We start from the raw sequence: 113388 nt of genomic DNA, 5'->3' as shown, positions 1-113388 counted from the left end.
GAGAAGAACGGCCTCACGTCGATCGGTGACCTCTCCAAGATCGAGCCGTTCTCGCTCGGTGCCAACCCGCAGTTCGGCACCCTTCCGTACGGCATCCCCGGGCTCAAGTCCACGTACGGCGTGGACAAGGTCACGTTCAAGTCGATCGAGGACTACGGCGGGCCCGACACGGTCAAGGCACTCGTCGACGACACCGTGCAGGTGGCCGACATCTACACGACGTCACCCGACCTCGTGACGAAGAAGCTGCTCGTGCTGAAGGACCCCGAGAACCTGATCGCTTCGCAGAACATCCTGCCGTTCCTGATTAAGGACATCTACAGCGCGAAGCTCGCGTCGACGTTGAACAAGCTGTCCGAGAAGCTGACGACCGATGACCTCATCGAGCTGCGCAACCGTGTCGAGGGCAGCGAGAAGGCGCAGGCCGCGACCGCCGCGAAGGACTGGCTGACCAAGGAGGGGCTGCTCAAGTAGCTCGGGGACCGGCAGGGCCGTCGTCACGCCTCGTCCCGCAACCGACGGACGAGCTGGTCCAGCCGTGCCCGCAGCCGCTCCGGCACGCGGTCTCCGAAGCGGTCGAAGTGTGCCCGCAGCTGCTCGGCCTCGGCTGACCAGGCCGTCGGGTCGACGGCGAACAGTTCGTCGATGGCGAAGCCGTCGAGGTCGAGCCCGGCCAGGTCGAGTTCCCCCACCGCGGGCAGCCCACCGACGGGGCTCCAGTCCACGTCCGCCGAGCCGTCGAGCCGTCCGGCGATCCACTCGAGCACCCGGACGTTCTCGCCGAACCCTGGCCAGAGGTAGCCGCCGTCCGAGGACTTGCGGAACCAGTTCACGCGGAAGACGCGCGGCGCCTTCGAGCCGAGCCGGTCACCGATCTCGAGCCAGTGTGCCCAGTGGTCCGCCATGTTGTAGCCGCAGAAGGGCTGCATCGCGAAGGGGTCGAGGCGGAGTTCGCCGACGGGTCCCTCCGCCGCCGCGGTCTGCTCGCTGGAGATCGTGGAACCGAAGAACACGCCGTGTTCCCAGTCCTCGGCCTCGGCGACGAGCGGGACGTTGGTGGCGCGGCGACCGCCGAAGACGATGGCGTCGATCGGCACACCGTCGGGGCTGTCCCAGTCGTACGAGATCGTCGGGCACTGGTCGGCGGCGACCGTGAAGCGCGCGTTGGGGTGCGCCGCCGGCGTCGCACTGCCCGGCTCCCACGGCTGTCCGCGCCAGTCGATGAGGTGCCGCGGCGGCTCCTCCGAGGCGCCCTCCCACCAGACGTCGCCGTCGTGCGTCATCGCGACGTTCGTGAAGATCGTGTTCGAGCGGACGGTGGTCATCGCCGCCGGGTTCGTGTCCGGGCCGGTCCCGGGCGCGACGCCGAAGAACCCGGCTTCGGGGTTGATCGCCCACAGACGGCCGTCGGCACCGGGGCGGAGCCACGCGATGTCGTCACCGATGGTCTCGACCTTCCAACCGGGCAGCGTCGGCGTCATCATCGCGAAGTTCGTCTTGCCGCAGGCCGACGGGAACGCGGCCGCGACGTGCAGGACCTTCCCCGCGGGCGTGGTGACGCGGATGAGCAGCATGTGCTCGGCGAGCCAGCCGTCCGCGCGGGCCATCGACGACGCGATCCGGAGGGCGAAGCACTTCTTCGCGAGCAGCGCGTTGCCGCCGTACCCCGAGCCGTACGACCAGATCTCGCGGGTCTCCGGGAAGTGCGCGATCGTCTTGGTCGAGTTCGACGGCCACGGCACGTCCGGGATCCTGGTTCCGTCGTCGTCCACGAGCGGCATGCCCACGGTGTGCAGGGCCGGGACCCAGACCGTGTCCGGCGCGATCTGCGCCAGGGCTTCAGCGCCCATCCGGGTCATGATCCTGGTGGACACCACGACGTAGGGCGAGTCCGTGATCTGGACGCCGACCTGCGAGATCGCCCCGCCGACCGGCCCCATCGAGAACGGTACGACGTAGAGCGTCCGCCCGCGCATCGCGCCCCGGAAGCGCGCCGTGAGCTCGGTGCGCATGACGTCGGGTGCCCGCCAGTTGTTGGTCGGGCCAGCGTCGGCCTCGGTGGCGGAGCAGATGAAGGTGCGGTCCTCGACCCGTGCGACGTCCGCGGGGTCACTCCTGGCGAGGAAGCTGCCCGGGCGCAGGCCCTGGTCCAACGCGATGAGGGAGCCGGCGGCGACCATCTCGGCGAGCAGTCCGCGGTTCTCGGCCTCGCTGCCGGAGCACCAGACGACCTGGTCCGGTTCCGTCAGGGACGCGACCTGGTCCACCCACCGGCGCAGGGCCTCCAGACCGGCTCCTGGCTCGATGGTCGATCCGATCGTCTCGGTGATGACAGTCATGCTGGTCCTTCGAGGTCGGGCGCCCGCGGGGTCCTGCGGACGGCGCTCAGCCGGTCGCGGCGAGCGAGTCGACGCGGAGCCAGGCGGAGTGGTCGGTGAGGTGGGGTGCGCGGGACGGCGGAGCGCCGTCGCCACGGGTGGCCGGTGTGGCGCGGAGTGCAGCACCCCGCTGGGCGACCGCCGCCGCGCCCCAGCGGACCGCGAGTCGTGCGGCGGCCGACGGCGTCGCACCGTCGGCCTCGGCGGACAGGTACCCGGCGAGCGCCGCGTCACCGGCCCCGGTCGTGTCGACGCAGTCGGTCGCGACCCCGGGTACCAGTTCGTGTCGGTGGGCGTCGACGAGGAGCGCCCCGTCGGCACCCATCGTGACGAGGGCGCGTCGTGCGCCCCGCGAGAGGAGGGCGCGCGCTGCACGCACCGTCTCGTCCACCGTCGTGACGGGGTGTCCGACGGCCTGCGCGAGTTCGTCGACGTTCGGCTTCACGAGATCAACCGGCGCGAGCGGGTCGAGCACCGCCGTCAGCTGGTGCCCGGGGACGTCGAACGCGACCGACAGTCCGACGGCGCGGGCCGCGACGACGAGCGGGAGCACGTCGACGAGGTGGTCGCCACCGGCGACGGTCGGGAGGCACCCGGTCACCACGAGCCATCGGGCGTCGGTCTCCAGCGTGGTGCGGAGCACGGCCACGGTCAGCGTCGTCCACTGCGCACGTGTCAGCGGGGCCGGGGCCTCGTTGACGTTCGTGGTGACGCCGTCCGACCCGGTCACGACGGTGTTGACCCGGGTGCGCACCCCGAGGTCCACCGGCGTCAGGCCGGTGCGAGCGTCGTCGTCGAGGGGCGCGAGCGCCTCCGGCGACAACGGGGCGACCGCGTGCGACGCCGCGCCGTGCGCGAGGAGCGCACGGGTGACGTTCACGCCGTTGCCCCCGAGTGTCTCGGTGACGGTGTGGGCGCGGTGCACGGCCCCGCCCCGCAGGGTGTCGACGGAGTACGTCCGGTCGATCGCGGGCGCCGGGGTGAGCGTGACGATCGTGCGTCCCGTCCGGGTCCCCGTCCACGCCGCAGCGTCCGGACGCAGCGTGCTCATTCGGCGACTCGCTCCCCGAGGACGGCACGGATGCGGTCCGCGACGCGCTCGACCGACAGTCCGTACTTGTCGAGCAGGAAGTCGTTCGGTCCCGACTCGGCCCAGGAGTCGGCGAGCCCGACCTTGTGCAGGCGGGCTCCGCTGGCGTGGCCGGCGAGGACCGCCGCGACGACGTCACCGAGTCCGCCGACGACGTTGTGCTCCTCGACCGTGACGACCTGGGCCGCGCCGTCGAGCAGCGCCCAGAGGGCGTCGTCGTCGAGGGGCTTGATCGTCGGCAGGTGCACGTGTCGGACGCGGTGTCCCTCGGCCTCGACGGCGGTGATCGCCTCGACGGTGCGGGAGGTCTGGACGCCGGTCGAGACGACCGTCACGTCAGCGTCGCTCCCCCCGTCGCGGAGCAGCACCGGGGCACCGACGCGGAACTCGTAGCCGTCGTCGAAGACGTCGGCGACCGCGTCGCGGGCGAGACGGAGGTACACGGGGCCGTCGTGGTCGGCGGCCCAGCGGATCATCGCGGCGGCCTCGGTCTCGTCGGCCGGCGCGAGGACGGTCATGTTCGGCAGCGCGCGCATCACCGACAGGTCCTCGATGTCCTGGTGGGTCTTGCCGCTCGCACCGTTGAGCAGCCCGGCGTAGGCGGCGGCGAGGCGGACGGGGGCCTTGGTCTGTGAGACGAGCATGCGCACCTGGTCGAGCGCGCGGTTCGTCAGGAAGACGCCGAACGACGAGAGCCAGGGGCGGTAGCCGAGGGTCGACATGCCGAACGCGATACCGACCATGTTCTGTTCGGCGATGCCGGCCTGGACGAAGCGGTCCGGGTGGGCCTCGGCGAACGTGACCGCCATGGTCGAGGTCGCGAGGTCGCCGTCGACGACGACGATGCGGTCGTCGGTCCGTGCGAGTTCGGTGAGGGTGTCCCCCCACACTGCGCGCTGCGCCTTCATGCCAGGGCCTCCGTCTTCTGGTCGATGAGCAGTTCCGTGCGGGCGGTGTCCAGCTGCTCCGCGGTCGGCACGCCGTTGTGCCACTTGAACGTGGCGCGGGTGAACGAGACACCGTTGCCCTTGACGGTGTGGGCGATGATCGCCGTCGGCTTGCCGGACGTGCCGCGGGCGGCGTCGACCTCGGCGTACGCGTCGAGGATCTCCTCGAAGTCGTGGCCGTTGATCTCGATGACGTTCCAGCCGAACCCGCGGAACACGGCGGGGAGGTTCACGTGCCCCATCGGTTCGCTGCGGTCGTAGCGGTCGTGGTCGCCGGCCGGCCAGCCGTACTGCTGCAGGCCGTTGAGGTCGACGATCGCGGTGAGGTTGTCGAGGCCGTAGCGGGGGGCGTGGATCACGGTCTCCCAGACCATGCCCTCCTCGATCTCGCCGTCGCCGAGCACCACCCAGGTGTGGAAGTCCTTACCCTGCATCTTCGCGGCGATCGCCATGCCGGAGCCAGCCGAGAGCCCCTGCCCGAGGGACCCTGTGGACGAGTCCACCCCCGGCGTGAGCTTCATGTCGGGGTGGCCCTGCAGTCGGGAGTCGCCATGGTCGAAGGTGGCGAGCTCCTCGACGGGGAAGTACCCCCGGAGGGCCAGGACCGAGTACAGCCCGATCGCCGAGTGCCCCTTGGACAGGATGAACCGGTCGCGGTCGGGGTCCTGCGGCTGTTCGGGGTCGATCCGGAGCTGGTGGAAGTAGAGGGCGACCATCAGGTCCATGGCGGACATCGGGCCACCGATGTGCCCCGCCTTGCTCGTCGCGACCGTCTCGAGGACACGCCAGCGTCCTTCTCGGGCGACGGTCTCCAGGTGTTCGACGTCTCTCGCGTCGTTGCGTGTCACGGCGACTCCTTCGTTCTGCGGTGGTGCCACTAAACTATCACTCGGTGAACGGTGTGTCTACTGCGTGAGATTAAGTGGATTCGATCAGCAGGGTCGGCGTGGGAGGATGACGACATGGCAGACGGCGCCTCCGACGACGGCGGGATCGAGATCCTCAGCAAGGCCGGCGCGATCATCGACGCACTGGCCGACACCGAGGCGCTGACGGTGAGCGCGCTGGCGGATGCGGTCGGGGAACCCACGAGCTCGACCTACCGCCTGCTGCAGAGCCTCACCGCCATGGGCTGGGTCGACGCCGCCCCGGCACGCGGGACCTACCGGCTCGGGCTCGCCTGCATGCAGATCGGCGGCGTGTTGGAGGACTCGCTCGACGTGCGCGGGCTCGCACTGCCGCGGCTCCGCGAACTCCGGTCGAGCGTCGGCGTTGCCGCACTGCTCTGCTACCGCCGAGGGACGCGTGCCGTGTGCGTCGAACGCCTCGAGGGACACGACGTCCGCTCGGTGGCGATGCAGGTGGGCGACTCGCTGCCGCTCCACGTGGGCGGGGCACCCCGCGCACTCCTGGCGTTCCTGGCCGCCGGCGAACAGCACGCCGTGGTCGACGAACTCCTGGCGACGCCCGACCTGCCGTACGCCGTCCCACCCCGGAGCGAGCTGCAGACGGAGCTCGAGGCGACCCGGACGCGTGGCTACGCCCGGTCCGACCAGGACGTCACGATCGGCATCGCCGCCTTCGGCAGCCCCGTCTTCAACCACCGCGGCGAGCTGGTCGCCGCGGTGTCCATCAGCGGGCTCCGCGAACGGCTCGTCGACCGCGAGTCCGAGCTCGCGGAACTGGTGATGTCCACCGCCGCCGCGATCAGTGCGGACCTGGGGCACGACGGAGGTCGACGTGGCTGAGCGGAAACCGATGCGGGTGCTCGCCAACTCGATGGCGGTGGTCGAGGCCCTCGCCGAGCGCGGGGACCTCTCGCCCGCTGAACTCGCCGAGGCGACGGGCCTCCCCCGCCCGAGTGTCTACCGCTTCATCGACGGGCTCCGTGCCGTCGGCATGGCGACCACCACGGACGAGAACCGTGCACGCCTCAGCGTGAAGTGGTTGCACCTGGCCGACGCCGCACGGGACGCCATGACCGAGTGGTCCGGCGCCCGACGGATCCTCGACGCCCTGGCCGAGCGCACCGAGCAGACCGCGTTCCTGACCGTGCCACGCGGCGACGAGGCGGTGTGCGTCGACTGGGCGCCCGGCCGTGGCATCGGCGTCCTGACCCTGGCGCCCGGCCGTTCCCTGCCGCTGTACGCCGGCGGAGCCGGACGCCTCGTGCTCGCGTACACCCGCGACGTCGACGAGTACCTGGCCGACGGGCCCGAGCGCCGACCGCTGACGAGTGCGACCATCGTGGAAGCCGACGCGCTCCGCGAGGACGTCGAGCGCACGCGGTCCCAGGGGTACACGCTCTCACTCGACGACGCCACGATCGGGATCGGCGCGCTCGCGTTCCCCGTGCTCGGGGCCGACGGGGCGTTGCTCGGGTGCTTGTCGGTCGCCGGACGGTCGGTAGACGCCCGAGACCGACAGCAGGAGTTCACCGACGCCGCGCGCGCGGCCGTCGCGGAACTGACGAGCGGGGCCACCAGCGAACTGGCGACCCCGCTGTCCTGACGCGCACGCAGTGCCGTCGGCGGGCCCGGGCCGGGCCTGCGGTGGCGCGAGCGCTACCAGCTCACGGCGATGTACTGCGACTCCATGTACTCCAGGAGCCCCTCGGCGCCGCCCTCGCGACCGATGCCGGACTCCTTCATCCCGCCGAACGGCGCCGCCGGGTCGGACACCAGACCACGGTTCAGCCCGACCATGCCGGACTCGATCCGTCCGCTGACCCGCAGCCCACGCGCGAGGTCCTGCGTGTACACGTACGAGACCAGGCCGAACGGGGTCCCGTTCGCGAGCCGGACGGCGTCGTCCTCGGTGCGGAAGGTGACGACGGGCGCGACCGGCCCGAAGATCTCCTCCTTGAGGATGCGCGCGTGCTCCGGCACCCCGGTCAGGACGGTCGCGGGGTAGAACCAGCCGGGGCCGTCGGGGGACGCTCCGCCGGTCAGCACCGTGGCGCCGTCCTCCTTCGCGCCGTCGACGAGCCGGGCGATGTCGTCGCGGGCGGTCTCGTTCACCATCGGGCCGAGCTGGACCTGCGGGTCGAGGCCGTCGCCCGTCCGGAGCGCGCCCATCGCCTCGGCGAGACGTGCCGAGAACGCCTCGGCGATGCCCTCCTGCACGTAGAAGCGGTTCGCCGCGGTGCACGCTTCACCACCGTTCCGCATCTTGGCGATCATGGCGCCGGCGACCGCCTCGTCGAGGTCGGCGTCGTCGAAGACCACGAACGGCGCGTTGCCACCGAGCTCCATCGACGTGTTGACGACGGACTCCGCGGCGAGCTTCATGAGCTTCACGCCCACCTCGGTGGAGCCGGTGAACGAGAGCTTCCGGGCGCGCGGGTCGCGCACCATCTGCTCGACCACGGTGCCGGAGGACCGGCTCGGCAGCACGTTGAGGACCCCGGCCGGCAGTCCCGCCTCGGTGAAGAGTGCACCGATCGCGAGGGCCGTCAACGGGGTGTCGCTCGCGGGCTTCAAGACCGTCGTGCACCCGGCGGCGAGCGCCGGTCCGATCTTGCGGGTCGCCATCGCCGCGGGGAAGTTCCACGGGGTGACGAGGATCGCGATGCCGATCGGACGGTGCTCGACGAGGATCTTGTTCGTGCCACCCGGTGCGGTCTGCAGCGCACCCGGGATCCGGACGGCCTCTTCTGCGTACCAGCGGAGGAACTCGGCGGCGTACAGGACCTCGCCACGGGCGTCGGCGAAGACCTTGCCGTTCTCCGCCGTGATGAGCCGCGCGAACCAGTCGGCGCGCTCGACCATCAGGTCGTACGCCCGCGACAGCACCTCAGACCGTTTGCGGGGTGGGGTCGCGGCCCAGTCGGCAGCGGCGTCCGCCGCGGCGTCGACGGCCGCCTGGGCGTCGTTCCGGGTCCCGCTCGAGACGGTGGCGATGACGCGGCCGTCCACGGGGTCGTGGACGTCGAACGTCGCGCCGTCGGACGCTGCGCGTTCCACCCCGCCGATCAGGAGGCCCGTGGGGACCCCGGCGGTGATGATCGCCCGGTCGGTCGTCGAGTCCACGGCGTCGGTGGCGCCGCGGACGTCGGTCACGTCGGTCATGAGTGCTCCAGTTCTCGGACGCGGGGTGCGGACTGCGTCAGGTAGAGGCGCTGCTCGCGCTTGTGCTCGTCGTAGGTGGCGCGAGCGTCCTTCGTGCTGTCGAGCGTCGAGACCTCGGCGACCGGCACGTCCCACCAGGCGCCGGAGCCGCCGAAGCGGCCCTGGGCGTCGACGCGGACGTACACGACGCTGGTGCCGTCGTGTGCACGGGCCGCGTCGAGTGCGGAGCGGAAGGTGTCCGCGGTGTCGGCGGAGAAGACCTCGGCACCGTAGCTCGCCGCGTTGGCGACGAAATCGACCTCGAGCCGGCGGCCGTCGTGGCGGAGCGCCTCACCGCGCTCGTTGAAGCGGGTACCGAACGTCTGCGAGCCGAGGGTCTCGGACAGTGCGGCGATCGAGCCGTAGCCGAAGTTGTCGACGATGACGATGGTCATCTGCAGGTGCTCCTGCACCGCGGTCATGATCTCCTGCGACATCATCAGGTACGAGCCGTCACCGACCAGGACGTGCACGCGGCGCTCGGGTGCGGCGAGCTGTGCGCCCACGCCACCGGCGACCTCGTAGCCCATGCACGAGTTGCCGTACTCGATGTCGTAGCCCTTCGGGCTGCCCGGACGCCACAGGCGGTGCAGGTCGCCCGGCATCGAGCCGGCGGCGTTGACCACGACGTCGTCCGGCTCGGCCGAGGCGTTGAGGAGCCCGAGCATCTCGGCCTGGGACAGCGTCCGGCTGTCCTGGACCTCGATGATGCGGTCCACCTCGGCACGCCAGTCCGCGGCGGCCTGCTCGTTCGCGGCTACGACGTCGGCGTCGAGCGTGAAGCCGTCGAGCGCGGCACGGAGTTCGGCGAGCGTCTCGCGGGCGTCGCCGACCAGCGGGATGCCGGATTCCTTGAACGCGTCGATCTCGGCGACGTTGATGTTGACGAACGCCACGTCGGGGTTCTGGAACATGGTGTTCGAGGCCGTCGTGAAGTCGGTGTAGCGGGTCCCGATGCCGATGACCACGTCGGCGTCGTTCGCGATGGCGTTGGCGTACGCGGAGCCGGAGGAACCGAGCGCGCCGAGGGCGAGCCGGTGGTCCCACGGCATGCCGGCCTTGCCCGCCTGCGTCACACCGACGCCGATGCCGGTCGACTCGGCGAAGCGCACGAGCTCCCCGGTCGCCTCGGAGTACACGACGCCACCGCCGGCGATGACGACGGCCTTCTTCGCACCCTTGATGAGCTCGGCCGCACGCTGGATCGCCGCGGCGTCGGGACGGTTGCGGGCGACGTGCCAGACCCGCTCGGAGAACAGCGTCTCCGGGAAGTCGAACGCCTCGGCCTGCACGTCCTGCGGCAGGGCGATGGTGACGGCGCCGGTGTCGGCCGGGCTCGTCAGCACGCGCATCGCCTCGAGCAAGGCTGAGGCGAGCTGCTCCGGTCGGCTGATCCGGTCGAAGTACCGCGACACCGCACGGAACGAGTCGTTCGCGGTGACGTCCATCGCGTACGGGTGCTCCTGCTGCTGGAGCACCGCGCCGGTGGACCGGGTGGCGAAGGCGTCCGACGGGAAGAGCAGGACGGGGATGTGGTTCACCGTCGCGGTACCGGCACCGGTGACCATGTTGGTCGCGCCGGGCCCGATCGAGGTCGAGACGGCGAGCGCGCCGAGACGGTTCTTCGTCTTCGCGTAGCCGGTCGCGATGTGGACCATGCCCTGCTCGTTGCGGCCCTGGTAGTAGGGGAACACGTCCTGGTACTGCAGGAGCGCCTGTCCGAGCCCGGCGACGTTGCCGTGGCCGAAGATGCCGAACGCGCCGCCGAAGAACGGCTGCGTCACCCCGTCACGTTCGACGTGCTGGGCCTGCATGAACTCGACGATCGCCTGGCCCACCGTGAGGCGGCGGGTCGGCTGAGGGTGTTGCACCATTGCGAACTTCCTTTTCGTGGTGGGTCAGGGGCGGACGGGGACGAACGGCACACGCGGATCGGTGCCGAGGGCTTCCCACCTGGCGCGGGCCGGGGCGAGCGCGGGGTCCTCTGCGGCCTGCAGGGTGCGCTTCAGCGCCGGGCCGGCGAGGACGTTGAGGTAGTAGAGGTCCTGGTCGTGGGCGGCCACGGTGGTGTGGTACCCCCAGGGGATGAGGCAGATGTCGCCGTCGCGGACGGGGACGTCGAGGTCGAAGTCGCGCTCCGGGCTGTAGACCCGCTGCAGCGCCCAGCCGTTCTCCGGGTCGCGGAGGCGGTAGTAGTAGACCTCCTCCAGCTGCGCTTCGCCGTCGACGTCGTGCTCGTGCTTGTGCGGCGGGAAGCTCGACCAGTTGCCGCCCGGGGTCCACACCTCGACGATGTGCAGGCGGTCGGCCGGGAAGTCGGGTGACATCGGCGTGGAGACCTGCCGCGTCGCGTTGCCGGCACCACGGGTGGCGGATCCGACGTCGTCCGGCGTGACCAGGACGACCTCGTGCTGCTCGGTGGCCGGCGCGGTCGCGATGGCCAGTTCGGCTCCGGGGGTGGCGGTGATCGTCACCGCGGTGTCGCGCGGGACGGAGAGCGTGTGCCCGAGTCCGTCGAAGACCGTGTCCCGGCCACCGAGGCGGTACTCCTCGCCGGCGACCGTGAGGACGAGGTCGCCGTGCAGGTTCACGAACGCCCGCTCGTTGCCGTCGGCGGGCAGCTCGACCGTCTCGCCGTCGCCGAAGGTCTTCACCTGGAAGGTGATGAACTCCCAACCGGCGATCTCCGGGGTGATGACGTCCCATGCGCCGTGCTTGAGCACCTGCGGGTCGACCATGTTGTGATCCTCTCTGCGTCGTTGCGTTCGGATGGAAAGAGCATACCGCTTTTCTCGCTGGCCGGACGAATCGTCCGCTGTGAGAAAAGTGCTCAGGCGAGGCGGAGACCGGCTTCAGCGAGCCGGATGCACCGCAGGGTGGTGTCGCGTGCGGCGTCCAGGGCGTCGGCCAGCGACTTCGCGCGGTGCTCGATCGAGAGCATCTCGACGCCCCACGGGCCGGACCAGCCGACCTCGGCCATCGTGCGGAAGAAGCCGACGACGTCCTGCGCACCCTCGCCCGGGTAGCGCCGGTTGTCCCGGGTGTCCTCGAACAGGGTGCGGCCGGCCTCGGGCAGGGCGTCCGCGTCGTTCACCTCGACCCCGACGACCGTCGCGGGGTCCAGGGTGCGGCGGAGCTCGTCGAGCGAGGTCCCGGCGCGGAAGACGTGCCAGGAGTCGACGACCAGGCCGGCGTGCGGATGGTCCACCGCCCTGACCAGTTCGGATCCCTGCGGCAGCGAGGAGATCCCGGCGAAGGGCAGCGGCTCGAGCGCGAGTCGCGTGCCGATCGCCGCGGCCTCGTCGGCCAGCCGGCGGAACGGTCCGACGTAGGGCTCGACCGAGGCGACCGTCGGCGCCGGTGGCGGCGCGATCTTCACCATCGGGCTGTCGAAGGCCTGCGCGGCGTCGCGGAGCAGGTCCCATCGGGCACGCCACGGCGCGTCCGACGGGTCGCGCCACCAGTCCTTGACGAGTTCGACCTCGAGGTGACCGATGCCGAGGCGGTCGGCGTGGGCCCGGAGCGCGTCGAACCCGATCGTGTCCCGGACGACCTCGAGGTCGTCGACGACGAACCCGAGCCCGGTGAACCCGGCGTCCGCCGTGGCACTGACCCGGTCCCGTGCCGAGAACGAGCTGCGCTCCGACGGGCCGTCCGGCACCGCGGTCCCCGACGTCGTCCAGCAGGTGGCGACGAGGTCGTGGCTGATCCCGGTCATCGCGACAGGTCGACCGTGACCGATCCGCCCGTGCGGGCCGATCGGTCGGCGGCGTCGGCGAGGACGAGCGCGGCGCGGCCGTCCTCGAACCCGGGGCTGCGGGAGGGTTCACCCCGAACCGCCTTCAGGAACTCGACGACCTCGAGCCGGTACGCCTCGGCGTACCGCTGCAGGAAGAAGTTCTGGTACGGCTCCAGTGCCTCGACGGCACCGGCACCCCAGTGCCGGACGAGGGTGTCGGTCTGGTTGCCGACCTGCAGGAGCCCCTCGGACCCGAACACCTCGAAGCGCTGGTCATACCCGTACGCCGCGTGCCGCGAGTTCGTGATCACCACGAGCTCGTCGCCCGCACCGCGGAGCGTGACGACCGCGGAGTCGAAGTCGCCGAGCTCGCGGGCCGTCGCACTGAACGTGTTCGCGCCGCGGGCGGTCACCTCGACGATGTCCGGCACGAAGAAGCGCGCCATGTCGAGGTCGTGGATCGTCATGTCGCGGAAGATCCCGCCGGACGACGCCAGGTACCCGGCCGGTGGCTCAGCGGGGTCGCGGCTCGTGATGAGGACCTGCTCCAGCGTGCCGATCTCCCCCGCGCTCACCCGGCGGTGCAGTTCGGCGAAGTGTCGGTCGAACCGCCGGTTGAAGCCGAGCACGATCGGGACGGTGGCCGCCGCGGCCTTCGCGCGGAGCCGGTCGACCCGCTCGAGGTCGAGGTCGATGGGCTTCTCGCAGAGCACCGGGACGCCCGCGTCGATCGCGGCGTCGATGAGGTCGACGTGGGTGGCGGTCGGTGCCGCGATGATGACCGCGTCGACCTCCCCCGAGGCGAAGACCTCGGCCGGGTCGGTGCTGACCTTGCCGCCGTACTCGGCGGCCGTTCGCTCGGCGCCCTCGACGAAGGGGTCGCAGACCCACGCGAGCTCCGCGTCCTCGATGGCGGCCACGCTCATGGCGTGGACCTGTCCGATGCGCCCGGTGCCGAAGAGGCCGATCCGGATCTGTTGCGTCATTGCAATCTCCAGGTGGTGGTGGTCCGCGTGGTCTACGCGGTGGTGGTGGTCCGCGTGGTCTACGCGGTGGTGGTGGTCCGCGTGGTCGACGCGGTACTGCGTGGTCGCACGGGACGACCGGTGTGGAACGACTCAGCAGCCGCTTCGGCGAGCGCCGTGGCGACGAGCCCGGCCGCGGGCGGGGTGAGACTCTCCGACTCGCCACGGATCATCCGCACGAAGTGCGCGATCTCCTCTTCGAACGCCGGGACGAACCGGTCGCCGAAGGTGTCGTACGGGTTCGCCGGGGCGACGCCGCCGGGCTCGGTCGACGTGATCGGCGTGCGCGGTCCGTAGCCCGCGCCGAACGCGCCGTTCGTGCCGGTGACCTCGAGCCGGACGTCCTGGCCGGCGCCGCTCCGGCGGAGCGCTCCGATGCTGCCGACGGCACCCGACGCGAACCGCAGGGTCACCATCGCCGTGTCGGTGTCCTGGTGGTCGCCGTACACGGGCTCGTCCAGGACGGACCCGATCATCGAGATCTCGACGACGGGGTCGCCGACGACCCACGGGATGATGTCGAAGTCGTGGACGAGCAGGTCGAGCCACATGCCGTGCGATTGCGGGATGTAGTCCACCGGCAGGGCGTGGTGGTCGTTCTCCGTCGCCTGCACGAGTCGCAGCGTGCCGACGTCACCGTCGAGGACGTGCTGCCGCAACCGCTGGTACCCCGGGTCGTAGCGGCGGTGGAACGCGACCATGATCGGGGTCCCCGTCGCGTCGAGGTCGCGGGAGAGCTCGGTGAGCTCGTCCACGCCGAGCGCGAGGGGCTTCTCGATCAGGAGCGGGGTGTGCGAGTCCGCGACGACGCGGGCCAGGTCGGCGTGGGTGTCCGTCGCCGACGCGACGAGGACACCGTCGAGCGAGGGCAGGACGTCCGTGAGCGGATCGACGGTGGTCGACACCGACGCCCAGCCGGTCTCGGCCCCGCGTTGCTCGTCGAGCCGGGTGCGCACGCCCTCGGTCCGGCCGGCGTCGCGGCCGATCAGCACGACCTCGTCGACGCCCGGGGTCCTGGCGAGGTTCCGAGCGTGCATCGCTCCGATGCGGCCGAGGCCGGCGACGCCGACCCTCACCGGGTGACCTCGGCGGCCTCGAGCTCGGCGACGAGGGCACGGACGAAATCGACGCTCGCACGGGCGTCCTCGATCGGGCCGGTGCCGGGAGCGGGCTCGTCGAGCACGACCTTGTCCTGCTCGAGGACGATCCAGCCGTCGAAGCCGGCCTCGACCATGCTCGTCAGGATCGCGCGGATGTCCACGTCGCCCTGTCCGACCGGCCGGTAGAGCAGGTCGGCCTTGATCGCGTCGAAGTAGCTGATCTCGCCGTCCGCCACGCACTGCGCACCCTCGAGGGACACGTCCTTGAGGTGCATGTACGCGATGCGGTCGCTGTGCTCGGCGGCGAAGCGGACGGGGTCCGTGCCACCGAGGAACAGGTGCCCGGTGTCGAAGCAGAACGGGATCGTCGAGCCGGCGAGCACGGCGTCGACGTCGTCCTTCGTCTCGACGACGGTCCCGACGTGCGGGTGCAGGGTCGCCGTGACGCCGACCGCGGCCGCAGCCTCGGTGATCCGGTCGAGGTTGGTGAACAGCGTCGCCCACTGCTCGTCGGTGAGCGGCTCGCGCTGGGCGTCGTAGCCGGTCTGCTCGCTGTCCGCGCAGACCACGAGCACGGTCGCTCCGGAGGCCGCGTAGTCGGCGAGTTCCTGTTCGATCCGGGGCAGCGGGTCGGTGCCGGGCTGGTGTGCGATGACCGGCACGAAGCTGCCGATCGCCGTCATGCCGAACTCGGCGAGCCGGGCCGCCTTGTCCTCGGGCGCCGGGGGCAGGAACCCCTGGGCGCCGAGCTCGGTGGCCTCGAAGCCGAGGGACGTCATCTCGGCGAGGACGCGCTCCGGCGGCAGCTGGTGGCCCCAGCCGTCGACCTCGCTGACACCCCAGGAGATCGGTGCGGTCGCGATGCGGAGGCTCATGCGCGCACCCCGTCGATCTCGGCTGCGACGGCGCTGGTGTTGGCGGTGGTGCCCGGTTCGACGGGCAGGTCGACCCACAGACCCGACTCCGCCGATTCCTCGGCGGCGCTCAGCACGCGGGCCGAGGCGACGGCGTCGTGGATGTTCGATCCGGTGGCCTCGCCGCCGGTGGCCGCGGTGAGGAACTTCGCCGCCTCGATCACCTTGAGGTCGTCGTAGCCCATGCTCGTGCCGGAGCTCGGCTGGAACCGGGAGTAGTCGGGGAAGTACCCGTCGGCGAACGCGCGGGTGTAGCCGACGTGCTGCCCGGTGCGGGCGAGGGCCACCTCGAGCTCGTTGAGCCGCTCGAAGTCCCAGCGGACCGACCCCTCGGTGCCGAAGATCTCGAACGCGTACTCAGAACGCGGACCGACGGCGATGCGGGAGGCCTCGAGGTTGCCGATCGCGCCCGCGCCCACGGCGGAGTCGCCGAACCGGACGAGCATCGTGGCGTAGTCCTCGTTCTCGACGGGCAGCAGCTTGCCGGCGTCGGGCGTGCCGGGCAGCCCGGGGCGCTCGGTCAGGTAGGTGCCGGTCGCAGCCGAGATCGAGCCGATCGGGCCGAGGACGTAGTGCATGAGGTCGACGAGGTGCCCCATCAGGTCACCGAGGACCCCGCTGCCCGAGGTCGCCCGGACGAAGCGCCACGTCAGCGGGTCCGCCGGGTTCGAGGAGAAGCCGCCGAAGAACCGGCCACGGACGTTCGTGATCCGGCCGAGGGCACCGTCGAGGACGAGCTGGCGTGCGTGCTGCACGGCCGGGACGTGCCGGTAGTTGAAGCCGATCGTGGTGGCGACACCGGCGGCGTCGGCGGCTGCGGCGACGGCTTCGGTCTCGGAGGCCCCGCGGCCGACGGGCTTCTCGATCCAGAACGGCTTGCCGGCCTCGGCCGCGGCGATGCCGATCTCGGCGTGCAGCGAGTTCGGAGCGCAGATCGACACGACGTCGACCTCGGGGTCGTTCAGGACCTCGCGGTAGTCGGAGACGACCTTCTCGTAGCCGAGGACGTCCTTCGCGTAGTCGCGACCGGCCGGTGCCACGTCGGCGGCGACGACGAGGCGGGGACGGATCCCGAGCTCCGGGTAGACGAGTGGGAGGAGGGCGTAGGAGCGCGAGTGGAGGCGCCCCATCCAGCCGACACTGATGAGCCCGACTCCGACCGAGCGGGGTGCGCTGTTCTCTGCCACGGGTGCTCCTTTGCTTCCTGGCGAGGATTTTGAACCGGTCCAAAATCTGGACCGGTTCAATGTACGACCGCGGTTTCGCCGGTGTCAACCTCGGCGCATCACGCGCCGGTCGCGCACTGTCAGTCGCGCGGCACCGATGACGACCTGACGCGGAGCGTCGGCGCGATGAGCACCTCGCCGGGGTTCTCCTCCGAGAGCAGGAGTTCCGCGGCACGCCGCCCGATCGCAGCGTTGTCCGGGTCGACGGACGTCAGGTCCACTGCCCCGAGCGCCGCCAGGTACGTGTTGTCGTACCCGGTGACCGCGACCGAGCCGGAGAGTCCGCGCTGCCGGACGGCCGCTGTCACGCCGATCGCGGCCAGGTCGTTCACGGCCGTGATCGCCGTCGGCGGTTCGTCCCGGTCGAGCAGCTCGAGGGCCGCTCGGTAGCCGGCGGCCTCGGAGAAGTCGCTCTCGGCAACCAGCCCCCCGTCCAGCGCCCCGTCGAGCCCGTGTTCATGGACCGCGGCACGGAAGGCCTCCGCCCGTCCGGTGGCGACGCGACCCCCGGCTCCGCCCACGTGCCCGATGCGCCGGTGCCCGATGTCGACCAGGTGGTCGACGACGAGCCGGATCCCGACCTCGTCGTCCCCCCGGACCGTGGCCGCTCCCGCGAGTCGACCGGGTCGGGCACTGGCGATCACGATGCGTGCGGCACCCATCACCTGCACCACCCGGTCCATGGTGGGCACCGACCCGACGACGATGAGCCCCGACGGCTGCAGGTCCCCGAGCATGGCGACCGCATCGAGGTCGAGGCGCGGGCGTGAGGAACCGTTCGGCAGCACCGCACTGGTCATCAGCCCGAGGCGACCGCCCGCCGCCAGGGAGACCCGCGCCGCGTCGACGACCTCGGCGAGCACGGGGTTCCGCGAGTCTGCGACCAGGATGCCGACGAAGTCATCCCGGGCACCGTTGAGCGAGCGCGCCACGCGGTTCGGCCGGAACCCCAGCGCGTCGGCGGCGTCGAGGATCCGTGCGCGCCGCTCCGGACTGACCGAAGCGGGCGAGCTGAACGCGAGCGAGACGAGCGACTTCGACACCCCGGCACGGTCGGCGACGTCCCGCATGGTCGCGCGCCGCGCCGCCGTGGTGGACCCGTCGTCAGCCATGCTCCACATCTTGCAGCACGGTCACCGCTCGTCGCGAACTGCCCGCTTCGCCTTGCCCTTGATCGTGTCGATGTAGATCGCGCCGGTCGTGACCTCCTCCTCGAGCCGCTCGAGCGACCAACCTCGGGTCTCCGGCACCTGCGTCACGATGAAGGCCAACGCGATCGCACCGATCACGGCGAACAGGAAGAACGTTCCGGTGATGCCGACGCCTTCGATGAGCGACGGCACGTAGAGCGCCAGGACACCGTTCATCAGCCAGCCGGCGAACGCCGCGATCCCGGTCCCGAGGCCGCGCATGTTGAGCGGGAAGATCTCGGCCAACCACACCCAGACCGCGATGTTGAGGCATGACTGCATCGACAGCACGAAGGCGCAGATCAAGAACAGGAGCACGTAGGGGCGGATCGGGTTGCCGTCCGGGATGACCAGGGACGAGACGCCGATCAGGATGTGGCAGGTGGTCGTCAGGGAGAGCCCGAGGATGAACGTCTTCCGGCGGTCGACGCGGTCCATGTTCCGGAGGGCGATGAGCCCGCCGACGACGGCGAGGATGCCCGGGGCGATGTTCGCGATCAGAGCGGCGTTCGCCCCGAACCCGGACTCGATCAGGATGCGCTGGCCGTAGTACATGATCGAGTTGATCCCGGTGACCTGCTGGGCGATGGCGACGCCGCACCCGATCAGGACGATGCGGATGAGCCAACGACTGGAGAGCAGGGCCTTCAGACCGTTCAGGCGGGTCTCGCTCGGCTCCTCGGCCGTCACGCGACGGATCTCCTCGAGTTCGACCTCGGCGCGGCCCTCGTTGCGGACGGTCTTGAGGATCGCGAGCGCACGCTCGTCGTGACCGTGCTCGACGAGCCAGCGCGGGGACTCCGGCATCCGGAGCATGCCGATGAACAGTGCGGCGGCCGGGATCGCGCAGATGAAGAACATGACGCGCCACACGCCACCCTCGTCGCCGAGGATGATCCCGATGATCGCGTTGATGACGAACGCCGCGAGCTGCCCGCTGACGATCGCGAGCTCGTTGCGGCCGGTGATCATGCCGCGGATCTCGAGCGGCGCGAGTTCAGCCAGGTACACGGGGACGACGATCGACGCGGCTCCCACCGCCAGGCCGACGGCGATGCGCCCGGCAAGCAGCACCTCGAAGTTCGGCGAGAACACGGCGAGCAGCGTGCCGCAGAAGAAGAAGACCGCCATCGCGAGGATCGTGGAGCGCCGGCCGATGCGGTCGGACACCGGGCCCCCGATCAGCCCGCCAACGGCCGCGGCGAAGACGAGGGACGAGATCACGACGCCGAGCCCGATGTCGTCGAGCCCGAGCTGCGACTGGATCGAGATCTCGGCACCGTTGCTGACGCCGGTGTCGTAGCCGAACAGGAGCCCCCCGAGGCAGGCGACGACCGAGATGAGGCCGATCCGTTTCCGGTGCGGTCCCGTTGTCAAGGGAGGTAGTTCGAGCGCCTCGCGCGGTTGACCCTGTCCAGACATGTTGACTCCTTCGTCATCGACTCCCGCAGTTATCACTTCGCGGACGGACTGTTCACACGGTAGCAGGCGGCGGTTTTCGTCGCAGCCCGGCCAGTTCTCGATTTGGTGCTTGTGGAGGGGTGAGCGCGTGTCGTATCGTTCGGCGGACAAGTTGTTCGTTGGGTAGTAACCAGCGGATCCAGGCCACCAATGGAGGTGGCAGATGGAGGCCTTCAATGAAGAAAGTCGTCACACGAGCAGCGATCGCTGCCGCGTCAATCACGCTCCTCGCGGGGTCGCTCACCGCGTGCTCGAACGGATCCCAGGCATCGTCGTCGGGAGGCGGCGGATCCGCGACGAACGCGAAGATCGGGCTGCTGCTGCCCGACTCGGTCACGGCACGGTTCGCCAGTGCCGACCGTCCGCTCTTCACCGACCGCATCAAGGAGAAGTGCCCGGACTGCTCGGTGCTCTACCAGAATGCCGGCGGCGACGCGTCGAAGCAGCAACAGCAGGCCCAGGCGATGCTCACGCAGGGCGTCAAGGTGCTCGTCCTCGATGCGTTCGACGGCGAGGCAGCCGCCTCGATCGTCAGCTTGGCGAAGTCGAAGAACGTCCCGGTCATCTCGTACGACCGGCTGATCAACTCGGGCGATGTCAGCGCCTACATCTCCTTCGACAACAACAAGGTCGGCGAACTGCAGGCGACCGCGCTCGTCGACCGGATGAAGGACCTCGGCATCGCAGACGATGCGGGCGTCCTCGAGGTCAACGGCTCGCCGACTGACAACAACGCCTCCCAGTTCAAGGCCGGCGCGCAATCGGTGCTCTCCACCACCAGCTACGACGTCCTCGGCGAGTACGACACCCCCGGTTGGGACCCTGCCAAGGCGCAGAGCTGGGCGGCGGGCCAGATCTCCAAGGTCGGCGTCGACAACATCAAGGGGATCTACGCGGCGAACGACGACACCGCGGGCGGCGTGATCTCCGCGATGCAGGCGGCGGGCGCGACGGATCTCCCGCCCATCACCGGCCAGGATGCGACGCTCGCAGGACTGCAGCGGATCCTCGCCGGCAAGCAGTACATGACCGTCTACAAGGCGTTCAAGCCGGAGGCAGAGGGAGCGGCTGACCTGGCACTGGAACTCGCGGCGGGCAAGAAGGCCTCCACCACGAGCACCGTGAAGACCGCCAGCGGCAAGACCGTGCCGTCGGTGATCCTCACGCCGGTGGCCGTCACCGCGGACAACATCAAGGACACGGTCGTGAAGGACGGACTCTTCACCGCGAAGGACATCTGCACCACGCAGCTCGCCGACGCATGCACGAAGTACGGCATCAAGTGACCCGCAGGGAGGGGGACGCACTTCCGTCTCCCTCCCCTGAAGCCAAGGAGTCCCCCGTGACCATCGCGGAACCCACACCCGTCCCCGTCCAGAAGGACCTGGTGATGTCCCTCCAGGGCATCAGCAAGCGGTTCGGTGCCGTCCAGGCGCTCTCCGGGATCGACTTCGACGTCCACGCGGGCGAAGTCGTCGCCCTCGTCGGCGACAACGGCGCGGGGAAGAGCACCTTCGTCAAGATCCTCGCCGGCGTCTACACCCCGGACGAAGGAACCATCACCTTCGAGGGCGAGCCCGTCCACATCGGTTCGCCGGCGGCTGCGCAGGCGCTCGGGATCGCGACGGTCTTCCAGGACCTCGCACTCGCCGACAACCTCGACGTCGTGTCGAACCTGTTCCTCGGGCGCGAGGTCTCGCACTTCGTCCTCGACGAAGAGGAGATGGAGCGGAAGTCCTGGGAGCTGCTCCGACAGCTCTCGGCTCGGATCCCGTCCGTCCGCATTCCCATCGCGTCGCTCTCCGGCGGTCAGCGGCAGACCGTCGCGATCGCCCGGTCGTTGATCGGCGACCCGAAGATCGTCATCCTCGACGAGCCGACGGCCGCGCTCGGCGTCGCGCAGACCGCCGAGGTCCTGAACCTCGTCGAACGCCTCCGCGACCGCGGCCACGGCGTCGTGCTGATCAGCCACAACCTCGCCGACGTCCGAGCCGTCGCCGACCGCGTCGCAGTGCTCCGCCTCGGCCGCAACAACGGTGACTTCACCGTTGCCGACGTCAGTTACGAGGACATCATCGCCGCGATCACCGGCGCCACCGACAACGCCGTCACCCGTCGCGCCGCCGCGCAATCCGAACGAGAGACAGACCGATGAGCAGCACCCGCCAGAGCAAGCGGCCACGAGGCACCTCTCCGGACCCCGTCACCATGAGCACACCGACCTCCCGCGCCGCAGCAGACCTGCAGGACGAACGGCTGTTGCGCGAAGAAGGCGTTCGCGGCGCGATCACCAGCTTCAGTCGCCGGGTCCGCGCAGGCGACCTGGGAAGTCTCCCGGTCGTGGTGGGGCTCGTCGTCATCTGGGTCGCCTTCGGTCTCCTGACGCCCGGCGGGAGCTTCCTCTACGCGACGAACCTCGTCGACCTGGCCGTCCAGTGCGCCGCGGCCGGCACGATCTCCATCGGGATCGTCCTGGTGCTCCTGCTCGGCGAGATCGACCTCTCGGTCGGTTCCGTCAGTGGTCTCGCCGCAGCGATCCTCGGCGTCGGGCTCACACAGCTGCACTGGCCGCTCATCGCGGTGATCGCAGTCGCACTCGGCGTCGGAGCCCTCATCGGCCTGCTGTACGGCCTCCTGTACACGCGGTTCGGTGTCCCCAGCTTCGTCATCACACTCGCTGGGCTCCTCGCGTTCCTCGGTGTGCAGCTGCTCGTCCTCGGCCAGAACGGCTCGATCAACCTGCCGACGGAGTCCTTCATCGTGCAGTTCGCGCTGTTCTCCTACCTGCCACCCTGGCTCGTCTACGTGCTCGCGGCGCTGGCGGCTGGCGGCACCCTGTTCGCGGACCTCCGGCGAGATGCCCGACGAGCCCGGGCAGGGCTGTCGACGGGCTCGAAGTCGCTCGTCGTCCTCAAGGCGGCGCTGCTGCTCATCGGACTCAGCGCGATCGGTTGGTACCTCTCGACCGACCGCGGCACCGGGACGTCCTTCGTGTTCTTCGTCCTGCTGGTCGTCGTGATGAACTACCTGGTGAAGCGGACGAAGTGGGGCCGGTCGATCTACGCAGTCGGCGGCAACGTCGAAGCCGCCCGCCGGTCCGGCATCAAGGTGCGCCTCGTGTACATCTCGGTGTTCATGCTCTGCTCGGTGTTCGCCGTCATCGGCGGGCTCCTCGCATCGGCACACCTCTCGGCCGCGACGCTGAGTTCGGGTGGCGGCGACGTCAACCTCAACGCGATCGCAGCGGCGGTCATCGGCGGGACCAGCCTCTTCGGTGGACGCGGCAACATCTGGTCCGCACTGCTCGGCGTCATCGTGATCCAGTCGATCGCGAACGGCCTGAACCTGCTGAACTTCGAGGACTACACCCGCTACATCGTCACCGGGGCCGTCCTGCTCCTCGCGGTGATCATCGACTCCCTCTCCCGCCGCTCCCGAGCGAGCCACGGAGCCGCCTGACCGCGCGTGGCCCGAAGACGGGCCGCGGATGGACGGGAGGCCCGGTGCCAGCTGGCACCGGGCCTCCCGTCCGCGCGTCAGCGCTCCGGAGCCTCGGCAGCGATCACCACGCGACGTGCGTCGGTGAGACCCGTTCCCAGAACGCCGACGCGGCGAACCCGGATCAAGCCTCGGCTCCGCCTCCAGGATTCGAACCCGGACCTAACGGCACCAAAGGCCGTCGTGCTGCCATTACACCAAGGCGGAACGCACCCGTGGGTGCACGTCCATCCTCCCATGACCGACGAGGCTGGCCGTCCGCCCCGGGTTCGGCCAAGATGGAGGGATGCCGCACCAGGACGAGGTCGACCGGATCGTCGCGGCGTGGGGTCGTGAGCGTGCCGACCTCGACTTCGGCCCGCTCGAGGTCCTGTCCCGCGTCGACCGGCTCGCGCGGCACCTGGACCGCGCGCGGCGAGCAGCGTTCGACGCGGGTGACATGGAGCCGTGGGAGTTCGACGTCCTCTCGGCCCTGCGGCGGGCGGGTGAGCCGTACGAGCTGAGCCCGAAGACCCTGCTGCAGCAAACCCTGGTGTCGAGCGGCACGATGACGAACCGTGTTGACCGGCTCACGGCGCGGGGCTTCGTGGGGCGACGGACCGACCCGAGGGACGGCCGCGGCATCCTCGTGTCGCTGACGGGCAAGGGCCGAGTGGCGGTGGACGCGGCGATCGCGGACCTGCTGGCCGCCGAACGCGACATCCTGTCCGGGGTCTCCGCCGACGAGCAGGGCCAATTGGCCGGGCTGCTCCGCCGACTCATCCTGGGTCTCGGGGACTAGCCTCCGGGCCATGCACGCGATCACCCTGGCCGTCGCCGACGTCGCACGATCGGCGGACTTCTACCGCGCCCTGCTCGGGATCGAGGGCAGCGGCGTCATCGGCACCGAGTACCCGCCGACCGAGACCGAGGCGGGTGGCACCACGGCGATGTTCACCCTGGACGACGGTCTGATCGTCAGCGTCTACGGGCGGGACGACATGGCGAAGGACTCCGGGCTGGCACTCGCGACGGCACCGAGCAGCACGATCGGGCACTTCGTCGACAGTCAGGCCGACGCCGAAGCGTTCCTCGACCGGGCCCGGATCGCCGGCGCGACGATGCTCGCGGCGCCGTACACGCGGCCGTGGGGCATGTGGTCCGGCTTCTTCCAGGACCCGGACGGCCACCTGTGGGAGGTCGTCGCGAACCCGGGCGGCGGGGCCCCCGAGGATGCGAAGCCAGCGGAGTAGACCCGCTCAGACCCCGAGCAGCTCCGCGACCTCGAGCCAGCGCTCCTCGAGCTGCTCGATCTCGGCCTCGTGCGCGGCGAGCTTCGCCTGCAGCTCCCCGAGCCCGGCGTAGTCCGACTGGTCGTGGGTGGCGAAGTCGTCGAGCAGCTTCTTCCGGTCCGCGCCGACCTTCGCGATCTTGCGGTCCAGCGCCGACATCTCCTTCTCGGCCGTCCGACGCTCCGCGCCCGACAGGCCCGAGGCCGCCGCAGCCGACGCGCCGGAACCGGCCGACGCACTGGATCCGGCCACGGCACCGGCCGAGCCGGTCCCGCCTGCGGTGTCGGGCCTCCCGGCAGACGCGGCGGCAGCCGCAGAAGCGGTCCCGCCACCGGTGCCGGCCGCACGCAGCCGCATGTACTCGTCGACGCCGCCGGGCAGGTGCCGCAGGTGCCCGCCGAGCACGGCGTACTGCTGGTCGGTGACGCGCTCGAGCAGGTACCGGTCGTGGGAGACGACCAGCAGGGTGCCCGGCCAGGTGTCGAGCAGGTCCTCCATGGCGGCGAGCATGTCGGTGTCGAGGTCGTTGGTGGGCTCGTCGAGGATCAGCACGTTCGGCTCGTCGAGCAGGATGAGCATGAGCTGCAGGCGGCGCTTCTGGCCACCGGACAGGTCCTTGACCGGCGTGGAGAGCTGCTCCGCCGTGAAGCCGAGACGTTCGAGCAGCTGCGCCGGCGTCATCTCCTTGCCGTCCGCGACGTAGCTCGTCTTCTTGCGGGCGACCACCTCGCGCACGCGATCGTTCGCGAACTGGGCCAGGTCGGCGAGCTGCTGGTCGAGGATCGCGACCTGCACCGTCTTGCCCGTCTTCACGCGGCCGCTCGTCGGCGCGAGCGTACCGGAGACGAGGTTGAGCAGCGTCGACTTGCCGGCACCGTTCGGGCCGAGGATGCCGGTCCGCTCCCCCGGTGCGATGCGCCACTCGATGCGGTCGAGGATCTGGGTGCCGTCGAACGAGACGCTGACGTCGAGCAGGTCGACGACGTCCTTGCCGAGGCGGGCGGTCGCCGTCTTCGCCAGCGCGACCGTGTCGCGGATCGGCGGGACGTCGTCGATCAGGGCGTTCGCGGCGTCGATGCGGAACTTCGGCTTGCTCGTCCGAGCCGGTGCGCCGCGGCGCAGCCACGCGAGCTCCTTGCGGGCCAGGTTCTGGCGGCGCTGCTCGCTGGCGGCTGCCTGCCGGTCGCGCTCGACGCGCTGCAGGATGTACGCCGCGTAGCCGCCCTCGAACGGGTCGACGACGCCATCGTGGACCTCCCACGTGTCGGTCGACACCGCGTCGAGGAACCACCGGTCGTGCGTCACGACCACCATCCCGCCCTGGTTCGACGACCAGCGACGGTTGATGTGCTCGGCGAGCCACTGGATGCCCTCGACGTCGAGGTGGTTCGTGGGCTCGTCGAGGAACAGGACGTCCCAGTCGCCGACGAGCAGCCGCGCGAGTGCCACGCGGCGGCGCTGGCCACCGGACAGCTCGTCGACGCTGACGTCCCACGGGATGTCCGACACCAGGCCGCCGATGACGTCGCGGATCTTCGGGTCGCCGGCCCACTCGTGCTCTTCGAGGTCGCCGACGACGGTGCTGCCGACGGTCGCGCCCTCGGGCAGGATGTCGCGCTGGTCCAGGTAGCCGACGGTCAACCCGCGGCGGTGCGTGACACGGCCGTCGTCGGGTTCGAGGCGCTGGGACAGCAGCGCGAGGAGGGTCGACTTGCCGTCGCCGTTGCGTCCGACCACGCCGATCCGGTCCCCCTCGTCGATGCCGAGGGTGACGTTGTCGAAGACGACCTTGGTGGGGAACTCGAGATGCAGGTTCTCGGCGCCGAGGAGATGAGCCACGCGTCAAGGGTAGGCGGCGTGGCGGGGTGGTCGGTGCGGGGGGGGGTGTGGGTGGGGTCGGCCGGGGCCGGGGCGGGCGCACGGTGCGGGCTTGTTCGAGTGGTGCGAGGTTGACCGCTCGGTGCGAGGTTGTAGCGGCGCACGGAGTGGGCAACCTCGCACCAGCCGACCGACCGCGCACGGTGCGACGGTGCGACGGCGCATCGGTGCGTCGGCCTGGAAGCGCGGGTCAGCGCGGTCGCACGGTGCGGGCTTCGGCAGGTGGTGCGAGGTTGACCGCTCGGTGCGAGGTTGTAGCGGCGCACGGAGCGCACAACCTCGCACCGGCCGACCGACCGCGCACGGTGCGCCCGTCGCGTCGGTGCGCCGGCGCGTCGACCTGGAGGCCCGGGTCAGCTCGCGGGGGCCGGCGCGGCTCCGGCTGTCGGGTACGTCAGCTCGCGGGAGCGGCGTCGCCCTCGCCGGCGGCTTCCTTCGCGCGCTTCAGGCGAGCCTGCGCCTCCCAGTACTCGATCTCGCGCTCGAGCTCGGCGAGCTCCTGCTCCGTGCCGCTGATGCGCTTGGCGCCGTGGGCGTTCCGGGCATCGCCGAGGGTGGCGTACCGGTCCTCGTGACGGGCGGGTTCGATGTAGCGGCCGTGGTTCCGCTCACCCGGGGCCCAGTCGTGGCCGATGGCGAACCAGACGATGCTGCCGACGACGGGGATCAGGATCACGAGGATCACCCACGCGATCTTCGGGAGTCCGCGGATCTGATCGTCGTTCTTCGTCAGGATGTCGATCAGGGCGAAGACCAGCAGGATGACGGTGATCCCGGGCAGCAAGACGCTCATGTTCGCGATTCTATGGAGAACCTGAGGGCTGTCGCCACGCCCCGAACGCCTGCCGGTGTTGCGATCCGGCCACGGTCAGCTGCGGGGCCGTACAGGGTCGACGTCCGTGCGGTGCTGGGCTGCGAGACAGCGCCGGGCGAGCACGGTGCGACGCACCGACCACAAGAACTGGGCACCCGTGAACAGACTTCCGGTCAGGTAGACCGGCCAGAAGGCCGTCCCCGCGACGCCGATCGACGACCAGACGACGAGCAACCCGGCCTGCATCGGGAGTGCGGCACCGCTCGCCAGGTCGGTCGCGACGGCGTCGACCACGATCCGTCGATCCGCCGGCGCGTCCGCCTGGCCGACCGCCGCACGGGAGACCGCACGCTGCTCACGCTGCAACAAGGACGCGACGACCTGCTCACGGACGACGGTGCGTCCTGCACGGCGCCGGAACCGGACGGCTCGGATGATCTCCACCACCAGGATGAGCACCGCGATGCTGAGTCCGACGGTCGAGAGCATCAGCCGTGCATCGGAGTCCGGGGGCAGCGCGACGCCGACGAGCACCAGCAGCGCGATCACGAGGGCCACCGCCAGGACGAACCCGCGGATGGGCAGGACACGACGGTCACGCGGCTGCGCGAGGTACGCCTTCGCCCGGATCTCCGCGTCGGCCCACCGCCGATCGGCGGCCGTCTGTGCTTCGGTCACCGATCTGAGTGAACCAGCTCGACCTGAGCATCCGTCACAGCGCCGCGACCCACTCGTCCGTGCCGTCGGTGAACCGCTGGTGCTTCCAGATCGGCACCCGCTCCTTCACCAGATCGACCAGCTCCCCGCACGCTGCGAACGCCTGCGCCCGGTGCGACGACGCCACCGCTGCGGCGAGCGCGACGTCCCCGATGCCGAGCGACCCGACGCGGTGCAGCACGGCGATGCGGACGTCGGGGTGGGCGTCGGCGACGGTGCGGGCGACCTCGGCGATGACGTCGCCGGCGCTGGGGTGCCGCTCGTAGTCGAGCGCGGTGACGCCCTTGCCGCCGTCGTGGTCGCGGACGACGCCGGCGAAGGTGACGACGGCGCCGTCCTGGTCGGTGGCGACGACGGCGGAGACCTCGTCGACGGTGATCCCCCGGTCGACGACGTCGGCGAGGACGACGCGCGCATCCGGCGCCGGGGTCGGGGCCGGCGACGCGGTCACGACGCGCTCCGCGGCGCGTGGCCCTCGCCGTGCACCTGCGCGAGCACGTGCTCGACAAGCCCGTCGAGCACGGCCAGTCCGTCCGCCACCCCGCCGCGCGACCCGGGCAGCGTGACGATCAGGGATCCGCCGGTGCTGATGCCGGCGATGCCGCGGCTCAGCAGTGCGGTCGGACCGGCCCCCGCGAGCCCGCGACGACGGACCTCTTCGAGGACACCGGGCAGCTCCAGGTCGATGAGGGGCGCGACGGCCTCGGGCGTCCGGTCGGTCGGGGTGACGCCGGTGCCCCCGGTCGTGATGACGATCCGGGCCCCGGCCAGCAGTTCGGCGGTCACGGTCTCGGTGATCGCCCCGCCGTCGGGGACGATCACGGGCTCGGCGACGGTGAAGTCCCGCTCGCGCAGCCACCCCGCGATGACGGGCCCGGTGCGGTCGAGTGCCGGATCGGCGGCGGCCTGCGTGGACACCACCACGACGGCGGCACGGCCCCTGGTCGGCTGCGAGGTCATCGGTTGCTCCAGTCTCCGGACCGACCGCCGTGCTTCTCGAGCACTCGGACGTCCGTGATCGAGGCCGACCGGTCGACGGCCTTCACCATGTCGTACACGGTCAGCGCGGCGACGCTCGCGCCGGTCAGCGCTTCCATCTCGACGCCGGTGCGCGAGGTCGTGCGGACCGAGACCTCGATCAGCACGCGGTCGTCGGCGCCGGTGATGTCGACCTGCACCCCGGCGATGGGGAGCGGGTGGCAGAGCGGGATGAGGTCGGAGGTCTTCTTCACGGCCATGATCGCGGCGATGCGGGCGGTGCCGATGACCTCGCCCTTCGGCAGGGAGCCGTCGAGGATGCGAGCGACGACATCGGGCCGGGTGACGAGCGTGGCGGTGGCGGTCGCCGAGCGGTCGGTCACGTCCTTCGCGGACACGTCGACCATGTGCGCGGAGCCGTCGGCGCGCACGTGCGACAGCTCGGCCGCGTCGGACGGATCGGCCGGCTCGGACGTGGCGACGGGTTCGGTCATCGGAGACTCCAGACGGTCAGGACGTCACCGGGCTCGACGGCGTCGACCCCCACCGGGACGTGCACGAGGTGCGTGGCGGCGGCGTAGTGCGCGAGCAGGTGGGAACTCGGTCCGCCCACGAAGTGGACGACCCCGTCGGCCACCCGGCCACGCCGCACCTGGTGCTTGCCACCCGGTGACTGCGCAGCCGAAGCAGCGGGCAGGTGCAGCTCGGGACGGTCGGCCGGCAGCCCGACGAGGGGCGCGAGCAGCGGACGGAGGAAGACCTCGAACGAGACGAGCGCCGACACCGGGTTGCCGGGGAACGACACCACCGGCACCGGTCGACCGGCGAGCTCCACGCTGCCGAACGCCTGCGGCCCGCCGGGCTGCATCGCGACCGGGGTGACGGCGAGCCCGCGGGGTTCGAGTGCCTGCCGCACGACCTCGTACGCGCCCGCACTGATGCCCCCGGTGGTGAGCACGAGGTCGGCCCAGTCCCCCACGGCGTCGTCGAGCTCGGTGACGAACGCGTCGACGTCGTCAGGAACCCGGACCGTGCGGGACGAAGCACCGATCTCGGCGAGCGCCGCCTGCAGCGCGATGCCGTTCGCGTCGCCGATCGTCGCCGCGTCGGTGTCGGCTCCCTGCAGCTCGGACCCCGTCGAGACCACGAGCACCCGCAGTGGTCGACGAACCTGCACGGTGGACACTCCGGCGGCTGCGAGCGCACCGAGCAGGGCGGGGGTGATCGGCGCTCCGGTCGGAGCGATGGATGCACCGAGGGCCAGGTCGCTGCCGGTCGCCCGCACGAAGGTGCCCGGCACGAGGTCGGCGGGCACCGTGACGTGCCCCAGTTCGAGCGCAGCCGGGAACGACCCCGGCGACGTGGCCTCCACCGGGAAGACGGCATCGGCACCGTCGGGGATCCGCGCGCCGGTCATGATCGGTGCCGCTGTGCCGGCGGAGAGCGGTGCGGGGACGACCCCGGCGGGGATGGGCGCGACGACCCGGACGTCCTGCCCGGCATCGGCCACCCGGACCGCGAAGCCGTCCATCTGGCTGTTGTCGAAGGGCGGCAACGGGACCGGTGCGGCAACGGGTGCAGCGAGCACGCGGTGCCCGTGACCGGCACGGCCGTCGACGGCCAGGTCGTCGATACGCCACGACGCAGCCCCGAGGCCCGCCAGGACCGGCGCGAGCAGCGCCGCCAGGTCGTCGCGGTGCTGACCGATCGTTCGCACAGGTGCCTCCGAACAGGGATGGTGTCGCCGCTCCCGGTTCGTCCGGGGCCGGCGTCAGTAGCGTATCCAGCGCGCAGACCGCGCCGACGACCTTTCGGAGGACCTGTGGAGAACGACGAAGCCGTGACGATCGGTGTCATCGGGGGCTCCGGCCTCTACCAGCTGTTCGAGGAGGGGACCGCCGAGGAACTGGACGTGCCGACGCCGTTCGGCCCGACATCGAGCCCGATCAGCATCGGCACGATGTCCGGACGTCGGGTCGCGTTCCTCACCCGGCACGGTCGTGAGCACTCCGTCGCCCCGCACCGCATCAACCACCGCGCGAACCTCTGGGCGCTCCGCTCCCTGGGCGTCCGGGCGATCGTGTCCTCGAGCGCCGTCGGTGGTCTGCACCCCGACTACGCCCCGGGCACCTTCGTCGTGACCGACCAACTCATCGACCGCACCTTCGGCCGCGCGGACACGTTCTTCGAGGACGACGTCCAGCACCTGTCGTTCGCCGACCCGTTCGACCCGACGCTGCGGCGCGCAGCCGTCGACGCGATCGCCGCACTCGACGTGCCGTTCCGTCCGACCGGCACGTGCGTCGTCATCCAGGGCCCCCGCTTCTCGACGCGCGCCGAGTCCGTCTGGCTGCGCGAGGCCGGTGGCCACACCATCAACATGACGATGACCCCGGAGGTCCCGCTCGCCGCCGAGCTCGGCATCGCGACCGTCAACCTGTCGTTCGTCACCGACGCCGACGCCGGCCTGGCCCCGACCGAGGACGAAGCCGCCGCAGCGGCCGCCCACGCGGCCACGGCGGACACAGCGGCCACGGGCGACGCAGCCGACGACGCCGGCGCCCCCGTCACCCACGCCCTCGTGATGGAGCGTCTCGCCCGCGCCAACGAGGTGATCGTCCGCGCCATCGGCGGGATCGTCGGCGCGATCCCCGCCGACTTCACGCCGCGCGAACTCGTCCCGGCGAGCGCCAGCGCCAGCATCATGCAGACCCAGCCCACCGCCGCGACCACGGGACCCACCGCATGACCCGCCTGCTCGTCACCGGCGGCGCCGGCTTCATCGGCTCCGCGATCGTCCGCCGCGCGCTGGCCGACGGCCACGAGGTCCGCGTCCTCGACTCCCTCCGCGACGACGTCCACGGCGACGCCGGCGAGGTCGTGCGCGCGCACCAGCAGCAGGGCATCGAGTTCGTGCACGGCGACGTCCGCGACCGGGTCTCGCTCGACGCCGCGCTCGACGGCGTCGACGTCGTCTGCCACCAGGCCGCCAAGGTCGGCCTCGGCGTCGACTTCCAGGACGCCCCCGACTACGTCTCGTCGAACGACGCCGGCACCGCGTACGTCCTCGCCGGCATGGACCGGCACGACATCGGCCGACTCGTCGTCGCGAGCTCGATGGTCGTCTACGGCGAGGGCGCCTACACGACGTCCGACGGCGAGCCCGTCCGTCCGCCGGCCCGCCGCCGCGAGGACCTCGACGCCGGTCGCTTCGACCCGATCGGCCCGGACGGTCATCCCCTGCTGCCCGGACTGATCGACGAGTCCGCCGCGCTCGACCCCCGCAACGTGTACGCGCAGACGAAGGTCGCGCAGGAGCACCTGGCCTCGAGCTGGGCGCGCGCGACGGGCGGCCGGGCGATCGCGCTCCGCTACCACAACGTCTACGGGCCCGGCATGCCCGCGAACACCCCCTACGCCGGTGTCGCCTCACTGTTCCGCTCGGCGCTGGCCCGCGGCGAGGCCCCCCGCGTCTTCGAGGACGGCGCCCAGCGCCGGGACTTCGTGCACGTCGACGACGTCGCCGGAGCGAACGCCGCCTCGATCGCCGCGACCGCCGACCAGCCCGCCGACTCGTTCCGCGCGTACAACGTCGGGTCCGGGGTCGTGCACACGATCGGCGACATGGCCGCGGCGATCGCGGGCCCCGACGGCCCCCAGCCGGTCGTCACGGGCGAGTACCGCCTGGGCGACGTCCGGCACGTCACGGCGAGTTCGGACCGCATCGCCGCCGAGCTCGGCTGGCGCGCCGAGGTCGACTTCGCGGCCGGCATGCGCGACTTCGCGACCGCTCCCCTCCGGAGCGCCGTCCAGTAGCCCCACTTCGTGAGCAGGAATGGTCGGGTCACCGGACGCGACCCGACCATTCCTGCTCACGAAGCGCCCGCCCCGCGCCCCGCGCCCCGCGCGACCACGCGGCGGACGTGACCGGACACGAACGCCCGCCACGGGCCTCCCGTCCGCCTGTCCCCCGTTCTGGGGACCCAACCCCGAAACAGTGCGCTGACTGACCAGCGGGTACAGATTTCCTGTACCCCGACGCGCGTCGTCGTGTTACGTCGAGTGCATGACAGGACAGACCCGTCGATCTGACGACCGGCACCGAATGACGGACATGAGTGTCGACGTCATCCTCCCGTGCCTCGACGAGGCCGATGCCCTGCCGAAGGTGATCGCTCGCCTGCCGGAGGGCTACCGCGCGATCGTGGTGGACAACGGCTCGACCGACGGTTCCGCCGACGTCGCCCGCGCCCACGGCGCCCTCGTCGTCACGGAACCGGTGAAGGGCTTCGGCTCCGCCTGCGCCGCGGGCGTCGCGGCCGCCACTGCCGACTTCGTCGCCTTCTGCGACGCGGACGCCTCGATGGACCCCGCCGAACTGCCGCCGCTGGTCGACCGCGTCGCGAGCGGCCGCGTCGACCTGGCGCTCGGACGACGTGTCCCGACGAGCGCGGGCGCGTGGGCGCCGCACGCCCGGTTCGCGAACCGCGTCCTCGCCGTCCTCATGCACCGCGCGACCGGCTACCGCCTGCGCGACCTCGGCCCGATGCGCGTCATGCGCCGCGAGGACCTCGTCGCCCTGGACCTGCAGGACCGCCGCAGCGGCTACCCGCTCGAGATGGTCCTGGCCGCGCACGCGGCAGGCTGGCGCGTCGACGAGTCCGACATCGGCTACGCGCAGCGCATCGGCGACAGCAAGGTGACCGGGACGCTCCGCGGCACCATCAACGCGGTCCGCGACATGACCCGCCTGCTGCGCGCGTACCGCCGGGAGGCCCGTGTCCGGGTCGTCGCCCCGGCGTCCGTCCGCCACGTGGCCGGCTCCACCGCCGCGACCGGTTCCGCGGCACGGCCCGACTCCGCACCCGTCACCGCCTCGGTCGAGGGGACGCGCGCATGACCGCCGGCATCACCGTGGCCGTGGTCGCGAAGGAGTGCCTGCCCGGCAAGGTGAAGACCCGCCTGACCCCGGCGCTCTCACCCGAGGGTGCCGCCCGTGTGGCGTCCGCGAGCCTCGCCGACACCCTGTCGACCGTCCGCGCCCTGCCCGCAGAGCGCCGCGTGCTGTTCTTCGACGGCGACGTCGTCCCGGAGTCGGCCGAGGGCTTCGACGTCCTCCACCAGCCCGGCGGCGGGCTCGACGAGCGCCTCGGCTTCCTGTTCGACGCGATCGACGGCCCGTTGCTGCTCGTCGGGATGGACACCCCGCAGGTGTCCACGGACGCGCTCGCCCCGGTGTTCGACCGGCCCGAGCGCGACGCGTGGTTCGGCCCCGCCGAGGACGGCGGCTTCTGGTCGCTGTACGTGCAGGCCCCGACCGGCGACCTGCTCCGCGGCGTCCCGATGTCGCAGGACGACACCGGCGCCGTCCAGCTCGCACGCCTGACCGACGCCGGCCTCGACGTCGGGATCCTCGGCGAACTGCTCGACGTCGACACCATGCCCGACGCCGAACGCGTCGCCGAACTCGCGCCGGACTCCGGCTTCACCCAGGCACTCCGTGCCGAGACCGCGGGGAGTCTCCGATGACCATGCACGCACCCGTCTCCTTCGGCGCCGGCGGCGGCGAGCCGTACGCCCGGGCACTGCGCTCGGACGGACGGCTCCGGCTGACCGACCCGGACCGTCCCGACGTCGTCACGACGATGGACGTCGGCCGGTGGAGCGCCGCGGCCGACCGGGTCGACCGCTCGCTGCTCGACGACGCCGACGGCCCCGTGATCGACATCGGCTGCGGCCCCGGGCGGATGCTCGTCGCCGCGCGCAACCGCGGCATCCCCGCACTCGGCGTGGACGTCTCCGCCGAGGCCGTGGCGATCGCCCAGCGGTCCGGTGGCACCGCGATCCAGGGATCGGTGTTCGACGCGGTCCCCGACGAGGGCCACTGGGACACCGCCCTGGTCATCGACGGCAACATCGGCATCGGTGGCGACCCCGCCGCCCTGCTCGAGCGCTGCGGCGAGATCGTCCGCGCCGGTGGCCGGGTGATCGTCGAGACGAACCCCGACCCGCTGGCCGACCGGGTGTACACCGCCCGCGTGGTGGACGCCGACGGCCACGAGAGCGCCGGGTTCCCCTGGGCCGAGGTCGGACTCGACGCGCTGCACCGGCACGCGGCAGACGCCGGCCTCGTGGCGCGGCAGAGCTGGACGGTCGCGGGCCGGAGCTTCTGCGAGCTCATGGCCTGATCACGCACGTTCGTGCACTTGTTTTGCATCGTGCAAGACAGTCACGTACGGTCGAGCGCATGACGAACAGCACCTTCCCGCTCGGCGGCACCTTCGTGTCCGGACTCCGCGGCCGTGACGAGCGCGGGTCCTTCACGGGCACCCGCTCCACCGACTCGGTCGGCACCTACACGGGTGCGCCGATCAGCGGACGCCTCGGGCGCTTCACCGACGTGCAGCGGTCGCGTCCCGGCACCTGGACCGCCTCCACCCGCACGGCCACCGGCTCGTTCCGCACGGCGACCGGCTCGTTCCGCACCGCCTGAGCCGTGCCGTCGACCCGGTCGGCGGACACGGCTCCGGCCGCGCTCTGCGGCCCGGGCTGTGCGCCGGCCGGACGCGTCCGGGTGCGCGATGCCAGGATGGACCCATGAACGACCGCGCCGGCACCCCCGCGACCGCAGACGACCTCGTCGACATCGACGCGCTCGTCGCCGCCTACTACGACCGTGTGCCCGATGTCTCCGTCGCCGAGCAGCAGGTCGTGTTCGGTACCTCCGGCCACCGCGGCTCCTCGCTCGACTCCGCCTTCAACGACACCCACATCGCCGCGATCACGCAGGCGATCGTCGAGTACCGGCAGTCGCAGGGCACCGACGGCCCGCTCTTCATCGGGCGCGACACCCACGCCCTGTCCGGCCCCGCCGAGCGCACCGCGCTCGAGGTCCTCGCCGCCAACGGCGTGCACGTCCTGGCCGACAGCGACAACGGCTACGTGCCGACCCCCGCGTTGAGCCACGCGATCATCCGCTACAACCGCGCCGGCAACCCCGACACGGCGGACGGCATCGTCATCACGCCGAGCCACAACCCGCCCCGCGACGGCGGCTTCAAGTACAACCCGCCGCACGGCGGCCCCGCCGACAGCGACGCCACGAGCTGGATCGCCAACCGGGCGAACGCGATCATCGAGGGCGGCAACGCCGAGGTGCAGCGCACCGAGCACGCCACCCCCGACCGCTACGACTTCCTGCACACCTACGTCGCCGACCTCGAGAACATCATCGACATCGCCGCGATCAAGCGTGCCGGGGTGAAGATCGGCGCCGACCCGCTCGGTGGCGCATCGCTGCCGTACTGGAACCTCATCCGCGACCACTACGGGCTCGACCTGACCGTCGTGAACCCGGACGTCGACCCGACCTGGTCGTTCATGACGCTCGACTGGGACGGCAAGATCCGGATGGACCCGTCGAGCCCCTCGGCGATGGCCTCGGTCCTGGCGCACAAGGACGAGTTCGACGTCCTGACGGGCAACGACGCCGACTCCGACCGGCACGGCATCGTCACGCCCGACGGCGGCCTGATGAACCCGAACCACTACCTCGCCGTCGCGATCGAGTACCTCTACGCACACCGTCCGGCCTGGCGCGACGACGCCGCCATCGGCAAGACCCTGGTGTCGTCGAGCATCATCGACCGCGTCGCAGAATCGCTCGGGCGCCGTCTGTGGGAGGTCCCGGTCGGCTTCAAGTGGTTCGTGCCCGGCCTGATCGACGGCTCCGTCGCGTTCGGTGGCGAAGAGTCGGCGGGTGCGTCGTTCCTGCGCACCGACGGCACGGCGTGGACCACCGACAAGGACGGCATCATCCTGGCGCTCCTGGCGTCCGAGATCGTCGCGGTCACCGGCAAGACCCCCTCGCAGCTGTACGTCGAGCTGACCGAGCGCTTCGGTGACCCGGTCTACCAGCGCGTCGACGCCGCGGCCTCGAAGGAGCAGAAGGCACGCCTGTCGAAGCTCGACGGCGACGCCATCACCGCCGAGACCCTGGCGGGCGACCCGATCACCGCGAAGCTGTCGAAGGCCCCCGGCAACGACGCGGCCGTCGGCGGCGTCAAGGTCGTCACCGACAAGGCCTGGTTCGCCGCACGACCGTCCGGTACCGAGGACGTCTACAAGATCTACGCCGAGAGCTTCGTCGGGCAGGAGCACTTGGAGCAGGTGCAGCGCGAGGCCAAGGAGATCGTGGACGCCGCGCTCGGCGCCTAGCCGACCACCCGCAGGACCCGCACTGGCGGCGGTCGAGGATCAGTCCTCGGCCGCCGCCAGTGCCAGTTCGCAGAACATCGCGTCGGCCCACGAGAACCACGGGCGCGAGAACTGTGTCGGGTCCTCGACGTCGAACGACTCGTGCATGTCGCCGGTCCCGCCGTCGGTCGCCACGAGCACGTCGAGCAGCTCCCGACGGCGCGCCGGCGACCCGGACACGAGGCCCTCGACCGCCAGGGCGATCGGCCACACCCGCTGCGGCAACGTGTGCGGGCTGCCGACACCGGCGGCCGCGGTGCCGCTGAACCAGAACGGGTTCGCCGGTGACAGCACGAAGTCCCGCGTCGCCGCCCACACCGAGTCGTCGAGCACCGACGGCGCCGACAACGGCAGGGACAGCAGCGACGGGGTGTTCGCGTCGTCCATGCGCAGCACACCACCGAGCCCGTCGACCTCGTAGGCGTAGACGTCCTCCCCCGCCGGCCCGGGCACGACGCCGTGCTGCCGGACGCCGTCCAGGATGCTCGCGCGCAGCACGTCGGCGTCGTCCGCCAGGCCCGTGTCGGACCAGACGTCCCGGGCGATCGCGGCGACGGCGAGCAGCGCCTCGGCGGCGAACAGGTTCGCGGGCACGTTGTAGCCGTACGTGCAGGCGTCGTCCGACGGGCGGAACCCGCACCACGTCATGCCCGTCACCGCGACCGGGGTGCCGCGGCCGTCGCGCGCGAGGGTCTCGGTCGGGATCGCCCCGTCGCGCACGAACCGGTAGGCCGATGCGTCGTGGTCCTGTTCGGTCCGCCACTGCGCCACGATCGTGCGGAACACCCGGTGCGCCCGTTCGTCCAGCACCGCGGTCGACCCGGTCGCCCGCCACAGCGCGTACGCGAAGGTCACCGGGTAGGCCAGGCTGTCGACCTCGTACTTCTGCTCCCACACCAGCGGGTCGGCGTTCAGGTCGTCGGGGTCGTAGTGCGCGCCGTTCGGCTCGCGGTTGAACGAGTTGGCGTAGGGGTCGTGCTCGATCAGCCGGAACTGCCGCCGCACGACCGCCCAGAGCAGGTCCGCGAGCGCCGGGTCGTCCGCCACGAACCGCAGGTACGGCGTCATCTGCGTCGTCGAGTCGCGGAGCCACATCGCCGGGATGTCCCCCGTGATCACGAAGGCGCCGTCGTCGTCGAGCGAGATCGTGTCCCGCAGCGTGCGGACCAGCGCGCGCTCAACGCGGTCGCCGACCTCGGTGCCGACCGCGGCTCGGACCCGGTCGGCGGCCGCCACCAGCGTCGGCGTGATCTCCTCGAGCTGCGTCTGCGTCACGACACCCATCGCACTGACTCCTGTCCGTCGGTGACGCGGACGGTCCGCGTCGACCCGGGTGGATCGAGCACGTCGTCCGTCCAGCAGTCGAGTTCGAGCGGCCGTGCACCGAGCCGGAGACCAGCGTCCCACGTGCCGAGCGCATCGAGTCCGAGCGCGTACGCGGTGTCGACGGTCCCACCGGCGGGCACGTCGACCGTCACCAGGGCGAGCAGTCGTCGTCGCCGCGGACGGACACCGGGTTCACGCCGCCGCCCCCACAGGGGCACCGAGACCCGACGGGGTGCGTCCGACGTGTTGCGCACCGTCACCGGGACGGTCACCGTGCCCCCGGCCAGGAGGCGCACAGCAGTCACCGCGTCGCTCCCCTCCGCCAGGCGGACGTCCACCCCGCCACCCGGCCCGGGTGCACCGGTCACGGTCGAGCGGCTGGTCACGTCGACGTAGCCGCGCGCCGTCTCGAGGCGTTCGTCGTGCGCCACGGGCAGGACGCCGTCGGCGCCGGGCCACGTCGCGGGGAGTCGCCCCTCGGCCGGGGCGCCGAACAGCACGTCCGCGACGGCTCGACCGCCGGAGGGCCCCGGGAACGGCACGACGAGCACGCTGTCGGCCAGGGCGAGCACCTCACTCAGGACCCGTGGTCGACCGTCGACGACGACCGCGACGACCGGCAGACCGCTCTCGCGGGCGGCGCGGAGCACGTCGAGCTGCGCGTCGGGCACGGCGATCGAGGCCAGGTCGACCCCCTCGCCGTTCGTGGTGTCCGGTGCCGGACCGCTGACGGCGCCGTTGTCCTCGAAGCCGTCGTCGTACGCGCGACGACTCGAGCCGCCGAGCACCACCACCGCCACGTCGGCGCCGAGGAGCGCCGTGCGGACCGCGAGGAGCCCGTCGGGGCCCGGCAGGGGCTGTCGGAGCCCGCTGCCCCGGGCGGTGCGGATCCGGGCGGGGCCGAGCCGGGCCTCCAGGGCGGAGCGGACGGTGGACGCACCGGGGTCGACGGGCGGCCGCGGAGGTGAGTAGTCGCCGAGCAGGGCGTCGACGTCGTCGGCGTTCGGGCCGACCACGGCGACGACGGCGTCGGGTGCGATCGCGGGCAGCGCTCCGCCCAGGGCGACCACGGCGCGGTGAGCGGCGCGTTCAGCGAGCGCGATGGTCGCGCGTTCCGGTGGCTCGGCGTTCTCGGCCGGGCCGGGTGCTGGTGCAGGTGCAGGTGTCGCCGGTGGTGCTGTCGGTGTCGCGAGCAGGCCGACGCGGCGCTTCAGGGCGAGCACCCGGTCCACCGCGCGGTCCAGGTCGCCGGTGCTGATCAGGCCCCGGTCCAGTGCCCCGTCGAGGTGCGTGTAGGACTCGTCCCACAGGCTCAGGTCGACCCCGGCACGGAGCGCGAGCGCAGCCGCCGAGGCCGGGTCGGGGGTGACGTCGCGCAGCCGGTCGATGGCGGTGCCGTCGGCCATCACGAGCCCGTCCCAGCCCCACGTGTCGCGGATCGTGGTGGTGAGCAGGTCGCGGTTGCCGCAGCACGGCACCCCGTCGACGTCGTTGTACGCCGCCATGAACCCGGCGACGTGTTCGCGTGCCGCGGCGAGCGCTGGCGGCAGGTGCACCTCGGCGAGCTCACGGCGGCCGATCGGGGCGCCGGAACCGTTCCGCCCACCGATGCCGGCGCCCTGCCCGGCCAGGTGCTTCGCGACGACCGCGACGTGTCGGTCGTCGATCGGGCCCGGACCGCCGCCCTGCATGCCCCGGACGGTGGCGGCGACCATGATCGCGGCGAGCGCGGCGTCCTCGGACCAGCACTCCTCGCTCCGACCCCACCGGGGATCGCGCAGGACGTCGAGCCCGGAGACGAGGGCGACGTGGGTACCGCGGGCGCGGACCTCGGCGGCGACCGCGGCCGCGAGGTCCTCGACGAGCTGCTCGTCCATCGCGGCGCCGAGGGCGAGGTTCACCGGCACTGTCGTGCCGCCGAGGGCCTGCAGCCCGTGCGGGACCTCTTCCACGAAGAGCGTCGGGACGCCGCCGTCACTGTGCGCGACGACGTGGTCCTGCACGGCGGCGTAGGCCTCGGCGGAGCGTTCGGGTGGGATGCCGTTGCCCCAGTGCACGCCGGACCAGGGGTCGGCGCGGAGCACACCGTAGACCGCGCCGATCCCGCCCCACCGGTCGACCTCGGCGCGCAGGACGTCGGTGATCCGCGGGCGGCCGTCGACCCAGCGGACGGCCTCCCAGCCCTTCAGGCGCTGGTTGAGCTGGCCGATGCGGGCGCGGACGTCGAGGCTGGTCGCGGTCGGGTGCGCGGTCTGGTGCTCGGTCATCCCTTGATCGCTCCGGAGACCAGAGCGCGCTGCATCTGGCGCTGCAGGATCGAGTACACGAGGTACACCGGCAGCAGCGTGAACAGCGTGCCGGCCATGAGCATCCCGTAGTCGGTGCCGGCGTCGACCTTCAGCGTCGGGAGCGCCACCTGGATCGTCCGCTGCGCCGTGTCCGGCCCGATGAGCACCAGGGCGTACAGGTACTCGTTCCAGAACGACAGGAAGTTCAGCAGCAGCACGGTGGCGATGCCCGGGATGCAGATCGGCAGGTACACCTGGCGCATCACCTGCCACGCCGAGGCGCCGTCCATCGACGCGGCCTCCTCCAGCTCGCGCGGGATCGTTCGCATGAACTGGGTCAGGATCACGACGGCCAGGGGCATCGCGGTCGCGGGCAACAGGAGCACGAGGAACGTCCGGGTGTGGAACAGCCCCATCCCGGCCGCGAGCAGGAACGTCGGGAACAGCGCCGCGAACGACGGGATGAGGAACCCGAGCGAGAACAGTCCCTCGACGATGCGTCCGGCGCGGCCGGTGGCCCGGGCGAGGGCGAACGACGCCGGCAGCGCGAGGACGAGGGTCAGCACCAGGGCCGCCACCGTCGTGATCGCCGAGTTCGCGATGGCCGGTCCGAGCGAGGCCTGGCGGATCGCCTCGGTGAAGTTCGACAGGTCCCACGACGCGGGCAGCGCCAACGGGGACTCGAAGATGCCGTCGTTGTCCTTGAACGACGACACCACGAAGTAGTAGAAGGGCAGGATCAGCAGGGCGGCGTAGATCCACGCCACGGTGCCGCTCGTGATGGAGCCGATCCGGTCACGCAGCCGGATGCCGGCGGTGGGTTTCGCCATGGTGGTCTCCCGGGGTCTGTCGGTCAGGGGCGGTCAGTGGGTCTTGCGCAGGACCCGGCGGATGACGAACATCCCGGCGAGTCCGAGCACGAACAGGACGACGCCGACGGCCTGGCTGTAGCCGAGGTCGGTGTCGACGAACGCCTTCTGGTACACGAGGTACGACAACGTCGTGGTCGCGGTGCCCGGGCCGCCCTGGGTCAGCAGGAGCACGTTCTGCGCCGAGCTGAAGAGCATCGAGAGGAACTGCAGCATCGCCACCACCCCGATGAAGTCGCGGGCGATCGGCCAGTACACACCCCACGCCAGCCGCCACGATCCGGCGCCGTCCATGCGGGCGGCCTGCACGACCTCGGTGTCGACGCCGTCGAGCCGGCTCGCGATGAGCACCGCCGAGTACCCGATGCCTGCCCACAGGTCGACGACGATGAGCGCGCCGAGGGCGGTCGCGGGGTCGGCCAGCCAGGCCTTGCCGCCGATGCCGAGCGTCGCGAGCACCCCGTTGACCAGGCCGTCGGGGTTGAGCATCGCGTAGAACATCATCGCCGTGGCCGGTGCCGAGATGAGCGCCGGGATGAAGAGCAGGTAGCGGAGCACCTTGTGCCCGCGCGGCTTCTGCACGACGTGGAAGGCGAGCAGGAACGCCAGCACGATCATGATCGGCAGCCCCACCACGATCTGCACCGTGCTGTTCCGGACCGCGGCCCAGAACGTCTCGTCGGAGAACAGCACCCGGAAGTTGTCGAGCCCCGCGAACGTCGGCGACACGAGCATGCCGGGCCAACTCAGGAAGGCGATCACGATCATCGCGACGACCGGCCCGATCATGAACAGGCCGTACCAGACGAGCGCCGGGATCGCGAAGGTCGGGAAGCTGCCGCGGCTGCTGCCGACGGCGCGGGATCCGCGGCGGGCGGGCCCGGGCGGGGTCGACGCCGACCGGACGGGTGGTTCCTCGACGAGCACTGCCATGGGGAGCTCCTTCTCGCAGGGTCGGGTGGGTCAGGCGGCCGTGTAGGCGCGCTCGAAGAGGTCGATGATGCGGTCGGCCGAGGTGCCCGAGCCGTACGCCAGGCTGGTCGCACGGATCATCGGCTCGTACGCCGAGTCGGGCACGAGCAGGTCGGGCAGCATCACCGGGGTGACCTGGTCGTCGGTGAGCTTCGACGCCTGGGCGACGAGCGGGAAGTCACGGCTGACGGTGTCGGTGATCCGGCTCATGTCGCGGCCGGAGTCGAGGACGAACTCGGTCGTCACCGCCGACGAGTACAGGTACTGCACGAACGGCTTGATGAGGTCGAGCTTCGCCCGGCCGTTCTCGCTGATCCAGATGCCGTGCCCGTTGTAGCTCTTGATGACGCTCGGGTGCGCGATGGCCGCGTGCTGCGAGGGGACCGGCCAGCCGCCCACGGTGACCTCCTTCGCGCGTTCCTTCGACACCAGCGCCAGCGCGGAGGACATCGCGGGGACGATCGCGGCCTTGCGCGTCGTGAACTGCGTCAGTTCGGAGTCCGAGGTGAACCCCTGCACCGAGTCCACGAAGACCCCGGCGTCGCGGAGCTCGACGAAGTGCTCGACGCCGCGGACCGCACCGGCGCTCTCCGAGATCCTGCCCGTGGAGAAGACCTTCGCCGCTTCGCCCTGGGACACGAACCCCTGGATCACCTGCATGAGGAGCTTCTGCCCGCTCCAGTCCGACCCGCCGACGGTGACCGGCCCGATGCCGGCGGAGCGCAGGCGGTCGGCTGCGGCGATGAGCGCGTCCGAGGTCGTCGGGATCTCGCTGACACCGGCCTGTTCGAGCAGCGCCGTGTTGAACGACACCGGCCAGTTCGTCCGGGTGAACGGGAACGCCCGGAGCCGGCCCTGGTCGTCGGTCCACTCCTCGAGCGCCTCCGGGATGATCTTGTCGCGCAGGTCCCACTCGTCGAGGTACCGGGAGACGTCGATCGTGGCGTCCTCACCCGTCCAGGACAACGTCCGCCCGACCATGTTCACGATGGCGACGTCGGCTTCCTTGCCGGCGAGGGAACTCGTCTCGAAGACGATCGGCAGGTCGGACCCGTTCGACAGCAGGGCGACCTTGCGGTCCGTGCAGCGGCGGTAGGCGGCGACGACGTCCGTGAACGTCTGCGCGCCCGCGACCGCGCCGCTGAGCTGGGTGTGCACGCTCAGCGTGCCGGGGCCGCTCGAGGCCGGGGTGAGGGCGCTGCACCCGGCCAGGATCGGCGCGAGGATGCCGGCGCCGAGCCCGGCCCCGATGAGGGTGCGCCTACTGATGCCGTCCGTCACGGTGCCTCCCTGGCAGTGGATGGTGGAGCGATCGCGATGCATTTGGTACAGCGGTGTACTTCAGGTGACGAGCAACGTATACCGCTTTACACGACGTGGTCAAGCCTCTACGCTCGACGGCATGAGCGACACCACCGCCGGAGCCGTCGACCGACGCCGCGTGACCATCGCGCAGGTCGCCAAGCGCGCCGGCGTCTCGACCTCGGCGGTCTCGCACGTGTTCAACGGGCGGCCGAACGTGTCCGCCGCCACCGCGGCCCGCATCCGCAAGGCCGCCGACGACCTGAACTGGCGGCCGAACCTGGCGAGCCGCAAGCTCTCCGGCAACGCGGGGCACAGCCTGGGACTGGTCCTCGCCCGCTCACGCGACACCTTCCAGCGCGACCCGTTCACGATGCGGCTGATCGCCGGGCTGACCGAACCCCTCGCCGCGATCGGGTGGTCGCTGTCCGTCACCCTCGTGCAGGCCGACGACGAAGCCGCCGTCTACCGGCAGTGGTGGACCGAGCAGCGGGTCGACGGCTTCCTGCTCGTCGACGTCCGTACCGACGATCCCCGCATCCCGATGCTGCAGCACCTGGCGGCCCCGGCCGTCATGCTCGGCGCACCGATCGCCGGCAGCACCGTCCCGGCGGTCACGGTGGGCGACGCCGACGCGACCGAGTCCCTGCTCGACCACCTCGGTTCGCTCGGCCACCGCCGGATCGCCCGCGTCGGGGACGGCCCGGCACTCGCGCACACCGGCGCCCGCGACGCCCGCTTCACCGCCGCAGCCGCGCGCCGGGGCGTGGACGCGCTCGTGCTCGGGTGGCGAGCCGACGCCGAGGACCCGGTGGCCGACCTGCTCGCCCGACTGGACCGCGCCACCGCGATCGTCCTGGACGGCGAGGCGATCGCGGCCGAGGTGATCGCGCACGCCCCCGAGCTCGGCGTCCGCGTGCCCGAGGACCTGTCCGTCGTCGCGTGGGAGGACTCGTGGGTCTCGTCGATCGTGCGTCCGTCGCTGACCGCCCTGGACGCCCCCGTCGAGGAGTCCGCCCGCACCGCCGTCGCCCTGGTCGAACGACTCGTCCGCGGCGACGAGGTCACCGATGCCGAGGTCGGCGGGCGCGCCCTGCACGTCCGCGGCTCGACCGGCCCCGCCCCAGCCGCCGCCACCGTTCCCTGACCGAAGGAGACCGATGACCACCGCCACGCGCTTCGGCGTGAACTACGTGCCCTCGACCGACTGGATGTTCCAGTGGCAGTCGGTGGAGGAATCCGCGATCCGCCGCGACCTCGAGGCGATCGCCACCCTCGGCCTCGACCACGTCCGGCTGTTCCCGCTGTGGCCGACCCTGCAGCCGAACCGCACACTCATCCGCCGACGGGCCCTCGACGACGTGGCCCTGGTGGTCGACATCGCCGCCGAGTTCGGGCTGGACGCCAGTGTCGACGTCGTCCAGGGGCACATGTCCGGCTTCGACTTCGTCCCCGCCTGGCTCGTGAACTGGCACGACGGCAACATGTTCACGGACCAGCCGGCGATCGACGCGCAGGCCGCCCTGGTCGCCGCCGTGTACGACGCGGTGCGCGACCGCCCGAACTTCACGGGGCTGACCCTGGGCAACGAGCTCAACCAGTTCCAGCCACCGAACCCCGCCGCGATGCCCGCCGACACCGCGCAGGTGACGCACTGGCTCGAGTCCCTGCTCGGCGCACCCCGCGACAAGGACCCGCGACACGTCGTCACGCACTCCGAGAACGACCACCTCTGGTACCGCGACGGCCACCCGTTCGTGCCAGCGCACGCCAGCCGCCTCGGGGACGTCACGACCGTGCACTCCTGGATCTTCAACGGGGTGGCCGGTCGGTACGGCGCACTCTCCGACGAGTCCGTCCGGCACGCCGAGTGGATGATCGAGCTCGCCCGCGCCTTCGCCACCGACCTCGAGCGGCCCGTCTGGCTGCAGGAGGTCGGGGCACCCGACCGGCACCTCGCCGAGTCCGAGATGCCCGAGTTCCTCGAGCGCACGGTCGCGGCGGCCCTCACGACCGAACGCCTCCACGCGGTCACGTGGTGGTGCTCCCACGACGTCTCCCGCGACCTGGGCGACTTCAAGGACCTGGAGTACTCGCTCGGTCTGCTCGACGTCGACAACCGCGTGAAGCCGCTCGGCCGGCGCTACGCCGAGGTCGTCGCCGACGCACGGCGCTCCGCCCCGGTCCCGACCCCGCGCACGAGTGCCGTCGTGGTCGACGTCGACGCGGCCGACCTGCCGATCCGTCGGGCGGACCTGGCGCCGGGCGGCCCCGTCTTCGAGCGCTGGCACCGCCTGCGCGCCGCCGGTGAGGCCGTGACCGTCGTGACGAGCCGGACCGCAGCCGACCCCGCGGCGCTGGCGGCACGGGGTGTGACCCGGGTCGTGGAGACCGCAGCGGTCTGACGGGGCCGAGCCGGGCCTCCTGGCCATTAACCGGGATCGTCACCGAGCCCGCGATCCGGGCGTACCGTGACTGCCGATCCACACAGGAAGCCGCTCCTGAGCAACCGAGCACTTGCGGCAGATGTAACTTTGCAGGCAGCGCAAAAATCGTTTCGCCAGCGCATCGGTACCGGGAGACCCTGCTCATGACCCAGACGGCGACCGCACCCGCGGCCCCCACCACGGCGTCCAACGTCGTGATGAACCACCGACAGATCCTGTTGGTGATCTACGGCCTGATGGCCGGGATGTTCCTCGGAGCCCTCGACCAGACGATCGTCGGCACCGCGATCCGTACCATCGGTGACGACCTGCACGGCCTCGACCAGCAGGCCTGGGTCACCACCGGGTACCTGATCGCCTCGACCGTGACGACGCCGATCTACGGCAAGCTCTCCGACATCTTCGGTCGGCGGCCGCTGTTCATCACGGCGATCGGCATCTTCATCGTCGGGTCGTTCGCCGCGTCGTTCTCGACCTCGATGCTCATGCTCGCCGGGTTCCGTGCGCTGCAGGGTCTCGGTGCCGGTGGCCTGATGTCCCTGCCGCTGGCGATCATGGGCGACATGCTCGCCCCCCGCGAGCGGGCGAAGTACCAGGGCTACTTCCTGGCCGTCTTCGGCATCTCGTCCGTGATCGGCCCGCTCGTCGGTGGCGTCTTCGCCGGCGCGAGCGAGCTGCTGTTCATCTCCGGCTGGCGCTGGGTGTTCCTGATCAACGTGCCGATCGGCGTCATCGCGCTGTTCATGGTGCTGACGTTTCTGCACCTGCCGAAGTTCGGCGACCGCGGCAAGCCCCGGATCGACTGGTGGGGCGCGACGCTCGTCATCGTCACCCTCGTGCCCCTGCTGCTGATCGCCGAACAGGGCCGCGAGTGGGGCTGGAGCTCCCCCGGCGCCTTCGCCTGCTACGGCATCGGTGCAGCCGGCCTGATCGCGTTCATCATCGTCGAACGGGCGATGGGCAGCGACGCGATCCTGCCGATGAAGCTGTTCGGCTCGCGGGTGTTCTCGATGTCCGCGATCCTGTCCGTGCTCGTCGGCTTCGGCATGTTCGGCGCGATGCTGACCATCCCGCTGTACCTGCAGATCGTGAAGGGCGTCACCCCGACCGAGTCCGGGTTCGCGATGCTCCCGATGGTGCTCGGCCTGATGATCTCGTCGATCGCCTCGGGACAGATCATCTCGCGGACCGGCAACTACCAGGTCTTCCCGATCACGGGCACGGCGTTCACGGCCATCGGCTTCACGATCCTGACGTTCCTGACCGCCGACCGCCCCCTGTGGTTCCTGATGCTCGGCATGTTCGGCATCGGCCTCGGGCTCGGGCAGCTCATGCAGACGCTGACCCTCGCGGCGCAGAACTCGGTGTCCCCGCGGGACATCGGCGTCGCCACCAGCGCCGCGACGTTCTTCCGGCAGATCGGCGGCACCATGGGCACCGCCGTGCTGCTGTCCGTCCTGTTCACCCTGATGCCGACGAACATCACCGCGGCGATGCAGAACGAGACCGACCTGAAGAGCGCCCTCAACGCCGCGCTCACGCCCTCGGTCGCGAACGCCTCCGAGAACAAGGGCGTGATGGACCAGATCTGGACGAAGATCGTCGATCCCGTGCAGAAGAACGTGCAGGACGGCCTGAACAACGGCGCCGTACAGGCGAAGGAAGCCGCCGACGCTGCCGTCACGAAGCAGGTCACGGCCGCCGTGCAGCAGCAGGTCGCGGCCGGCAAGCTCCCCGCCGCCGCAGCCGACACCGTCATCGCCCAGCAGGTCGACGACGCCAAGCCGGCCGCCGAGCAGCAGGCCCTCGAGACGGCTGCGGCCAAGGCGAACGCGACCGTCGTCGACGGCACGCTGCAGGTCGACTACTCGGACAAGGCACAGCGCGAGAACGTCGTCGACGAGGTCGCCCCGACGCTCATCAAGCAGCTGAAGAGCGGCGACTCGAGTGCGAGCTCGTCCGGTTCCGCGGCGACGAGCGACACCTCGTTCCTGAACGGCGCGGACAAGCGACTCACCCGTCCGTTCCTGGTCGGTTTCAGCGACTCGGCCGTCCGCGTGTACTACGTCGGCCTCGCGGTGATCCTGCTCGCGTTCGTGCTGACCTGGTTCTTCCGGGTGCCGCCGCTGCGCAAGACCTCGGCGCTGCAGGAGCAGGCGGACGCCGCACGGACCGCTGACGCTGACGCTGCGGCTGCCGGTGCGGGCGCGGGTGCTGCCGGCGCCGGATCGGGTTCGGCCGCGATCGCGTCGTCGGACTCGGTGCCGACCTCGCCCGACGTACCCGCCCAGCCCCGGTCAGCACGCGCAGTGGGATCCTCGGACGTGTCGGTGCTACCGAACGACGTCGCCACGGATGACACCCGTGCTCCCCTGCCCGACGCCACAACGCACGGCGCGCACTCGGCGGCAGCGCCCGTGGACGAACCCCCGACGATGACCGGTGCCATCCGGACCCGGGCTGCGCACGCTGCCCCGGTGGTGGACGCCGGCGCCCCTGCGACCGGGGCCGACGCTGCGGAGGCGAGTCGGGCCTCCCGGCTGGACGACGCCGACGACGCGGCGCACCCGCACGGGCGGCACTCGGCCGAGTAGGCGCTGGCGCAGGTCGGCCCTGCCGACTCGGAACGACAAGGTCGACGTCGCACGACGTCGACCTTGTCGTCTCTGCGCGCGTGCAACTGTTGCGGGCGCGCGGTTGCGTCAACCTCGATGTCGTACGACGTCGAGGGTGTCGCACTGCGCGCGCCCTCGGTGCGTGTGCATGTTCCGACGAACCACGCGTCGATCACCTCGTGGATCGTCGCAGCATGCACCCGCATCGTGTGCGTGCGCATGTTCCGACAGGACACGCGTCGATCACCTCGTGGAACGTCGCACGATGCACCCGCATGTACCCACGCGCGGCCGCGCACTCGCGCCGCCCCCGCGCCCCCGCGCCCCCGCCCGTCAGCCCGCCGGCACCGCTCCCGCGCGACCACCCGGGGCCGCACCCGCCACCTCGAACGACGCCCCCGGCAAGCGCTTCCGCATCACGTCGATCGCCGCCGGGTTGTCGTCCACCAGCACGTACCGCCGCCCGAGCGCCGACGCCACCGCGCCGGTCGTCCCGCTGCCGGCGAAGAAGTCGAGCACCCAGTCGCCCTCGCGCGAAGAGGCCTGCACGATCCGCCGCAGCACCCCCTCGGGCTTCTGCGTCGGGTAGCCGGTCTTCTCCTTGCCGGTCGGCGACACGATCGTGTGCCACCAGACGTCGGTGGGGAGCTTGCCGCGCTCGCGCTTCTCCGGTGTGACGAGCCCCGGCGCCATGTACGGCTCGCGGTCGACCGCCGACGAGTCGAACCAGTACTGCGACGGGTCCTTTACGTAGACCAGGATCGTGTCGTGCTTGGTCGGCCACCGCGACTTGGACTTGGCGCCGTAGTCGTAGGCCCAGACGATCTCGTTCAGGAACGACTCGCGGCCGAACAGCGCGTCGAGCAGGACCTTCGCGTAGTGCGACTCGCGGTAGTCGAGGTGCAGGTACAGGGTGCCGTCGGTGGTGAGGAGTCGCCAGGCCTCGATCAGTCGGGGTTCGAGGAACGTCCAGTAGTCCTCGAACCGGTCGTCGAACCGCATCAGGTCGCCGCGGACCCGCTCGTAGGTCCGTCCGTGGAACCCCATCACCGGCCCGTCGGCGCTGGGTACCGCGGACGAAGCATGCCGACGCTGGTACCGCCCCGTGTTGAACGGCGGGTCGAGGTACACGAGGGTGAACGTGCCGTCGGCGAGCGCCGGGGTCACGTCGAGGGCGTCGCCGAGGACGACGCGGTCCGGGCCTCGGTCGTCTCCCGTGTGCACGGGACCATTCTGGCGCAGCCAGCGGCGACTCGGCCTCGCGGCGTAGCCTCACCGCATGGCAGCACCCGAGGTCCGCAACGACACCGACAAGCAGCAGTACTCCCTGGTCGAGGACGGCGAGGTCATCGGCTTCGCGGCGTACGAGGTCGACGGCGACGAGATCCGCTTCGTGCACACCGAAGTCGACCCGTCGCACCGCGGTGGCGGGCACGCGTCGATCCTCGTGCAGCACGCGCTCGACGACGTGCGCGACGGCAGCCTCCGGGTCGTGCCGCAGTGCAGCTACGTCCACGCGTGGATCGAGCGGCACCCGGACTACCAGGAACTCACGACGCGCTGACGCGAGCGGCGAGCGGCGAGCGGCGAGCGACCGCCGGCGGTTCAGTACGACCGGTTGTGCGTCCCGACGCGCGCTTCGTGCCGACCGGCGCTCCGCACCGTCGGCACCTTGATGAGCACGCTGCCGCTGAGCAGGTCGTGGTCGTCGTCCGCCGGTGACGGTGCCTCCTTCGGGAGGCGCGACTGCCGTTCGTACTCGGCTTGCGTCTCGTGGCGGGTCGGCGCGAACACCTCGTCGAGCATCCCGCCGATGCCTCCGGATCCGCCGCTGCGCGTGGACTTGTTCGACAGGTCGATCCACCCCACGCGATCGGCGATCCACACCACGACGGCCACGGCGGCCACCGCCCCCAGGAAGATCAACCAGTTCACGCGAGCGACGCTACGTGGACGATCCGGCCACGACATCAGCCGCGCGGGGGATTCTCATGATCCGCACGTGTGGTTCATGGAGTCGGTCGTCACACTGGTCGAGCGGCGGCCGGAGCGTCCCCCCTCTGCTCCGGCCGCCCACCACGAGCTCGCTCAGGGCACCCGCTCGAGCCACTCCTTCGTCGCGAACTTCGTCCGCACCAGCTCCTGCGCCTTCTCGCGCTCGGCATCGGTCACCGCGCCGGGAGTCGCCCCGTACAGCTTCGTGAACGTGCCGATCAGCCGGTCGATGATCTCGGCGCGGGACAGCCCGGTCTGCGAGCGCAGCGGGTCCACGCGCTTCGCGGCCGACGTGGTCCCCTTGTCGCTCATCTTCTCGCGCCCGATCCGCAGGACCTGGACCATCTTCTCGCCGTCCATGTCGTAGCTCATGGTGGCGTGGTGGAGCAGGGACCCGGTGCCGAGGCGCTTCTGCGCAGCGCCGCCGATCTTGCCCTTGGCTGAGGTGATGTCGTTGAGCGGCTGGTAGTACGCGTCGATGCCGAGGGACTTCAGCGCCTCGATCACCCACTCGTCCAGGTACGCGTAGGAGTCCGCGAACGTCATGCCCTGCACCAGGTCGGCGGGGACGTAGAGCGAGTACGAGATGATCGCGCCGGCGTCCATGAACATCGCGCCGCCGCCGGAGATCCGCCGCACCACCTGCACGCCGAACTTCTCGGCACCGGCCGGGTCGACCTCGTTCTTCAGCGACTGGAACGACCCGATGACGACGGCGGGCTGGTCCCACTCCCAGATGCGCAGGGTCGGACCGCGGCGTCCGGCGCCGACTTCTTCGGTCAGCACCTGGTCGAGTGCGAGGTGCTCGTTCGGGCTGATCGGGCCTTCGTGGATGATCTGCCAGTCGTAGTCCTGCCACGACGATGCGCGGGACAGCGCGCGGCGGACGGCGACCCCGACGGACTCGGGTGTGAAGCCGAGCAGCACGGCGTCGGCGGGGAGCGCCCCACGGACGGCCGCGGCGATGCCGGCGGCGTCGGTCGTCGCCGGCAGCCCGTTGACGGCCTCGTCGATGAGCGGCAGCGCGTCGTCGGGTTCGAGGAAGAAGTCGCCGGCGAGCCGGAACTCCTGGATGTTCCCGTCCACCACGTCGAGGTCGACGACGACCAGTTTTCCACCTGGGACCTTGTACTCACCGTGCACGCGTCGAGCCTACGCCCGCCACCTGTCGGACTGGAGGCGCGGGTCGGCGCCGCCACGGGCCTCCCGTCCGCCAGCCGGTACCGTCTCAGGACGCGGCGCGCGCCGTCACCCGGTCCAGCCACGCGACCAGGTCGGCCACGACCTCGTCGCGGTTCGTCTCGTTGTAGACCTCGTGCCGCGCACCCTCGTAGACCTGCACCGTGACGTCGGACAGTCGTCCGCGCCGCCGGTAGGCCTGCGCCAGCCGCTCGACCGACCGCGGCCCCCCGAGCGCGTCGTCGGACCCGACCTGCAGCAGCATGGGCAGGTCGTGCGGGATCCCCCGCCGCGGGACCCCGAGCAGCCGGAGTGTGTCGGGCAGCCCGAACAGGCCGATGACGTCGGCCTCGACGGCGAGCGGGTCGACGGACATCGCGTCGATGATCTTCCGGTCGCGGGTGAGCCACTCGAACTTGGTCGGACCGGAGCCCGCGTGCCGTGCGTTGAGGTCGCCGCTGTTCATCCAGCCGGGCAGCCGGTAGGCCGTGGCGGAGAGCACGACCCCGTCCCACGACTCCGACGAGCTGTTCACGATCCGCTGCGCCATGAGCGAGCCCCACGAGTGCCCGAGCAGCACCAGTGGCACGCCGGGGGTGTCCGCTCGGGCGACCTCCCCCATCTGCTCGACGGCGGCGATCGCGGCGCGCAGTCCGCCGGGGCCGAGCCGACCGAGCTTGGCGTGGTCGCCGTCCCACTGGCCGAGGCCGGTGCGCCCGTGCCCGCGGTGGTCGTTCGCGTGCACGGTGTACCCGGCACGCACGAGGTCCTGTGCCAACGGCTCGTACCGCAGCCCGTGCTCGCCGACGCCGTGCGCGATCTGCACGATGCCCTTGGGGCGCGCCGCTCGCCAGGTCGAGTAGACGATCTCGACGCCGTGGGCGTCGGTGAACGAGGCGTCGCCTCGCGCTGCGGAGAAGGTGGGCACGTGAGCATCTTCGCAGAACCGGGTGACCCAGCACCTGTTCATCCGGCGTTCACGCAGGGGCTTCGGGGCGGGCCTACCGTCCCCGGCATGGACGTCCTCGTCATCGTCGTGCTCGTGATCGTGGTGGCCCTCGTGTTCGACTTCACGAACGGGTTCCACGACACCGCCAACGCCATGGCCACGTCGGTCGCCACCGGGGCGCTCAAGCCCCGGACCGCCGTGCTCATCTCCGCCGTCCTCAACGTGGTCGGCGCGTTCCTCTCCACCGAGGTTGCCAAGACCGTCTCGCAGGGCATCATCCGCGAGGGCCAGGACGGCGTCCACATCTCCCCCACGATGATCTTCGCCGGGCTGGTGGGCGCGGTCCTCTGGAACCTCGCCACGTGGTACCTCGGGCTGCCCTCGTCGTCGACGCACGCGCTGTTCGGCGGGCTGATCGGCGCATCGATCATCGGCGCCGGGCTGAACTCGGTGGACTGGGCGACGGTGGTGTCGAAGGTCGTGCTGCCGGCGCTGCTCTCACCGGTCATCGCCGGGGTCATCGCCCTGGTGGCCACCTACCTGGCGTACGTGCTCACGAAGAACGCCACGACGCACGGTGCGGCGACGGGCTTCCGGCACGGCCAGACCGTCTCGGCATCGCTGGTGTCGCTCGCGCACGGCACCAACGACGCGCAGAAGACGATGGGTGTCATCACCCTGACGCTCATCGCCGCGAACTACCAGGACAGCGGGACCGGCCCGGCGCTCTGGGTGATCCTGGCCTGCGGACTCGCGATCGGCCTCGGTACCTACACGGGCGGCTGGCGGATCATGCAGACGGTCGGCAAGAAGATCTCCGACGTGCAGTCGCCGCAGGGCTTCGCGGCCGAGACGAGTTCCGCCGCGACGATCCTCATCTCGTCGCACCTCGGCTTCGCCCTGTCGACGACGCACGTCACCAGCGGTTCGGTGATCGGGTCCGGGCTCGGCAAGAAGCTCGCCGACGTGCACTGGTCGGTCGTCGGCCGCATCGTCGTCGCGTGGGTGATCACGTTGCCGGCGGCCGCGGTGGTCGGCGGGTTGGCGACCTGGCTCGCCTCGACCTCGGCGGTCGGCCTCGTGCTGGTGGCGGTGCTCGCCCTGGCCGGCGGGCTCACGTTCTACGTCCTCGCCAAGCGCAAGCCGATCTCGCACGACGACGTCGCCGCCGGATCGACCGAACCCACCGACCAGGCCGAGCCGCAGCCGGCCGGCGCGCAGGACTGAGGGGAACGACGATGGAGATCGACTTCACGAGCATCGGCCTGGTCGCGGGCGTCGGCTTCGTGGCCGCGGTGGGCATCGTGCTCGTCTACACGCTCGGCCTGCGGCTGCTCGGCGCCGGGCAGCCGCTCGACACCGGGGGTGAACGCACCCAGTACTCCGAGGAGACCCCGCGGTCCGGGCACACGCCGCCGGCAGCACTGGCGGGTGCCGTCCTGTGCTTCGCGGTCTGTGCGGCAGCCGTGCTCGCTGGCATCTGGCTCACGATCCCCCAGTTCCACTAGCACGTTCCTTCCCATCGCCCCCGCGCTGGGAAGCGGAAACGGGCGTACCTGGTCGAAACTTCCGACCAGGTACGCCCGTTTCGACCAGGTACGCCCGGAACGCCTACGCGACCGACGTCAGTGCGCGGAGTACCCGCCGTCGACCAGGTGGTAGCTGCCCGTGATGAACGAGGCCTTGTCGCTCAGCAGGAAGAGCACGAGCGCGGCGACCTCCTTGTCGGTGCCGAGACGCTTCGTGGCGTGCTCCGCTTCCAGCGCCGAGATGGCCTCGGGCGTCATGGCGTTGCGGAGCAGCGGGGTGTCGATGAAGCCCGGGCCCACGGCGTTGGTGCGGACGCCCTGCGCCGAGTACTCGAGCGCGGCGACCTTGGTCAGGCCGGCCAGGGCGTGCTTCGATGCGACGTACGCGGCGTTCTGCGCGATGCCGACCGTGCCGAGCACCGACGCCATGTTGACGATCGAGCCACCGCCGGCGGCGACCATCGCGGGCAGCTCGTAGCGGAGCCCGTAGAAGACGCCGTCGAGGTCGACCGCACGGACGCGGTCCCAGGCGGCGATGTCGTACTCGCCGATCTTCTGCGGGGCGGCGCCGATGCCGGCGTTGTTCACGGCGAGGTGCAGCGCGCCGTACGTCTCGACGGCGTACTGGACCATGCGCTCGTTGTCGGCGGCGACGGCGGAGTTGGCCTCGAACGCGCTGGCGGTGCCGCCGGCCTCCGTGATCTCGGACGCGACCCGCTGGGCAGCGTCGAGCTTGATGTCGGTGACGACGATCGTGGCACCCGCCGCGGCGAGCTCCTTCGCGACGGACTCGCCGATGCCGCTGCCACCACCGGTGACGATGGCGACCTTGCCCTCGAACTCGGACATGATTCCTTCTCTCTGAACAACACCTGTTGTCCAGGACAACGGTACACCCGAAAACCAGTTCGTTCACTGAACTAATGAGCTAGGCTAACGACCTGTGACCGACGCCACCGACCTCCGCATCGCCGTGAACCGGCTGTCCCGGACGCTCCGCGCGCAGAAGGCCGACACGACCGTCACCGACGCCCAGTTCGCGGCGCTCGCCCGGCTCCACCGCGACGGCGCGATGACCCTCGCCGACCTGAGCCGCCAGGACGGCGTCACCCCGCCCTCGATGACGAAGACCATCGCGGTGCTGGTCGAGCGTGGCCTGGTGTCCAAGGGCGGCCACGACGACGACCGGCGCAAGGTCGTCCTCTGCGCCACCCCGGCCGGGGCCGCGTTCGTCGAGGAGACCCGTCGCCGCCGTGACGGCTGGCTCACCCCGCGGCTCGCCGCACTCACCCCCGTCGAGCGCGCCACCCTCGCCGACGCCACCGAGATCATGAGGAGGTTGGCCCAGCAGTGACCGCCATGTTCCGCTCCCTCGCCGGACGCAACTACCGCATCTGGTTCGCCGGTGCCCTGGTGTCGAACGTCGGTACCTGGATGCAGCGCACCGCCCAGGACTGGATCGTCCTGACCCAGCTCTCCGACAACGACGCCGTCGCGGTGGGGATCACGATGGCGCTGCAGTTCGGCCCGCAGCTGCTGCTCCTCCCCCTGACCGGCCTCGCCGCCGACCGCTTCGACCGTCGCAAGATGCTCATGCTCACCCAGGCACTGATGGGCCTGCTCGGGCTGGGCCTCGGCGTCATGGTCCTCACGCACACCGCCACGCTGCTCGCGCTGTACGGTTTCGCCCTCGCGCTCGGCATCGTCGCCGCGTTCGACACCCCGATCCGGCAGGCGTTCGTCTCCGACGTCGTGCAGGGCGAGAACGTCGCGAACGCCGTCGCACTGAACTCCGCCTCGTTCAACGCCGCCCGCCTGATCGGCCCCGCGGTCGCCGGCGTGCTCATCGCTGCCATCGGCTCCGGCTGGGTGTTCGTCATCAACGCCGGCTCGTTCCTGGCGGTCCTCATCGCCCTGCGCTTCGTCGACCCCGCGCAGCTCGCCGAGCGGGTGCACGCCGGCCGCGGCAAGGGGCAGATCGTCGCCGGCTTCCGGTACGTGCGCACCCGGCCGGACATCATCGTCGTGCTCTGCATGATCTTCGTCGTCGGCACGTTCGGCGTGAACTTCCCGATCTTCACCTCGACGATGGCGCGCGTCGAGTTCCACCAGGGCGCCGGCGAGTTCGGCCTGCTCAACTCGGTGATGGCGATCGGATCGGTGTTCGGCGCCCTGATGTCCGCCCGCCGGGACAAGCCGCGGATGCGCACGCTGGTGCTCGCAGCCGGAGGCTTCGGCCTGGCGTGCACGGCTGCCGCCCTCGCACCCACGTACTGGACGTTCGCGTTCGTCCTGGTGTTCGTCGGACTCGCGGCGCTGACCTTCATGACCACCGCGAACGCCCTGGTCCAGACCACCACCAAGCCCGCGATGCGCGGCCGCGTGATGGCGCTCTACATGGCGATCTTCGCCGGCGGCACCCCGATCGGCGCCCCGATCGTCGGTGCCATCGCGGACGCGTGGGGTCCCCGCTGGGCCATCGCGGTCGGCGCGGCGTCGGGCTTCGTGGCGCTCGCCATCGCGATCGTCTGGCTCGTCCGCTTCCAGCGCCTCCGGCTCCGGTACGACGCGGACACCCGCCTGCACCTCGCGGTCACGCACGCGATGCCGGTGGTCGGCACTCGCGCCTCGCGCGCTGCGCTCCGCCGGGAGCTCGAGCGCGAAGAGGCGGTCGCCGACCGCTCCAGTGCCGTCTGACGCGTCCAGTCCGCGAACGCGACAGATCTCCGAGACGCGGCAGCGTCCATCTCGCGAAAGCGACAGATCTCCGCGAACCGTTGGCGGGGCTCTGACGCTTTCGCGTGGCGGACGGGAGGCACGGGTCGGGCCCGCCACGGGCCTCCCGGCCGTCGCCGGTCCGGTCCAGGGCCGCGATCAGTGCGCGGGTTCGGTCACCGCGAAGACGCGCTCGTCGAGCGCCGCGGTGACACGGTCCGCAGCGGCCGCGAGCCGGTCGCCGGCATCGCCGACGACGCCGAGCGCTGCGTCCGGCGGGACGGCCTCGAGCCGGTCGCGGGCGGCGGAGAACGCCGCAACTTCCTCCGCGACGCAGGACGGAGCCACGTCGGCCAGGCACTCGGCGGCCCGTCGGACGGTGAAGCGCAGCGACCGCGGACTGTGCTCGTCCAGGAGCAGGAACGCCGCGGCGTCGTCCGGCACCGGATGGTGGTCCCGGCCACGCAGGAAGGCCTCGCCCGCACCGCAGGACCGGAGCGCCGCCGTCCACGAGGTGACCGAGTCCGGTTCGAGCAACCCCGAGGCGAGCAGCCGGGCGGTCGAGGCGACCCGGGTCAGGGAGCGGCCCAGGGTGAAGAACTCCCAGACCTCGTCGCGACTGGCGTCCCCTTCGACCACGCCGATCGCAAGGGCGCTGCGTTCCCGAGCCCAGCCGAGGAACTCGTGCGCGCGGCCCGGGGCGATCTTGCGCGGCATGCGCGAACGGGTGACGTCGAGGCAGTCCCAGAGTTCGCTCGAGACGACCTCGCGGGCTCGACGGGCGTGGTCCCGCGCGACGGCGACCGCGGCGGCGATGGACGCCGGCTCGTGGCGGTCCAGCGCCAGGGCGTCGATGGTCGCGGACCGGTCGGCGTCGTTCGCCGGTCCGGCGGTCCCCACCACCGAACGGAGCTCCGCGGCGACGGCCCGGTCGTCCTCGACGGTGCCGGGTTCGCGTCGGGCGACGTAGACGTCGAGCAGGCGTGCGACCACGTCGGTGCGCTCGACCGCGCTCCCCACGTGGAAGACGTTCCCCGCGAGTCGGCTCAGCACGGCTGCTCCTGCATCCCCAGAACCTAACCAGCGGGCGTTGCGGGAGTGTTTCGGAGCCGCGTCACGGGTGTTGCAGTGTCCGATGTCCGCGCACGGGCCTGGGTCTCCGCCGCGATACCGACCCCTCGCTAGACAATCTAACTAGAGCGTCTAGCATTGCAGGATGACGTCCGAGGTCCTGACCAGCACCGCGGGGTTCTGGTACGAGGACTCCCCGGTCACCGCCGTCGACGTCCTGAACGCCCTGCGCCGGTACCGCACCGCCGAGAGCGCCGCGCAGCGTCGGGCTCGTGAAGCCCTGGGGATCGGCGAGAACGCGCTTCTCGCACTGCGGGTCCTCATCGACGCCGAGCACGACGGCCGGACCGTCAACGCGAAGGACCTGGCCGAGCGCCTCGAGATCACGGCGGCGTCGACCTCGGCACTCGTCGACCGGCTGGTCCGCAGCGGCCACGTCGAGCGGCACCAGGACCCGATCGACCGCCGCGGCGTGATCCTCACCGCCACGGGGACGTCGATGGGCCATGCCCTGCGCGTGATCGAGGAACTCGACGCCCGTGCCCTCGAGGTCACCGAGCACGTGCCGTCCGACGAGATGGCCGTCGTCGTGGACTTCCTCGACGAGATGGTCCGCGTGGTCGACGACGTCGACGCAGGCGCCCGCACGCTCCGCCGCGCGTAACCTGCTGTCCATGGACCCTCGCGGCACGCACGACCCCGAGGACGACATGCCGTTCGCCGAACTCGACTCGCGGGCCCGCGCCGACGCCGCACTCCGACGGATCCAGGGCGGGGCCGATCCGGCGCGCGAGGCCTTCGACCTGGCGAACACCATGAACGACGAGGCCGTGGGGCGGCTCACGGCACGGCTGCGACGGTTCCTCCGCCGCGACTGACGCGTCGACTCGCGCGCCGACTCGCGCGCCGACTCGCGCGCCGACTCGCGCGCCGACTCAGAAGGCGGTGCCGACCGCCGCGATGTCGTCGCCGCCGTGCCCGGCTGCGCTCGCGTCGGCGTAGACCCGCCCCAGGGCGTCGAGGAGCGTGGTGGACACGTCGTTCGCCCGCGCGGCCTCGGCGATCAGCCCGATGTCCTTCCGCAGCCCGTCGAGCGCGAACTGTGCCGGGAACTCCCCCGCGATGATCGCCGCGCCCTTGGTGTGCGCGTAGGCCGAGTCGCTCGCGCTGCCGTCGATCGCGTCGAGGAACAGCTGCGGATCGAGCCCGAGCGCCGCGGCGAGGGCGAGCGACTGCCCCGTGGCCGCGGTGATCGAGGCGATCCAGGCGTTGGCCGCGAGCTTGAGCGCGGTCCCGTCGCCGACCCGCTCGCCGGCGCGGATGGTCTTCGCGCCGATCGCGTCGAGCACGGGGACGACGCGGTCGACCTGGTCGGCGGGGCCGGCCGCCAGCATGGTGAGCTTCCCCTGCTCCGCCGGGGCCTTCGTGCCGAGCATCATCGCTTCGACCAGGGTGATGCCGTACTTCGCGGCGAGCTGCACGACGGTCTCGGTGCCGTCGACGCCGATCGTGGACGCCTGGATCCACACGGCGTCGGTCGGAGCGTCGCCGGCGGCCTGTTCGAGCACGTCGACCACGGCGTCGGTGTCGAAGAGGGTCAGGAGGACCACCTCGGCGTGCTCGACGGCGGTACCCGGGTCCGTGGCGACCGTCGCACCGTGCTCACCGAGCGGCGCGGCCTTGTCGGCACTCCGGTTCCAGACCGTGACCTGGTGCCTCTCGCGCAGCAGTGATCCCGCCACGCCGGCACCCATCGCCCCGGTCCCCAACACCGTCACTCGCACGTGCGTCTCCGTCCTGCCACGGCTCGGTGCCCCGGCGTTCCCGACGCTACGCGCTCGACCGTCGTCGCTGTCAGAGGAGCCCGCGGGCCTGCAGCCAGGTGGCCGGATCGACCGGGACCCCGCCGACGATGACCTCGAAGTGCAGGTGCGCCCCGGTGGAGACGCCGGTGTTGCCGACGGCGCCGAGGCGTTGACCGGCCGACAGGACCTGACCGGGTCGCACCCCGATCGCCGACAGGTGGCCGTACCGGGTCTGGGTGCCGTCGGCGTGCTGGAGCAGGACCTGGTTGCCGTAGCCGCCGAGGACCCCGGCGGAGACGACGCTGCCGGGCATCGCGGCGACGACGGTGGTGCCGATCGGAGCCGCGAAGTCGATGCCCTGGTGGTTCGTCGTGCAGGCGGAGCACCCGGTCACCCAGCGCGAGCCGAACCCACCGGCGGCCGGCACGTTCCCCGCGGTGGGGCGGGCCGCGGCATCCGACGAGCCGACGGCGGTCGCACGTGCCTGCGCGGCGGCAGCCCTGCCGATGGAGAAGCCGTCGCGGTCGACGGAGAGCCGGGCGGAGCCGTCGGCGACGAACTGCTGCACGCCGAGCACGGGGCTACTCGGCGACGGGGTCGATGCCATCGCGGTCTGCGGGGAGCCGACGGCGACGAAGAGACAGGTCACCGCGGCGGTCGCCGTCGCGGGCAAGGCGCGGCGGACGGAACTGCGGAAGGAGGAGGGGGAAGCCGGGGTGGCGGAAGGGGGAGCCACCACCCCGGCGGCTCTGGGGGCGTCCGGACGCGTGCCGTGCCCAGCACGGCGCCGCTCGGACGCTTCGGGTCGGCGAGTACGGGAGCGGTTCGCGGCCCGCCGCTCGGCACCGCGCGGGCGCAGCGGGAGGCCGTCAGCGGGCGTCGTCATCGCTCGGGGACCGCCGGGCTCAGACGCGGACGACGCCGTCGCGGGCGATCCGGTCGAGTTCGGTCGCGACGGCGTCGACGACCGCTCGGGTGATGGCGTCGGCGACGGTCTCGACCAGGACGAGCTGCTCGGGCTGCACGCGGAGCTCGGTGACCACCGACGGGGTGACGCGGACCGTGATGTCGTCGATCGCGGCGACGAGGGCCGCGGGCACGAGGGTCGAGTCACCGGCACGGACGGGAGCGGTCATCGGTGAGGTCGGTGCGGGCGCTGCGGCCGCGCGAGCCGGGGTCGGAACCGGTGCCGGGACGACGTGGGCCTCGGGCTGGTCGCGTCGCTGGGCGATGGAGTCGAAGAGCGGGGTGGAGGACATGCTGCTGACCGTCCGATCTGAGTCGTGGTTGCGGGCCGTTGTCGGGCGACCCGTCGGGGATGCGTGCCGTGCGGCACGTCCCTCATTCAACCATCGATATTTCAGATGTGCAATAGTGACCGAACAGATCGCGATCAGTCGGGGTCGACGGCAGCCGCGGTCGGGTCGTCGGGCTGCAGTGCCCGCTTGACCCGCTCGACGATCGTCGCCGGCGGGTTGTTGTACGTGTTCGCCGGCTCCTGCCCGCTGAGCTCCTGGATCGCGGTCATCACCGCATCGGTCGCGTGACGGCGCGCGCGTCCGGACGATGCCTCACCGAACGAGGACAAGTCGATCGGCTTCCCGAACTCGATCGTCACCTTCGCGAGCTTCGGCAGCTTCGAGCCGACGGGCTGCACGTCCTGCGTGCCCGTCAGCGCCACGGGCACCACGGGCGCGCCGCTCGTCAGTGCCAGCCAGGCCACACCCGTGCGGCCCTTGTAGATCCGGCCGTCCAGGGAGCGGGTGCCCTCCGGGTAGATCGCGAAGGCCTCGCCCTCGTTCAACCGCGCGAGCCCCAGGTCGAGCGCCTGCTGTGCCGCGGCCCCCGCACCGCGCTCGACGCCGATCGCACCGATGCCGCCGAAGAACGCCCGCGACACCGCGCCGCGGAACCCGGTGCCGGTGAAGTACTCCTGCTTCGCGAGGAAGGCGACCTTCCGCGGTGCCATCAACGTGATCGCCGGGGAGTCGATGAAGGAGCGGTGGTTGCTCGCGAGGATCACCGGTCCGCGCCTGGGGACGTTGCGGCGTCCGATGATCTTCGGTCGCCAGAGCATCCGCGCGAGCGGTGTCACCACTGCGCGGCTCAGCACGGTGGCGAACTTGGTCGAACCGGACACCGGGCCTCCTCGTCGTGACGGCGAACTCCCGAGTGTAATCACGCCTGCGAGCAGTACATGCCCACGGCGGCATGCGCGTCCGACCGTGGGGTCAGTCGGCCTCGGACGCGACGACGTCGAGCACCGCGCGGCCGTACCGCTCGAGCTTCGCGGCACCGACCCCGGAGATCTCGGCGAGCTGGTCGACGTCGGACGGACGCACCGCCGCGATGCCGCGGAGCGTCGCGTCGTTGAACACCACGTACGCCGGCACACCCTGCTCGCGCGCCTGGGCTGCACGCCAGACCCGGAGGGCCTCGAACAGGCCGACCGCCTGCTGGGGCATGTCGGTGACGACGGTCCGGCGGGACGACCGGCTCGCCCGCGGCGCCTTCACCGGATCGCGACGCATCCGCACCTGGACCTTGCCGGTCAGGACCTCGGCGCTCGTCGGGCTGAGGACGACCGTGCCGAACCCGTCGCCCGAGACCGCGGCGTAGCCCTGCGCGAGCAACTGCCTGGCCACAGCGCGCCACTCACCGTCGGACAGGTCGGAACCGATGCCGAAGGTCGCCAGGGACTCGTGCTGCAGTTCCTGCACCCGCGGTGACTGCTTGCCGACCAGGATGTCGACGAGATGGGCGACGCCGTACCGCTGACCGCGCTCACGCTCGAGCCGGACGACCGTGGACAGCAGCTTCTGCGCGGGCACGGTGCCGTCCCACGACTCGGGCGGGGCGATGCACGTGTCGCAGTTGCCGCAGGCCGTGGACGGCTGCCCGAAGTACGCCAGGAGCCGCACCCGGCGGCACTCGATCGTCTCGCACAGGCTCAGCATGGCGTCGAGGTGGGCGCTGAGCTGCCGACGGTGTGCGGCGTCGCCCTCGGACTGGTCGATCATCCGTCGCTGCTGCACGACGTCGTTCAGGCCGTACGCCAGCCACGCGGTCGAGGGCAGGCCGTCGCGCCCGGCACGACCGGTCTCCTGGTAGTACCCCTCGACCGACTTCGGCAGGTCGAGGTGCGCCACGAACCGGACGTCGGGCTTGTCGATGCCCATGCCGAAGGCGATCGTCGCGACCATGACGATGCCGTCCTCGCGCAGGAAGGTCGACTGGTTGCGCGCACGCACCCGGGCGTCGAGCCCTGCGTGGTACGGCAGCGCCTGGATGCCCTGTTCGGCCAGTGCGGTGGCGGTCCGCTCGACCGACTTGCGCGACAGGCAGTAGACGATGCCCGAGTCGCCGCTGTGCTCGGTGCGGATGAAGGTGAGGAGCTGCTGCAGCGCGCCGGTCTTCGGTTCGATGCGGTACTGGACGTTCGGGCGGTCGAAGTCGGCGACGAAGTGTGCGGCGTCGTCGAGGCCGAGCCGCGCCGAGATCTCCTGGTGGGTCTGCGGGGTCGCCGTGGCCGTGAGGGCGATCCGGGGCACGGTCGGCCAGCGCTCGTGCAGGACGCTCAGCTCGAGGTAGTCCGGCCGGAAGTCGTGGCCCCACTGGGCGACGCAGTGCGCTTCGTCGATGGCGAACAGCGACACCCGCGCCCGGTCGAGGAGCGCGCGCGTGGACTCGAGCCGGAGCCGCTCGGGCGCGAGGTAGAGCATGTCGACCTCGCCCTGGACGACCGCGCGCTCGACCCGGGCACGCTCGTCGGGCCCCTGCGTCGAGTTGAGGAAGGCGGCACGCACCCCGTTCGCCGCGAGGGCGTCGACCTGGTCCTGCATGAGCGCGATGAGCGGCGACACCACGACCCCGACGCCGTCGCGTACGAGCGCGGGCACCTGGTAGCAGAGCGACTTGCCACCGCCGGTGGGCATGAGCACCAGGGCGTCACCGCCGGCGACCACCTGGTCGATGATCGCCGCCTGCTCGCCACGGAAGTCGTCGTAGCCCCACACGCGGTGCAGGACGTCGAGCGCGGCGGCTCGCGAAGCAGACACGGCGGCGGGCGCGGGCGTGGTGCTCATGCCACGAGCCTACGGGCGACCGGCGACACCCACGGCACTGTCCACAGCGGCACGGTCCACAGCAGCTGCGTCGACATCGTTGGCGTTAGCCGGCGCGACGGCCCAGCCCGTGCCCGCCGGGCCGAGCCAGCGCTTGCCACCCGCCCACACCGGCGGCGTCCCGCGGAACCGCGGCGCCTGGTGCCCGGCGAACGTCCGGTCGAGCTTCCGCCACCACGCCAGGACCTCGACCATGCCCCAGAACGCGAGCGAGGTGCCGAGGGTGACGAGCCAGCCACCGAGCGTGCCGTTGGCGTCCGAAGACGCCAGGTCGATCCCCGACCAGCCCGGCGCCTGCAGCACGAAGATCATGATGTTGTTGAAGGCGTGCTGCAGCACGGTGGCCTCGAGACCGCCGGTGCGGAGCACGATGATCGCCGCGATCAGGCCGAACGAACCGACGTCGAGGATGCCCCAGACGTTGTAGCCGTTCGGGATGTGCAGCACCGCGAAGACGACGGTCGACACCGCGACGGCGATGATCGTGCCGGTGCGTCGCGGGATCCACGAGGCGATCGTCTGCATGAGGAAACCGCGGAAGATGAACTCCTCGGCCGCGCCCTGGAACGGGACGAGCAGCACGACGAGGACGAGCGTGAGCGTGAGGGTGCCGAGGGAGACCGACGACTGCCCGATCGCGGCGTGGTCCCAGCCGAAGCCGCCGTCGAACGTGAACATCCCGCTGGTCTGCACGAGGAACATCACCACGGCGATGACGAGGGTCGGCAGCACGCACCACGCCGTCCACGCCCACCGCACCCGGAAGCGCGTCGACGTCAGGATCGCGCCGGGCCCGAGCCGTGCGACCTTTACCGCCAGCAGGATGCCGGGCAGCAGGACGACCAGCGACACCAGGGTCAGCGACAGGATCAGCGGATCGGTCGGGTCCAGGGCTCCGCGCTGCAGGTCGTCGAGCAGGTCGTACAGGCCGGACTCGCCCCCGACCGCCGCGACCGGGACGAAGTACGCGACGGTGAGGAGCACCTGCGAGGCGAGGTACCAGCCCGCCAGGAACGCGAGGGCGACCAGCGGGCGCCACCACCTCCATCGTGCGTCGACACGGGTCAGGCGGTGGTAGGGAACACTCACGCCCCGCAGGCTACCGGGCCGGGCAGGATGGGACCCGTGCTCACCGTGCTGTTCGGCCTGACCGGAGCCGTCGTCTACGGTTTCGCCGACTTCCTCGGCGGGCTCGCCTCGCGGCGCATCCGTCCGGTGGCGGTCACCGCCGTCGCCGCGGCGATCGGGATCGTGCCGCTGCTGATCGGTCTGGCCGTGCTCGGGGGCACGCCGTCGTGGGCGGGCACCCTCTGGGGCGCCGTCGCCGGACTGTCCGGCGCGGTCGGGGTCCTGTTGCTCTACGCCGCGTTGGCGATCGGCCCGATGAGCGTGCTGTCCCCCCTGACCGCGGTGTTCGCCGCCGTCGTCCCGGTCCTGGTGGCCGTGGCCCGCGGGACCGTCCTGTCACCGCTGGCCGTCGCCGCGGTGGTCGTGGCCGTCGTCGCGGTGGTGCTGGTGGCGGCCGTGCGGGACACCTCGGGTGCACGACTCACCGTGCGTGGGGTCGTCGCGGCCGCGGTCGCCGGGTGCGGGTTCGGCGGGATCGTGCTGGCGTACGACGCGACACCGCCCGGCGCGGGCATCCACCCGCTCGTGGTCGCGCGGGTGCTGCAGACGGTGCTGCTGGGTGCGGCGGCGCTCGTGGTGACGGTGCGTGCCGGGCGCGGGGCGCGGTCTGGAGGCGCGGCAGACCCCGCAGCGTCGGTCGGCGTCGCAGGGTCTGCCGTGCCTCCAGGGCGCTGGTGGCCGCCGCGTCTGCTGCTGACGGTCGCGGCGTGCGGCGTCCTCGACGCCCTGGCGAACGTGTGCATCCAGGCGGGGCTGCACGCGAGCGACGACCCGGGCACCCTGCCCGTCGTGAGCGTGCTCAACGCGCTCTACCCCATCGGCACGGTCGTGCTGGCCGGGGTGGTGCTGCGGGAGCGGTTGACCGCGCCGCAGTGGATCGGCATCGCGCTGGCGTTCATCGCGTCGGTGGGCCTGGCCCTGGCGTGACCGGACGACTCAGACGTCGGGGATGAGTCGCTTGCCGAGCGACACGGTGCGGTCGTCGGAGTACCCGAGGGACTCGTAGAAGCCGAGCACCCGCTCGTTGCCGGCACGGATCTGCAGGTTCACCTTCGGGCAGCCGAGGTCGGTGAGCAGCCGCTCGAACTCGGCCATCAGTGTCCGGCCGAGACCGGAGCCCTGCAGGTCCGGCTGCACGGCGAGGTAGTTGACCCAGCCGCGGTGCCCGTCGAAACCGGCCATCCCCGCGGCGACGACGGCGCTGCTCTCCGACTCCGCCACCAGGAAGAGCTCGGGCTGGACCGTGGCCTTGCGCGCGATGTCGCGGCGGGGTCGTTCCACGGGCGGACGAGACCGCACGATTCCCAGAGGGCGACGACCGCGTCGGTGTCGTCGGCGCGGAACGGGCGGATCCGGTACTCCATCCCCCCACGTTACGGGGTGTGGAGAACGTCGTCACCGGACCGTCGTCGTGATCTGATAGACCTGTCCGACCGACCAGCCGATCAGGAGCCCCGTGACCGCACACGACACCATCCCGTCGCGCCGCAGCGCGCGGGACGACGACGGCGGCAGACGGTCCGGGCGCCGTTCCCCCCGGCGACGGCAGACGGTCGGTGGCGCGATCGTCTCGCTCATCGCCGAACTGCTCATCATCGCGGGTGCCGGCACCGGGCTGTACGTGGTGTGGACCGCGTGGTGGACGGACGTCGTGGCGGTCAACGAGCAGTCGAAGCTCGTCGAGGGGCTCGACCAGCTGAAGACCCCGGACGGGGCCGGAACCGAGCACCGCGGCACCGCACCTGTGCTCGCCGAGCCACCGGATCTCTCCGACGTGTTCGGCACGATGCAGATCCCCCGCTTCGGCAAGGACTACAACCGGCCGATCGGCGAGGGCACGGACCGTGAGAAGGTCCTCAACACCATCGGGCTCGGGCACTACCAGGACACCGCGATGCCCGGTGCTCCCGGCAACTTCGCCGTCGCCGGGCACCGCGTGACCTACGGCAAGCCGCTCAACCAGATCGCGGAGCTCAAGAAGGACGACTCCGTCGTCGTGCGGGTCACCGACGCGAAGGCGAAGTTCGACGTCTGGTACGTCTACAAGGTCACCGACAGCCAGATCGTCACGCCGGACCACATCGAGACGATCGCGCCGGTGCCGAACAAGCCCGGAGTCGACCCCTCGCCGTCGGACCGCTGGCTGACCCTGACCGCGTGCCACCCGATGTGGTCGGCAGCCGAACGGTTCGTCACGCACGCGAAGCTCGACTACTGGATGCCCGCTTCCGAGGGCACCCCGAAGGAACTCTCGGAGACGGCCAAGTGATCTTCCCCCTCGTCTGGCGGCTGCTGCCCGGCCCCACGTTCCTGAAGATGCTCGAGCTGCTCGTGCTGCTCGCCGCGATCGTGTTCGTCCTGTTCCAGTGGGTGTTCCCGTGGATCGCGGCGGACATCCTGCCGCCGCCGGACGGCACCGTGGAGTCCACGCCGACCCCGTGACGGGTTACACCCGGAACCAGGACCGGCGCCGGACGGCAGGCGGCGTCAGACCGTTGTCGTCACCTGCGAGCCGCCGGCCGCGGTGCGACGCACGGCGATCCGCTCCGGGATCCGCTGCTTGAGTTCCTCGACGTGGCTGACGATGCCGACCTGCCGTCCACCGGCGGTCAGTCGCGACAACTGCCCGATGACGTCGTCGAGGGTCTCCGGGTCGAGCGTGCCGAACCCCTCGTCGACGAAGAGCGTGCCGAGCGAGACGCCACCGGCCTCGGCTTGCACGACGTCGGCCAGCCCGAGCGCCAGGCACAGCGACACGGTGAACGTCTCGCCGCCGGACAGGCTGCGGGGGTCCCGCACGGTGTCGGTGGAGTGGTCGTGCACGGCGAGTGCCAGGCCGGTCCGGCGTGCCCGTGACCCGGACTCCCGCTCGTCCGAGGTCTCGAGCGTGAACCGCCCCGCGAGCATCGCCCGGAGTCGGTCGTTGGCCGCGGCGACGACGTCCTCGAACCGGCGCATGAGCACGTAGGTGCCCAGGGTGATCCCCGTCGGGTTCGCCGCGGTGACCCCGTTCGCGATGTCGGCGAGCCGGACCACGGCGCGGCTGCGTGCCGACGTCTCGTCACGGGCACGGGTCGCCCGGGTGACCTCGGTCGCGCACCGGTCGACCGCGTCGGCACGGTCGGCCGCGGAGACGGTGACCGCGGCGGCCTCGTCGAGTGCGGCGGCAGCGCGCTGGCGTCCGGCCCGGGCGCCGTCGAGGTCGAGGCGTTCCGCGGAGTCGTCCGCCGCGGCGACCACGGCGGGTTCGGCCAGACCGGCCACGACGACGGCCCGCTCGGCCTCGGCCGCACTGATCAGCGCCCGCAGCCGGTCGGTGCTGTCGGGTTCGAGCCGTCCGGCCCGCGCTGCGGCGACGTCGGCGAAGTCCTGGTCGTCGAGGACCCGGTCGACCTCGGTACGGCGGTCGTCGCGGGCACGGGTCGCGGCGGCCACCCGTTCGTCGGCCTGCACGACCGCGCGGTACGCCTCGAGTCGCTCGTCGAGGAGCTCGACGGCTGTCCGGAGCGTCGCGGGACGCTCGTCGAGGAGTGCTCCGAGCCGCTCGAGCGCCGCGGCCACGGTGCCGAGGTCGGTGTCGAGCCGCTCGGCGTCGGCCAGCGCGGTCGAGACCAGGACGGTCCGCCGTGCGTCGAGGTCGTTCCGCTCGCGCTGGAGCCGTCCGGTCGTCGTGTCGTGCTCCGCCCGCTGCCGCTCGTGCTGCAGGACGAGCGCGGCAGCGTCGTGCGCGGCCCGGACCCGTTCGTCGGCGGCCGCGGTCAGGGCGTCGAGCGCGGCGGTGTCGACCGTGCCGACGACGTCGACGAGCCGCTGGTGTTCGGCACGTTCGACCGCCAGGTCCGACGCGGCGTCGGCGAGGTGCTGGTCCGCTCGGCGAGTGGCGTCGCCGGCGGCGTCGACGGCCGCGGTCGTGGGGTGGTCGTCCTGCGGGGTCGCCACCGACGGGTGCGCCGTCGACCCGCAGACCGGGCACGGGTCGCCGGCCGTGAGCGCCGCCCCGAGTTCTCCGGCGAGCCCGGCGATCCGGCGTTCGCGGAGTGCCCGCTCGGCCGTGAGGGCGTCGGTCGCCGACCGGCGCGCGGCAGCGACGGACTGCTCGGCCGTGGCGACCCGCTGCGCCACGTGGTCGCGCGCCACGAGGTCGGCTCGGAGGGACCGGATCCGGGTGACCTCGTGCGCGGCGGCGTCCGAGTCGGCTGCCGTGCGGGCCGCGGTGCGTGCGGCCTCGACGATGCGGGCCCGCTCGGTGGGACGGGCGTCGAGTGCGGCGTCGCGTTCGAGCAGCTGCTCGGCGATCTGCTCGGCGTCCGCGGTGGCCCCGGCGATGGTGGACCGACGGGCAGCGGCGCCGTCCTCGACCGCGACGAGGTGCCGGACGGCCGACAGGTCGTCGGCCAGGGCGTCGCGTCGCAGCACGACGGCGTCGGCGTCGGCGGTGATCCCGTGGCGGTCACGCAGCGACCGGGCCGCCGCAGTGGTCTCGTCGGCGCGCATGACTGCGGCGTCGAGTCCGTCGGCCACGGCGGTCACCCGGGCGGCGCGTTCGCCGAGTGCGAGGGCCGACCGGGCGGCGTCGACGGCGGGGGCGTCGTCGTCGAGCGCGGCCCGTCGCACGAGCAGTCCCGCGCGTCGTTCGAGGGCGGTCGCACGCGCCGTGACCGCCTGTTCGTGCTCGGCAGCGGTCGTCGCCGCCGCGGCTGCTGCAGCACGGACGGCGGCAGCGGCATCGGCCGCCGCACGGACCGACGCCACCGTCGACGGCACGACGGTCTCGTCGGCGTCGTCGAGACCGGCGGCCTGGGCGAAGCGGTTCAGGGCATCACGCACGCGGTCGTCGGCACCGTCGACCTCGGCCTGCACGGCACGGCGCCGCGCGGCGAGTTCGTCGGCCGTGCGGTCGTAGACCTGCGTGCCGAACAGGGACTGCAGGAGCTTGCGGCGCTCTTCGCCCGGGGACCGCAGGAACCGTGCGAACTCGCCCTGCGGCAGCACCACGGTCTGCAGGAACTGCGCGCGGTCGAGCCCGACGATGCGGCCGATCTCGACGCCGACCTCGGGGATGCGTGACGACATCGGTTCGCCGGCGACGTCGGACGGGTTCGCCAGACGGAAGAGCTGCACGGACGCCTGCTGCTTGACGGTGCCGGTCCCCCGTTGCTTCGGGCGGTCGTACTGCGGGGTGCGGCGGACCCGGTAGGTCCCTGCGCTGGTCTCGAAGACGAGCTCGACGAACGGCTCCACCGCGGGGTCGGCGTGCTGGCTGTGCAGCCGGTCGGAACTGGCGTCGGACCCGGCGAGCCCGCCGTACAGGGCGAACACGACGGCGTCGATGATGGTCGACTTGCCGGAGCCCGTCGGCCCCTCGAGCAGGAACACCCCGGAGGCCGCGAGCGCTGCGAAGTCGATGGACACCAGGTCGGGGTAGGGCCCGATGGCGCGGAGTTCGAGTCGGTGCAGGTACATCAGCGGTCCCCCTCGCGCTGCAGCGCCAGCACAGCGGCCTCGTGCGCCTCGGTCAGGACGGCGTGTTCGTCGTCGTCCGGGGCGGCACCGGTGGCGAAGGCCACGAAGTCGGCTGCGACCTCGACCGGGTCGGACGTCGCCGTGACCGCACGGGCCACCGAGGCCGGACCGCGGTCGGCGGGTTCGTGCGTGATCGCCAGCGCGTGCGGGAAGTGGTCCTTCACCCGGGCGTACATGCGCTCGGGGTGCACCGTGTCGGTCACGGCCACCCGCACCCAGGCGTCGGCGTCGGCCCGGAAGACCCCGGACTCGATGTCGTCGATGCTCCCGCGCACGTCGACCAGGCGGCGCGGCACGGGAGCGGGCACGAGTTCGACCGAGACGCCACCGGCCGCGTCGAGCTCGGCGATCGTCACCGACTTCTGCTGGTGCCGCTCGCCGAACGAGAACGCCAGCGGTGAGCCGGCGTACCGGATCCGTCCACCGTCGCCGACCCGCTGCGGGCCGTGCAGGTGCCCGAGGGCGACGTAGTCGAAGCCGTCGAAGACCGACTCGGCCACCCGGTCGACACCGCCGACGCGGATGTCCTGCTCGCTGTCGCTCGGGTCCGCCCCGCCGACGAAGGCGTGTGCGACGACGACGCTGCGGGTACCGCCGCGCAACGCGAGGTCGGACCGGATCCGCTCGGTGGCGGCGTGCACGACGGCGTGGTGCGACCGCGCGAGGGGCTCGTCCGGCACGTCGGCCAGTGCGTAGCGGGTGAGGTCGGGGTGCAGGTACGGGATGCCGTAGACCGCCACCGGGCCGTCGGCGTCGTTGACGAGCACCGGGTCCGCGATCCGGGCGGGTTCGGCCAGGATGCGGACGCGGCGGTCCATCACACCGGCGCCGAAGCCCAGGCGTGCGGCGGAGTCGTGGTTGCCGGGCGTGAGCACCACGGTCGCCGTCTCGGCCAGGCGTTCGAGCACCCGGGACAGCATCCGGACCGCGTCGATCGGCGGGATCGCCCGGTCGTACACGTCACCGGCGATCACGACCAGGTCGACGGAGCGGTCCCGCACGAGGTCGACGAGCCAGTCGGTGAACGCCGCCTGGTGCTCGAGGAGGTCTGCACCGAGCAGCGTGCGGCCGAGGTGCCAGTCGCCGGTGTGCAGGATGCGCATGCGGACACGGTAACGCCGGCCGGGGACATCGCCGGACGGCCGCGCGCCGCCTGTGGAGAACTCAGGGCACGCAGCTCGCCGACGCCAGGCCGAGGACCGAGACGACCCGCACCTTCACGGTCGGGGTGCTGGTCGCGGTCCAGTTGTTGCCGAGGTTCGTGCGGAGGTTCAGCGTGTAGGTCGTGCCCAGGTCGAGCAGGCCCGCCCCGCCGTAGACGAGCGAACGTTGTCCAGCGGTCGTGGCGGTCGCGAGCTGGGTCGACCCGTTCATGAGGTCGAACGAGTTCGGCACGGTGGGGTCCGTGTAGGTCCAGGTGATCGTCACGGTGCTCGACGACGCGGCCGTGCAGGTCAGCGTGGGGACACCGGTGGCCGTGCCCGCCGTGAAGTTCGAGACGGGGTTCACGGTCGTCCGCGACCACGGCACGGCAACCGCCTGCGCCGGCACGAGCACGCCGATGCTCCCCGCGATGACGAGGACCGCCGCCGCACCGCCGAAGCGGCGCAGCCGCTGCACGCGACGCTCGTGCACCCGGAGCGAGCGACGGGTGACGACGGTGGTCCCGCCGGACGGGAGGCGCGTGGCGGCGTCGTCCCGCGCCTCCCGTCCGGCATCGGTACCGTCCGACGGCCCGTCACCCGACCCGTGGGCGGTGTCGCCCCCGTCCGAGCCGTCGGCGTCGTCGTCGTCGATCGCCGTGAGGCGGCGGAGCGACCCGTCGACCGTGCAGAGCGCCAGCAGCGCGGTCAGGCCGAGTGCGAGCACGACGACCCTGACCCATTCCCCCTGCCGGAGCCACAAGATCGGCGCCCCGACGAACGGGATGCGCAGGAAGGCGACCCCGTGCACGGCCGAGCGTTCGAGCGGTGTGGAGTCCTGCTGCGGGTTCGCGTCGCCCTTGGTGACCAGGGTGCCTCCCGGGCCGTCCTCGACGTAGCGGTGCATGCGGAGGTGACCCGGCTGGTCCGGGTCGTCCGCGAGCAGGATCTTGCCCGTCCGGACCTCACCGGACGCGACCGGGCGCGAGACGACGACGTCCCCGGGCGTGAGGCGCGGCTCCATCGACCCGGTCATCACCGTCGTCGGTTGCCAGCCGATCAGCGCGGGGGCTGCCGCCCACAGGGCGAGGCCGAGGAGGGTCGCGACCACACCGCGTGCAACGGTGCCGACGACGACGCGCCCCCAGTCGACGACGTCACGGAGCACGGCGTGCGGTGTGGGACCACCGTGCACTGCGATGCTGCTCATGACTGCCTTCGACCGGGGGCGCGTTCTCGGGGGTGGTGACCGAGGCGGGCTCGGGCCGAGCCCCGGTCACCGGGTGGGGAGGGCTCCCGGCTCAGCTGTTCTGGGCCTCCCAGGTGAGGCCGAGGGACGCGGTGCCGCCCTGCACCGTGTTCGGCGCGGTGCTCGAGACCGTGTAGGTGAAGCGGTAGACGCGCGACTCGGACGCGGACCCGGTCGGGGCCCAGGTGCCGAGGCCGGTGGCGAAGTTCGTCGAGCCGGTGCCGAACGCGGCGAGGGTGCCGTTGTAGAGCGTTCCGCTGGTCGCGGCCGGGGTGAAGCCGGTGCAGGAGCCGAAGCCACCGCCGGTGCCCTGCTCGACCTGCAGGTTGATGTTGCCCGAGAGGTTGTTCGTGGTGGCCGGGTTCGTGCCGTACAGCTTCACGGTCGAGGCCAGCGAGCCGGTCGACGTGACCGTGATGCAGTTGGCGCCGGTGGAGCCGGGCTTGAGGCCCGTCGCGGTGAAGAGCGCGGTGTTGTTGTCGTCGTCGGTGAGGGCGACGCTGCCGGCGGTCCAGTTGCTGGTCGGGTTGACGGTGGTGGCCGAGAACGCCGAGTAGGACGCGGTCGAGACGACGACACCCGAGGCGACGAGGGCGGCGGGGATGGCGATCCAGGCCGCGAGACGGGCGGCGCGAGGGGTGACACGAGACATTGCGGGAGCTCCTGATCCGGAAACGGTGGCGCCGTGGTCGCGGTGGTTGGTCGCGTCGGTGCCGTGGTGTTTGCTACGACGATCAAGTTACTTTTCCGCCGAGCAACTCACAAGGGAAGGAACCACCCCGTGCTGGGGGTATCTTGACGAGTGAGATACTTGTTGACTGAGTCTTCCCACCCCCTGCCGAGAAGAGCCGCCGATGACGGACACCACCCAGCCCGTCCTGCCCGACACCCTGCCGCCCGCGCCCGTGTCGCCGACCGTCTCCGTGCCGGAGCGCGTGGACTCGGACACCGACCTCGCGAAGCTCCTCACCGCCTTCCGCCTGCTCCAGACGCAGCACGCCCGCGTCCTGCACCACGAGAGCGTCGTGCGCGGGCTGAACGCCACCGACACCCGCTTCGTGTTCTTCCTGGCCGCGGCCGACGGCGAGGGGATCACGCCGAAGCAGGCCGGCGAGTACCTCGAGCTCACCACAGGCGCCATGACCTCGCTCGTCGACCGGCTCGAGCAGCGCGGACACCTCGAGCGCCGCCCGAACCCGCAGGACCGTCGCAGCGTCCTGCTGCACCTCACGGCCTCGGGCGCCGAGGTGGCCCGGCAGATCGGCGCCGTCTACTCGGACGCCTTCCGCGAGGTCGTCGCCCCCGCCGACCGGGTCCGCCTCGCCGCCGCGTTCGCCGGGCTCGGCGACGCCCTGGACCGCCACTCGCGCGCGGAGACCGCAGCCCGCTCAGCGTGACGGTCGGCGCGACGATCTGCGTGACCTCGCGTGTCGGGGCGCGCGCGTAGCGTGGTGCGCATGACACCGTCCGAAGTCCTGATCGAAGCGTTCTCCCGCGTCCCCGAGACCGTCGAACGTGCCGTCGACGGCCTGTCCGAGGACCAACTCGCAGCGCGTCCGGCCGCCGGGGCGAACACCCTGGCGTGGCTCGCGTGGCACACCGCCCGTGGGCAGGACGTCCAGATCGCCGACCTCGCCGGCACCGCGCAGGTGTGGACCGCCGACGGCTGGTACGAGCGGTTCGGCCTGCCGTTCCCGGCCGAGGCCCTCGGCTACGGCATGTCCCGCGACGACGTCGGTCGCGTGCGTGCTTCGGCCGAGCTGCTCACCGGGTACCTGCGTGCCGTCCACGACCGCACCGTCGCGTACCTCGGCACGCTCGGCCCGGACGACCTCGACCCCGTGGTCGACGACGCGTGGGACCCGCCCGTCACCGCCGGTGCCCGGCTCGTGAGCATCCTCGACGACTGCACGCAGCACGCCGGCCAGGCCGGTTTCGTGCGCGGGTTGCTGTTCTTCAACCGCTGACGCGGTCGCGCGCACGCGAGGGCGTGCTCGCTTCGTGAGCAGAAATGGTCGGGTCCGATTTCGGGACCCGACCATTTCTGCTCACCACGTGACGGACGGGAGGCCCGGTACCAGCTGGTACCGGGCCTCCCGTCGTGCGTCTGGTCGCGACTAGCGCGCGGCGAGCTCCGACACGATGCCGTCACCGGGGGCGGCCTGCACGAGGTCCGCCGCGATCTCGGCACGCTCGAGGATGCCCTCGATCTTGCGGATGCGACCACGCGGGACCAGGGTCACGACGGTGCCCTCCTTGCCGGCACGACCCGTCCGGCCGGAGCGGTGCATGTACGCCTTGTAGTCGTCCGGGGCGTCCGCCTGCACGACGAGCGACACGTCGTCGACGTGGATGCCGCGGGCGGCGACGTCGGTGGCGACGAGCACGTTCACCCGGCCGCTCGTCAGGAGCTGCAGGTTCCGGGTCCGGCGCGACTGGTTCAGGTCGCCGTGGAGCGACGTGGCACGGATGCCGGCGTCCTCGAACTGGTCGGCCAGGCGCTCGGCGTAGGCACGGGTCCGGGCGAAGACGATCGTCTTGCCGTCGCCGGCGACGAGCTCCTCGAGGACACGGTCCTTCTCGCGCTGCTCGACCACGAGGACACGGTGGTCGATGGTCGAGGACGCCTGGTCCTCACCCGCGACCTCGTGCACGCTCGGCTCGTGCAGGAACTGCTCGACGAGCGCCGCGACCTGGGTGTCGAGCGTCGCGCTGAACAGCAGCTTCTGTGCACGGTTGCCCTGCGGGGTGACCTCGGCGGTGGCGGAGAGGATCTCCTGCACCGGCTCGAGGAACCCGAGGTCGCACATGTGGTCGGCCTCGTCGAGCACGGAGATGACGACCTCGCTGAGGTCGAGCTTCCCCTTGTTCATGAGGTCCTGCACACGACCAGGGGTGCCGACGATGATGTCGACGCCACGCTCGAGCGCGCCCTCCTGGCGGCCGTACGGCACGCCGCCGTAGATCTGCGTCGTGAAGAGGCCCACCGAGCGGGCGATCGGCTGCACCGTGCGGTCGATCTGCAGGGCCAGCTCGCGGGTCGGCGCGAGGATGAGCGCACGCGGGGCGCGGCCCATCTTGCGCTTCGTGCCGCCGCCGTGCTCCATGAGCTTCTCGACGAGCGGGGCGCCGAACGCGATGGTCTTGCCGGAGCCCGTGCGGCCACGGCCGAGGACGTCCTTGCCGGCGATCACGTCGGGGATCGTCGCGGCCTGGATCGGGAACGGGCTGCTCGCGCCGAGCTCCTGCAGGGCGCGGGAGATGTTGCCGCCGATGCCGAGGTCGCCGAAGGTCACGCCCTCGACGTCCGACGCCACGGTGGACTCGGCCTGGAGCTTCGCGAGCTTGACGTCGTCGGCGGGGACGAACTTGCCGCGCTCCGGCTCGTCGAAGGAGCGGCGGGGAGCGCTGCGGTCGTCGCGGTCGAACTTACGCGGAGCGCGGTCGTCGCGATCGAACTTGCGCGGGGCGCGGTCGTCACGGTCGAAGCTGCGACGGGGACGGTCGTCGTTGTCACGACGCGGAGCGCGGTCATCGCGGTCGAAGCTGCGACGCGGGCGGTCGTCGTTGTCACGACGGGGCGCACGGTCATCGCGGTTGAAGCTGCGGGGAGCGCGGTCGTCGCGGTCGAAGCTGCGACGGGGACGGTCGTCGTTGTCACGACGCGGGGCGCGGTCGTCGCGGTCGAACGAACGACGGGGACGATCGTCGTTGTCACGACGGGGCGCACGGTCGTCGCGGTTGAAGCTGCGCGGGGCCCGGTCGTCACGATCGAAGCGACGCGGACGGTCGTCGTTGTCACGACGGGGCGCACGGTCGTCGCGGTCGAAGCGACGGGGAGCGCGGTCGTCACGGTTGAAGCCGCGTCCACCACGGTCGTCGCGCTCCGGGCGGCGCTGGCCGCCGCTGTCGCGGGGCTCCCAGTTCGGGCGCGCGGGGCGCTCGCCCTGCGCCGAGCGGCCGCGACGCTCCTCGGCGTCCCAGCGCTGCTTCTGGCGCGGCGCGGTCGGCTCGGCGGCGCGGAACCCGCGGTGCTTGCTGCTGCGTGCGGCGGGGGTGCCGTTCGGGTGGCGGGGACGATCGGAGGCGCGGTTGTCCGCGCCCTTGTTGTACGGAGCCATGACTGCTTTCTCGGGTGCGCAACGAACCGCAGCGCCCGACAGCGACATCGGCGGGGGCTGCTTGCGGAGAGGGGGTTCATCCCGTCGCGATTCGACGTGATTCCAGCCCTCGAGCAACACACACCCAACAAAAAGCCCGTGATCACGATGTCACGGCGTCGAAGGCCGACCGAGCGAGTCTACGCGACCCCGCGCTCTGATGCCAGCCCCGTCGTCGACGGACGGCCGCGAGCCGGACCCGGCCCGTGCCTCCCGGCCTGCCCGTCGGTCAGGACTCGGCGAGCCGCTGTCGTTGCTCGGCCACGTCGAAGTCCGCCTTCGGCCACGAGAGCTGCATGTCCTCGAGGGCCCGGAGCAGGAGCTGCTGCACCGCCAGGCGGGCGTACCACTTGCGGTTCGCCGGCACGACGTACCAGGGCGCCTGCGGGGTCGAGGTCCGGTCGAACACGATCTGGTACGCGTCCTGGTAGCGGTCCCACAGCAGGCGCTCGTCGATGTCGGCCGGGTTGAACTTCCAGTGCTTGTCGGGACGGTCGAGTCGCTCGCCGAGGCGTTCGCGCTGCTCGTCCTTCGAGATGTGCAGCATCACCTTGACGATGGTGGTGCCCTCGGCGGTGAGGCGGTCCTCGAACTCGGTGATCGCGCCGTACCGTCGTTCGATCTCGTCCGGCGCCGCGAACGCCCGGATGCGCTGGATGAGGACGTCCTCGTAGTGCGAGCGGTCGAAGACGCCGAGCTGCCCGGCACTCGGGAGCTGCCGCTCGATGCGCCAGAGGAAGTCGTGCTCGCGCTCCTCGGCCGTCGGGGCCTTGAAGCCCGCGTACCGCACGCCGTTGGGGTCGACCGCACCGACGACGTGCGAGACGATGCCGCCCTTGCCGGCGGTGTCCATCGCCTGCAGGACGAGCAGCACCCGGCGCTGGTCGCCGGCGGTCGACGCCGCGTACAGGCGCTCCTGCAGGGCGGCGAGGCGGGACGCCCCCGCGGCGAGTGCTTCGAGCCCGTCGATCTTGCGGCCGGGGAAGCCCGGCGTCGCATCCGGGTCGACCTGGTCGAGGCGGAAGCCCGGGTCGACGCGGAGCAGTGGTTCGGGATCGGCGTTCCAGGCCTTGCGACGGCTCACGGGTCCTCCTGCGGTCCTGGCGGCGGGTGCCCCCAGCTCTCATCCTGGCACTGTGGCGGTTCCGCCGTCGGGCTGCGCCGTCCGGTTCCGCCGTCGGGTTGCGCGGTCGGGTGCGCGGTCGGGGTTCCTCCGCTCGGGTGACGTGGCCGGCCTCGGGTGCGGCTACCGTGGAACCGATGAAGTCCGGCCGTCGCACAGTGCTCGCGCTCGTCGCCGCGGTCGTGGCGCTCGGCGCGGTCGCGTCCTGCAGTACGGACCCCGTCGGTGACGAGAACGCGACGGTCACCGCGGACAGCGTCATCTACCCGCTGTCCCTGCAGTACCACGGCATCGACGTGGTCGCGGATGTGCCGTACGGCACGGCTCCGCTGCAGCGACTCGACGTCTGCCTGCCGGCCGACAGCGCCCCGGAGACGACCGCGACCCCCACGGCGACGCCGTCCGCCACCCCGACGGCCGACCCCGCCGAGGCCGCAGCCAGCACCGGTCGGCCCGCGGTGCTGATGATCCACGGCGGCAGCTGGTCGCACGGCGACAAGGCCACGGCCGCCTACCGGTCGGTGTGCAAGTACCTGGCGTCCGAGGGCTTCGTCACGTTCAACGTCGACTACCGGCTCGCCCCCACCGACCCGTTCCCGGCCGGTCTCGACGACGTCCGACGGGCACTCGACTACGTGTTCCGCCCCACGACGCTGTCCACGTACGACGTCGACTCCCAGCGGGTCGGGGTGTTCGGCGGGAGCGCGGGCGGCAACCTGGCGGCGATGCTCGCGGTGACCGACCACGAGTCCGCCGCCTACGCCGAGGGCTACCGGATCCGTGCGGTCGTCGACCTGAGCGGCCCCACGAACCTGACGTCACGCTCGACCCGGGCCGACGGGGTCTCCGCGTCCTTCCAGCGGAAGCAGCTGCTGTACCTCGGCTGCCGGACCTACGCGAAGTGTCCGGCGGCCACCCGGGCGTCGCCGGAGTACCACGTCACCTCGGACACGGCGCCGTTCTTCATCGGGCACTCGACGGACGAGTTCATCCCGCTGTGGGAGTCGCAGGAGTTCGCGGCGACGCTCCGGTCGCACGACGTGCCGGTCACGTTCGTGCAGGTCGAGGGGACGGCGCACTCGATCGCGCAGCTCGACGAGGCGATGAGCCGCCGCGTGGCGACGTTCTTCCGGACCCAGCTGGGCTGAGGCGCTGCGGGGGCGCCGTGCGCACGGCCGCGGGGGCGCCGTGCGCGGGTTCGGCCGCGGGCGGGTTGTGTGCCGCCGAAGCGACATTTCTCGCCGACGAGCGGCCGTCCGTGCCGCGAGAGCGACGTTGTGCCGCCGATGTTCGGCGGAGAAGTGTCGCTTTCGCAGAGACGCCAGAGCGGGCGCGCTCGCGGAGCCGCACTGCCGCGTGCCCCGGGTGGGTGGCACCCGGAGTCGGGACTACTGCCGGCAGCCACCACGTCGCAGACTTCCGGGGTGACCGACACCTCCACCCGCCCTGCACGCGCCGCCGCGACCCGCTGGGACCGTTCCGCGCTGCAGACCTCCGCGGAATTGCTGCTCGGGCTGTCGTTCGCCGCCACCATGGCCTTCGGCGGGTACGCGGCTGCGACCGGGCACCTCGCTGTGTTCGCGCAGGGTGCCGGGATCGTCTTCCTGGTCACGCTGACCTGCGTGCTCGTGTCGTGGTTCCGCGCCGTCGAGCGCGAGGAGCGGGCCGACCGTCCCGCCGTCTCGCCCCTCGCCGCGATCGACGCCGAGTACCGCCGCTAAGCCGCGCTGTCGGAACGCGCCGCTCGACGCCGCTGTCGTTCCGCCCGATGCTCCGCGCGTTCCTGGCGTCGCTCAGCGCGCGCCTGCTTCCGGGTCTTGCCCGCGGCGATCCGGTCCGCGTTGCGCTCGCGTGCCCGCTCGACCACGAAGTACAGCGCCGGCAGCACCACGAGCGTCAGCAGTGTCGAGGACACCAGCCCGCCGATCACGACCAGTGCCAGCGGCTGCGAGATGAACCCGGACTTGCCGGTCAGGCCGATCGCCATCGGCAGCAGCGCGAAGATCGTCGCCATCGCCGTCATCAGGATCGGGCGGAGGCGTCGCGTCGCGCCCTCGATCAACGCCTCACGCACCCGCAAGCCGCGCCGTCGGTACTGGTTGACGAGGTCGATGAGCACGATCGCGTTCGTCACGACGATGCCGACGAGCATGAGCAGACCGATGAGCGACGCGACGCCGATCGGGACACCGGAGGCGATCTGCAGCAGGATCGCGCCCGTCGCCGCGAACGGCACCGACACGAGCAGCAGCAGCGGCTGGAGCAGGCTCCGGAACGTCGCGACCATGATCACGTATACGATCAGCACCGCGACCAGGACCGCGAGGCCGAGCTGCGAGAACGCTGACGACTGGCTGGCGGCGACGCCACCGATGGACGCGGTCGCGCCCTTCGGCAGGTCGAGCTCGTCGACGGCGGTCGTGACGGACTGCACGGCCGCACCCAGGTTGGTGGCGTCCGGCGACACGGTGATCGTGGCGGTGCGGGCGGCGTTCGTCGTGGTGACCGTGGTGGGACCCTCGGACTCCTCCACCGTGGCGACGTCGGAAAGCGGGACGGTGCCGGTACTCGTCGGGACGTCGAGGGCACGGAGCACGGCGATCGTGGTCGGCGGCTCGGGGTCGGCGATGTAGACGTCGAGCGTCGCGTCGTCGATCTCGATGCTGCCGGTGTCCCGCGGTGAGACGGCGGCGGCGACGAGGCCACCCACCTGGGTCTCGGTGAGGCCGAGCGACGCGGCCTTCTGCCGGTCGACCCGGACGGCCAGGAACGGCTCCGCGGCCGACAGGTTGCTCGTGGCGCTCGTGGTGTCGGGGACCGACTGCATGGTCTTCAGCACCTGGCGCGACGCGGTCTCGAGCTGCGCCTGGGTCGGCGCGGTCACGTCGACCTCGATGTCGCTGCTGCCGCCGAACCCGCCGCCGGACGACGCGATGGTGACCTCGCCGACGTCGTCGATCCGCGCGATCGACTTCCGGGCGTCGGCTTGGATCGTGGGCTGGTCGGCCTCGGCATCGGTCGTGACGGCGTACTGCACCGACGCGCTGCCGCCACCGCCGAACGCCGCCTGGATCGACTGGCCGCTCGTGCCGATGGTGGTCTGCACGGTCTCGACGCCGTCGACGCCCTGGAGCGCCCGCTCGACCTTGCGCGCGGATTCGGACTGGACGGCGAGGCTGGAGCCGGCCTTCAGGTCCTGCGTGACCGTGAAGGTGTTCTGCCCCGAGTCGCCGAGGTAGTTCGTGGTGACGAACGGCAGCGTGGCGACCGTGCCGCCGAGGACGATCACGGCGAGCAGGATGACGACGACCGGCTTGCGGACGACCCACCGGAGCACCGGCAGGTACACGCGGCGCAGGCGGTCCACCCGGCCGGCGTCGTGCAGGTCCGCTGCGGAGGCGAGCGCTCCCTCTGGACGATCGCGCTCGGCATCGACCGCCGACGGTACCGCCGCCGCTTCCGCGTCCGTGTCCGCCGCCGCTGCCGCCGCGTCGCCCGGCTTCACCTTCGACGGGCGCAGCCACCAGTACGCCAGCACCGGGACGATGGTGAGCGAGACGAACAGTGACGCGACGAGCGCCAGGGTGACCGTCACGGCGAACGGACGGAACAGTTCCCCTACGAGTTCGGCGACGAAGGCCACCGGCAGGAACACCGCGACGGTGGTCAGGGTCGAGGCGGTGACCGCTCCGGCGACCTCGCGCACGGCCTCCCGCACGGCCTGGCCACGGTCGACTCCGGGGAGCATGTGCCGCTTGATGTTCTCGATGACGACGATCGAGTCGTCGACCACGCGGCCGATCGCGATCGTGAGTGCCGCCAGCGTGATGATGTTGAGCGTGTACCCCGCGGCGCGCATGCCGATCGCGGCGAGGAGCACCGACGTCGGGATCGAGATCGCGGTGACGAGCGTGGAGCGCCACGACAGCAGGAAGACCAGGATGACGATCACCGCGAAGGCGAGCCCGAGCAGCCCTTCTTCGGCCAGGGAGTCGATGGACTGCTGGATGTAGGGCGCCTGGTCGAAGACGACGGTGAAGCGGGGGTCGCCCTCGATCTTGTCCTCGATGCCGGGCAGGGCGTCGCGCACGGTCTTCGAGACGTCGACGGTGTTGGCCTCCTGCGTCTTGGTGATCGAGATCGTCAGGGCCTGCTCACCGTCCACCCGGCTGATCGAGGTGCGCGGTGACTCCGTGATCGCGACCTTCGCGACGTCGCCGAGCGTGGTGTCGGTCGGGGTGGCGGCGGTCGTGGACCCGCCCGTCGCGGCGTCACCCGTGGGCGCGGAACCGGTCGCACCCGTGCCGGTCCCCGTCGTACCCGTCCCCGTCGTACCCGTCCCGGTCGCGCCCACGGCCGTACCGTCACCGGACGCCGTCCCACCGGCGCCAGCGGACCCGGCCCCGTCCGAACCCGACGAACTCGACGAGCTCGACGAACTCGTCAACGGCAGCGCGCGGATGTCCTTGAGCGAGGCGATCCGCTCGCCCGTCTGCACCGACAGCGTCGAGCCGTCCTCGGTGATCGTGCCGCCGGGGATCAGGGTGCCGTTGTCGTCGAGGGCGTCCGAGATCGCCGTCTGGGTGAGGCCACGGGCGGCGAGCTCGTCCTGGTCGGGCGTGATGACGACGCGACGGCCCGGGTTGCCGAAGACGTCCGCCTGCCGCACGCCGTCGAGCTTCTCGAGGTCGGGGATCGCCGAGGCCTGCAGCCGGTCGACGAGCTGCTCCTGGTTGCCGGACGCCGAGACCGCGACCTGCAGCACCGGCAGGTCGTCGAAGGACCCGGTGACGATCTGCGTCTGCACCGAGTCGGGCAGCGACAGCGCGTTCACCGCGGTCTGGATCTTGTCCTCGGCGCTGGCCAGGTTCGATCCGTACTGGAACGACGCCGACACCACGCTCTGTCCGGTGGACGAGGTCGCGCTGGTGGACTCGAGGTCCGGGACGACCTGGATCGCCTGCTCGATCTTCGTCGAGACGTCGTTGGACACCACCTCGGGCGTGGCACCCGGGTACGCGCTGACGATCGCGACCTGCGGGAACTCAACGCTCGGGATCAGCTCCTGCTTGAGGTTTGACAGCGCGATGCCGCCGAAGATCGCGACGACGATGGTGACGAGCGCGATGAGGGCCCGGTTGCGGAGGCTGAAGACCGAGAGGAGGTGCACGTCATCGATCCTCGCAGCCGTAGCCCGTGCGCGTCCGCATCAGGCCTTCGGGTCAGCCGTCGGGTCAGCCACCGAGCAGCAGGTACGCGCCGAGCACGCCGACGGTGCCGAGCACGCCGCTGCCGAGGGCGATCACGCGGCCGACCGACGACCGGGCGGTGGCCACCCCGACGACGAGCACGAGGATGCCGACGACGATCTCGACCACCCAGGTCACCGGGCCGGTCGTGGCCACCACCTGCAGCAGCGCCCGCACCCCCTCGCCGATCAGGATCGCGGCGGTGACCCCGAACGCTCCGGCACGCCAGCGGGCGTCGCGGGAGCGGACGAACACGGCGACCGCACCGGCGAGCAGCCCGGCGGGGACGCCGAGCAGCACCCACAGGTTTGTGACGGACAGGAAGTCCGGGTAGCCGCGCAGGTTCGTCGTGGCCCAGTAGCCGACGTGCATGAGTTCGAGCAGCACGACGCCGAGCAGCATCGCGAGCGGCAGGGCGAACCGGCCGGCACGGGCTCCGGCGCCGATGCACAGCGCGACGGCGACCAGGAACCAGGGGCCGGCCGAGTTGGCGACCGACGACAGTGCGGGCACGGTCTGCCCGAACGAGGTCAGCACACCGGCGAGCAGCGCACCGCTCAGGGCCATCGTGACGCGCACCAGAGCCGGCACCGCGGGGCACGGCTCGGACGGCGACGAGGGCGTCGGGGACGCAGCAGCGGCCGGAGCACCGGCGGACAGGGTCGCGTTCATGGCATCAGCATCGCGTCGTCCGCCGCCGCGCACATCACCCCACGGAGCGAGAACGACCCCAGCCCCTCACCCCAGAGGATGACCCCACGACTGCTCACACCACCGCGGCGAGCGACCCCCGCACCCCGGCGGACTCCCCGCCGACCCGCGCCCACGCCCGGTCGAGCACGTCCACCAGACGGCCGCGGTCCGCCGGCGCCATCGTGAACGGCACCCGCAGGAACCGTTCGAACCCGCCGTCCGGGCCGAACACCCCGCCGGAGGCCAGCACCACCCCCTCGGACCGCGCGGCCAGCACGAGCGCACTCGACACCGGACGGCCGAGGCCCACCCACGTCGTCAGCCCACCTGCGGGCGACGGGACGTCCCATTCCGGGAGTCGTGCCCTGAGCGCGCCCACGACGTCGTCGCGACCCTGTCGCAGGTACTCGCGCCGCGCCTCCAGGACGGCTGCCGTGCGTGGGACCAGCTCCCGCGCGACCAACTGGTCGAGGACGGGCGTGCCGAGGTCGCCCGTCGGGCGGGCGGCGAGCAGCCGCTGCAGGAGGGCCGGTGCGGCGCGGATCCAGCCGATCCGCAGGCCGCCCCAGAAGACCTTGTCGGCTGACCCGATCATCACGACCGACGCGCCCGACGGGTCCGCTGCTGCCAGCGGCAGCGACGGCACGCCGTCGATCCGCAGCTCGCCCATCGTCTCGTCGGCGACCACCGTCGTGCCGACCGATGCTGCGACCGACAGCAGGAGCTGGCGGGTGGACGGGGACATGGTCGCACCGGTCGGGTTGTGCAGCTCGGGCATGACGTAGGCGACGGCCGGCGCGGTCCGGCGCAGCGTCGTCTCGAGCGCGGCGGCGTCCCACCCGGTCCGTGCATCGACGGGCACGCCGACGAGCCGTCCGCCGGCCTCGCGGAACGCCTCGTGCGCGTGCGGGTAGGTCGGGGACTCGACGAGCACGGCGTCACCGCGACGGACGAGCACCCGGGCGAGCAGCGCGATGGCGTGCTGCGCGCCGATCGTCACGATCACCTGGGACGGATCGGTCGGCAGTCCGCGCTCGGTGTACCGGTCGGCGATGGCGGCACGGAGCCCGGGGTCGCCGACGGTGTCGTACCCGATGCCGGCGAGCGCCGCCGGCACGTGTCGCACCGCCCGCTCGACGGCCTCGGCCATCCCCGGTGCCGAGTGCAGCGCGGCCTTGCGCAGGTCGAGGAGCTCGCCGTCGACCACCCCGCCGAGCCGTTCCGGGTCGGGACGACCGATCAGGGACGCGGGCAGGTGGACCACGCTGCCGGAGCCACGGACCGACACGACGAACCCGTCGGACCGCAGCCGGGCGTACGCGTTCGCCACGGTCGTGCGGGAGATGCCGAGCGCGGTCGCGAGCCCACGCTCCGCCGGCAGTCGCACGCCCTGCGCGACCCGGCCGTCGATGACGAGCACCCGGATGGCGTCGGACAGGGCCTCGTACGCCGGGGCGTCGGTGCCGTCGCGCCAGTCGGTGAGCAGCAGGGCAGCAGATCGGGCACTCAGCAGCACGGGTGTCATGGGTCCACGGTAGCGCGATTGGCTCTCGACCAGCAGTCCAATCCGCATCGACGATGAACCCATGTCCCGCAGCACCGCCCTCACGTTCCGCTTCGTCCAGCTCTTCGTCGGCCTGTTCCTCTACGGCGCCTCCACCGCGCTGCAGGTCCGAGCGGTCGTCGGCGTCTCGTCGTGGACCGTCCTGACGCAGGGCCTCGAGAACGTGGTGCCGTGGTCGTTCGGCGTCATCACCGTCGTGTCGAGCGGCGTGATCCTGCTCTTCTGGATCCCGTTGCGCCAGAAGCCGGGCATCGGCACGCTGCTGAACGCGCTGGCGATCGGGCCGAGCGCCGACCTGGTGCTCTGGCTCGTGCCGGAGCCGTCCGGACTGCTCGCCCGGATCGCACTGTTCGTCGCGGGACTGGTGCTGCTCGCCGTCGCGACGGCGTTCTACATCGGAGCAGGCTTCGGGACCGGCGCCCGTGACGGCCTGATGGTCGGGCTGCACGAGCGCCTCGGCTGGCCGCTCTGGCTCGCGCGCACGCTGGTCGAGGTGTCGGTCGTCATCGTCGGCTGGATCCTCGGCGGGAACGTCGGGGCCGGCACCGTCATCGCCGCCTTCGCGATCGGTCCGATGGTGCAGCCGCTCATGCCGTTCTTCCGGCGGTTCCCGTGGAGCCCCGAGCACTGGGTCGTCCGGGAGGCCCGTCCCACCTCCGTCGCGCACGCTTCGTGAGCAGGAATGGTCGGGTCGCAGGGCCCCACCCGATCATTTCTGCTCACCATCCGCCCGGCATCCTTGCGCCGCGTCGAGTCGCGATATAGCGTGACTCGCACAGACGCGATACAACGCGAGTTGGAGGAAGCAACGTGACGCAGGAGAAGTGGCTCGTCGACGAGCCCAAGGTCATCGACACCGGCATCGTCCGCACACTCCGTGTCGGACTCGTCGGTGGTCAGGTGGACGTCGTGGCACACGACGAACCCACCGCACGGGTCGAGGTCCACAGCGTGTCCGGCAAGCAACTGAAGATCGAGGTCGACGGCGACACGCTCACCGTCGACCACCCGCAGATCCGGTGGGACGACCCCATCGGGTTCCTCAAGTCGTTCCGCGGCAAGGCCCACGCGGACGTCAGCATCCTGGTCCCCCGCGACGCCTCGGTCACCCTGGGCGTCGTCTCGGCGGGTGCGCTGCTGTCCGGCACGAACCGCGGAGCGATGCTCAACACGGTGTCCGGTGACCTCGTCGTCGACGGTGTCGCCGGCGACGTCACGGTCAACGCCGTCTCGGGCGCGACGACCATCCGCGAGCTCGACGGCGCGCTGACGGTCCACACGGTCTCGGGTGACGTCGTGGCCACGGGCGAGATCCCGCGGTTCCAGGCGGACGGTGTCTCGGCAGACGTCGTGCTCGACCTGCACGGCGTGCCGGAGTCGGCGCGCGTCAACACGGTCTCTGGTGGCGTGAGCGTCCGGCTCGAGGACGGTGTCGCCTACCAGTGCACCGTCAGCACGGCGTCCGGCAAGCTGCAGTTCGACGACTCCGAGATCCGCGGCGTGCGCGGCTCGTACGTCAAGCAGGGTGGCGAGCTGGCCGGCCAGTGGCTCGACCTGCGCGTGATCTCGGTCTCCGGAGACATCGCGGTGCTGCATGCCCCGCCGGTCGCAGCGGACCAGACCGCGGCGCCGACGACCCCGGCCGCGCCGACCACCCCTGTTCCGCCGACTGCTCCGACCGCCCCGACGGACCCGGCTGCGCCGACCAACGACGGCGAGGTGCCCGCATGAGTCCCGTCTTCGCCCACGGCCACCTCCGCCTGTACCTGCTCGTGCTGCTGGCGGACCACCCGATGCACGGCTACGAGCTCATCCAGGCCCTCGGCGACCGGTTCGGCGGTACCTACGTGCCGAGCGCCGGCACCGTGTACCCGCGGCTCGCGAAGCTCGAGGAAGAGGGCCTTGTCTCGAAGACCGCCGACGGCCGCAAGACCGTCTACGCGATCACCGAGGCCGGGCGCACCGAACTCGCGGCCCGTGCCGACGAGATCGCCGCGGTCGAGTCCGGGGTCGCCGACTCGGTGAAGTCCCTGGCCGACGGCGTCCGTGCCTCGGTCGGCGAGGCGATGCGCTCCCTCCGTGCAGACCTCGCCGCCTCGGCGGAGAGCCCCGGCACCGGTTCCCACGAGGACCCCGTCTCGGTGCCGTCGGAGAGCGCCCGCGCCCTGCGCGAGCTCGAGATGGCGTTGTCGTCGTTCCGGCAGCAGGTCCGCGCGGACCTGCGCCGACGTGCGACCCGCGGCACGCTCCGTGCGGACACCGTGACGCGTCTGCGTGACGGCCTGGAGGCCCTGCGCAAGTCGCTCTGACGGCCCGCGGCCGACAGGTGGTCGCGACCAGAGCCTCCCGGCCGCCCGTCGCACCGCCCCACCCACGGAACCAGGTTCCGGACACAGCACCACGCCGATCCGGGGTGTCGTGACCGGAACCCGGTTCCGTTCGCGCGCCCCAGCCCGCCGTGCGCGCGCTACAGCCCGCCGTCGGCGAACGCGACCATCGCGTCGCGCAGCGCCCGTGCCGCACCCGCTCCGGCCCAGTCGTAGGCGTGCGCGAACCGCTCGTCGTGCACGTACATCTCGGCGAGTGTCCGGAACCGCTCCGCAGTGAGGTCCGCCGGCGGCGTCGACTCGGCGAGCCACGCGAACTGCCGCCGCGCCAGTGCCTGCGCGGCCGGCGAGTCCGGGCCGTCGCCGGACGCGGCGAGCGCTGCGGCGTCCTGGGCGATCGCGCGCAGTTCGTCCTGGAACGCCTGCTTGCCCGCGGTGTCCTTCGCGTCCCACCAGGCGGTGCCGCGCTGCCAGGCGTCCGCTCCCCAGCGCTCCTCGACCTCGTGCTTGAAGCGGGTCTGGTCGAACCCGTCGAAGGTGTCCGTGGCGTTCATGGTGTCCCCGTTCTCGATCCTGGTGATGGTTGTGCGCACGGCGGCGAGTTGCCGGGCGAGGCGGTCCCGCTCGCGTTCGAGCCAGGCGACGTGTGCGGTGAGCGCGGCGACGTCGTCCTGCTCGCCGTCGAGGACCCGGCGGATGTCGGGCAGCCCGAGGCCGAGGCCGCGCAGCAGCAGGATGCGCTGCAGCCGGACGAGTGCCCGGTCGTCGTAGCGGCGGAGTCCGCCGTCGCCGACGGCGGTGGCCGGCAGCAGCCCGATGGCGTCGTAGTGGCGGAGCGTGCGGCTCGACACCCCGGCGGATCGCGCCACGTCGGCGATGCCGTGCGGTGCTTTCGCAGCTGCGGTGGCGATGTCTGACGGATCCCTCATGCAGCCCACCGTAGAGGTTGACGCAACGTCAACCGCAAGAGGTGATCGGGGTGCGACGTCGACGACACGCGACCGAGCGGGAATGACCGCCCGGGCACCCGTGTTGACTCCCGCCCGGAACTGAGTAGGTTTGCCGCTCGTGACGAACGAGGTCCGGTCGCTGAAAGCGCGACTGATCGGGGATCCCCTCCCCTCTGAGAAGCTCGAAGGACAGCTCCTCCCGAAGCACCTGGCACTGCCGATCTTCGCGAGTGACCCGCTGTCCTCCGTCGCGTACGCACCGCAGGAACTGCTGATGATCCTGCTGCTCGGCGGGATGTCGTTCCTGACCTTCGCACCGTGGGTGGCCGCGCTCGTCGTGCTGCTGCTCGTGGTGGTCGTCGCGTCGTACCGGCAGCTCATCAAGGCGTACCCGTCCGGCGGCGGCGACTACGAGGTCGCGCACCGGAACCTCGGCGAGAAGGCCGGGCTGGTCGTCGCGAGCGCGCTGCTCGTCGACTACGTCATGACGGTCGCCGTGTCGGTGGCATCCGGCGTGGACAACATCATCTCGGCCCTGCCGATGCTGAACGACGTCCGCGTCGAACTCGCGCTCGTGTTCGTCGTGCTCCTCGCCGCCACGAACCTGCGCGGCGTGCGGGAGTCGAGCAAGGCGTTCGCCATCCCCACCTACCTGTTCGTGGCGTCGGTGTTCGTCATGGTCGTCACCGGACTGGTCCGCGTCGCCGCCGGGCACGCACCGGTCGCCGAGTCCGCCGGGTACACCGTCGACAACGTCGAGCACACGACGCAGGCGGCGTTCATCCTGCTGCTCCTCCGGGCCTTCGCCTCCGGCTGCTCGGCCCTGACCGGCGTCGAGGCCATCGCGAACGGCGTGCAGGCCTTCCGACGCCCGAAGATCAAGAACGCGCAGGCGACCCTGGTGGCGATGGGCGGCATCGCGATCGTCCTGTTCATCGGGCTCATCACGCTCGCGCTCGTGTCCCGCGTGCACTACGCCGAACGCGCCTGCGACCTGCAGGGGTTCGCGGACTGCGCCACGACGCCGCAGCGCTCCCTCATCGCCCAGATCGCGGCGGCGACGTTCGGTGACAACTCGGTGCTGTTCTTCGTCATCCAGGCGACGACGGCGGCGGTCCTGCTCCTCGCCGCGAACACGGCGTTCAACGGGTTCCCGCTGCTCGGCTCGATCCTGGCCCGCGACTCCTACGCCCCCAAGGCCCTGTCCACCCGCGGCGACCGGCTCATCTACTCGAACGGCGTCATCGTCCTGGCGCTCGTCGCCGCAGCGCTGCTCGTGGTGTACCGGGCGAACGTCACGAGCCTCATCCAGCTCTACATCATCGGCGTCTTCGTGTCGTTCACCCTCGGGCAGACGGGCATGGTCGTGCACTGGACGCGACTGCTGCGCGCGGACCGGGCCGGCACCGCCGATCCGTCCGTCAACCGCGCGCAGGTGGTGCGCTCCCGCACCATCAACGCGATCGGCGCCACGTTCACCCTCGTCGTCCTGGTCATCGTCACGATCACCAAGTTCACGCACGGCGCCTGGCTCGTGTTCCTGATCATGCCGATCCTGTACGTGCTCATGCTCGGCGTGAACCGTTACTACCGCGACGTCTCGCACGAGATCGAGGCCGACGTCGAGACCGAGTTCGGTGCCACCGGCGACCACGCCGTCGTGCTCGTGAACAAGCTGCAGAAGCCCGTGCTGAAGGCCCTCGACTACGCGATCGCCGCCGAGCATGCCAGCTGCGAGGCGGTCCACGTCGCGATCGACGACGCCGACGCCCAGAACCTGCGCGACCAGTGGGCCGAGTACGGCATCCGGATGCCGTTGACCATCGTGCCGAGTCCGTACCGCGACATCTCGATGCCGCTCATCAAGTACATCAAGGCGCACCGGCTCGAGCACGGCTCCGAGGTCGTCACCGTCTACACCCCGATCTTCATCGTCGGTCACTGGTGGGAGGGCCTGCTCCACAACCACCGCGGTCGTCGCATCCGCAAGAAGCTCCTGCTCGTGCACGGCGTCACCGTGGCGCTGGTGCCGTGGCTGCTCGACTCGTCCGAGCTGCTGTACGGCCGCCGGTCGCGTCCGCTCCCCGGCCAGGAGCGTCGCGGCGAGCCCGTGCGGCCGCCGCTCCGCCGGTCCCTCGCCGGCTCGGCCGGAGCGCCGGTCGACGGTGTCGTCGACGATCGCCTGGCCCGGTCCGCGCAGCGGAACAGCCTGCAGCCGCGTCGCGCGACCCGACCGGCCGGTCCCGCCGAAGGCGTCGACCCCGCGCAGTGCACCGGTGAGCTGCACGCGCTCGTGCCGACCTCGCCGCGCCGGGGCGACGAGTCGTAGCATCTGACGTCATGACGATCACCGACCTGCGGACGTTCGCCACGTTCGACGGCCACGGCGGCAAGGTGTCGAAGCGCGTCGAGGTGCTGGACCACGAGCCCGTCGCGGGCAGCCGCCACGAAGGACTCGTCGCCGTGCGCGGCGAACACCCCCTGGGTGCGCTCGACGAGCGCGCCGCCGACGAGTCGGCAGCGCTGTCGCGCGGCGTCCCCAGCGTCGGGTGGGTCGACCCGTCGACGCTCCGCGACTGGTACCGCCCGGACCGCGTGGTCATCACCCGGCTCGAAGCGCGGCAGTCCGGCATCGAGCCCGGTCTCTACGCCGATTCGCGCGGTCGCGGACGGGTCCGGATCGACGGCCTGGAGGCACGGCTCGCCCCCGACGGTCGCCCCGCCTTCCGCGCACTGGCCGGTTCCGAGGCGCCCTGGGTGGTCGACGTCCCCCTGCCGACGGACCAGGCGGTGCGCCTCGTGGCGGTCGCCGAGGTCGACGAGGGCTTCGAGGTCGTGACCGCTCCGGTGTCCCCGTTCCTGCAGCCCGGCGAGTACGCGGCGTACGACGACGACGTCCCCGGTCTGCCCCCGCGGCCGTCCAGCGGCCGGGTCGTGGTGTCCGCGACCGTGCTGCTCGACGGCTCGCTGCACGAGGTCGAGCGGATCGACGAGCAGGCCGCGACGATCTGGGTCCGTCGCGAGGGACGGACCGTGCCGATCGCCACGAGTGCGGTCGGACCGGACCTGGTGCGGTACTCGGCCACGCCGGTCTGACGGGGGACAAGGGCCTGCGGGGTGCGTCGGAGGTGCGGCGTAGCGTCCTCGGCATGAGTGATGCAGAAGAGACCCTCGGCGGCGCCCGTCCGGACCCGTCGACCGACGCGAGCAAGGACCCCGAGCAGTGGGTCACCGGTGACGAGCCGATGACCGGACCCCAGCGGAGCTACCTCGACACCCTGGCCCGCGAAGCCGGCGAGGAGCTCTCCGCTGACCTGACCAAGGCCGAGGCCTCGGAGCACATCGACCGCCTGCAGCAGCAGACCGGACGCGGCACGGACGCCACGGGTTCCTGAGAGCGGGTCCGCCCTTCGGCGGACCCCAGCCTGGGCATGTTCTGGTGATGTCCGGGCAGACCCCCGGACGAGGGGGTTCGATGACGCGTCACCGGTTAGCTTCGTGGCCATGCGAACGACATCGACCTCCATCGGCCTGACCGCGCTCCGCATCGTCCTCGGGGTGGTGTTCATCGCCCACGGCGCGCAGAAGTTCGCCCAGGGCATCCCGAACGTGGCCCAGGGCTTCTCCGGCATGGGCGTCCCGCTCGCCGACGTCGCTGCACCCCTGGTGGCGGGCCTCGAACTCGTCGGCGGTGTGCTGCTCGTGCTCGGCATCGCGACCCGCGTCGTGGGCGTCCTGCTCGCCGTCGACATGGTCGTCGCGGGGTTGCTCGCGCACGCGTCGTCCGGCTTCTACTCGCAGGACGGCGGCTTCGAGTACGTGCTCGTCCTGGCAGTCGGGTCGCTCGTCGTGGCGCTGACCGGCCCGGGGCGGTTCTCGCTCGACGCCGTGTTCCTGGCGTCGTCCCGTCGCCGTCGTGGCGTGCAGGAGCCCCTGCCCGCCTGACCCGCGCTGCGCCGCCCTGCGCCCCCTGGTGCGAGGTTGATCACTCGGTGCGCCGAAAGAACCTCGCACCGGGTGGTCAACCTCGCACCAGGCGGAGCGGCTCACGCGGCGGCGAGCACGTCCATCACCTGGCGGGCGATGAGCCGTCCGGCCCGGTTCGCCCCGATCGTCGACGCCTGCGGCCCGTAGCCCGCCAGGAACAACCGCGGCTCGTCGACCGAGCGCCCGTCCGCCACGACGACCCCGCCGGCCGCGGTCCGCAGGTGCAGCGGCGCGAGGTGCCGCAGGTCGGCCCGGAACCCGGTCGCCCAGAGCACCGCGTCGGCGTGCACGTGCGCGCCGTCGGCCGTCACCACGCCGGTCTCGTCCATCCGGGTGAACATCGGCTGGTCGCGAAGCACCCCGCGGTCGATGCCCGCGCGGATCCGCCGCGAGACCGGCACGCCCGTGCCGCTCACGATGCTCGGCAGCACCTCGCCGGCACGGGCCGCCCGGTCCTGCTCGTCGACCGCTGCGACCGCCGACTCGAGGTCGAGCGACGACGAGTCCGCCCACACCGTCGGCCGTCGGGTGAACCAGTGGGTCGACCGGGCGACGCCGTCGAGTTCGAGCAGGAATCCGATGGCACTCGTCCCGCCGCCGACCACGACGACGTCCTGCCGGGCGAACTCCGCGGCGCTGCGGTACTCGGTCGTGTCGAGCTGTCGTCCGCGGAACGCGCCTCGGCCCGGGTACCACGGCACGAACGGCGTGCCCCACGTGCCCGATGCGTTCACCACGACGTCGGCGCGGATCCGGGTCTCGGTGCCGTCGGCGGAGCGGGTCGTGACGCACAGTCGGCCGTCTGCGGTGCGCGAGACCGACGGCACCGAGACCGGACGCCGGACCCGCAGGTCGTAGTGCTGCTCGAACCGCCGGTAGTACTCCCCCACGACGTCCCGGGCGGGTCGTGACCGATCGGCGTCGTCGAACTGCAGCCCCATCGCCCGCATCCCCGGCAGGTCGTGCACGCGGTGCGCCGCGCCGAGGCGCAGGGCCTCCCACCGGAACTGCCAGGCGCCGCCCGTGCTCGGGGCACGATCGAGCAGCACCAGGTCGGTGCCGGGCACGAGCCCCAGCCGGCGCAGGTGGTATCCCACCGACAGTCCGGCCTGCCCCGCACCGATGACGACGACACGGGCGGACTGGTCGGCTGGGTTCTCGAGGGGTTCGGTCATCACTTCGATTCTCCTGTGCGCGGAGCCGTCGCGGCGACGTCCAGATCGAGGTACATGGTAGAGTGATCGGCAGATTTCAAACCACGAACCGTCTGGTTCCCCGAGTGATCTTCCGTCATTCGCCAGGACCGGACCAGAGCCGAACGAGGGGGTCACGCATGGGGCGCGGCCGTCAAAAGGCGAAGCACACCAAGGTCGCCCGTGAGCTGAAGTACTTCAGCCCGCAGACGAACTACGGTGCACTCGAGCAGGAGCTCTCCGCCGGACAACACTCCGATGACGATCTCGTCGACCGCTGGGCGGACCAGTACGGTCCCGAAGCGGCAGACGAATCCGACGAGTTCGAGACCGAAGCGGACCAGAACAAGTCCGCCTGACCGGCACAGCCGTCACGCCGCGCGCCTCCGGGCAGCGCGGCGTTTCTGCGTGCCCACGCGGATGACGCGGACCGGTCACGACTCCCCACGCGGGGAACGCCGAGTGGTCACGAAGTGCCGCCCGCGGCCGGACCGAGCGGCACTTCGTGACCACTCGGCGGACACCTGACGGCAGGTCGTGCGGCCTGGAGGCACGACGAACGCCCGCCACGCGGCCTGCGTGACGGGCGTGGCCGGCTCGCTCAGGCGGCGTAGCTCCCGACGAGCCGCACGGCACCGCCGTCGACGCCCTTGGCGCCCTGCTCGAAGCCGGTCAGGTCGCGGGCCGACGTGGCGATCGTGCCGACGGGCCACGCGGGCATCCCGGCCACGCCGAGCGACTCGATGACGTCCACCGCGGCGCTGGCGGACACCACGGCGAACATGCCGATGCCCAGGTTCCAGGTGCCCTCGGTGTCCTCGATCGGCGTGCCGGCCATGTCGGCGAGCACGCGGAAGACCGGAAGCGGCTGCCAGGTCGAGCGGTCGACCTCGATCCACGAGCCGACGGGCAGCACGCGCGCCAGGTTCGCCGCGATGCCACCACCGGTCACGTGCGACAGGGAGTGCACGGCGCCCGGGTGCTGCTCGAGCAGCTCCAGCAGCGGCGTCGTGTACAGGCGGGTGGGCTCGAGCAGGGCTTCGCCGACCGAGACGCCGCCGAACTCGGCCAGCTGGTCGGTGTACCCGACCCCGCGCGACGCCAGGATGTGCCGGACGAGCGAGTACCCGTTCGAGTGCAGCCCGGACGACTCGATGGCGAGCACGACGTCGCCGTCCTGCACCAGGTGGGCACCGAGCTGCGAACCGGCCTCGACGACACCGGTCGCGGCGCCGGCCACGTCGTAGTCGTCCGGGCCGAGCAGCCCGGGGTGCTCGGCGGTCTCGCCACCGACCAGCGCGGTGCCCGTCGCCGAGCAGCCGCGGGCGATCCCGGCGACGATGTCGGCGATGCGGTTCGGCACGACGCGCCCGCAGGCGATGTAGTCGGTCATGAACAGCGGCTTCGCACCGACCACCACGATGTCGTCGACGACCATGCCGACCAGGTCCTGCCCGATGGTGTCGTGCTTGTCGATCGCCTGGGCGATGGCGACCTTGGTGCCGACGCCGTCGGTCGAGGTCGCGAGCAACGGGTGTGAGAAGTCCTTCAGGAACGACACGTCGTAGAGTCCGGCGAAGCCGCCCACGCCGCCCAGCACGTGGCTGTTGTGCGTCGCCGCGACTGCGGACTTCATGAGTTCGACGGCCAGGTCACCGGCAGCGGTGTCCACTCCGGCTTCGGCGTACGGGTTGGGCATGCGGAGTCCTTCGCGGTGACATGGCAGACTTGTTCGGTACCCCCCGATTCTACGGTCTGGAGCACACCCGCGAATGTGCGGCATCGTCGGCCTCGTTGCACAGGGCCCCGCCAACCAATCCATCTACGACGCACTGCTCCTCCTGCAGCACCGCGGGCAGGACTCGACGGGCATCGCCACGGTCGAGGGTCACGTGCACCACATGCACAAGACCCGCGGCCACGTGCGGGAGTCGTTCCGAACCCGTGACATGCGCGCCCTCCTCGGCACCATGGGCCTCGGCCACGTGCGCTACGCCACCAAGGGCGCGGCGAGCAACGAGGAAGAAGCGCAGCCGTTCTACGTGAACGCGCCGTACGGCATCGTCCTCGTCCACAACGGCAACCTCACCAACACGCGGGAACTGACGCGTGAACTGTTCGACATCGACCGTCGGCACCTCAACACCACGTCGGACACCGAGCTCCTGGTGAACGTGCTGGCGCACGAGCTGCAGGGACAGGTCCGCGGCACGGACCTCGATCCCGGGCAGGTCTTCGACGCCGTCGAGCGCGTGCACGAGCGGGTCGAGGGCTCGTACGCCACGATCGCCACGATCGCCGGCCACGGGCTCCTGGCCTTCCGCGACCCGTTCGGCATCCGGCCGCTCATCCTCGGCCACAAGTTCGACGAGGCCGGCCAGCCCGAGTGGGTCGTCGCGAGCGAGTCGCTGGTGCTCGAGTCCGGCGGCTACGAGATCGTCCGCGACGTCGCCCCGGGCGAAGCGATCTTCATCGAGATGAACGGGCAGATGCACGCCCGGCAGTGCGCGAAGAACCCGCGGCTCGTGCCGTGCTCGTTCGAGTACGTGTACCTGGCCCGTCCCGACTCGGTCATGAACGGCATCTCGGTCTACGACGCCCGCCTGCGCCTCGGCAACCGGCTGGCGGACACCATCGAGCAGTACGCGCCGACCGGTGACATCGACGTCGTGATGCCGATCCCGGACTCGTCCCGACCGGCCGCCATGCAGGTCGCGCGGAAGCTCGGCATCGAGTACCGCGAGGGCTTCTACAAGAACCGCTACGTCGGCCGGACCTTCATCATGCCGGGCCAGGCGGAGCGCAAGCGGTCCGTCCGGCAGAAGCTCAACGCGATGTCGTCGGAGTTCAAGGGCAAGAACATCCTGATCGTCGACGACTCGATCGTGCGCGGCACGACGAGCAAGGAGATCGTGGAGATGGCCCGCGCCGCCGGTGCGAACGAGGTCACCTTCACGAGCGCCGCTCCCCCGGTCCGGTTCCCGCACGTGTACGGCATCAACATGCCGACGCGCGACGAGCTCATCGCGCACGACCGGAAGATCCCGGAGATCAACCGCGTGCTCGGCAGCGATCACCTGATCTACCAGGAGATCGGCGACATGCGGGACGCCATCATCGAGGGCTCCGACGTGACCGACCTCGAGATGAGCTGCTTCACGGGCGAGTACGTCACGGGCACCGTGAGCCCGGAGTACCTGTCCTGGGTCGAGGCGAACCAGCTCAGCTAGGTCGCGTCCGAAACGGAGCCAGACGGACGGACAGGAGGCCCGTTGCCAGCTGGCAACGGGCCTCCTGTCCGAAGACGGTTGCGGCTACGGCCGCTGGTCGCCGTGCTCGTCGATCTCGCCGTCGACCGTCTCGGGCGGCAACTCGACCTCGACACGCTCCGCCGTCAGGCGGGCCGCGCGCCGGGCGAAGACCCGGTCGAACACGACGGCGACGACCGCGCCGACGAAGGCACCGATCGTGACGCCCCACAGGCTGAAGTAGCCCACCAGGCTGCCGAAGCTCGACTCCTCCTGCTGGCCACCGAGGTTCATGGTGAGCGAGACGACGATCAGGGTCGCGATGAACCCGAGCACCGCACCGCCGACGATGAACACCCCGAACTTCGGGGCACGACGGATCGTGACCTCGTCAGAGGTGGAGACGGCGTTCGGCGCAGGGGCCGGGACCGGCTGGTCGTCGGGTCGATCGGTGTTGCTCACCCACCCATTGTCCCCCACTGTGGGACGTCTCCCGGCCTGTCCGCGCAGTCCGATCCAGGAGAGGATGATCCGTACGCGTTGGTATCCCAAGGGCTGGAGGTGACACGGATGCGAGAACGGACCGTACGGGGGCGAGGTCGCACCCCGAGCACCCCGGCGCGCGTGACCTGGCCCGTGATGCAGCGCCACGAAGAGGACCGTGCCGTGTCCGTCGTCGCGGAGCACCAGTGGAGCGTCGCGCTCGTCGGCGCCCCGGGTCTCGGCAAGAGCACCGTCGCCGCCCGCGTCACCGACCGCGTCGCCGGACGGGACGCCACCGGGCGCACGGTCGTGGTGCCCATCACCGCCGTCGCCTCCGGGCGGTCGATGCCCTTCGGCGCGATCTCGGACCGCTTCGGTGAGCTGCCGGCGACCCTGTCCGAACTGTCCGACGACGCCGGGGCCGAGCAGCGCCTCCGGGCGATCGCCGACCTGGCGGACCGCGACGTCCTGCTGCGCGTCGACGACGCCGACCACCTCGACGCGATCTCCGCCCGGTACGTGGCGTGGCTCGTCCGGCACCAGGGTGCGCGGCTCGTCCTGACCTGCCGTGACTTCACCGCGCTGCCGGAGCCGCTCCGCGCCCTGTGGCAGGACGACCTGCTCGAGCGCATCGACCTCGAGCCGCTCACCCTGCGCGAGACGTCGGCCCTGGTGGCCGAGGCGCTCGGCTCGCAGCTCGAGAACGCCTCGGCCGAGCGGGTGCACCGTGCGACCGCCGGCAACCCGCTCTACCTGCGCGAGGTCGTCCGCGCCGCCCGCTCCTCGGGTGCCCTCGAGCACACGGCGTCCGGGTGGTACTGGCGCGGCCGGGTGACGGCGTCGAACAGCCTCGCCGACATGTACCGGACGGAACTCGGCTCGTTGCCGGAGGACCTGCGCGACGTCGTCGACATCGTGGCACTGGCCGACCCCATCCCGCTCGCGCGGCTGCTCGGCCTGGTCAGCGGCGGCGACGTCGACCGCGTGGTCGCACTCGGGCTGGTCCGGATCGACTCGCTCGACGACGGCGCCGCGGTGGCCCGTCCGCAGCACCCGCTCGTCGGCGACGTGATCCGCGGCCTGGTACCGGTCGCCCGCCGCACGGCACTCTTCGCCCGCGCGAACGCCTTCCGCACCGACAGTCCCGAGGGCGCCCCGCCCGCCGCACGGTTGCGGTCAGCGCTCTGGGCACTCGACTGCGGTGTCGTGCCCCCGGTCGAGCAGCTGCTCGACGCGGCGCAGGTCGCGGTGCGGCTGCAGGAGCACGAGAGCGCGATCGCCCTCGCCTCCGCAGCGCTCCGGCGGACGCTGCACCCGAACGAGCAGGTCGCCGCGCGCTGCCTGCGGTCGCTGGCGTACTCGTACACCGACGGGCGCGAGGCCGGTCGCGCCGACGCCGAGGCTGCCTGGGCCGTCGCCCGCGCGGACCCTGGCACGGTGGACGACGCCCTCGTGGTCGAGGCCTGCGAGATCCTCGCCAACATCCGGCAGTTCCACGACGACGACGTGCTGGCAGCGGTCGCGCTCACCGACGTCGCCAGCCGGCTGGTGTCCGGCGACGCGGTCGAACGGCTCCGCCTGCTGCGACTCGCACACCTCGGGTGGGGCGGACGGTTCGACGAGGTGCGGGCCGAACTCGAGCGCAGCGGCATCGTGCACGCCCCGACCATCCCGTTCGCGTTCCTGTGCGTCGCCCCCTGCGCGATCATGGCGCTCGCCACGGCCGGCCGGCTCGACGACGCCTCGGCCCTCGGTCGCCGGGCACTGGCCACCGCGATCGAGCACCTCGAGGACGCACCGTGGAGCGTCGGCGAGATCTTTTCAGTGCTGCACCAGGTGCAGGTCTGGCGCGGCGACCTCGCCGACCTGCTCACCGAGGTGCCGGTCCGCCGGTCGAACCCGTACCTGAAGTACGACTTCACCCTCGAGCTCATCGGCGACGGCAACCTCGCCATCGGCCAACGGCGCTGGGACGACGCGATCGCGGCGTTCTCGGCTGCCTGCGAGCGGTACGACGTCGCGGACCACGGCGGCTTCGCGGCCTACCCGTGGGCACGACTCGCGATGGCGTACGCCTACGCCGGTCGAACCGAGGACGCGACACGTGCGCTCGACCGGGCGAGGGCCACCCCGCAGCGGGCGATGCGGATCACGGGCGAGCAGGTCGCGGTGACGATCGCCTGGACCGAGGCGGTGCTCGGCAACCCGGCCGGGCTCCGGCACGCCGACGACATCATCGACCGCGGGACGGCGAGCGGTGGGTGGACGCACGTCATGTACGCGCAGACGCTGCACTACGCGATGGACATGCTGAACGGACGCGAGACTGGTACCTCGCTCGGTCGCATGCGCGAGGCAGCGGCTCGGGTCGACGGTCCGCTCGCCGCGGCGATCGTCGAGTACGCCGACGCCCTGACCGCACGCGACCGGACGCGGGTGATCGCGGCGCAGGGGGCGCTCGCGTCGCACGGCATGGCGGTCACGGCCGGCCGGCCGAAACCACCGCTCACGAACCGCGAGTACCAGGTCGCCGAGCTCGCGGCGCAGGGGTTGAGCAACCGCCTGATCGGCGAGGAGCTCGGGCTCTCGACGCGGACCATCGACGCGCACCTGTCGCGCGTGTTCGGCAAGTGGGACCTGCATGCTCGTTCGGAGCTCGCCGGACTCTTCTGAGTCCACTCGTGACGCAAGAACGTTGCGCATTGCAGCACGACGCGCCGCGGCGGTTGACACGTTGTGTGGAACATCGCGTACCTTGGTCCCTGTCGCCGGGTTCGGACCCGTTCGGGTCGGGTCCGAATCCCGGCGACTTCAAGCGTAGGTTCGCAGTGCATGCGCCCGCATCGGTAGGGACTACCTAATTCGGTTCGTCCGCCTAGGTAGTGCTGAACGCGACTAGAGCGCGACCCGCACCGGCAGGAACGCCGTCAGGTCCGCACGCGAGCCGGAAGCGCTGACGCGTGACTGCGCGACGGCTTCGTCCCAGGTCAGCTCAGCGGTCGCGAGCGCGAGCCAGGTCGTGGCGTCCGTCTCGACAACGTTCGGCGGCGTGCCACGGGTGTGGCGCGGGCCGGGGACGGCCTGGACCGCGGCGAACGGCGGCACCCGCACCTCGACGCTGTTGCCCGGCACGTCGTCGGCGAGGCGCTGCAGGGTCCACCGGACGGCCGTCGCGACGGTCGCCCGTGCCGTGTCGCCCTGCTGCACCGCGGTCAGTGCGGCGCGGCCGGCGGCGTCCTCGATCCTCCTGGGTGGCATCTCCACAGGCTAGCCGTCGCCTCGCGGCGGGAGAGTCCTGATCGGTAGGGTGATCGGGTGCGAATCCTCGTCCTCGGTTCCGGTGCCCGCGAGCACGCGATCATCACGGCCCTCCTCGCTGAACAGGCGGGCCACGTCATCACGGCTGCTCCCGGCAACGCCGGCATCGCCGCCGATGTCGAGACCGTCTCCCTCGACCCCACCAACGGCGCGCTCGTCGCCGAGTACGCGATCGAGAACGGCGTCGAACTGGTCGTCGTCGGGCCCGAGGCGCCGCTCATCGCCGGTGTGGCCGACCCCGTCCGCAGCCGGGGCATCCCGGTCTTCGGGCCGGGCAAGGCCGCCGCGCAGCTCGAGGGCTCGAAGGCCTTCGCGAAGCGCATCATGTCCGAGGCGAACGTGCCCACCGGCCGCCCGGTGTACGCCGGCACGGCGGAAGAGGCCATCGCCGCGATCGACGAGCTCGGCGCACCGTACGTCGTGAAGGCCGACGGGCTGGCCGCGGGCAAGGGCGTCCTCGTGACCGAGGACCGTCAGGCCGCGATCGACCACGCCACCTACTGGCTGCAGCACGGGCACGTCGTGGTCGAGGAGTTCCTCGACGGCGAAGAGGTCTCGTTGTTCTTCCTGAGCGACGGCCACGACGTCCGCCCGCTCAGCCCCGCGCAGGACTACAAGCGCCTGGCTGACCGCGATCTCGGACCGAACACCGGCGGCATGGGCGCGTACTCGCCGCTGCCGTGGCTGGCCGATCGTTGGGCGTCCGAGCAGGCCTTCGTCGACGAGGTCACCGAGCTGGTCGCGCTGCCCACCGTCCGTCGCCTCGAGCACGAGGGCACCCCGTTCGTCGGGCTGCTCTACTGCGGGCTCATCGTCACCGAGCAGGGCGTCCGGGTCATCGAGTTCAACGCCCGCTTCGGCGACCCGGAGACCCAGGTCGTCCTCCCCCGCCTGGCGACGCCGCTGAGCGGACTGCTGCTCGCCGCCGCGACGGGCCAGCTCGGGGGGACCCCGGCACCCTCGTTCCGTCCGGATGCAGCCGTCACGGTCGTGCTCGCGAGCGAGGGCTACCCGGAGAACCCGCAGACCGGCCGTCCGATCACCGGCATCGACGCCGCGAACGCCCGCGACGGCGTCTCCGTCGCACACGCCGCCACCGGGGTGCTCGACGACACGCTCGTCGCCACCGGCGGTCGCGTGCTCAGCGTCGTCGCGACCGGAGCCGACTTCGCCCAGGCGCGCGAGCGCGCCTACGCGGGTCTCGGCGACATCACCCTGCAGGGCGCGCAGTACCGCACCGACATCGCCGCGAAGGTCACCCGATGAGCGCCGCGCCCGTGATCGCCGGCTGGGACCACGTCTCGTCGGGCAAGGTCCGCGAGCTCTACGTGCCGACCGGTACCGCCGACCTCCAGAGTGCGTCCGAGCTGCTGCTCGTGGCGTCCGACCGGGTCAGTGCCTACGACTTCGCCCTCGAGCCACCGATCCCCGGCAAGGGCGAACTACTCACCCGCCTGTCGCGCTTCTGGTTCACGCAGCTGAGCGACGTGCCGAACCACATCATCGGCCCGTCGTCCGGTGGCACCCCCGTGCCGGCCGAGGTCGAGTCGCGGTCGATGCACGTCATGCCGCTCGAGATGTTCCCCGTCGAGTGCGTCGTGCGCGGGTACCTGGTCGGCAGCGGCTGGGCCGAGTACCAGGCGTCCGGCAGCGTCTGCGGCGTCGCCCTGCCCCAGGGGCTGTCGAACGGCGACCGGTTGCCCGAGCCGATCTACACCCCCGCCTACAAGGCACCGCAGGGCGAGCACGACGAGAACATCTCGTACGAGCAGACCGTCGACCTGGTCGGCGCCGAGGTCGCGGCGACCCTGCGCGACCTGTCGCTGCACGTGTACACCGAGGCAGCGGCGATCGCCCTCGAGCGCGACGTCGTGATCGCGGACACCAAGTTCGAGTTCGGGCAGGACGCCGACGGCCGGATCCGGATCGCGGACGAGGTCCTGACCAGCGACTCGAGCCGGTACTGGGACGCCCGGGCCGACGGTCGGACGGACTCCTTCGATAAGCAGATCGTGCGCGACTGGCTCAGCGCCAACTGGGACCGCCAGGGCACGCCCCCGGTGCTGCCCGAGGCGATCGTGTCCCGCACCGCCGCGCGCTACGCGGAGCTCATCGAGCGCCTCGGCGCTTAGTCGGTTCCTGCTGCGGGCCTGCTGCGCGGACCCCGAGCCGGCCCCGACCGGTCACGACACCCCGCTCACGTCCGGCGACCGGTCACGAGCCGTCGTTCAGGCCCCCGGTACCCGACCGTTCGTGACCGTCCGGCGGCGCGCCGACGGCACGTCGTGACCAGTCGACGAGCGACCAGTCCTGACCTGCCGACGACCTGCCGACGGCTCGTCGTCAGAGGTCGCGCGCGACCACGACGACGGTCAGGTCGTCGCCCGGGTCGTGGTCGACCGCACGTGACCGCACCCGCTGCAGGAACGTCGCGATGTCCGGCGAGCCGCGGTAGAGCTCCCCGAGCTGCGACAGCGACGCGAGCGTGGAGTCCCACAGCTCGAGCGCGCCGTCGCTGACCACGATGACCACGTCGCCCGGGCGCATGACGAGCGACCCGGAGGCACGTTCGATGCCCGCGGGGTGCAGCCCGATCGGCAGGTCCGACGACCGCAGGATCCGCTCGGCGCCGTCGTCGCGGAGCTGCAGGACGAGTCCGTGTCCGGCGTCGGTGAAGTCGATCCGGCCGGTCGAGGGCGTGAGCCGGCCGTGGAACATCGTCGCGAACGACTCGGCGCGGCTGAGGTCGGGTGCGACCTGCGCCTCGAGCTCGGCGACGGCGACGTCGGGTGCCAGGTCGCCGCGGGCGAGCAGTGCACCGCGGATGTTCGCGGCGAGCAGCCCAGCCGACATGCCCTTGCCCATGACGTCCGCCACGGTCAGGTGCACGGCGTCGTCACCCGAACGGTGCCAGTCGTGGAAGTCGCCGGAGACGACGCCGTGCGGCACCGACAGCCCGGCGATCCGGTAGCCGGGCACGTCGACCGTGCCGGGTTCGAGCCCCGCGAGCACGGACCGCAGGCGGTCCTCGTCGGCGCCGGCTGCCAGTTCCCGCTCGGCCCAGACACCGAGTTCCTGGAGCAGGGCGACCTCGTCGGCGTCGAGGGTCCGCGGTTCCGGGTCGATGAGGCAGAGCGTGCCGACCTTGACGTCGTCGTCGCCGAGCCGCAGCGGGACCCCGGCGTAGAAGCGCACGTTCGGGTCGCCGACGACCATCGGCATGTCGGAGTAGCGGGCGTCGATGCGCGCATCCGGCACGAGCACGGGGCCGCGCTCCCCCAGCGTCCGCCCGCAGAAGGTGTCCTGCAGCGGGATGACCGGTCCGAAGTGGCTGTCGCTCTGCTGGGACTTGATGGTCAGCGAGGTCTCGCCCGCCAGGTTCAGGAAGGAGCCGGAGACACCGAGGGCTTCACGCGCGATGCGCGTGATCCGGTCGAAGCGCTCTTCGGCGCCACCCTCGACCACGTCGAGTGCGGCGAGCAGCGCTGCGCGGCGCACGGCGTCGGTCGCGCCGGTGACTGGGACGGTCGTCGCTGTCTCCGAGTGCATACACCCACGCTAACGCGCCAACCGGACAGGGCCTGTCCCCACTACGGAGGACGCACCACCCCAGTCCGCGGGGCAGGCTCGCCGAGCGCTCGGCCGTCGACCCTGGATCGGCGCGACCCGGCGCGGCCCGGCGTCGGACTACCCTGGACGCGTGTCCCGCCGTGTCCTGCCCGCTGTCGCCCTCGCTGCGGCGGCTCTGGTGACGCTCGCGGGGTGCGGCGCCCACGACTCGACCGGCCAGGTCTCGGTCACCGTGTCGGACAACGCCGCCGACCACCCGTACGAGGTCAAGGTCTTCGCGTCGACGGGCAAGCTCTCCGAGCACCAGCGGGTGTTCCCCGGAGGCACCGCGGACTTCGCGGGCGTCCCGCTCGGCAAGGTGACGGTCCGCGCGGGCTCGCTGTGCCCGCAGACGACGACGGTGACGAACGACGCCGTCGCGACGGTCACCCTGACGACGACGGGCTGCTGAGCGCGGGTCGGTTCAGACTGCGCCGGGACCCCGCGCGATCGTCTCGTGCGGCTGCTCGCCGAAGCGTGCGCGGTAGTGGGCGGCGAAGCGACCGAGGTGCGTGAACTGCCAGCGCCGGGCGACGTCGCTCACCAGCAGCCCGCCCGAACGCGATCGGCCGAGTTCGAGGTGGACCCGGTCGAGCCGGACCTCGCGCAGGTACTGCATCGGCGTCACCGCGAGCCGCCGGCGGAAGAGGTCCTGCACGCCGCGCTCACTCAGGCCGCACGAGTCCGCGATGTCGGCCACCGAGAGCGGCTGGTCGGCCTGGTCGTGCACGAAGCGGATCGCACGACGCATCCGGTGCTCGACGTCGGACCGTGACGGCGAGAACGTCGACAGCACGACCGTCGCGATGCGTCGGTTCAGGGCGGCTCGCTCGTCGACCGGCAGCGCGGGGTCGAGGACGCGACCGGTGACGTCGCGGAGCAGTGCTCGGAGGGGTTCGATCCGAGGGTCGGCGGCGTCCGGTTGCCGGAACTCGGCCGATGGGCGGTCGCCGCCGCCGTCGCCGTCGCGTCCGCCGAGCAACGCCGGCGACAGGTGCAGCAGGGTCATCGCCGTGGCGTCGGTATCGAAGCCGTACGCCACCGAGGCGGAGAGCATCATCGGGCGTTCGGCGCCGACGTCCCAGCTCGAGCCGTCGTCCGCGGTCAGGCGGGCACGGCCGTCGGCGAGCCAGAAGACCACGTGGTCCGGTCGGGGGCCGATCGTGCCGGAGCGGTGTCCGTGCGTCCCGATGCGCCGGATCGACAGCTCTGCGTCACCCCCGGTCACGTAATCGAAGGGCACAGCGTCCATCGGAACAGTGCCTCCGCTCACCCCGCTGCGGACGGTCCGGCACGGGAATCGGAACGCTACCGCACCGGACGACCGGGGCGGGCAACGACCGCCCCGAACCGCCCCGGACCGCTCAGGGCCGCTCAGGGCCGCTCAGGACGGGTCCGGCACCTGGTCCCACTCGTCGGCGTACCGCGAGAGCACCGTCCACCGCGACACCGGCCACGTGGTGATGAACGCACGACCGACCACGTCGTCGACCGGCACCGTGCCGTGCACGCGGGAGTCCGCCGAGTTGTACCGGTTGTCGCCCATCACCCAGATGCGCCCCTTCGGCACGGTGATGTCGAAGTCGGTGCCGGAGACCCGGTCCGACCCGATCTCGGGCACCACGTAGGGTTCGTCGACCGGGTGGCCGTTCACCGACAGGTGTCCGCCCGTGCCGCAGCACGAGACGGTGTCGCCGGGCAGGCCGATCACGCGCTTGATCAGGTCGTCGCCCTGCCCGGTGCCGAGCCAGCCGCCCGGGTCCTGGAACACGACGACGTCACCGCGCTGCAACGGCACGGCGCCGGGGACGAGTTCGTTGACGAGCACGCGGTCGCCGATGAGCAGCGTGTTCTCCATCGATGCGGACGGGATGTAGAAGGACCGGACCAGGTAGGTCTTCACCAGGAACGACGCCAGCAGCGCCACGACGACGATGACGACGAGGTCGCGGAGGAACTTCCAGCCGGCCCGCTTCGGCTTCGGCTCGGATTCGGTGGCGCTCAATGCGTCAACACCACCTTCACGAGACCGATCACGAACGCCACGGCGGCCAGCACGATGCCGCCCCAGAGCCCGAGGAACGTGGGCCGCTTGCCGCTGAACCGCTGCATGAAGACGCCGACCATGCCGATGCGCACGACCAGGATGACCAGGGCGGCCGTCTGCGCCCACCCCGTCGGGATCCACCCGATCCACGCCACCGCGTACAGCACCGCGGGGATGAGCCCGGACGTCGCGATCGGGTTCGCGTTCCGCATGATCGTCACGACCGATTCACGCCGGGCGTCGTCCGTCTGGGAGTCGTCGCCGCCGAGGCCGTGCGCCACCAGGTGCGCGAGCACGTGCGCCAGGTAGGTCAGGACCGCGGTCGCCAGGACGGCCCAGATCGCCGACCCGTGGTGGATCGCGGCCGGGTCGACGGCGATCGCGGCGGCGAGCACCGTGATGTTGCCGTAGATGTAGGACGACATCCGGTCGCGGACGTGCTCGATCGGCAGGTCGCGCGGGTCCGGACGACCGCCGCGGGGTCCGCGTCCGCGTCCGAGCGGTGGTCGTGTGCGTGGCATCCGTCCATCTTGGCCCTCGCGTGCCGGTCCTCGCCGACAGGACACCGAGTGCGATGGCCACGCGCGTGGCCGGTTCCGGCAGACTGGGTGGCGATCGGTGCGACGGCGCACCGGACAGGAGGCCCGTATGACGTCCGCACGACCACTCGCCCTGGTGACCGGTGTGGGCCGCAGAGCCGGCATCGGCGCGGCGCTCGCCACCCGTCTGGCGACCGACGGCTGGGACCTGGCCATCTCGTGGTGGGGCCCGTACGACGACCGCGTGAGCGGTGGGGCGGATCCCGACGGGGTCGAATCCGTCGTGCAGGAGTGCGAGTCGGTGGGTGCACGCGTGACGCGCCTCCCGGTCGACCTGGAGGACCCGGACCAGGCGGCCGCCCTGGTCGGCCGCGCCGAGACCGAGGCGGGCGCCCCCGTCACCGCGCTGGTGATGTCGCACTGCGAATCGGTCGACTCGGACGTCCGGACCACGACGGTCGAGTCGTGGGACCGGCACTTCGCGGTCAACGCCCGCGCGCCGTTCCTGCTCGTGCAGGCGTACGCGGCCGCACTCGAACGAGTTGGCGACGCCGCACCGCGGGACCGCCGGCGGATCGTCGCGCTGACGAGCGACCACATCGCGTACAACCTGCCGTACGGGGCGTCGAAGGGGGCGCTCGACCGTCTCGTGTTCGGTGCCGCGAAGGAGCTCGGCAGCCTCGGCGTCAGTGCGAACGTGGTGAACCCCGGCCCGAACGACACCGGGTGGATGTCCGACGACGTCAAGCGCTGGGCGGTCGAGGGCACGCCGCTCGGCCGACTCGGACGACCGTCGGACACCGCTGCACTCGTCGGGTTCCTCTGCTCGGAGCAGGGGCGCTGGGTGAACGGGCAGCTGCTGACGTCGGACGGCGGGATCTCGAACCGCGCGTGATCCGGGCGGCGGACCGGGTCAGCCGCGACCGGGCGCGGTCACCTCGATGCGGTTCGCCCACGGGTCCTCGAACGCGACCGTCCGGCCGTCGTCGGCGGTCTGCACCCCGGTGTCGTGCATGCGTGCGACGAGGGCACCGAGGTCGTCCGACCCGGGCACCTCGATCCGCACGAGCCCCAGCCCGAGCGCGAGCTGACGGCGCCCGGCCCCGCGGGAGTTCCAGGTGTTCATCGCCATGTGGTGGTGGTACCCGCCGGCGCTGACGAACAGGGCCTCGCCCCACCCGGCCGTCGTCGCGAAGCCGAGCTTGTCGACGTAGAAGTCCTTCGCGCTGGCGACGTCGCCGACCGACAGGTGCACGTGGCCGACCCGACCCGGCGCGTTCGGCGCGGACTCCAGCGCGTCAGCCGTCAGGTGCTCCTGGAGGAACGCGTTCGGGTCGACGTACTTCGTGTCCATGTCGACCATGCCGTGCGTCCACGACCACTCCGTGCGGTCGCGGTCCCAGTACAGCTCGACGCCGTTGCCCTCGGGGTCGGTGAAGTAGAACGCGTTGCTCACCAGGTGATCGGCGCTGCCGGTGAAGGTCTGCGGGAACTTCGTCGCGACCGAGTACAGCGCGGCGGCCAGGTCGGCCCTCGTGTCGAACAGGATCGCGGTGTGGAACAGGCCGGCGTCGTGCGGGCCGGCGTGCTGCATCGACGGCGCGTGCTCGAGGATCACGATCGGGACCGCCAGGCCACCGGCGCCCGGTCGCCCCAGCACGGCGACGCCGCCCTCGTTCGAGAGCAGCGAGAGCTGGACGCCGTCGCGGTAGTAGCCGATCATCCGGTCGAGGTTCGCGACGCGGAGGGTGACGGCACCCATCCCGGTGTCGGCGGCGAGGAGGTCCTGCGTGTGCATGGGACCAGTGTGCGCCCATTTGGTTGACGCGTCAACCAAATGGGCGCATCGGTGGTCACGGCGAGTTTCGTGGTGGGCGACACTTCTCGCGGCCCGGCGCCCGAGATGTGTCGCTCAGCGCGAACTGAAGTGGCGCAGCACCCGGCTGCGGTCAGCGGGAACGGAAGTAGCGGTGCAGCGCGCGCTCGCGGATCGCGGCCGCGGCGAGCGCCCCGCCGAGCAGCGCGCCCACGAGCCCGAGGGACGCGATCGCGATCGCCTCGCGCACGATCGGCAGTGCGTCGTCGACGTCGAGGCCGCGCACCGACACCACCGCGACGCTCGTCGCGACCAGGGTCCCGACCGATCCCCAGACCAGGTGCTGCAGGACGATGCCGAGGACCTGCGCGCACCGCGGCACCCCGACGTGCCGGTCGGAGGCCAAGGCGAGCCGGCGCCGTGCGACCGCTGCCGCGCCGATCGTCAGCCCCACGAGGACCGCTGCACCGAACGGGACGAGCACTGGCTGCCGCGCCGCGGGGGTGAAGACCGCGCCCAGGGTCGGGTTGAGCTGCCCGGCGGTGGGTCGGTCTTCGCCCTCGGCCCCGCTCGCCGGCAGGACGGTGCGCCGGAGCATGGAGACCGTGTCGTCGCGCTGCGGCCACACCGTCGCCCAGCAGGCGTCGAACGGCGACCCGTCGTCCACCGTCGGCGCGAGGACCGCGTACTCCAGGTCGGGGTCCCGGCCGTCGTCGGGGTAGTCGTACACACCGGCGACTCCGGTGCCCGCGCCGCCCACCGTCACGAGGCGATCGCCTGCGGCAAGCCCCAGGGTCTCGTGCACCGCGGGCGAGATGATCACTCCCGCGGCCCCGTCGGCAGCCGAGCCACCGAGCAGGCCACGCACCCCGGCGGTCACCTCGTAGGTCGGGATCGCCGAGCCCGGCAGCGCGGCGGGGACGACCCCGGCGTCGAGGCGACGGAACGCGCCAGACGCGATGACCCCTTCGGCATCCGCGAGGGCATCGCACACGCGGCCGTCGATCCGGCCCTCGGCCCGCTGGACGGTCGTCCCCGCACCGCTCGCGACGAACACCGCAGCCGCTCGGACGTCACCGGCGACCGCTGCGGCGCGCAGGCCCACGACACCGCTGAGCAGCACCGCGAGGACGGCAGCGGTCACGGCTGCCCACGAGGCTCCGGAGGCGATGTCGCGCCACGCCTCCCGCCAGACCTCGGTCACCTGCATCCGGCGGGGGCTCATCGGTACCGCCCGAGGTCGAGCACTCCGTCGCAGGCGTCGCGGGTCGCGTCGTCGTGCGTGGCGACGACGACGACCGTCCCCGACGCGGCGAGCGCACCGATCCCACGGTTCACCTCGATCGCGGTCGCCCGGTCGAGTTGCGCCGTCGGCTCGTCGACCAGCATCAGACCCGGCGCGCTGGCGATGGCGCGCGCGAGCATCAGGCGTTGCGCCTCGCCACCGGACAGCTCGGCGAACCGCGCGTGCGCCCGCGAGCCGAGCCCGAAGCGCTCGAGGACCTCGAGCGCCCGGACGTCCGCGGTCCGACGATCCGCGCCCTGGGCGACGAACGGCAGCGCGACGTGGTCGAGCACGCGGCGGCGGGCCACCCCGTACGGGTTCTGGAAGACCCAGAGCGGCCGACAGCCCGGCGGACGGACGGCGGCACCGCGCGTCGGACGGAGCATCCCGGCGAGGATCGCGAGCAGCGTGGACTTGCCGGAGCCACTCGGCCCGACGACCGCGGTCACGCTCCCCTCGGCGAAGGCGCGGTCGACGCGGTCGAACAGCACGGTGCCGTTCGGCCAGACATGTCCGACGCCCTCGAGCGTCACCGACACGAGCTGGACCGGTCCGGCGCGGCACGGATCCGGTCGAGCGTTCGTCCGCCGGGCACCCGGACGAACGACTGCCCGAGTTCCGACCCGAGGACCTGGACCCGGAGCGGCCGCCCCGTCGTCGGTTGCACGCACGCCCGGTCACCCTCGAGGTCCCAGAGAGCCGTCGGCGGCACCACCTGGACGGTCCGCGGGCGACTGAGGGTCCACGTCGCGGCCACCGTCGGTGCACCGTCCGCCGAAGCGACCGTCGCCGCGTACTCCGGCAGGGCGCTGATCGCAGCGAGGTCCGTCGGCGAGGAGACCACCCCGGCGTCGTCGATCGGGATGTCGGCGTTCCCGATCCGCAGCACGCGCTCCCCCGGCGCCGGATCAACCGGGAGCGCCTCGATGCGCGCGCCGCGGAGTTCGGCCGGGAGTTCGACGAGGACACCGTCGGCGCCGACCGCTGCCCCGACGACGGCCACGCACGCCAGGACGGCGTTCTCGGCGGCTGGCACCCATGCGAACGGGTCCCGCGGCACGACGTCGTCGGGCAGGTCGTCGCGGTCGACACCTCGGTCGAGCAGGAACTGGTGCGCAGCTCGGAGCGTGCCCGGGCCGAGGACGCCGTCGATACTCAGTCCGGCACCGAGGCGCGTGAGTTCCCGCTGCAGCCCCGTGACGTCGGCCCCGCGGTCGCCGAGCTCGAGGTCGCGCCACAGCGGCTCGTCACTGGCGAGCGCGATCACCGGCCGCCCGTCGACCCGCGCGAGGACGTCCCCGCTCCGCACGGGCGCCCCGGTCGAGCACGTCGACGTCGTCACCGTGCCGGTCCGCGACGTCACGACCGCCCGTGGGGCACCGGTGGCGAGTGCGAGCTGCACCTGTCGTTCATCGGCATCGGTGCGCTCGGTCACCCGGACGGTGCTCGTGGGGGCCGCCGTCCGGAGTGCAGCCGGGACCTCGGCCGGCACAGCGACCACGATGGCGGCGGCCGTCGCCGCCGCGACCACCATCGCCCCGAGCGCCAGGAGCGCGGCAGACGGGAAGCGCATCACTGCCGCCAGAGTCCGAGGGGGTCCAGCCGACACTGTACGGCTCCGGGGTCCCACTGCGAGAAGGAGAAGTTCCCGTCGTCGTTCTGGGTGCGCCATTCACGTTCGGTGTACGTGTCGTCGACGAGTCTCACGGCACGGAGGCACGCGACGGTGATCTCTGCCTCGTCCTGCTTCTCCGGGTTCCGCCGGACTTCGTTGAACAGGTACGTCACGTCGCTGTCGAAGTCCTTCGCGCACTTCGACTTCGAATCGTTGATGGCCGTTGCGTCTTCAGCCTTCCGCCCTGGGAGCGGCGACGCTTCGGACGTGCCGTCCTCTGCTGTCGTGTAGTCGTAGCCGAGATCCCGCATGCATGCGCTCATGCGGGACTGGGCATCTGCGACCTCCCGCGCCGAGATCGTTCCGTCCGAGAGGATCTGCCGCTGGTACGGGCTGGTGTCGGCGGCTGATTCCGCGAACTCACCCGCCCACGGCCCGGCCACTGAGAAGCCTGACGGATCGACGACCCGGGGCGCAGCATCTGCGGAGGCGCAGCCAGCGAGCCCCGTGGCGGCGATCACCACGACGACCAATGCTCCCCGAGCACGGTTCCGAACCACCGCGTCAGGCCCGGACCATGCCGTACCGGGCGATGTTGGTCCAGCAGGCAGCCTCGTAGGACCACTTGTTGCCACCGACCACGTTCCCCCACTTCATCGTCCCGCTCTTCAGCCGGTTGAAGTGCTGAGCACGGCCACACCCCGACTCGTTGAAGCCCATGCTCTGCGTCACCTTCCGCCAGCACGTCGCAGCACTTGCCTCCGGCGCCGTCACGGTGTCGACCGCGATCCCGCCGCCCACGACACTCCCCAGCACGACCGCACCCAGTACGACGTTCTTGATCGACATCGATCTCCCCTTTCATCGCGACATCGCCCCGATGTCACCGTTAACGTATTACCGGTCAGTACGCGAGCGCAACGACCATCAGCACATCCGTGCAGGATGGACGCGTGACTGATGACATCCAGTGGGAGGTGGTCGAGGAGAGCTCCCTCTCGCTCCCGGACCACGAAGCGATCGCAGCACTGCTCGCGCAGGCGTTCCCGGACTGGTCCCACTGGTACGTGGGCGGCCGCAGCTGGTCCGGCATGCAGCCCGAACGCCGGGTCCTCGCCCGCGACCAGGATGGCGTCGTCCTGGCGCACGTCGGGATCCGCCGCATGTTCATCACGGTCGGCGGGCGCGACGTCCTGGTCGGCGACACCGGCCTCGTCGCCGTGTCGCCCAGGCTCCAGGGATCGGGCAAGGGCCGGGAACTCATGGAGCGCACGCACGCCGTGCTCGACGGGCTCGCGGTGCCGTACGGCTTCCTCGGCGCGGGCGAGAACCGCATCCCCTTCTACGCGAAGCTCGGCTGGCA

110 protein-coding genes and 1 tRNA gene (2 of these 111 running past the window's edge) are annotated in these 113388 nt (G+C 71.6%); 47 read left to right on the top strand and 64 right to left on the bottom strand.

Going from position 1 to position 113388, the window contains the following annotated elements:
• Nucleotides 1-474 carry the 3' portion of an ABC transporter substrate-binding protein gene (locus tag EDF51_RS16845; protein ID WP_131846998.1) on the top strand. The gene continues 465 nt to the left of window position 1, outside the view, so 474 of the gene's 939 nt are visible here — the last part of the coding sequence; its start codon lies beyond the left edge, outside the window; its stop codon occupies nt 472-474.
• A gap of 23 nt (nt 475-497) precedes the next feature.
• Here the strand turns inward: EDF51_RS16845 and EDF51_RS16840 are convergent, their stop codons facing one another.
• The 4 genes from EDF51_RS16840 to EDF51_RS16825 are packed head-to-tail and all read right to left on the bottom strand — an operon-like array spanning nt 498 to nt 5263.
• Nucleotides 498-2339: a phosphoenolpyruvate carboxykinase (GTP) gene (locus tag EDF51_RS16840; RefSeq protein ID WP_131846997.1), complete on the bottom strand. Its 1842-nt coding sequence runs from the start codon at nt 2337-2339 to the stop codon at nt 498-500.
• A gap of 46 nt (nt 2340-2385) precedes the next feature.
• Nucleotides 2386-3429, bottom strand: coding sequence for a PfkB family carbohydrate kinase (locus tag EDF51_RS16835; RefSeq protein ID WP_131846996.1), 1044 nt, complete (start codon nt 3427-3429; stop codon nt 2386-2388).
• Nucleotides 3426-4376 carry a transketolase C-terminal domain-containing protein gene (locus EDF51_RS16830; protein WP_134195711.1) on the bottom strand — a complete coding sequence of 317 codons (951 nt, stop codon included), beginning with the start codon at nt 4374-4376 and terminating at the stop codon, nt 3426-3428. The genes EDF51_RS16835 and EDF51_RS16830 overlap by 4 nt, the downstream gene beginning before the upstream one ends.
• Nucleotides 4373-5263, bottom strand: a complete 891-nt coding sequence (locus EDF51_RS16825) for a transketolase (protein ID WP_131846994.1) — start codon at nt 5261-5263, stop codon at nt 4373-4375. Before EDF51_RS16825 ends, EDF51_RS16830 begins: the two co-directional genes overlap by 4 nt.
• A gap of 114 nt (nt 5264-5377) precedes the next feature.
• On the opposite strand from EDF51_RS16825, the gene EDF51_RS16820 reads away from it, so the two are divergent.
• The gene (locus EDF51_RS16820; RefSeq protein ID WP_131846993.1) at nt 5378-6163 is read left to right on the top strand and encodes an IclR family transcriptional regulator; all 786 of its coding nucleotides are present in this window, start codon (nt 5378-5380) and stop codon (nt 6161-6163) included.
• Complete coding sequence (locus tag EDF51_RS16815; RefSeq protein ID WP_134195709.1) at nt 6156-6926, top strand: IclR family transcriptional regulator; 771 nt, start codon at nt 6156-6158, stop codon at nt 6924-6926. The genes EDF51_RS16820 and EDF51_RS16815 overlap by 8 nt, the downstream gene beginning before the upstream one ends.
• Before the next feature lie 53 nt (nt 6927-6979).
• Here EDF51_RS16815 and EDF51_RS16810 read toward each other — a convergent pair whose 3' ends face one another.
• The 10 genes from EDF51_RS16810 to EDF51_RS16765 form a co-directional block, all read right to left on the bottom strand.
• The gene (locus EDF51_RS16810; RefSeq protein ID WP_131846991.1) at nt 6980-8485 is read right to left on the bottom strand and encodes an NAD-dependent succinate-semialdehyde dehydrogenase; all 1506 of its coding nucleotides are present in this window, start codon (nt 8483-8485) and stop codon (nt 6980-6982) included.
• Nucleotides 8482-10398: a 3D-(3,5/4)-trihydroxycyclohexane-1,2-dione acylhydrolase (decyclizing) gene (iolD, locus tag EDF51_RS16805; RefSeq protein WP_131846990.1), complete on the bottom strand. Its 1917-nt coding sequence runs from the start codon at nt 10396-10398 to the stop codon at nt 8482-8484. Before iolD ends, EDF51_RS16810 begins: the two co-directional genes overlap by 4 nt.
• Nucleotides 10399-10422: 24 nt before the next feature.
• Entirely contained in the window at nt 10423-11262 is an 840-nt protein-coding gene (gene iolB, locus EDF51_RS16800) for a 5-deoxy-glucuronate isomerase (RefSeq protein ID WP_131846989.1), read from the bottom strand.
• A 92-nt stretch (nt 11263-11354) separates the two neighbouring features.
• On the bottom strand, nt 11355-12242 hold the full coding sequence (locus EDF51_RS16795; RefSeq protein WP_131846988.1) for a sugar phosphate isomerase/epimerase: 888 nt from the start codon (nt 12240-12242) through the stop codon (nt 11355-11357).
• Nucleotides 12239-13249, bottom strand: coding sequence for an inositol 2-dehydrogenase (gene iolG / locus EDF51_RS16790; RefSeq protein ID WP_131846987.1), 1011 nt, complete (start codon nt 13247-13249; stop codon nt 12239-12241). Before iolG ends, EDF51_RS16795 begins: the two co-directional genes overlap by 4 nt.
• A 59-nt stretch (nt 13250-13308) precedes the next feature.
• Nucleotides 13309-14364 (bottom strand): Gfo/Idh/MocA family oxidoreductase, encoded by a 1056-nt coding sequence (locus EDF51_RS16785; protein ID WP_131846986.1) that lies wholly within the window; start codon nt 14362-14364, stop codon nt 13309-13311.
• Nucleotides 14361-15263 carry a sugar phosphate isomerase/epimerase gene (locus EDF51_RS16780; protein WP_131846985.1) on the bottom strand — a complete coding sequence of 301 codons (903 nt, stop codon included), beginning with the start codon at nt 15261-15263 and terminating at the stop codon, nt 14361-14363. The genes EDF51_RS16785 and EDF51_RS16780 overlap by 4 nt, the downstream gene beginning before the upstream one ends.
• Nucleotides 15260-16489: a Gfo/Idh/MocA family oxidoreductase gene (locus EDF51_RS16775; RefSeq protein WP_279387371.1), complete on the bottom strand. Its 1230-nt coding sequence runs from the start codon at nt 16487-16489 to the stop codon at nt 15260-15262. Before EDF51_RS16775 ends, EDF51_RS16780 begins: the two co-directional genes overlap by 4 nt.
• A gap of 119 nt (nt 16490-16608) precedes the next feature.
• On the bottom strand, nt 16609-17640 hold the full coding sequence (locus EDF51_RS16770; RefSeq protein WP_165901473.1) for a LacI family DNA-binding transcriptional regulator: 1032 nt from the start codon (nt 17638-17640) through the stop codon (nt 16609-16611).
• Nucleotides 17641-17661: 21 nt separating this feature from the next.
• Nucleotides 17662-19140, bottom strand: a complete 1479-nt coding sequence (locus EDF51_RS16765; RefSeq protein WP_131846983.1) for a sugar porter family MFS transporter — start codon at nt 19138-19140, stop codon at nt 17662-17664.
• Between the two features lie 215 nt (nt 19141-19355).
• On the opposite strand from EDF51_RS16765, the gene EDF51_RS16760 reads away from it, so the two are divergent.
• The 3 genes from EDF51_RS16760 to EDF51_RS16750 all read left to right on the top strand — a co-directional run bounded on the left by EDF51_RS16760 (nt 19356) and on the right by EDF51_RS16750 (nt 22638).
• Nucleotides 19356-20465, top strand: coding sequence for a substrate-binding domain-containing protein (locus EDF51_RS16760; RefSeq protein WP_131846982.1), 1110 nt, complete (start codon nt 19356-19358; stop codon nt 20463-20465).
• A gap of 104 nt (nt 20466-20569) precedes the next feature.
• Nucleotides 20570-21334, top strand: coding sequence for an ATP-binding cassette domain-containing protein (locus tag EDF51_RS16755; protein WP_131847029.1), 765 nt, complete (start codon nt 20570-20572; stop codon nt 21332-21334).
• Between the two features lie 53 nt (nt 21335-21387).
• On the top strand, nt 21388-22638 hold the full coding sequence (locus tag EDF51_RS16750) for a sugar ABC transporter permease (protein WP_131846981.1): 1251 nt from the start codon (nt 21388-21390) through the stop codon (nt 22636-22638).
• Between the two features lie 174 nt (nt 22639-22812).
• Here EDF51_RS16750 and EDF51_RS16745 read toward each other — a convergent pair.
• A tRNA-Gln gene (locus tag EDF51_RS16745) sits at nt 22813-22884 on the bottom strand.
• A gap of 79 nt (nt 22885-22963) precedes the next feature.
• Here EDF51_RS16745 and EDF51_RS16740 point away from each other — a divergent pair.
• Nucleotides 22964-23458 (top strand): MarR family transcriptional regulator, encoded by a 495-nt coding sequence (locus EDF51_RS16740; RefSeq protein WP_123340195.1) that lies wholly within the window; start codon nt 22964-22966, stop codon nt 23456-23458.
• A gap of 10 nt (nt 23459-23468) precedes the next feature.
• A complete protein-coding gene (locus EDF51_RS16735) occupies nt 23469-23909 on the top strand; it encodes a VOC family protein (protein ID WP_131846980.1) in 441 nt (146 codons plus the stop codon).
• Between the two features lie 6 nt (nt 23910-23915).
• Here EDF51_RS16735 and EDF51_RS16730 read toward each other — a convergent pair whose 3' ends face one another.
• From EDF51_RS16730 to glp, 7 genes are all read right to left on the bottom strand, one after another.
• Nucleotides 23916-25787 (bottom strand): ABC-F family ATP-binding cassette domain-containing protein, encoded by a 1872-nt coding sequence (locus tag EDF51_RS16730; protein WP_123293713.1) that lies wholly within the window; start codon nt 25785-25787, stop codon nt 23916-23918.
• A 433-nt stretch (nt 25788-26220) separates the two neighbouring features.
• Nucleotides 26221-26619, bottom strand: a complete 399-nt coding sequence (locus EDF51_RS16725; RefSeq protein WP_131880796.1) for a PLD nuclease N-terminal domain-containing protein — start codon at nt 26617-26619, stop codon at nt 26221-26223.
• Between the two features lie 75 nt (nt 26620-26694).
• A complete protein-coding gene (locus tag EDF51_RS16720; protein WP_131880794.1) occupies nt 26695-27318 on the bottom strand; it encodes a hypothetical protein in 624 nt (207 codons plus the stop codon).
• Between the two features lie 34 nt (nt 27319-27352).
• Nucleotides 27353-27736, bottom strand: a complete 384-nt coding sequence (locus EDF51_RS20025; protein WP_207913280.1) for a molybdenum cofactor biosynthesis protein MoaE — start codon at nt 27734-27736, stop codon at nt 27353-27355.
• A 68-nt stretch (nt 27737-27804) separates the two neighbouring features.
• Nucleotides 27805-28317: a molybdopterin-binding protein gene (locus EDF51_RS20020; protein ID WP_123937576.1), complete on the bottom strand. Its 513-nt coding sequence runs from the start codon at nt 28315-28317 to the stop codon at nt 27805-27807.
• Nucleotides 28314-28829 (bottom strand): cyclic pyranopterin monophosphate synthase MoaC, encoded by a 516-nt coding sequence (gene moaC / locus EDF51_RS16710; protein WP_131880792.1) that lies wholly within the window; start codon nt 28827-28829, stop codon nt 28314-28316. Before moaC ends, EDF51_RS20020 begins: the two co-directional genes overlap by 4 nt.
• The gene (gene glp / locus EDF51_RS16705) at nt 28826-30052 is read right to left on the bottom strand and encodes a gephyrin-like molybdotransferase Glp (protein WP_131880790.1); all 1227 of its coding nucleotides are present in this window, start codon (nt 30050-30052) and stop codon (nt 28826-28828) included. The genes moaC and glp overlap by 4 nt, the downstream gene beginning before the upstream one ends.
• Before the next feature lie 105 nt (nt 30053-30157).
• On the opposite strand from glp, the gene EDF51_RS16700 reads away from it, so the two are divergent.
• The 7 genes from EDF51_RS16700 to pgm all read left to right on the top strand — a co-directional run bounded on the left by EDF51_RS16700 (nt 30158) and on the right by pgm (nt 36552).
• The gene (locus EDF51_RS16700) at nt 30158-31084 is read left to right on the top strand and encodes an MTAP family purine nucleoside phosphorylase (protein ID WP_131880788.1); all 927 of its coding nucleotides are present in this window, start codon (nt 30158-30160) and stop codon (nt 31082-31084) included.
• Entirely contained in the window at nt 31081-32151 is a 1071-nt protein-coding gene (locus EDF51_RS16695) for an NAD-dependent epimerase/dehydratase family protein (RefSeq protein WP_131880786.1), read from the top strand. Before EDF51_RS16700 ends, EDF51_RS16695 begins: the two co-directional genes overlap by 4 nt.
• A 298-nt stretch (nt 32152-32449) precedes the next feature.
• On the top strand, nt 32450-33235 hold the full coding sequence (locus EDF51_RS16690) for a glycosyltransferase family 2 protein (RefSeq protein WP_347876526.1): 786 nt from the start codon (nt 32450-32452) through the stop codon (nt 33233-33235).
• Nucleotides 33232-33864 carry a DUF2064 domain-containing protein gene (locus tag EDF51_RS16685; RefSeq protein ID WP_131846973.1) on the top strand — a complete coding sequence of 211 codons (633 nt, stop codon included), beginning with the start codon at nt 33232-33234 and terminating at the stop codon, nt 33862-33864. Before EDF51_RS16690 ends, EDF51_RS16685 begins: the two co-directional genes overlap by 4 nt.
• Complete coding sequence (locus EDF51_RS16680; protein ID WP_123293702.1) at nt 33861-34523, top strand: methyltransferase domain-containing protein; 663 nt, start codon at nt 33861-33863, stop codon at nt 34521-34523. The genes EDF51_RS16685 and EDF51_RS16680 overlap by 4 nt, the downstream gene beginning before the upstream one ends.
• A 59-nt stretch (nt 34524-34582) precedes the next feature.
• On the top strand, nt 34583-34828 hold the full coding sequence (locus EDF51_RS16675) for a hypothetical protein (protein WP_131846972.1): 246 nt from the start codon (nt 34583-34585) through the stop codon (nt 34826-34828).
• A gap of 104 nt (nt 34829-34932) precedes the next feature.
• Nucleotides 34933-36552: a phosphoglucomutase (alpha-D-glucose-1,6-bisphosphate-dependent) gene (pgm, locus tag EDF51_RS16670; protein WP_131846971.1), complete on the top strand. Its 1620-nt coding sequence runs from the start codon at nt 34933-34935 to the stop codon at nt 36550-36552.
• Between the two features lie 39 nt (nt 36553-36591).
• Here the strand turns inward: pgm and EDF51_RS16665 are convergent, their stop codons facing one another.
• Genes EDF51_RS16665 through EDF51_RS16645 form a run of 5 tightly spaced genes read right to left on the bottom strand, consistent with a single transcriptional unit; the run spans nt 36592 to nt 43327 of the window.
• Nucleotides 36592-37866: a glycoside hydrolase family 125 protein gene (locus EDF51_RS16665; RefSeq protein WP_243650108.1), complete on the bottom strand. Its 1275-nt coding sequence runs from the start codon at nt 37864-37866 to the stop codon at nt 36592-36594.
• Nucleotides 37863-40184, bottom strand: a complete 2322-nt coding sequence (locus EDF51_RS16660) for a glycoside hydrolase family 3 N-terminal domain-containing protein (protein ID WP_131880784.1) — start codon at nt 40182-40184, stop codon at nt 37863-37865. The genes EDF51_RS16665 and EDF51_RS16660 overlap by 4 nt, the downstream gene beginning before the upstream one ends.
• Entirely contained in the window at nt 40181-41035 is an 855-nt protein-coding gene (locus EDF51_RS16655) for a carbohydrate ABC transporter permease (RefSeq protein WP_123293697.1), read from the bottom strand. The genes EDF51_RS16660 and EDF51_RS16655 overlap by 4 nt, the downstream gene beginning before the upstream one ends.
• A gap of 33 nt (nt 41036-41068) precedes the next feature.
• Entirely contained in the window at nt 41069-42007 is a 939-nt protein-coding gene (locus tag EDF51_RS16650) for a sugar ABC transporter permease (protein ID WP_123293696.1), read from the bottom strand.
• Nucleotides 42008-42037: 30 nt separating this feature from the next.
• Nucleotides 42038-43327: an ABC transporter substrate-binding protein gene (locus tag EDF51_RS16645; RefSeq protein WP_131846968.1), complete on the bottom strand. Its 1290-nt coding sequence runs from the start codon at nt 43325-43327 to the stop codon at nt 42038-42040.
• Between the two features lie 121 nt (nt 43328-43448).
• Between EDF51_RS16645 and EDF51_RS16640 the strand changes: the two genes are divergently transcribed.
• From EDF51_RS16640 to EDF51_RS16630, 3 genes are all read left to right on the top strand, one after another.
• A complete protein-coding gene (locus tag EDF51_RS16640) occupies nt 43449-44495 on the top strand; it encodes a LacI family DNA-binding transcriptional regulator (protein WP_111085521.1) in 1047 nt (348 codons plus the stop codon).
• 13 nt (nt 44496-44508) lie between these two features.
• Entirely contained in the window at nt 44509-45753 is a 1245-nt protein-coding gene (locus EDF51_RS16635; RefSeq protein ID WP_131846967.1) for a glycosyl hydrolase, read from the top strand.
• Between the two features lie 146 nt (nt 45754-45899).
• Nucleotides 45900-48389, top strand: coding sequence for an MDR family MFS transporter (locus EDF51_RS16630; RefSeq protein WP_279387372.1), 2490 nt, complete (start codon nt 45900-45902; stop codon nt 48387-48389).
• A 354-nt stretch (nt 48390-48743) separates the two neighbouring features.
• Here the strand turns inward: EDF51_RS16630 and EDF51_RS16625 are convergent, their stop codons facing one another.
• The gene (locus tag EDF51_RS16625) at nt 48744-49634 is read right to left on the bottom strand and encodes a site-specific DNA-methyltransferase (protein WP_207896266.1); all 891 of its coding nucleotides are present in this window, start codon (nt 49632-49634) and stop codon (nt 48744-48746) included.
• A 55-nt stretch (nt 49635-49689) separates the two neighbouring features.
• Here EDF51_RS16625 and EDF51_RS16620 point away from each other — a divergent pair, with 55 nt between their 5' ends.
• Entirely contained in the window at nt 49690-49974 is a 285-nt protein-coding gene (locus EDF51_RS16620; RefSeq protein ID WP_131846964.1) for a GNAT family N-acetyltransferase, read from the top strand.
• Between the two features lie 41 nt (nt 49975-50015).
• On the opposite strand, the gene EDF51_RS16615 is transcribed toward EDF51_RS16620, so the two are convergent.
• From EDF51_RS16615 to EDF51_RS16605, 3 genes are all read right to left on the bottom strand, one after another.
• A complete protein-coding gene (locus tag EDF51_RS16615) occupies nt 50016-50345 on the bottom strand; it encodes a hypothetical protein (RefSeq protein ID WP_131846963.1) in 330 nt (109 codons plus the stop codon).
• Between the two features lie 153 nt (nt 50346-50498).
• The gene (locus tag EDF51_RS16610) at nt 50499-51548 is read right to left on the bottom strand and encodes a biotin/lipoate A/B protein ligase family protein (protein WP_131846962.1); all 1050 of its coding nucleotides are present in this window, start codon (nt 51546-51548) and stop codon (nt 50499-50501) included.
• 85 nt (nt 51549-51633) lie between these two features.
• A complete protein-coding gene (locus EDF51_RS16605; RefSeq protein WP_131846961.1) occupies nt 51634-52512 on the bottom strand; it encodes an alpha/beta hydrolase in 879 nt (292 codons plus the stop codon).
• 87 nt (nt 52513-52599) lie between these two features.
• Here EDF51_RS16605 and EDF51_RS16600 point away from each other — a divergent pair, with 87 nt between their 5' ends.
• Together EDF51_RS16600 and EDF51_RS16595 are read left to right on the top strand one after the other, a co-directional pair.
• Nucleotides 52600-53760 carry an inorganic phosphate transporter gene (locus EDF51_RS16600; RefSeq protein WP_131880780.1) on the top strand — a complete coding sequence of 387 codons (1161 nt, stop codon included), beginning with the start codon at nt 52600-52602 and terminating at the stop codon, nt 53758-53760.
• An 11-nt stretch (nt 53761-53771) separates the two neighbouring features.
• Entirely contained in the window at nt 53772-54041 is a 270-nt protein-coding gene (locus tag EDF51_RS16595) for a hypothetical protein (RefSeq protein ID WP_131880778.1), read from the top strand.
• Between the two features lie 117 nt (nt 54042-54158).
• Here the strand turns inward: EDF51_RS16595 and EDF51_RS16590 are convergent, their stop codons facing one another.
• On the bottom strand, nt 54159-54911 hold the full coding sequence (locus EDF51_RS16590) for a glucose 1-dehydrogenase (RefSeq protein ID WP_131880776.1): 753 nt from the start codon (nt 54909-54911) through the stop codon (nt 54159-54161).
• 94 nt (nt 54912-55005) lie between these two features.
• On the opposite strand from EDF51_RS16590, the gene EDF51_RS16585 reads away from it, so the two are divergent.
• Together EDF51_RS16585 and EDF51_RS16580 are read left to right on the top strand one after the other, a co-directional pair.
• Complete coding sequence (locus tag EDF51_RS16585; protein WP_111085532.1) at nt 55006-55416, top strand: MarR family transcriptional regulator; 411 nt, start codon at nt 55006-55008, stop codon at nt 55414-55416.
• Nucleotides 55413-56759, top strand: a complete 1347-nt coding sequence (locus tag EDF51_RS16580) for an MFS transporter (RefSeq protein ID WP_347812850.1) — start codon at nt 55413-55415, stop codon at nt 56757-56759. Before EDF51_RS16585 ends, EDF51_RS16580 begins: the two co-directional genes overlap by 4 nt.
• A 177-nt stretch (nt 56760-56936) precedes the next feature.
• On the opposite strand, the gene EDF51_RS16575 is transcribed toward EDF51_RS16580, so the two are convergent.
• Nucleotides 56937-57830: an alpha-E domain-containing protein gene (locus tag EDF51_RS16575; protein WP_165901469.1), complete on the bottom strand. Its 894-nt coding sequence runs from the start codon at nt 57828-57830 to the stop codon at nt 56937-56939.
• 163 nt (nt 57831-57993) lie between these two features.
• Between EDF51_RS16575 and EDF51_RS16570 the strand changes: the two genes are divergently transcribed.
• Both EDF51_RS16570 and EDF51_RS16565 read left to right on the top strand, forming a co-directional pair.
• A complete protein-coding gene (locus tag EDF51_RS16570) occupies nt 57994-58512 on the top strand; it encodes a MarR family transcriptional regulator (RefSeq protein ID WP_123340168.1) in 519 nt (172 codons plus the stop codon).
• 10 nt (nt 58513-58522) lie between these two features.
• On the top strand, nt 58523-58726 hold the full coding sequence (locus EDF51_RS16565) for a hypothetical protein (RefSeq protein WP_131846957.1): 204 nt from the start codon (nt 58523-58525) through the stop codon (nt 58724-58726).
• A 57-nt stretch (nt 58727-58783) separates the two neighbouring features.
• Here the strand turns inward: EDF51_RS16565 and EDF51_RS16560 are convergent, their stop codons facing one another.
• The 6 genes from EDF51_RS16560 to EDF51_RS16535 all read right to left on the bottom strand — a co-directional run bounded on the left by EDF51_RS16560 (nt 58784) and on the right by EDF51_RS16535 (nt 64866).
• Nucleotides 58784-59620, bottom strand: coding sequence for an NAD(P)-dependent oxidoreductase (locus EDF51_RS16560; protein WP_131880834.1), 837 nt, complete (start codon nt 59618-59620; stop codon nt 58784-58786).
• A gap of 82 nt (nt 59621-59702) precedes the next feature.
• Nucleotides 59703-60302 (bottom strand): M23 family metallopeptidase, encoded by a 600-nt coding sequence (locus EDF51_RS16555; protein WP_131880772.1) that lies wholly within the window; start codon nt 60300-60302, stop codon nt 59703-59705.
• Between the two features lie 256 nt (nt 60303-60558).
• Nucleotides 60559-60912 carry a hypothetical protein gene (locus tag EDF51_RS16550; protein ID WP_123937550.1) on the bottom strand — a complete coding sequence of 118 codons (354 nt, stop codon included), beginning with the start codon at nt 60910-60912 and terminating at the stop codon, nt 60559-60561.
• A gap of 134 nt (nt 60913-61046) precedes the next feature.
• Nucleotides 61047-61793 (bottom strand): lysophospholipid acyltransferase family protein, encoded by a 747-nt coding sequence (locus tag EDF51_RS16545; RefSeq protein ID WP_131880770.1) that lies wholly within the window; start codon nt 61791-61793, stop codon nt 61047-61049.
• Nucleotides 61794-61884: 91 nt separating this feature from the next.
• Nucleotides 61885-63738: a DNA helicase RecQ gene (gene recQ, locus EDF51_RS16540; RefSeq protein ID WP_131880768.1), complete on the bottom strand. Its 1854-nt coding sequence runs from the start codon at nt 63736-63738 to the stop codon at nt 61885-61887.
• Nucleotides 63739-63747: 9 nt separating this feature from the next.
• The gene (locus EDF51_RS16535) at nt 63748-64866 is read right to left on the bottom strand and encodes a CPBP family intramembrane glutamic endopeptidase (protein WP_131880766.1); all 1119 of its coding nucleotides are present in this window, start codon (nt 64864-64866) and stop codon (nt 63748-63750) included.
• Between the two features lie 36 nt (nt 64867-64902).
• On the opposite strand from EDF51_RS16535, the gene EDF51_RS16530 reads away from it, so the two are divergent.
• A complete protein-coding gene (locus EDF51_RS16530) occupies nt 64903-65832 on the top strand; it encodes an EamA family transporter (RefSeq protein WP_165932408.1) in 930 nt (309 codons plus the stop codon).
• 9 nt (nt 65833-65841) lie between these two features.
• Here EDF51_RS16530 and EDF51_RS16525 read toward each other — a convergent pair whose 3' ends face one another.
• Nucleotides 65842-66186 (bottom strand): GNAT family acetyltransferase, encoded by a 345-nt coding sequence (locus tag EDF51_RS16525; RefSeq protein WP_243837148.1) that lies wholly within the window; start codon nt 66184-66186, stop codon nt 65842-65844.
• 175 nt (nt 66187-66361) lie between these two features.
• Between EDF51_RS16525 and EDF51_RS16520 the strand changes: the two genes are divergently transcribed.
• Together EDF51_RS16520 and EDF51_RS20015 are read left to right on the top strand one after the other, a co-directional pair.
• Nucleotides 66362-67174 (top strand): class E sortase, encoded by an 813-nt coding sequence (locus tag EDF51_RS16520; RefSeq protein ID WP_243698110.1) that lies wholly within the window; start codon nt 66362-66364, stop codon nt 67172-67174.
• The gene (locus EDF51_RS20015; RefSeq protein ID WP_165932402.1) at nt 67171-67347 is read left to right on the top strand and encodes a hypothetical protein; all 177 of its coding nucleotides are present in this window, start codon (nt 67171-67173) and stop codon (nt 67345-67347) included. The genes EDF51_RS16520 and EDF51_RS20015 overlap by 4 nt, the downstream gene beginning before the upstream one ends.
• 45 nt (nt 67348-67392) lie before the next feature.
• Here EDF51_RS20015 and EDF51_RS16515 read toward each other — a convergent pair whose 3' ends face one another.
• The 4 genes from EDF51_RS16515 to EDF51_RS16500 form a co-directional block, all read right to left on the bottom strand.
• Nucleotides 67393-70368, bottom strand: coding sequence for an SMC family ATPase (locus tag EDF51_RS16515; protein WP_134195708.1), 2976 nt, complete (start codon nt 70366-70368; stop codon nt 67393-67395).
• A complete protein-coding gene (locus EDF51_RS16510; protein WP_131880758.1) occupies nt 70368-71531 on the bottom strand; it encodes an exonuclease SbcCD subunit D in 1164 nt (387 codons plus the stop codon). Before EDF51_RS16510 ends, EDF51_RS16515 begins: the two co-directional genes overlap by 1 nt.
• Before the next feature lie 61 nt (nt 71532-71592).
• Entirely contained in the window at nt 71593-72780 is a 1188-nt protein-coding gene (locus EDF51_RS16505; protein ID WP_123937541.1) for a S24/S26 family peptidase, read from the bottom strand.
• A 91-nt stretch (nt 72781-72871) separates the two neighbouring features.
• On the bottom strand, nt 72872-73471 hold the full coding sequence (locus tag EDF51_RS16500) for a hypothetical protein (protein WP_111085548.1): 600 nt from the start codon (nt 73469-73471) through the stop codon (nt 72872-72874).
• A gap of 202 nt (nt 73472-73673) precedes the next feature.
• Between EDF51_RS16500 and EDF51_RS16495 the strand changes: the two genes are divergently transcribed.
• Together EDF51_RS16495 and EDF51_RS16490 are read left to right on the top strand one after the other, a co-directional pair.
• Entirely contained in the window at nt 73674-74216 is a 543-nt protein-coding gene (locus tag EDF51_RS16495; protein ID WP_123937540.1) for a MarR family transcriptional regulator, read from the top strand.
• Nucleotides 74217-74276: 60 nt separating this feature from the next.
• The gene (locus EDF51_RS16490; protein ID WP_123293670.1) at nt 74277-74786 is read left to right on the top strand and encodes a DinB family protein; all 510 of its coding nucleotides are present in this window, start codon (nt 74277-74279) and stop codon (nt 74784-74786) included.
• A 150-nt stretch (nt 74787-74936) separates the two neighbouring features.
• On the opposite strand, the gene EDF51_RS16485 is transcribed toward EDF51_RS16490, so the two are convergent.
• Both EDF51_RS16485 and EDF51_RS16480 read right to left on the bottom strand, forming a co-directional pair.
• The gene (locus EDF51_RS16485) at nt 74937-76940 is read right to left on the bottom strand and encodes a DEAD/DEAH box helicase (protein WP_131880756.1); all 2004 of its coding nucleotides are present in this window, start codon (nt 76938-76940) and stop codon (nt 74937-74939) included.
• Between the two features lie 268 nt (nt 76941-77208).
• Complete coding sequence (locus tag EDF51_RS16480) at nt 77209-78063, bottom strand: polyphosphate kinase 2 family protein (RefSeq protein WP_243648844.1); 855 nt, start codon at nt 78061-78063, stop codon at nt 77209-77211.
• Nucleotides 78064-78239: 176 nt separating this feature from the next.
• Between EDF51_RS16480 and EDF51_RS16475 the strand changes: the two genes are divergently transcribed.
• The gene (locus EDF51_RS16475; RefSeq protein ID WP_134195707.1) at nt 78240-79250 is read left to right on the top strand and encodes an alpha/beta hydrolase; all 1011 of its coding nucleotides are present in this window, start codon (nt 78240-78242) and stop codon (nt 79248-79250) included.
• Between the two features lie 276 nt (nt 79251-79526).
• Entirely contained in the window at nt 79527-79823 is a 297-nt protein-coding gene (locus tag EDF51_RS16470; RefSeq protein WP_131880754.1) for a hypothetical protein, read from the top strand.
• Here the strand turns inward: EDF51_RS16470 and EDF51_RS16465 are convergent.
• From EDF51_RS16465 to EDF51_RS16455, 3 genes are all read right to left on the bottom strand, one after another.
• Nucleotides 79820-83272: an efflux RND transporter permease subunit gene (locus EDF51_RS16465; protein WP_131880752.1), complete on the bottom strand. Its 3453-nt coding sequence runs from the start codon at nt 83270-83272 to the stop codon at nt 79820-79822. The two genes, EDF51_RS16470 and EDF51_RS16465, sit on opposite strands and share 4 nt — an antisense overlap.
• 64 nt (nt 83273-83336) lie before the next feature.
• Nucleotides 83337-84023 (bottom strand): DUF6518 family protein, encoded by a 687-nt coding sequence (locus EDF51_RS16460; protein WP_134195706.1) that lies wholly within the window; start codon nt 84021-84023, stop codon nt 83337-83339.
• A 94-nt stretch (nt 84024-84117) separates the two neighbouring features.
• Nucleotides 84118-85569, bottom strand: a complete 1452-nt coding sequence (locus tag EDF51_RS16455) for a PLP-dependent aminotransferase family protein (protein ID WP_131846941.1) — start codon at nt 85567-85569, stop codon at nt 84118-84120.
• 61 nt (nt 85570-85630) lie between these two features.
• Between EDF51_RS16455 and EDF51_RS16450 the strand changes: the two genes are divergently transcribed.
• From EDF51_RS16450 to EDF51_RS16440, 3 genes are all read left to right on the top strand, one after another.
• Nucleotides 85631-86284: a hypothetical protein gene (locus EDF51_RS16450; RefSeq protein ID WP_134195705.1), complete on the top strand. Its 654-nt coding sequence runs from the start codon at nt 85631-85633 to the stop codon at nt 86282-86284.
• A gap of 134 nt (nt 86285-86418) precedes the next feature.
• The gene (locus EDF51_RS16445; RefSeq protein ID WP_134195704.1) at nt 86419-87339 is read left to right on the top strand and encodes a DUF4097 family beta strand repeat-containing protein; all 921 of its coding nucleotides are present in this window, start codon (nt 86419-86421) and stop codon (nt 87337-87339) included.
• Nucleotides 87336-87917, top strand: coding sequence for a PadR family transcriptional regulator (locus tag EDF51_RS16440; protein WP_111085559.1), 582 nt, complete (start codon nt 87336-87338; stop codon nt 87915-87917). Before EDF51_RS16445 ends, EDF51_RS16440 begins: the two co-directional genes overlap by 4 nt.
• A 158-nt stretch (nt 87918-88075) precedes the next feature.
• On the opposite strand, the gene EDF51_RS16435 is transcribed toward EDF51_RS16440, so the two are convergent.
• Nucleotides 88076-88864 (bottom strand): MerR family transcriptional regulator, encoded by a 789-nt coding sequence (locus EDF51_RS16435; protein ID WP_134195703.1) that lies wholly within the window; start codon nt 88862-88864, stop codon nt 88076-88078.
• A gap of 130 nt (nt 88865-88994) precedes the next feature.
• Here EDF51_RS16435 and EDF51_RS16430 point away from each other — a divergent pair, with 130 nt between their 5' ends.
• The 4 genes from EDF51_RS16430 to EDF51_RS16415 all read left to right on the top strand — a co-directional run bounded on the left by EDF51_RS16430 (nt 88995) and on the right by EDF51_RS16415 (nt 92830).
• Nucleotides 88995-91214, top strand: coding sequence for an APC family permease (locus tag EDF51_RS16430; RefSeq protein ID WP_123937529.1), 2220 nt, complete (start codon nt 88995-88997; stop codon nt 91212-91214).
• An 11-nt stretch (nt 91215-91225) separates the two neighbouring features.
• Nucleotides 91226-91981 carry a hypothetical protein gene (locus EDF51_RS16425; protein ID WP_111085562.1) on the top strand — a complete coding sequence of 252 codons (756 nt, stop codon included), beginning with the start codon at nt 91226-91228 and terminating at the stop codon, nt 91979-91981.
• 53 nt (nt 91982-92034) lie between these two features.
• A complete protein-coding gene (locus EDF51_RS16420) occupies nt 92035-92280 on the top strand; it encodes a DUF3072 domain-containing protein (protein WP_131880742.1) in 246 nt (81 codons plus the stop codon).
• A 109-nt stretch (nt 92281-92389) separates the two neighbouring features.
• Nucleotides 92390-92830, top strand: coding sequence for a DoxX family protein (locus EDF51_RS16415; RefSeq protein WP_131880740.1), 441 nt, complete (start codon nt 92390-92392; stop codon nt 92828-92830).
• 101 nt (nt 92831-92931) lie between these two features.
• Here the strand turns inward: EDF51_RS16415 and EDF51_RS16410 are convergent, their stop codons facing one another.
• The gene (locus EDF51_RS16410; RefSeq protein WP_131880738.1) at nt 92932-94047 is read right to left on the bottom strand and encodes an NAD(P)-binding domain-containing protein; all 1116 of its coding nucleotides are present in this window, start codon (nt 94045-94047) and stop codon (nt 92932-92934) included.
• A 158-nt stretch (nt 94048-94205) separates the two neighbouring features.
• Between EDF51_RS16410 and EDF51_RS16405 the strand changes: the two genes are divergently transcribed.
• Complete coding sequence (locus tag EDF51_RS16405) at nt 94206-94424, top strand: DUF3073 domain-containing protein (protein WP_111085566.1); 219 nt, start codon at nt 94206-94208, stop codon at nt 94422-94424.
• Between the two features lie 242 nt (nt 94425-94666).
• On the opposite strand, the gene purM is transcribed toward EDF51_RS16405, so the two are convergent.
• Complete coding sequence (gene purM / locus EDF51_RS16400) at nt 94667-95764, bottom strand: phosphoribosylformylglycinamidine cyclo-ligase (RefSeq protein WP_123937526.1); 1098 nt, start codon at nt 95762-95764, stop codon at nt 94667-94669.
• Nucleotides 95765-95837: 73 nt separating this feature from the next.
• Here purM and purF point away from each other — a divergent pair, with 73 nt between their 5' ends.
• Complete coding sequence (gene purF / locus EDF51_RS16395) at nt 95838-97295, top strand: amidophosphoribosyltransferase (protein ID WP_111085568.1); 1458 nt, start codon at nt 95838-95840, stop codon at nt 97293-97295.
• Between the two features lie 84 nt (nt 97296-97379).
• On the opposite strand, the gene EDF51_RS16390 is transcribed toward purF, so the two are convergent.
• The gene (locus tag EDF51_RS16390) at nt 97380-97775 is read right to left on the bottom strand and encodes a hypothetical protein (RefSeq protein WP_111085569.1); all 396 of its coding nucleotides are present in this window, start codon (nt 97773-97775) and stop codon (nt 97380-97382) included.
• A 162-nt stretch (nt 97776-97937) separates the two neighbouring features.
• Here EDF51_RS16390 and EDF51_RS16385 point away from each other — a divergent pair, with 162 nt between their 5' ends.
• Nucleotides 97938-100469, top strand: coding sequence for a LuxR C-terminal-related transcriptional regulator (locus EDF51_RS16385; RefSeq protein ID WP_131880736.1), 2532 nt, complete (start codon nt 97938-97940; stop codon nt 100467-100469).
• Between the two features lie 222 nt (nt 100470-100691).
• Here EDF51_RS16385 and EDF51_RS16380 read toward each other — a convergent pair whose 3' ends face one another.
• Nucleotides 100692-101054: a sterol carrier family protein gene (locus EDF51_RS16380; protein WP_131846930.1), complete on the bottom strand. Its 363-nt coding sequence runs from the start codon at nt 101052-101054 to the stop codon at nt 100692-100694.
• Nucleotides 101055-101111: 57 nt separating this feature from the next.
• Here EDF51_RS16380 and purD point away from each other — a divergent pair, with 57 nt between their 5' ends.
• Nucleotides 101112-102380, top strand: coding sequence for a phosphoribosylamine--glycine ligase (gene purD, locus EDF51_RS16375; RefSeq protein ID WP_131880735.1), 1269 nt, complete (start codon nt 101112-101114; stop codon nt 102378-102380).
• The gene (locus EDF51_RS16370) at nt 102377-103246 is read left to right on the top strand and encodes a phosphoribosylaminoimidazolesuccinocarboxamide synthase (RefSeq protein WP_131880733.1); all 870 of its coding nucleotides are present in this window, start codon (nt 102377-102379) and stop codon (nt 103244-103246) included. Before purD ends, EDF51_RS16370 begins: the two co-directional genes overlap by 4 nt.
• Nucleotides 103247-103457: 211 nt before the next feature.
• On the opposite strand, the gene EDF51_RS16365 is transcribed toward EDF51_RS16370, so the two are convergent.
• Nucleotides 103458-104663, bottom strand: a complete 1206-nt coding sequence (locus EDF51_RS16365; protein ID WP_131880731.1) for a GAF domain-containing SpoIIE family protein phosphatase — start codon at nt 104661-104663, stop codon at nt 103458-103460.
• A gap of 151 nt (nt 104664-104814) precedes the next feature.
• Here EDF51_RS16365 and EDF51_RS16360 point away from each other — a divergent pair, with 151 nt between their 5' ends.
• A complete protein-coding gene (locus EDF51_RS16360; RefSeq protein WP_123340134.1) occupies nt 104815-105135 on the top strand; it encodes a hypothetical protein in 321 nt (106 codons plus the stop codon).
• A gap of 12 nt (nt 105136-105147) precedes the next feature.
• Here EDF51_RS16360 and EDF51_RS16355 read toward each other — a convergent pair whose 3' ends face one another.
• From EDF51_RS16355 to EDF51_RS16345, 3 genes are all read right to left on the bottom strand, one after another.
• Complete coding sequence (locus EDF51_RS16355) at nt 105148-105966, bottom strand: helix-turn-helix transcriptional regulator (RefSeq protein WP_165918874.1); 819 nt, start codon at nt 105964-105966, stop codon at nt 105148-105150.
• A 141-nt stretch (nt 105967-106107) separates the two neighbouring features.
• Nucleotides 106108-106728, bottom strand: coding sequence for a signal peptidase I (lepB, locus tag EDF51_RS16350; RefSeq protein WP_123293649.1), 621 nt, complete (start codon nt 106726-106728; stop codon nt 106108-106110).
• A complete protein-coding gene (locus tag EDF51_RS16345; protein ID WP_123937518.1) occupies nt 106725-107291 on the bottom strand; it encodes a hypothetical protein in 567 nt (188 codons plus the stop codon). The genes lepB and EDF51_RS16345 overlap by 4 nt, the downstream gene beginning before the upstream one ends.
• A 127-nt stretch (nt 107292-107418) precedes the next feature.
• Here EDF51_RS16345 and EDF51_RS16340 point away from each other — a divergent pair, with 127 nt between their 5' ends.
• The gene (locus EDF51_RS16340) at nt 107419-108204 is read left to right on the top strand and encodes an SDR family oxidoreductase (RefSeq protein WP_123937517.1); all 786 of its coding nucleotides are present in this window, start codon (nt 107419-107421) and stop codon (nt 108202-108204) included.
• Between the two features lie 18 nt (nt 108205-108222).
• On the opposite strand, the gene EDF51_RS16335 is transcribed toward EDF51_RS16340, so the two are convergent.
• The 6 genes from EDF51_RS16335 to EDF51_RS16310 form a co-directional block, all read right to left on the bottom strand.
• The gene (locus EDF51_RS16335) at nt 108223-109107 is read right to left on the bottom strand and encodes a VOC family protein (protein WP_131880727.1); all 885 of its coding nucleotides are present in this window, start codon (nt 109105-109107) and stop codon (nt 108223-108225) included.
• Between the two features lie 151 nt (nt 109108-109258).
• Nucleotides 109259-110350 carry a hypothetical protein gene (locus tag EDF51_RS16330; RefSeq protein WP_131880725.1) on the bottom strand — a complete coding sequence of 364 codons (1092 nt, stop codon included), beginning with the start codon at nt 110348-110350 and terminating at the stop codon, nt 109259-109261.
• Nucleotides 110347-110949, bottom strand: coding sequence for an ATP-binding cassette domain-containing protein (locus tag EDF51_RS16325; RefSeq protein WP_131880723.1), 603 nt, complete (start codon nt 110947-110949; stop codon nt 110347-110349). Before EDF51_RS16325 ends, EDF51_RS16330 begins: the two co-directional genes overlap by 4 nt.
• Nucleotides 110940-111983 (bottom strand): hypothetical protein, encoded by a 1044-nt coding sequence (locus tag EDF51_RS16320; protein WP_131880721.1) that lies wholly within the window; start codon nt 111981-111983, stop codon nt 110940-110942. Before EDF51_RS16320 ends, EDF51_RS16325 begins: the two co-directional genes overlap by 10 nt.
• Complete coding sequence (locus EDF51_RS16315) at nt 111983-112549, bottom strand: hypothetical protein (RefSeq protein ID WP_131880719.1); 567 nt, start codon at nt 112547-112549, stop codon at nt 111983-111985. The genes EDF51_RS16320 and EDF51_RS16315 overlap by 1 nt, the downstream gene beginning before the upstream one ends.
• A 40-nt stretch (nt 112550-112589) precedes the next feature.
• On the bottom strand, nt 112590-112874 hold the full coding sequence (locus EDF51_RS16310) for a hypothetical protein (RefSeq protein ID WP_131880717.1): 285 nt from the start codon (nt 112872-112874) through the stop codon (nt 112590-112592).
• A 104-nt stretch (nt 112875-112978) separates the two neighbouring features.
• On the opposite strand from EDF51_RS16310, the gene EDF51_RS16305 reads away from it, so the two are divergent.
• A protein-coding gene (locus tag EDF51_RS16305; protein WP_165918873.1) for a GNAT family N-acetyltransferase crosses the window boundary here: on the top strand, nt 112979-113388 show its 5' portion. 157 nt of this gene lie beyond the right edge of the window; the window shows 410 of its 567 coding nt (coding positions 1-410); its start codon is at nt 112979-112981; the stop codon falls past the right edge of the window.

Source organism: Curtobacterium sp. PhB25 (assembly GCF_004365375.1).
In the GTDB taxonomy this organism is placed as follows: domain Bacteria; phylum Actinomycetota; class Actinomycetes; order Actinomycetales; family Microbacteriaceae; genus Curtobacterium.
The sequence above is the reverse complement of the archived record's forward strand: the minus strand, read 5'-3'. Positions and strand labels throughout refer to the sequence as shown.

Coding starts and splice junctions, on each gene's coding strand:
- EDF51_RS16840 (WP_131846997.1), bottom strand. CDS start 2,339: ATGACTGTCATCACCGAGACGATCGGATCGACCATCGAGCCAGGAGCC.
- EDF51_RS16835 (WP_131846996.1), bottom strand. CDS start 3,429: ATGAGCACGCTGCGTCCGGACGCTGCGGCGTGGACGGGGACCCGGACG.
- EDF51_RS16830 (WP_134195711.1), bottom strand. CDS start 4,376: ATGAAGGCGCAGCGCGCAGTGTGGGGGGACACCCTCACCGAACTCGCA.
- EDF51_RS16820 (WP_131846993.1), top strand. CDS start 5,378: ATGGCAGACGGCGCCTCCGACGACGGCGGGATCGAGATCCTCAGCAAG.
- EDF51_RS16810 (WP_131846991.1), bottom strand. CDS start 8,485: ATGACCGACGTGACCGACGTCCGCGGCGCCACCGACGCCGTGGACTCG.
- iolD (WP_131846990.1), bottom strand. CDS start 10,398: ATGGTGCAACACCCTCAGCCGACCCGCCGCCTCACGGTGGGCCAGGCG.
- iolB (WP_131846989.1), bottom strand. CDS start 11,262: ATGGTCGACCCGCAGGTGCTCAAGCACGGCGCATGGGACGTCATCACC.
- EDF51_RS16795 (WP_131846988.1), bottom strand. CDS start 12,242: ATGACCGGGATCAGCCACGACCTCGTCGCCACCTGCTGGACGACGTCG.
- iolG (WP_131846987.1), bottom strand. CDS start 13,249: ATGACGCAACAGATCCGGATCGGCCTCTTCGGCACCGGGCGCATCGGA.
- EDF51_RS16780 (WP_131846985.1), bottom strand. CDS start 15,263: ATGAGCCTCCGCATCGCGACCGCACCGATCTCCTGGGGTGTCAGCGAG.
- EDF51_RS16770 (WP_165901473.1), bottom strand. CDS start 17,640: ATGGCTGACGACGGGTCCACCACGGCGGCGCGGCGCGCGACCATGCGG.
- EDF51_RS16765 (WP_131846983.1), bottom strand. CDS start 19,140: ATGTCTGGACAGGGTCAACCGCGCGAGGCGCTCGAACTACCTCCCTTG.
- EDF51_RS16760 (WP_131846982.1), top strand. CDS start 19,356: ATGAAGAAAGTCGTCACACGAGCAGCGATCGCTGCCGCGTCAATCACG.
- EDF51_RS16755 (WP_131847029.1), top strand. CDS start 20,570: ATGTCCCTCCAGGGCATCAGCAAGCGGTTCGGTGCCGTCCAGGCGCTC.
- EDF51_RS16750 (WP_131846981.1), top strand. CDS start 21,388: ATGAGCACACCGACCTCCCGCGCCGCAGCAGACCTGCAGGACGAACGG.
- EDF51_RS16740 (WP_123340195.1), top strand. CDS start 22,964: ATGCCGCACCAGGACGAGGTCGACCGGATCGTCGCGGCGTGGGGTCGT.
- EDF51_RS16735 (WP_131846980.1), top strand. CDS start 23,469: ATGCACGCGATCACCCTGGCCGTCGCCGACGTCGCACGATCGGCGGAC.
- EDF51_RS16725 (WP_131880796.1), bottom strand. CDS start 26,619: ATGAGCGTCTTGCTGCCCGGGATCACCGTCATCCTGCTGGTCTTCGCC.
- EDF51_RS20020 (WP_123937576.1), bottom strand. CDS start 28,317: ATGACCTCGCAGCCGACCAGGGGCCGTGCCGCCGTCGTGGTGGTGTCC.
- moaC (WP_131880792.1), bottom strand. CDS start 28,829: ATGACCGAACCCGTCGCCACGTCCGAGCCGGCCGATCCGTCCGACGCG.
- EDF51_RS16695 (WP_131880786.1), top strand. CDS start 31,081: ATGACCCGCCTGCTCGTCACCGGCGGCGCCGGCTTCATCGGCTCCGCG.
- EDF51_RS16690 (WP_347876526.1), top strand. CDS start 32,450: ATGAGTGTCGACGTCATCCTCCCGTGCCTCGACGAGGCCGATGCCCTG.
- EDF51_RS16685 (WP_131846973.1), top strand. CDS start 33,232: ATGACCGCCGGCATCACCGTGGCCGTGGTCGCGAAGGAGTGCCTGCCC.
- EDF51_RS16680 (WP_123293702.1), top strand. CDS start 33,861: ATGACCATGCACGCACCCGTCTCCTTCGGCGCCGGCGGCGGCGAGCCG.
- EDF51_RS16675 (WP_131846972.1), top strand. CDS start 34,583: ATGACGAACAGCACCTTCCCGCTCGGCGGCACCTTCGTGTCCGGACTC.
- pgm (WP_131846971.1), top strand. CDS start 34,933: ATGAACGACCGCGCCGGCACCCCCGCGACCGCAGACGACCTCGTCGAC.
- EDF51_RS16660 (WP_131880784.1), bottom strand. CDS start 40,184: ATGACCGAGCACCAGACCGCGCACCCGACCGCGACCAGCCTCGACGTC.
- EDF51_RS16655 (WP_123293697.1), bottom strand. CDS start 41,035: ATGGCGAAACCCACCGCCGGCATCCGGCTGCGTGACCGGATCGGCTCC.
- EDF51_RS16650 (WP_123293696.1), bottom strand. CDS start 42,007: ATGGCAGTGCTCGTCGAGGAACCACCCGTCCGGTCGGCGTCGACCCCG.
- EDF51_RS16640 (WP_111085521.1), top strand. CDS start 43,449: ATGAGCGACACCACCGCCGGAGCCGTCGACCGACGCCGCGTGACCATC.
- EDF51_RS16635 (WP_131846967.1), top strand. CDS start 44,509: ATGACCACCGCCACGCGCTTCGGCGTGAACTACGTGCCCTCGACCGAC.
- EDF51_RS16620 (WP_131846964.1), top strand. CDS start 49,690: ATGGCAGCACCCGAGGTCCGCAACGACACCGACAAGCAGCAGTACTCC.
- EDF51_RS16600 (WP_131880780.1), top strand. CDS start 52,600: ATGGACGTCCTCGTCATCGTCGTGCTCGTGATCGTGGTGGCCCTCGTG.
- EDF51_RS16595 (WP_131880778.1), top strand. CDS start 53,772: ATGGAGATCGACTTCACGAGCATCGGCCTGGTCGCGGGCGTCGGCTTC.
- EDF51_RS16590 (WP_131880776.1), bottom strand. CDS start 54,911: ATGTCCGAGTTCGAGGGCAAGGTCGCCATCGTCACCGGTGGTGGCAGC.
- EDF51_RS16570 (WP_123340168.1), top strand. CDS start 57,994: ATGACGTCCGAGGTCCTGACCAGCACCGCGGGGTTCTGGTACGAGGAC.
- EDF51_RS16565 (WP_131846957.1), top strand. CDS start 58,523: ATGGACCCTCGCGGCACGCACGACCCCGAGGACGACATGCCGTTCGCC.
- EDF51_RS16550 (WP_123937550.1), bottom strand. CDS start 60,912: ATGTCCTCCACCCCGCTCTTCGACTCCATCGCCCAGCGACGCGACCAG.
- recQ (WP_131880768.1), bottom strand. CDS start 63,738: ATGAGCACCACGCCCGCGCCCGCCGCCGTGTCTGCTTCGCGAGCCGCC.
- EDF51_RS16515 (WP_134195708.1), bottom strand. CDS start 70,368: ATGTACCTGCACCGACTCGAACTCCGCGCCATCGGGCCCTACCCCGAC.
- EDF51_RS16510 (WP_131880758.1), bottom strand. CDS start 71,531: ATGCGCATCCTGCACACCGGCGACTGGCACCTCGGCCGCACGCTGCTC.
- EDF51_RS16505 (WP_123937541.1), bottom strand. CDS start 72,780: ATGAGCAGCATCGCAGTGCACGGTGGTCCCACACCGCACGCCGTGCTC.
- EDF51_RS16500 (WP_111085548.1), bottom strand. CDS start 73,471: ATGTCTCGTGTCACCCCTCGCGCCGCCCGTCTCGCGGCCTGGATCGCC.
- EDF51_RS16495 (WP_123937540.1), top strand. CDS start 73,674: ATGACGGACACCACCCAGCCCGTCCTGCCCGACACCCTGCCGCCCGCG.
- EDF51_RS16490 (WP_123293670.1), top strand. CDS start 74,277: ATGACACCGTCCGAAGTCCTGATCGAAGCGTTCTCCCGCGTCCCCGAG.
- EDF51_RS16485 (WP_131880756.1), bottom strand. CDS start 76,940: ATGGCTCCGTACAACAAGGGCGCGGACAACCGCGCCTCCGATCGTCCC.
- EDF51_RS16475 (WP_134195707.1), top strand. CDS start 78,240: ATGAAGTCCGGCCGTCGCACAGTGCTCGCGCTCGTCGCCGCGGTCGTG.
- EDF51_RS16460 (WP_134195706.1), bottom strand. CDS start 84,023: ATGAACGCGACCCTGTCCGCCGGTGCTCCGGCCGCTGCTGCGTCCCCG.
- EDF51_RS16455 (WP_131846941.1), bottom strand. CDS start 85,569: ATGACACCCGTGCTGCTGAGTGCCCGATCTGCTGCCCTGCTGCTCACC.
- EDF51_RS16450 (WP_134195705.1), top strand. CDS start 85,631: ATGTCCCGCAGCACCGCCCTCACGTTCCGCTTCGTCCAGCTCTTCGTC.
- EDF51_RS16440 (WP_111085559.1), top strand. CDS start 87,336: ATGAGTCCCGTCTTCGCCCACGGCCACCTCCGCCTGTACCTGCTCGTG.
- EDF51_RS16435 (WP_134195703.1), bottom strand. CDS start 88,864: ATGAGGGATCCGTCAGACATCGCCACCGCAGCTGCGAAAGCACCGCAC.
- EDF51_RS16425 (WP_111085562.1), top strand. CDS start 91,226: ATGACGATCACCGACCTGCGGACGTTCGCCACGTTCGACGGCCACGGC.
- EDF51_RS16420 (WP_131880742.1), top strand. CDS start 92,035: ATGAGTGATGCAGAAGAGACCCTCGGCGGCGCCCGTCCGGACCCGTCG.
- EDF51_RS16415 (WP_131880740.1), top strand. CDS start 92,390: ATGCGAACGACATCGACCTCCATCGGCCTGACCGCGCTCCGCATCGTC.
- EDF51_RS16410 (WP_131880738.1), bottom strand. CDS start 94,047: ATGACCGAACCCCTCGAGAACCCAGCCGACCAGTCCGCCCGTGTCGTC.
- EDF51_RS16405 (WP_111085566.1), top strand. CDS start 94,206: ATGGGGCGCGGCCGTCAAAAGGCGAAGCACACCAAGGTCGCCCGTGAG.
- purM (WP_123937526.1), bottom strand. CDS start 95,764: ATGCCCAACCCGTACGCCGAAGCCGGAGTGGACACCGCTGCCGGTGAC.
- purF (WP_111085568.1), top strand. CDS start 95,838: ATGTGCGGCATCGTCGGCCTCGTTGCACAGGGCCCCGCCAACCAATCC.
- EDF51_RS16380 (WP_131846930.1), bottom strand. CDS start 101,054: ATGCCACCCAGGAGGATCGAGGACGCCGCCGGCCGCGCCGCACTGACC.
- EDF51_RS16370 (WP_131880733.1), top strand. CDS start 102,377: ATGAGCGCCGCGCCCGTGATCGCCGGCTGGGACCACGTCTCGTCGGGC.
- EDF51_RS16365 (WP_131880731.1), bottom strand. CDS start 104,663: ATGCACTCGGAGACAGCGACGACCGTCCCAGTCACCGGCGCGACCGAC.
- EDF51_RS16345 (WP_123937518.1), bottom strand. CDS start 107,291: ATGCCACGCACACGACCACCGCTCGGACGCGGACGCGGACCCCGCGGC.
- EDF51_RS16340 (WP_123937517.1), top strand. CDS start 107,419: ATGACGTCCGCACGACCACTCGCCCTGGTGACCGGTGTGGGCCGCAGA.
- EDF51_RS16335 (WP_131880727.1), bottom strand. CDS start 109,107: ATGCACACGCAGGACCTCCTCGCCGCCGACACCGGGATGGGTGCCGTC.
- EDF51_RS16330 (WP_131880725.1), bottom strand. CDS start 110,350: ATGAGCCCCCGCCGGATGCAGGTGACCGAGGTCTGGCGGGAGGCGTGG.
- EDF51_RS16320 (WP_131880721.1), bottom strand. CDS start 111,983: ATGCGCTTCCCGTCTGCCGCGCTCCTGGCGCTCGGGGCGATGGTGGTC.
- EDF51_RS16310 (WP_131880717.1), bottom strand. CDS start 112,874: ATGTCGATCAAGAACGTCGTACTGGGTGCGGTCGTGCTGGGGAGTGTC.